This window comes from Sphaerisporangium sp. NPDC049003 (assembly GCF_043197795.1).
Lineage (GTDB): Bacteria > Actinomycetota > Actinomycetes > Streptosporangiales > Streptosporangiaceae > Sphaerisporangium.
In genome coordinates, this window is sequence record NZ_JBICTU010000008.1 from 114,536 (window position 1) to 229,428 (window position 114,893).

Annotated in this window: 107 protein-coding genes, 1 tRNA gene, 1 pseudogene and 1 riboswitch (1 of these 110 cut by a window edge); of the genes and pseudogenes, 75 read left to right on the forward strand and 34 right to left on the reverse strand. The window is 70.1% G+C overall.

The genetic code is table 11. The features are described 5' to 3' along the window. From ACGFIV_RS11015 to ACGFIV_RS11050, 8 genes are all read left to right on the forward strand, one after another. Window positions 1-646: the 3' portion of a thioesterase family protein gene (locus ACGFIV_RS11015; RefSeq protein WP_358551503.1), read on the forward strand. It extends 149 nt beyond the left edge of the window; 646 of the gene's 795 nt are visible here — the last part of the coding sequence; its start codon lies off the left edge, out of view; its stop codon occupies window positions 644-646. 104 nt (window positions 647-750) lie between these two features. Beyond that, a complete protein-coding gene (gene murI, locus ACGFIV_RS11020; RefSeq protein WP_358551501.1) occupies window positions 751-1,653 on the forward strand; it encodes a glutamate racemase in 903 nt (300 codons plus the stop codon). 9 nt (window positions 1,654-1,662) lie between these two features. Beyond that, window positions 1,663-2,415 (forward strand): MBL fold metallo-hydrolase, encoded by a 753-nt coding sequence (locus tag ACGFIV_RS11025; protein ID WP_358551499.1) that lies wholly within the window; start codon window positions 1,663-1,665, stop codon window positions 2,413-2,415. 5 nt (window positions 2,416-2,420) lie between these two features. Then, complete coding sequence (gene rph / locus ACGFIV_RS11030) at window positions 2,421-3,137, forward strand: ribonuclease PH (RefSeq protein ID WP_358551497.1); 717 nt, start codon at window positions 2,421-2,423, stop codon at window positions 3,135-3,137. Continuing rightward, window positions 3,134-3,748, forward strand: a complete 615-nt coding sequence (gene rdgB / locus ACGFIV_RS11035; protein ID WP_358551495.1) for an RdgB/HAM1 family non-canonical purine NTP pyrophosphatase — start codon at window positions 3,134-3,136, stop codon at window positions 3,746-3,748. Before rph ends, rdgB begins: the two co-directional genes overlap by 4 nt. A gap of 82 nt (window positions 3,749-3,830) precedes the next feature. Then, entirely contained in the window at window positions 3,831-5,579 is a 1,749-nt protein-coding gene (locus ACGFIV_RS11040) for a molybdopterin-dependent oxidoreductase (protein WP_392833984.1), read from the forward strand. A 124-nt stretch (window positions 5,580-5,703) separates the two neighbouring features. Beyond that, window positions 5,704-6,768, forward strand: a complete 1,065-nt coding sequence (locus ACGFIV_RS11045; protein WP_358557250.1) for a toxin glutamine deamidase domain-containing protein — start codon at window positions 5,704-5,706, stop codon at window positions 6,766-6,768. Then, complete coding sequence (locus tag ACGFIV_RS11050; protein WP_358557253.1) at window positions 6,765-7,049, forward strand: hypothetical protein; 285 nt, start codon at window positions 6,765-6,767, stop codon at window positions 7,047-7,049. Before ACGFIV_RS11045 ends, ACGFIV_RS11050 begins: the two co-directional genes overlap by 4 nt. Window positions 7,050-7,052: 3 nt before the next feature. Here ACGFIV_RS11050 and ACGFIV_RS11055 read toward each other — a convergent pair whose 3' ends face one another. Further along, on the reverse strand, window positions 7,053-8,258 hold the full coding sequence (locus tag ACGFIV_RS11055) for a cytochrome P450 (protein WP_358557256.1): 1,206 nt from the start codon (window positions 8,256-8,258) through the stop codon (window positions 7,053-7,055). A gap of 264 nt (window positions 8,259-8,522) precedes the next feature. Between ACGFIV_RS11055 and ACGFIV_RS11060 the strand changes: the two genes are divergently transcribed. Beyond that, on the forward strand, window positions 8,523-9,269 hold the full coding sequence (locus tag ACGFIV_RS11060; RefSeq protein WP_358557259.1) for a helix-turn-helix domain-containing protein: 747 nt from the start codon (window positions 8,523-8,525) through the stop codon (window positions 9,267-9,269). Window positions 9,270-9,281: 12 nt separating this feature from the next. Here the strand turns inward: ACGFIV_RS11060 and ACGFIV_RS11065 are convergent, their stop codons facing one another. The 6 genes from ACGFIV_RS11065 to bcp form a co-directional block, all read right to left on the reverse strand. Then, the gene (locus ACGFIV_RS11065) at window positions 9,282-11,801 is read right to left on the reverse strand and encodes an ABC transporter permease (protein ID WP_392833990.1); all 2,520 of its coding nucleotides are present in this window, start codon (window positions 11,799-11,801) and stop codon (window positions 9,282-9,284) included. Between the two features lies 1 nt (window position 11,802). Beyond that, window positions 11,803-12,564 carry an ABC transporter ATP-binding protein gene (locus tag ACGFIV_RS11070; protein WP_392833993.1) on the reverse strand — a complete coding sequence of 254 codons (762 nt, stop codon included), beginning with the start codon at window positions 12,562-12,564 and terminating at the stop codon, window positions 11,803-11,805. A 191-nt stretch (window positions 12,565-12,755) separates the two neighbouring features. Beyond that, window positions 12,756-13,433, reverse strand: coding sequence for a response regulator transcription factor (locus tag ACGFIV_RS11075; protein ID WP_358557268.1), 678 nt, complete (start codon window positions 13,431-13,433; stop codon window positions 12,756-12,758). Beyond that, a complete protein-coding gene (locus ACGFIV_RS11080; protein WP_392833996.1) occupies window positions 13,430-14,611 on the reverse strand; it encodes a sensor histidine kinase in 1,182 nt (393 codons plus the stop codon). Before ACGFIV_RS11080 ends, ACGFIV_RS11075 begins: the two co-directional genes overlap by 4 nt. 355 nt (window positions 14,612-14,966) lie before the next feature. Next, a tRNA-Leu gene (locus tag ACGFIV_RS11085) sits at window positions 14,967-15,040 on the reverse strand. Window positions 15,041-15,094: 54 nt separating this feature from the next. After that, a complete protein-coding gene (gene bcp / locus ACGFIV_RS11090; RefSeq protein WP_358557273.1) occupies window positions 15,095-15,568 on the reverse strand; it encodes a thioredoxin-dependent thiol peroxidase in 474 nt (157 codons plus the stop codon). A 124-nt stretch (window positions 15,569-15,692) separates the two neighbouring features. Here bcp and ACGFIV_RS11095 point away from each other — a divergent pair, with 124 nt between their 5' ends. Continuing rightward, the gene (locus ACGFIV_RS11095; protein WP_358557276.1) at window positions 15,693-16,034 is read left to right on the forward strand and encodes a DUF3618 domain-containing protein; all 342 of its coding nucleotides are present in this window, start codon (window positions 15,693-15,695) and stop codon (window positions 16,032-16,034) included. Between the two features lie 13 nt (window positions 16,035-16,047). On the opposite strand, the gene ACGFIV_RS11100 is transcribed toward ACGFIV_RS11095, so the two are convergent. Both ACGFIV_RS11100 and ACGFIV_RS11105 read right to left on the reverse strand, forming a co-directional pair. Continuing rightward, on the reverse strand, window positions 16,048-17,235 hold the full coding sequence (locus tag ACGFIV_RS11100; RefSeq protein WP_358557278.1) for an amino acid deaminase/aldolase: 1,188 nt from the start codon (window positions 17,233-17,235) through the stop codon (window positions 16,048-16,050). Between the two features lie 61 nt (window positions 17,236-17,296). After that, complete coding sequence (locus ACGFIV_RS11105; protein ID WP_358557281.1) at window positions 17,297-18,898, reverse strand: hypothetical protein; 1,602 nt, start codon at window positions 18,896-18,898, stop codon at window positions 17,297-17,299. Window positions 18,899-19,294: 396 nt separating this feature from the next. On the opposite strand from ACGFIV_RS11105, the gene ACGFIV_RS11110 reads away from it, so the two are divergent. After that, on the forward strand, window positions 19,295-19,927 hold the full coding sequence (locus ACGFIV_RS11110) for a hypothetical protein (protein ID WP_358557283.1): 633 nt from the start codon (window positions 19,295-19,297) through the stop codon (window positions 19,925-19,927). Window positions 19,928-19,942: 15 nt separating this feature from the next. On the opposite strand, the gene ACGFIV_RS11115 is transcribed toward ACGFIV_RS11110, so the two are convergent. Next, window positions 19,943-20,896 (reverse strand): helix-turn-helix domain-containing protein, encoded by a 954-nt coding sequence (locus ACGFIV_RS11115; RefSeq protein WP_358557286.1) that lies wholly within the window; start codon window positions 20,894-20,896, stop codon window positions 19,943-19,945. 72 nt (window positions 20,897-20,968) lie between these two features. On the opposite strand from ACGFIV_RS11115, the gene ACGFIV_RS11120 reads away from it, so the two are divergent. Further along, window positions 20,969-21,562: an isochorismatase family protein gene (locus ACGFIV_RS11120; RefSeq protein ID WP_392834004.1), complete on the forward strand. Its 594-nt coding sequence runs from the start codon at window positions 20,969-20,971 to the stop codon at window positions 21,560-21,562. Window positions 21,563-21,704: 142 nt separating this feature from the next. Here the strand turns inward: ACGFIV_RS11120 and ACGFIV_RS11125 are convergent, their stop codons facing one another. The 9 genes from ACGFIV_RS11125 to ACGFIV_RS11165 form a co-directional block, all read right to left on the reverse strand. Continuing rightward, entirely contained in the window at window positions 21,705-23,177 is a 1,473-nt protein-coding gene (locus ACGFIV_RS11125) for a DUF222 domain-containing protein (RefSeq protein WP_358557291.1), read from the reverse strand. Window positions 23,178-24,436: 1,259 nt separating this feature from the next. Beyond that, on the reverse strand, window positions 24,437-25,459 hold the full coding sequence (locus tag ACGFIV_RS11130) for a hypothetical protein (protein WP_358557532.1): 1,023 nt from the start codon (window positions 25,457-25,459) through the stop codon (window positions 24,437-24,439). 183 nt (window positions 25,460-25,642) lie between these two features. Beyond that, complete coding sequence (locus ACGFIV_RS11135) at window positions 25,643-27,019, reverse strand: L-serine ammonia-lyase (RefSeq protein ID WP_358557529.1); 1,377 nt, start codon at window positions 27,017-27,019, stop codon at window positions 25,643-25,645. Between the two features lie 103 nt (window positions 27,020-27,122). Beyond that, the gene (gene gcvH / locus ACGFIV_RS11140) at window positions 27,123-27,512 is read right to left on the reverse strand and encodes a glycine cleavage system protein GcvH (RefSeq protein ID WP_358557526.1); all 390 of its coding nucleotides are present in this window, start codon (window positions 27,510-27,512) and stop codon (window positions 27,123-27,125) included. Continuing rightward, window positions 27,509-28,600, reverse strand: coding sequence for a glycine cleavage system aminomethyltransferase GcvT (gene gcvT, locus ACGFIV_RS11145; RefSeq protein ID WP_392834009.1), 1,092 nt, complete (start codon window positions 28,598-28,600; stop codon window positions 27,509-27,511). The genes gcvH and gcvT overlap by 4 nt, the downstream gene beginning before the upstream one ends. A gap of 135 nt (window positions 28,601-28,735) precedes the next feature. Next, a riboswitch (glycine riboswitch) is annotated at window positions 28,736-28,833 on the reverse strand. 18 nt (window positions 28,834-28,851) lie between these two features. After that, window positions 28,852-29,559 carry a gamma-glutamyl-gamma-aminobutyrate hydrolase family protein gene (locus ACGFIV_RS11150; protein ID WP_392834011.1) on the reverse strand — a complete coding sequence of 236 codons (708 nt, stop codon included), beginning with the start codon at window positions 29,557-29,559 and terminating at the stop codon, window positions 28,852-28,854. Between the two features lie 3 nt (window positions 29,560-29,562). After that, window positions 29,563-30,327, reverse strand: a complete 765-nt coding sequence (locus tag ACGFIV_RS11155) for a 3-oxoacyl-ACP reductase (protein ID WP_358557517.1) — start codon at window positions 30,325-30,327, stop codon at window positions 29,563-29,565. Window positions 30,328-30,379: 52 nt separating this feature from the next. Then, on the reverse strand, window positions 30,380-31,723 hold the full coding sequence (locus ACGFIV_RS11160; protein ID WP_392834015.1) for an aldehyde dehydrogenase family protein: 1,344 nt from the start codon (window positions 31,721-31,723) through the stop codon (window positions 30,380-30,382). 1 nt (window position 31,724) lies between these two features. Continuing rightward, complete coding sequence (locus ACGFIV_RS11165; RefSeq protein WP_392834018.1) at window positions 31,725-33,071, reverse strand: glutamine synthetase family protein; 1,347 nt, start codon at window positions 33,069-33,071, stop codon at window positions 31,725-31,727. A 140-nt stretch (window positions 33,072-33,211) separates the two neighbouring features. Between ACGFIV_RS11165 and ACGFIV_RS11170 the strand changes: the two genes are divergently transcribed. The 3 genes from ACGFIV_RS11170 to ACGFIV_RS11180 all read left to right on the forward strand — a co-directional run bounded on the left by ACGFIV_RS11170 (window position 33,212) and on the right by ACGFIV_RS11180 (window position 35,205). Further along, a complete protein-coding gene (locus tag ACGFIV_RS11170; protein WP_358557508.1) occupies window positions 33,212-33,934 on the forward strand; it encodes an FCD domain-containing protein in 723 nt (240 codons plus the stop codon). Between the two features lie 121 nt (window positions 33,935-34,055). Beyond that, the gene (locus ACGFIV_RS11175; protein ID WP_392834022.1) at window positions 34,056-34,850 is read left to right on the forward strand and encodes a hypothetical protein; all 795 of its coding nucleotides are present in this window, start codon (window positions 34,056-34,058) and stop codon (window positions 34,848-34,850) included. Window positions 34,851-35,010: 160 nt separating this feature from the next. After that, complete coding sequence (locus ACGFIV_RS11180; RefSeq protein WP_358557502.1) at window positions 35,011-35,205, forward strand: hypothetical protein; 195 nt, start codon at window positions 35,011-35,013, stop codon at window positions 35,203-35,205. Here ACGFIV_RS11180 and ACGFIV_RS11185 read toward each other — a convergent pair. Beyond that, a complete protein-coding gene (locus ACGFIV_RS11185) occupies window positions 35,199-35,834 on the reverse strand; it encodes an alpha/beta hydrolase (RefSeq protein WP_358557499.1) in 636 nt (211 codons plus the stop codon). The genes ACGFIV_RS11180 and ACGFIV_RS11185 overlap by 7 nt on opposite strands. A 295-nt stretch (window positions 35,835-36,129) precedes the next feature. Between ACGFIV_RS11185 and ACGFIV_RS11190 the strand changes: the two genes are divergently transcribed. The 11 genes from ACGFIV_RS11190 to ACGFIV_RS11240 all read left to right on the forward strand — a co-directional run bounded on the left by ACGFIV_RS11190 (window position 36,130) and on the right by ACGFIV_RS11240 (window position 49,583). Then, on the forward strand, window positions 36,130-37,026 hold the full coding sequence (locus ACGFIV_RS11190; RefSeq protein WP_392834027.1) for a MurR/RpiR family transcriptional regulator: 897 nt from the start codon (window positions 36,130-36,132) through the stop codon (window positions 37,024-37,026). Window positions 37,027-37,095: 69 nt separating this feature from the next. Next, complete coding sequence (locus ACGFIV_RS11195) at window positions 37,096-37,791, forward strand: SDR family oxidoreductase (protein ID WP_358557494.1); 696 nt, start codon at window positions 37,096-37,098, stop codon at window positions 37,789-37,791. 81 nt (window positions 37,792-37,872) lie between these two features. Continuing rightward, entirely contained in the window at window positions 37,873-39,222 is a 1,350-nt protein-coding gene (locus ACGFIV_RS11200; protein ID WP_358557491.1) for a formimidoylglutamate deiminase, read from the forward strand. Window positions 39,223-39,504: 282 nt separating this feature from the next. Further along, window positions 39,505-40,407 (forward strand): RNA polymerase sigma factor RpoD/SigA, encoded by a 903-nt coding sequence (locus tag ACGFIV_RS11205; RefSeq protein WP_392834031.1) that lies wholly within the window; start codon window positions 39,505-39,507, stop codon window positions 40,405-40,407. A gap of 367 nt (window positions 40,408-40,774) precedes the next feature. Beyond that, window positions 40,775-42,088, forward strand: a complete 1,314-nt coding sequence (locus ACGFIV_RS11210; protein ID WP_358557485.1) for an ammonium transporter — start codon at window positions 40,775-40,777, stop codon at window positions 42,086-42,088. Then, window positions 42,085-42,423 (forward strand): P-II family nitrogen regulator, encoded by a 339-nt coding sequence (locus tag ACGFIV_RS11215; protein WP_262848359.1) that lies wholly within the window; start codon window positions 42,085-42,087, stop codon window positions 42,421-42,423. The genes ACGFIV_RS11210 and ACGFIV_RS11215 overlap by 4 nt, the downstream gene beginning before the upstream one ends. A gap of 7 nt (window positions 42,424-42,430) precedes the next feature. Continuing rightward, entirely contained in the window at window positions 42,431-44,791 is a 2,361-nt protein-coding gene (locus ACGFIV_RS11220) for a [protein-PII] uridylyltransferase (RefSeq protein ID WP_392834036.1), read from the forward strand. A 173-nt stretch (window positions 44,792-44,964) separates the two neighbouring features. Further along, entirely contained in the window at window positions 44,965-48,207 is a 3,243-nt protein-coding gene (locus tag ACGFIV_RS11225) for a nitrate- and nitrite sensing domain-containing protein (RefSeq protein ID WP_392834165.1), read from the forward strand. 23 nt (window positions 48,208-48,230) lie between these two features. Continuing rightward, complete coding sequence (locus ACGFIV_RS11230; RefSeq protein ID WP_358560651.1) at window positions 48,231-48,653, forward strand: roadblock/LC7 domain-containing protein; 423 nt, start codon at window positions 48,231-48,233, stop codon at window positions 48,651-48,653. Beyond that, complete coding sequence (locus tag ACGFIV_RS11235) at window positions 48,653-49,012, forward strand: DUF742 domain-containing protein (protein ID WP_344949401.1); 360 nt, start codon at window positions 48,653-48,655, stop codon at window positions 49,010-49,012. The genes ACGFIV_RS11230 and ACGFIV_RS11235 overlap by 1 nt, the downstream gene beginning before the upstream one ends. Beyond that, the gene (locus tag ACGFIV_RS11240; protein WP_358560649.1) at window positions 48,993-49,583 is read left to right on the forward strand and encodes an ATP/GTP-binding protein; all 591 of its coding nucleotides are present in this window, start codon (window positions 48,993-48,995) and stop codon (window positions 49,581-49,583) included. The genes ACGFIV_RS11235 and ACGFIV_RS11240 overlap by 20 nt, the downstream gene beginning before the upstream one ends. Before the next feature lie 48 nt (window positions 49,584-49,631). On the opposite strand, the gene ACGFIV_RS11245 is transcribed toward ACGFIV_RS11240, so the two are convergent. Then, window positions 49,632-50,588: an SIS domain-containing protein gene (locus ACGFIV_RS11245; RefSeq protein ID WP_392834042.1), complete on the reverse strand. Its 957-nt coding sequence runs from the start codon at window positions 50,586-50,588 to the stop codon at window positions 49,632-49,634. A 492-nt stretch (window positions 50,589-51,080) separates the two neighbouring features. Beyond that, on the reverse strand, window positions 51,081-52,196 hold the full coding sequence (locus ACGFIV_RS11250; RefSeq protein ID WP_392834045.1) for a hypothetical protein: 1,116 nt from the start codon (window positions 52,194-52,196) through the stop codon (window positions 51,081-51,083). A gap of 153 nt (window positions 52,197-52,349) precedes the next feature. On the opposite strand from ACGFIV_RS11250, the gene ACGFIV_RS11255 reads away from it, so the two are divergent. The 4 genes from ACGFIV_RS11255 to ACGFIV_RS11270 are packed head-to-tail and all read left to right on the forward strand — an operon-like array spanning window position 52,350 to window position 56,262. Continuing rightward, a complete protein-coding gene (locus ACGFIV_RS11255; protein WP_358562325.1) occupies window positions 52,350-53,483 on the forward strand; it encodes a spermidine/putrescine ABC transporter substrate-binding protein in 1,134 nt (377 codons plus the stop codon). A 13-nt stretch (window positions 53,484-53,496) separates the two neighbouring features. Continuing rightward, on the forward strand, window positions 53,497-54,435 hold the full coding sequence (locus tag ACGFIV_RS11260) for an ABC transporter permease (RefSeq protein WP_392834050.1): 939 nt from the start codon (window positions 53,497-53,499) through the stop codon (window positions 54,433-54,435). Further along, a complete protein-coding gene (locus ACGFIV_RS11265; protein WP_358547542.1) occupies window positions 54,428-55,201 on the forward strand; it encodes an ABC transporter permease in 774 nt (257 codons plus the stop codon). The genes ACGFIV_RS11260 and ACGFIV_RS11265 overlap by 8 nt, the downstream gene beginning before the upstream one ends. Further along, a complete protein-coding gene (locus ACGFIV_RS11270) occupies window positions 55,198-56,262 on the forward strand; it encodes an ABC transporter ATP-binding protein (protein WP_358547540.1) in 1,065 nt (354 codons plus the stop codon). Before ACGFIV_RS11265 ends, ACGFIV_RS11270 begins: the two co-directional genes overlap by 4 nt. Before the next feature lie 11 nt (window positions 56,263-56,273). Here the strand turns inward: ACGFIV_RS11270 and ACGFIV_RS11275 are convergent, their stop codons facing one another. Further along, entirely contained in the window at window positions 56,274-56,888 is a 615-nt protein-coding gene (locus ACGFIV_RS11275; protein WP_358547538.1) for a TetR family transcriptional regulator, read from the reverse strand. A gap of 134 nt (window positions 56,889-57,022) precedes the next feature. On the opposite strand from ACGFIV_RS11275, the gene ACGFIV_RS11280 reads away from it, so the two are divergent. The 6 genes from ACGFIV_RS11280 (at window position 57,023) to ACGFIV_RS11305 (ending at window position 64,706) form a co-directional block, all read left to right on the forward strand. Further along, window positions 57,023-58,300, forward strand: coding sequence for a glycosyltransferase (locus ACGFIV_RS11280; protein ID WP_358547536.1), 1,278 nt, complete (start codon window positions 57,023-57,025; stop codon window positions 58,298-58,300). A gap of 78 nt (window positions 58,301-58,378) precedes the next feature. Further along, window positions 58,379-59,809 (forward strand): aminobutyraldehyde dehydrogenase, encoded by a 1,431-nt coding sequence (locus tag ACGFIV_RS11285; protein WP_358547534.1) that lies wholly within the window; start codon window positions 58,379-58,381, stop codon window positions 59,807-59,809. A 239-nt stretch (window positions 59,810-60,048) separates the two neighbouring features. Then, window positions 60,049-63,225 carry a nitrate- and nitrite sensing domain-containing protein gene (locus ACGFIV_RS11290; RefSeq protein ID WP_392834058.1) on the forward strand — a complete coding sequence of 1,059 codons (3,177 nt, stop codon included), beginning with the start codon at window positions 60,049-60,051 and terminating at the stop codon, window positions 63,223-63,225. Between the two features lie 5 nt (window positions 63,226-63,230). After that, entirely contained in the window at window positions 63,231-63,644 is a 414-nt protein-coding gene (locus tag ACGFIV_RS11295; protein ID WP_214413570.1) for a roadblock/LC7 domain-containing protein, read from the forward strand. Between the two features lie 176 nt (window positions 63,645-63,820). Further along, on the forward strand, window positions 63,821-64,129 hold the full coding sequence (locus ACGFIV_RS11300; RefSeq protein ID WP_392834170.1) for a DUF742 domain-containing protein: 309 nt from the start codon (window positions 63,821-63,823) through the stop codon (window positions 64,127-64,129). Beyond that, window positions 64,110-64,706 (forward strand): ATP/GTP-binding protein, encoded by a 597-nt coding sequence (locus tag ACGFIV_RS11305; RefSeq protein WP_344949369.1) that lies wholly within the window; start codon window positions 64,110-64,112, stop codon window positions 64,704-64,706. Before ACGFIV_RS11300 ends, ACGFIV_RS11305 begins: the two co-directional genes overlap by 20 nt. Window positions 64,707-64,746: 40 nt before the next feature. Here the strand turns inward: ACGFIV_RS11305 and ACGFIV_RS11310 are convergent, their stop codons facing one another. The 5 genes from ACGFIV_RS11310 to ACGFIV_RS11330 all read right to left on the reverse strand — a co-directional run bounded on the left by ACGFIV_RS11310 (window position 64,747) and on the right by ACGFIV_RS11330 (window position 69,238). Further along, window positions 64,747-65,751, reverse strand: coding sequence for a methyltransferase (locus ACGFIV_RS11310; protein ID WP_358547526.1), 1,005 nt, complete (start codon window positions 65,749-65,751; stop codon window positions 64,747-64,749). A 108-nt stretch (window positions 65,752-65,859) separates the two neighbouring features. Next, window positions 65,860-66,642: an ABC transporter ATP-binding protein gene (locus ACGFIV_RS11315; RefSeq protein ID WP_358547524.1), complete on the reverse strand. Its 783-nt coding sequence runs from the start codon at window positions 66,640-66,642 to the stop codon at window positions 65,860-65,862. Between the two features lie 9 nt (window positions 66,643-66,651). Beyond that, the gene (locus tag ACGFIV_RS11320) at window positions 66,652-67,491 is read right to left on the reverse strand and encodes an ABC transporter permease (RefSeq protein ID WP_358547522.1); all 840 of its coding nucleotides are present in this window, start codon (window positions 67,489-67,491) and stop codon (window positions 66,652-66,654) included. After that, complete coding sequence (locus tag ACGFIV_RS11325) at window positions 67,488-68,261, reverse strand: ABC transporter permease (RefSeq protein WP_358547519.1); 774 nt, start codon at window positions 68,259-68,261, stop codon at window positions 67,488-67,490. Before ACGFIV_RS11325 ends, ACGFIV_RS11320 begins: the two co-directional genes overlap by 4 nt. After that, window positions 68,258-69,238 (reverse strand): ABC transporter substrate-binding protein, encoded by a 981-nt coding sequence (locus ACGFIV_RS11330; protein ID WP_358547517.1) that lies wholly within the window; start codon window positions 69,236-69,238, stop codon window positions 68,258-68,260. Before ACGFIV_RS11330 ends, ACGFIV_RS11325 begins: the two co-directional genes overlap by 4 nt. A gap of 687 nt (window positions 69,239-69,925) precedes the next feature. Here ACGFIV_RS11330 and ACGFIV_RS11335 point away from each other — a divergent pair. The 17 genes from ACGFIV_RS11335 to dprA all read left to right on the forward strand — a co-directional run bounded on the left by ACGFIV_RS11335 (window position 69,926) and on the right by dprA (window position 85,667). Next, window positions 69,926-72,865, forward strand: coding sequence for a nitrate- and nitrite sensing domain-containing protein (locus ACGFIV_RS11335; RefSeq protein ID WP_358547514.1), 2,940 nt, complete (start codon window positions 69,926-69,928; stop codon window positions 72,863-72,865). 5 nt (window positions 72,866-72,870) lie between these two features. Then, window positions 72,871-73,284, forward strand: coding sequence for a roadblock/LC7 domain-containing protein (locus tag ACGFIV_RS11340; RefSeq protein WP_358547557.1), 414 nt, complete (start codon window positions 72,871-72,873; stop codon window positions 73,282-73,284). A gap of 5 nt (window positions 73,285-73,289) precedes the next feature. After that, complete coding sequence (locus ACGFIV_RS11345) at window positions 73,290-73,673, forward strand: DUF742 domain-containing protein (RefSeq protein ID WP_344949353.1); 384 nt, start codon at window positions 73,290-73,292, stop codon at window positions 73,671-73,673. 10 nt (window positions 73,674-73,683) lie between these two features. After that, window positions 73,684-74,244 carry an ATP/GTP-binding protein gene (locus tag ACGFIV_RS11350; protein WP_358547511.1) on the forward strand — a complete coding sequence of 187 codons (561 nt, stop codon included), beginning with the start codon at window positions 73,684-73,686 and terminating at the stop codon, window positions 74,242-74,244. 123 nt (window positions 74,245-74,367) lie between these two features. Then, window positions 74,368-75,924, forward strand: a complete 1,557-nt coding sequence (ffh, locus tag ACGFIV_RS11355; protein ID WP_358547509.1) for a signal recognition particle protein — start codon at window positions 74,368-74,370, stop codon at window positions 75,922-75,924. Window positions 75,925-76,122: 198 nt separating this feature from the next. Further along, window positions 76,123-76,587, forward strand: coding sequence for a 30S ribosomal protein S16 (rpsP, locus tag ACGFIV_RS11360; protein ID WP_358547506.1), 465 nt, complete (start codon window positions 76,123-76,125; stop codon window positions 76,585-76,587). Window position 76,588: 1 nt separating this feature from the next. After that, complete coding sequence (locus tag ACGFIV_RS11365; RefSeq protein WP_358547504.1) at window positions 76,589-76,831, forward strand: RNA-binding protein; 243 nt, start codon at window positions 76,589-76,591, stop codon at window positions 76,829-76,831. 121 nt (window positions 76,832-76,952) lie between these two features. Beyond that, window positions 76,953-77,468 carry a ribosome maturation factor RimM gene (rimM, locus tag ACGFIV_RS11370; protein WP_392834070.1) on the forward strand — a complete coding sequence of 172 codons (516 nt, stop codon included), beginning with the start codon at window positions 76,953-76,955 and terminating at the stop codon, window positions 77,466-77,468. A gap of 23 nt (window positions 77,469-77,491) precedes the next feature. After that, window positions 77,492-78,289: a tRNA (guanosine(37)-N1)-methyltransferase TrmD gene (gene trmD, locus ACGFIV_RS11375; RefSeq protein WP_392834175.1), complete on the forward strand. Its 798-nt coding sequence runs from the start codon at window positions 77,492-77,494 to the stop codon at window positions 78,287-78,289. A gap of 162 nt (window positions 78,290-78,451) precedes the next feature. After that, window positions 78,452-78,817, forward strand: coding sequence for a 50S ribosomal protein L19 (gene rplS, locus ACGFIV_RS11380; RefSeq protein WP_358547499.1), 366 nt, complete (start codon window positions 78,452-78,454; stop codon window positions 78,815-78,817). A 153-nt stretch (window positions 78,818-78,970) separates the two neighbouring features. Then, window positions 78,971-79,849 carry a signal peptidase I gene (gene lepB / locus ACGFIV_RS11385; protein ID WP_358547496.1) on the forward strand — a complete coding sequence of 293 codons (879 nt, stop codon included), beginning with the start codon at window positions 78,971-78,973 and terminating at the stop codon, window positions 79,847-79,849. Window positions 79,850-80,036: 187 nt separating this feature from the next. Continuing rightward, window positions 80,037-80,666, forward strand: a complete 630-nt coding sequence (gene lepB, locus ACGFIV_RS11390) for a signal peptidase I (RefSeq protein ID WP_392834074.1) — start codon at window positions 80,037-80,039, stop codon at window positions 80,664-80,666. A 162-nt stretch (window positions 80,667-80,828) separates the two neighbouring features. After that, window positions 80,829-81,491: a ribonuclease HII gene (locus tag ACGFIV_RS11395; RefSeq protein WP_358547490.1), complete on the forward strand. Its 663-nt coding sequence runs from the start codon at window positions 80,829-80,831 to the stop codon at window positions 81,489-81,491. A gap of 39 nt (window positions 81,492-81,530) precedes the next feature. Next, complete coding sequence (locus tag ACGFIV_RS11400) at window positions 81,531-81,854, forward strand: DUF2469 domain-containing protein (protein WP_030511723.1); 324 nt, start codon at window positions 81,531-81,533, stop codon at window positions 81,852-81,854. A gap of 364 nt (window positions 81,855-82,218) precedes the next feature. Continuing rightward, window positions 82,219-82,572 carry a YraN family protein gene (locus tag ACGFIV_RS11405; protein ID WP_358547487.1) on the forward strand — a complete coding sequence of 118 codons (354 nt, stop codon included), beginning with the start codon at window positions 82,219-82,221 and terminating at the stop codon, window positions 82,570-82,572. Next, window positions 82,573-84,120 carry a YifB family Mg chelatase-like AAA ATPase gene (locus ACGFIV_RS11410; RefSeq protein ID WP_358547484.1) on the forward strand — a complete coding sequence of 516 codons (1,548 nt, stop codon included), beginning with the start codon at window positions 82,573-82,575 and terminating at the stop codon, window positions 84,118-84,120. Window positions 84,121-84,548: 428 nt separating this feature from the next. After that, window positions 84,549-85,667 (forward strand): DNA-processing protein DprA, encoded by a 1,119-nt coding sequence (gene dprA, locus ACGFIV_RS11415; RefSeq protein ID WP_358547481.1) that lies wholly within the window; start codon window positions 84,549-84,551, stop codon window positions 85,665-85,667. A 23-nt stretch (window positions 85,668-85,690) separates the two neighbouring features. On the opposite strand, the gene ACGFIV_RS11420 is transcribed toward dprA, so the two are convergent. Next, entirely contained in the window at window positions 85,691-86,470 is a 780-nt protein-coding gene (locus ACGFIV_RS11420; protein ID WP_358547478.1) for a peptidoglycan DD-metalloendopeptidase family protein, read from the reverse strand. Between the two features lie 286 nt (window positions 86,471-86,756). Between ACGFIV_RS11420 and ACGFIV_RS11425 the strand changes: the two are divergent. The 8 genes and pseudogenes from ACGFIV_RS11425 to ACGFIV_RS11460 all read left to right on the forward strand — a co-directional run. Then, window positions 86,757-87,482 (forward strand): annotated as a pseudogene (locus tag ACGFIV_RS11425) (hypothetical protein); the annotation flags it as partial. Window positions 87,483-87,549: 67 nt separating this feature from the next. Next, window positions 87,550-87,825 carry a hypothetical protein gene (locus ACGFIV_RS11430; RefSeq protein WP_358547559.1) on the forward strand — a complete coding sequence of 92 codons (276 nt, stop codon included), beginning with the start codon at window positions 87,550-87,552 and terminating at the stop codon, window positions 87,823-87,825. Then, window positions 87,804-88,589, forward strand: a complete 786-nt coding sequence (locus tag ACGFIV_RS11435; protein ID WP_358547552.1) for a CoA transferase — start codon at window positions 87,804-87,806, stop codon at window positions 88,587-88,589. Before ACGFIV_RS11430 ends, ACGFIV_RS11435 begins: the two co-directional genes overlap by 22 nt. 289 nt (window positions 88,590-88,878) lie before the next feature. Beyond that, window positions 88,879-89,793 carry a 30S ribosomal protein S2 gene (gene rpsB, locus ACGFIV_RS11440; protein ID WP_358547476.1) on the forward strand — a complete coding sequence of 305 codons (915 nt, stop codon included), beginning with the start codon at window positions 88,879-88,881 and terminating at the stop codon, window positions 89,791-89,793. A gap of 114 nt (window positions 89,794-89,907) precedes the next feature. Beyond that, complete coding sequence (gene tsf / locus ACGFIV_RS11445; protein ID WP_392834083.1) at window positions 89,908-90,741, forward strand: translation elongation factor Ts; 834 nt, start codon at window positions 89,908-89,910, stop codon at window positions 90,739-90,741. 131 nt (window positions 90,742-90,872) lie between these two features. After that, window positions 90,873-91,571 (forward strand): UMP kinase, encoded by a 699-nt coding sequence (gene pyrH / locus ACGFIV_RS11450; protein WP_358547549.1) that lies wholly within the window; start codon window positions 90,873-90,875, stop codon window positions 91,569-91,571. 9 nt (window positions 91,572-91,580) lie between these two features. Continuing rightward, window positions 91,581-92,138 (forward strand): ribosome recycling factor, encoded by a 558-nt coding sequence (gene frr, locus ACGFIV_RS11455; RefSeq protein WP_358547471.1) that lies wholly within the window; start codon window positions 91,581-91,583, stop codon window positions 92,136-92,138. A 167-nt stretch (window positions 92,139-92,305) separates the two neighbouring features. Beyond that, window positions 92,306-93,310 carry a phosphatidate cytidylyltransferase gene (locus tag ACGFIV_RS11460; protein ID WP_358547469.1) on the forward strand — a complete coding sequence of 335 codons (1,005 nt, stop codon included), beginning with the start codon at window positions 92,306-92,308 and terminating at the stop codon, window positions 93,308-93,310. A gap of 23 nt (window positions 93,311-93,333) precedes the next feature. On the opposite strand, the gene ACGFIV_RS11465 is transcribed toward ACGFIV_RS11460, so the two are convergent. After that, the gene (locus ACGFIV_RS11465; protein ID WP_392834088.1) at window positions 93,334-94,365 is read right to left on the reverse strand and encodes a suppressor of fused domain protein; all 1,032 of its coding nucleotides are present in this window, start codon (window positions 94,363-94,365) and stop codon (window positions 93,334-93,336) included. A 108-nt stretch (window positions 94,366-94,473) separates the two neighbouring features. Here ACGFIV_RS11465 and rlmN point away from each other — a divergent pair, with 108 nt between their 5' ends. Further along, window positions 94,474-95,577, forward strand: a complete 1,104-nt coding sequence (gene rlmN / locus ACGFIV_RS11470; RefSeq protein ID WP_358547464.1) for a 23S rRNA (adenine(2503)-C(2))-methyltransferase RlmN — start codon at window positions 94,474-94,476, stop codon at window positions 95,575-95,577. A gap of 32 nt (window positions 95,578-95,609) precedes the next feature. On the opposite strand, the gene ACGFIV_RS11475 is transcribed toward rlmN, so the two are convergent. Next, on the reverse strand, window positions 95,610-95,864 hold the full coding sequence (locus tag ACGFIV_RS11475; RefSeq protein WP_358547461.1) for a hypothetical protein: 255 nt from the start codon (window positions 95,862-95,864) through the stop codon (window positions 95,610-95,612). 319 nt (window positions 95,865-96,183) lie between these two features. On the opposite strand from ACGFIV_RS11475, the gene rnhA reads away from it, so the two are divergent. Then, window positions 96,184-96,657 carry a ribonuclease HI gene (gene rnhA, locus ACGFIV_RS11480; protein WP_358547458.1) on the forward strand — a complete coding sequence of 158 codons (474 nt, stop codon included), beginning with the start codon at window positions 96,184-96,186 and terminating at the stop codon, window positions 96,655-96,657. Between the two features lie 25 nt (window positions 96,658-96,682). Here rnhA and ACGFIV_RS11485 read toward each other — a convergent pair whose 3' ends face one another. Both ACGFIV_RS11485 and ACGFIV_RS11490 read right to left on the reverse strand, forming a co-directional pair. Continuing rightward, window positions 96,683-97,354: a hypothetical protein gene (locus ACGFIV_RS11485; protein WP_392834092.1), complete on the reverse strand. Its 672-nt coding sequence runs from the start codon at window positions 97,352-97,354 to the stop codon at window positions 96,683-96,685. Window positions 97,355-97,362: 8 nt separating this feature from the next. Next, complete coding sequence (locus ACGFIV_RS11490) at window positions 97,363-98,085, reverse strand: ATP-binding cassette domain-containing protein (RefSeq protein ID WP_358547452.1); 723 nt, start codon at window positions 98,083-98,085, stop codon at window positions 97,363-97,365. A gap of 112 nt (window positions 98,086-98,197) precedes the next feature. Here ACGFIV_RS11490 and ACGFIV_RS11495 point away from each other — a divergent pair, with 112 nt between their 5' ends. Then, window positions 98,198-99,088, forward strand: coding sequence for a DivIVA domain-containing protein (locus ACGFIV_RS11495; RefSeq protein WP_358547450.1), 891 nt, complete (start codon window positions 98,198-98,200; stop codon window positions 99,086-99,088). On the opposite strand, the gene ACGFIV_RS11500 is transcribed toward ACGFIV_RS11495, so the two are convergent. After that, entirely contained in the window at window positions 99,067-99,567 is a 501-nt protein-coding gene (locus tag ACGFIV_RS11500) for an Lrp/AsnC family transcriptional regulator (RefSeq protein WP_358547447.1), read from the reverse strand. The two genes, ACGFIV_RS11495 and ACGFIV_RS11500, sit on opposite strands and share 22 nt — an antisense overlap. Window positions 99,568-99,832: 265 nt before the next feature. Here ACGFIV_RS11500 and ACGFIV_RS11505 point away from each other — a divergent pair, with 265 nt between their 5' ends. The 11 genes from ACGFIV_RS11505 to ACGFIV_RS11555 all read left to right on the forward strand — a co-directional run bounded on the left by ACGFIV_RS11505 (window position 99,833) and on the right by ACGFIV_RS11555 (window position 114,852). After that, window positions 99,833-101,266 (forward strand): gamma-aminobutyraldehyde dehydrogenase, encoded by a 1,434-nt coding sequence (locus ACGFIV_RS11505; RefSeq protein WP_358547445.1) that lies wholly within the window; start codon window positions 99,833-99,835, stop codon window positions 101,264-101,266. 67 nt (window positions 101,267-101,333) lie between these two features. Beyond that, window positions 101,334-102,485: an ABC transporter ATP-binding protein gene (locus tag ACGFIV_RS11510; protein WP_358547443.1), complete on the forward strand. Its 1,152-nt coding sequence runs from the start codon at window positions 101,334-101,336 to the stop codon at window positions 102,483-102,485. Between the two features lie 8 nt (window positions 102,486-102,493). Continuing rightward, window positions 102,494-103,756 carry a PotD/PotF family extracellular solute-binding protein gene (locus tag ACGFIV_RS11515; RefSeq protein ID WP_392834100.1) on the forward strand — a complete coding sequence of 421 codons (1,263 nt, stop codon included), beginning with the start codon at window positions 102,494-102,496 and terminating at the stop codon, window positions 103,754-103,756. 4 nt (window positions 103,757-103,760) lie between these two features. Beyond that, complete coding sequence (locus ACGFIV_RS11520; protein ID WP_392834103.1) at window positions 103,761-104,615, forward strand: ABC transporter permease; 855 nt, start codon at window positions 103,761-103,763, stop codon at window positions 104,613-104,615. Continuing rightward, window positions 104,612-105,475, forward strand: a complete 864-nt coding sequence (locus ACGFIV_RS11525) for an ABC transporter permease (RefSeq protein WP_392834107.1) — start codon at window positions 104,612-104,614, stop codon at window positions 105,473-105,475. The genes ACGFIV_RS11520 and ACGFIV_RS11525 overlap by 4 nt, the downstream gene beginning before the upstream one ends. Window positions 105,476-105,556: 81 nt before the next feature. Beyond that, window positions 105,557-106,951, forward strand: a complete 1,395-nt coding sequence (locus ACGFIV_RS11530; protein ID WP_358547436.1) for an FAD-dependent oxidoreductase — start codon at window positions 105,557-105,559, stop codon at window positions 106,949-106,951. A gap of 47 nt (window positions 106,952-106,998) precedes the next feature. Further along, complete coding sequence (locus tag ACGFIV_RS11535) at window positions 106,999-107,592, forward strand: YetF domain-containing protein (RefSeq protein WP_358547433.1); 594 nt, start codon at window positions 106,999-107,001, stop codon at window positions 107,590-107,592. 162 nt (window positions 107,593-107,754) lie between these two features. After that, window positions 107,755-110,313: a glutamate--cysteine ligase gene (locus tag ACGFIV_RS11540; protein ID WP_392834111.1), complete on the forward strand. Its 2,559-nt coding sequence runs from the start codon at window positions 107,755-107,757 to the stop codon at window positions 110,311-110,313. After that, complete coding sequence (locus ACGFIV_RS11545) at window positions 110,313-112,145, forward strand: N-acetylglutaminylglutamine amidotransferase (RefSeq protein ID WP_392834113.1); 1,833 nt, start codon at window positions 110,313-110,315, stop codon at window positions 112,143-112,145. Before ACGFIV_RS11540 ends, ACGFIV_RS11545 begins: the two co-directional genes overlap by 1 nt. Continuing rightward, on the forward strand, window positions 112,121-113,944 hold the full coding sequence (locus ACGFIV_RS11550) for a S9 family peptidase (RefSeq protein WP_392834116.1): 1,824 nt from the start codon (window positions 112,121-112,123) through the stop codon (window positions 113,942-113,944). The genes ACGFIV_RS11545 and ACGFIV_RS11550 overlap by 25 nt, the downstream gene beginning before the upstream one ends. Window positions 113,945-113,952: 8 nt before the next feature. After that, window positions 113,953-114,852, forward strand: a complete 900-nt coding sequence (locus tag ACGFIV_RS11555; RefSeq protein ID WP_358547424.1) for an alpha/beta hydrolase — start codon at window positions 113,953-113,955, stop codon at window positions 114,850-114,852. The last annotated feature ends 41 nt before the right edge of the window (window positions 114,853-114,893 follow it).

The following is a 114,893-nucleotide window of genomic DNA, read 5'->3' on the forward strand; positions in this document are numbered from 1 at the left end:
GCACGACCACCCGGTGTCCACCGCCGCCCAGTTCCTGCGGGCGCCGGCGCCGGGGCCCGCGCGCGTACGGCTGGAGCAGCTCAAGGCAGGCAAGACGGCCGCGATGACCCGGGCGACCCTGATCCAGGACGGAACCGCCTACATCGACACGCTCGTGACCACGGCCACGCTCGGCGGCGGCGCCGCGAGCGTGTGGGCCGAGCCTCCCGCGGCCGCCATGCCTCCCATCGAGGACTGCGTCGCGCTGCCGGAGCCGAAGCCCGAGTCCAACATGACCCTCAACGCCCAGATGGAGATGCGGTTCGACCCGCCGACCATCGGCTGGCTCACCGGCGAGCCGTCCGGGCGGCCGGAGTCGCGCGCGTACTTCCGCATGTCGGAGCCCCAGGATCCCGATCCCTTCATCCTGGCCCTCGCCGTGGACGCGCTGCCGCCCGTCGTCTTCTCGGCGGGCTGCCGGGGCTGGGCCCCGACGGTCGAGCTGACCTGGCACCTCCGGGCCCTGCCCGCGCCCGGCTGGCTGACCCTCATCGGCCAGGGCCGCCTGATCAGGGACGGCTGGTTCGACGAGGACGTCGAGGTCTGGGACTCCGAGGGAAACCTGGTCGCCCAGTCGCGCCAGCTCGCCCGCCTCGGCCGGGGCTGACCGGCCGGCGGGGGAGCGGCGCCCTCAGGCGATCATGAGGGATTACTCCGATGTGAGGATTCTTACCGTGAGCGATTAGTGACGGTCCCCTAACCTTGGGAATCATGTCGGACATCGGGAGCGTCGCCCACGCGCCGTGGGTCAGCGTCATCGAAGCAACAGACGACCAGAGTGCTCAGGAGGACCCCGCCATAGGGGTCTTCGACAGCGGCGTGGGAGGCCTCACGGTCGCACGGGCGATCATCGACCAGCTCCCGAACGAATCGATCCTGTACGTCGCCGACACCGCGCGGCAGCCGTACGGGCCGAAGCGCATCGCCGAGGTGCGCGCCTACGCCCTCCAGGTGATGGACCACCTCGTCGAGCACGACGTGAAGATGCTCGTGATCGCCTGCAACAGCGCGAGCGCCGCGGTCCTGAGGGACGCCAGGGAGCGCTATGACGTCCCGGTGGTGGAGGTCATCCAGCCGGCGACGCGCAGGGCCGTACGGGCCACCAGGAACGGCAGGGTGGGGGTGATCGCCACGCGGGCGACGATCGAGTCCATGGCCTACCAGGACTCCTTCGCGGCGGCGCCGGACGTGCGGCTCACGGGCGTGGCGGCGCCGCGGCTGGTGGAGTTCGTGGAGCGGGGCGAGACCATGAGCGACGAGCTCATCGAGGTCGCGAGGGAGTACCTCCAGCCGGTGATCGACGACGGCTGCGACACGCTGATCCTCGGCTGCACGCACTACCCGCTGCTCACCGGCGCCATCTCCTACGTCATGGGGAACGGCGTCACGCTGGTGTCCAGCGCGGACGAGACGGCCAAGGACGTCTTCCGCGTCCTGCATGACCGCGGGCTGGCGGGCCAGGGCTCGGCGCCCCGCCACAGATTTCGCGCGACCGGAGACGGCACGCTGTTCGCCGACCTCGGACGGCGGTTCCTCGGACCCGAGATCGGTACCGTCGAGCGCGCGCTGGTTGGGGACGTTTCGGGTGAAGAGGCGTTGACCGCGCCGAGTTAGGAGGCCGCCGTGAAGTTGACGATCGTCGGGTGTTCCGGGAGCTTTCCCGGTCCGGACAGTCCCGCCTCGTGTTACCTGCTGGAGGCGGAGGGGTTCCACCTGCTTCTGGATTTCGGCAACGGCTCCCTCGGGGTCCTCCAGCGGCACATCGGCCTGTACGACGTGGACGCCATCTGCCTGTCGCACCTGCACGCCGACCACTGTCTCGACCTGTGCGCCTACCACGTGGTGCGCACCTACTCGCCCGACCGCACGCTGCCCCGCGTGCCGGTCCACGCGCCCGAGGACGCCCCGCGCCGCCTGGCCGCCGCCTACGGCATGGACGAGGAGCCCGGCCTCGAGACCGCGTTCGACTTCGTGCCGCTGGCGCCGGGCACCTTCTCGGTGGGCCCGTTCGAGGTGACGGCCGCGCCGATGAACCACCCCGTGGAGACGTACGGCTTCCGCGTCTCGCACGGCGGGCGCTCGGTGGCGTACTCCGCCGACACCGGGGAGTCCGCCGAACTGGTCAAGCTCGCCGCGGGCGCGGACATCCTGCTGTGCGAGGCGTCCTTCCTCGACCGGCCGGACATCCCCGTGGGCCTCCACCTGACCGGCAGGCAGGCCGCCGAGCACGCCGCCCGGGCGGGCGTCGGCACGCTCGTGCTCACCCATCTGGTGCCGTGGTACGACCCTTCCGAGATCTTCGTAGACGCCTGCCGTGGCGGCTTCGAGGGCCGCGTGGAACTGGCGCGGAGCGGGGCCGTGTATGACCTAAGGTGAGGCTCATGGCACGTGACGATGGACGTAGTCCCGATCAGCTTCGGCCGGTGACGATCACCCGCGACTGGCTCGCCCATGCCGAGGGCTCGGTCCTCGTGGAGTTCGGGGGCACCAAGGTGCTGTGCGCCGCCTCCGTGCAGGACAGCGTGCCTCGCTGGCGCAGGGGGAGCGGGCTCGGCTGGATCACCGCCGAGTACGCCATGCTGCCCCGCGCCACCAACACCCGCACCGACCGCGAGTCGGTGCGCGGCAAGATCGGCGGGCGCACGCACGAGATCTCCCGCCTGATCGGGCGCTCCCTGCGGGCCTGCGTCGACTACAAGGCCCTCGGTGAGAACTCCGTCTTGCTCGACTGCGACGTGCTGCAGGCCGACGGCGGCACCCGCACGGCCGCCATCACCGGGGCCTATGTCGCCCTGGCCGACGCCGTGGCCTGGATGCGCAAGCGCAAGATGTGCCCCGGCGACCCGCTGGTCAACTCCGTGGCCGCCGTCTCGGTGGGCATCGTCGGTTCCACTCCGCTGCTCGACCTCTGCTACCGCGAGGACGTCGCCGCCGAGACCGACATGAACGTCGTCATGACCGGCTCCGGCGAGTTCGTCGAGGTCCAGGGCACCGCCGAGGGTGTCCCGTTCGACCGTGCGACCCTCGACGCCCTGCTCGACCTCGCCGGCGCGGGCTGCGCCGAGCTGACCCTGCGCCAGCGCGAGGCCCTGTCGTGAGCGCGGTGCCGAGGGTCGTGCTGGCGACCCGCAACACGGGCAAGATCGTCGAGCTCCGGCGCATCCTGGCCGAGGCGGACGAGAAGACCGAGCTGGTCGGGCTCGAGGAGTTCCCCGAGATCGGCGAGGTCGCCGAGACCGGCCTCACCTTCGCCGAGAACGCCCTGCTCAAGGCGCACGCGGTCGCCTCGGCGAGCGGGCTGCCCGCGATCGCCGACGACTCCGGGCTCTGCGTCGACGCTCTGAACGGTATGCCCGGCGTCTTCTCGGCCCGCTGGTCGGGGTCCCACGGCGACGACGCCGCCAACCTCAGGCTCCTGCTCGCCCAGGTGTCCGACGTTCCCGATGGCCGCAGGGGCGCCCACTTCGCGTGCGCTGCGGCGATCGCCCTGCCCTCGGGGCACGAGCGCGTCGTCGAGGGCACGCTCGCCGGGGCGGTGATCCGCACGCCGCGCGGCACCAACGGGTTCGGGTACGACCCCGCCTTCGTCCCCGAGGGCGAGAGCCGCACGACCGCCGAGATGCCGCCCGGAGACAAGGACGCCATCAGCCACCGGGGCCGCGCCTTCCGCGCCCTGGTGCCCGTCATGCGTGAGCTGCTCGGCTCCTGAGCCGCGATGGCGCATGTGGGGCCGGTCTGCCGTAACCAGGGCGTAAGAACCGTGCTGGGGGTTTGGGCGTAGCGTTCCGTGTGTGAACACGAACCAGACGCGCCCGCGCGGCGACGCATGGGCGGCGACGCTCATCGGCGTGGTGGCGGGCGCGGTCGCCCTCGGGGTCGGCCAGCTCGTCGCGGGCCTGTTCAACCCGAAGGCGTCCCCCGTGATCGCGGTCGGCGACGCGGCGGTCGACCGTACGCCCGCCGCGCTCAAAGAGTGGGCCATCCGCACTTTCGGCGCCAACGACAAGCTGGTGCTGATCTCGGGCATCGTCGTCGTGCTGGTCCTCATCGCCGCGGGGCTCGGGCTGCTGGCCCGCAGGCGTACCGGGTTCGGCACGGCCGGCATGATGCTCTTCGGCGTCGTCGGCATGGCGGCCGCGTTCAGCAGGCCGGACTCCGGCCCCCTCGACGTCCTCCCGTCCATCGTCGGCGCGGGAGCCGGCGCGTGGGCGCTGAGCATCCTGGTGCGCCGCACCTGGCCGGCCGTGGAGCCCGGGTACGAGGACCTGCGCCGCTACCGGTCCGAGGAGGCCGCTCCCGAGCCGCCGGACGGCCCACGCGAGGGCCTCGCGCCCCCTGAGGGCCCTGTGCCGTCTGAGGGCCCTGTGCCGTCTGAGGGCCCTGTGCCGTCTGAGGCCGCTGCTTCCGAGGGTGTGCTCGGAGGGAGGGTGGAGAGGCCGGTCGTCATGCGCTCGGGCGCGCACCCGTACGAGTTCGACCGGCGCGGGCTGCTGACCGGGGTCGCCGCGGGCGTGGTCGTCGCCGGGGCCGCAGGGCTGGCCGGCAGGGGCCTCGCCGGCCGGCTGAACGTCGACGCCGAACGGGCGCGGATCGCGCTGCCCAGGCCCGCGACGCCCGCCAAGCCCCTGCCGGCCGGCGTCGACCTCCGCCTGAAGGACCTGTCTCCGTTCACCACCCCGAATCTCGACTTCTACCGGGTCGACACGGCGCTGGTCGTGCCCCAGGTGGATCCCAAGACCTGGACGCTGAAGATCCACGGCATGGTCGACAGGCCCATCGAGCTGACCTACGCCGAGCTGGTCAAGCGGCCCCTCATGGAGGCCGACGTCACGCTGACCTGCGTGTCGAACGACGTCGGGGGACCGTACGTCGGCAACGCCCGCTGGCTCGGCACGCGCCTGGCCGACGTGCTCCGCGAGGCCGGCATCCGGTCCGGGGCCGACATGCTGCTGTCCACCTCCTCCGACGGATGGACCTGCGGCACCCCCGTGGACGTCACGATGGACGGCCGGGACGCGCTCCTCGCCATCGCGATGAACGGCGAGGTCCTGCCCGTCTCCCACGGCTTCCCCGTGCGCCAGGTGATCCCCGGCCTGTACGGCTACGTGTCGGCGACCAAGTGGGTCACCGACATCAAGGTCACCCGCTACGACCAGGACGAGGCGTACTGGACGCCGCGTGGATGGGCGCCCAAGGGGCCCATCAAGACCGAGTCGCGGATCGACCTTCCCCGGGGCGGTTCCACCATCCCCGCCGGCCGTACGGCCATCGCGGGCGTGGCGTGGGCGCAGCACCGGGGCATCGACGCGGTCGAGGTGCGTGTCGACAAGGGCTCGTGGCGGCAGGCGCGCCTGGCCGAGGTGCCGGGTCCCGACACCTGGCGTCAGTGGGTGGTCGACGACTGGCAGGCCACTCCCGGGAAGCACACCATCGAGGTGCGGGCGACGGACGCGACGGGACAGACCCAGACCGCCGACTACGCCCCTCCCGCACCGGACGGCGCCTCCGGCTGGCACTCCATCCTCGTCGTGGTGAAGTAGCCACCCCCGCCGGGCATTCGGCGTGTGGTCCCAGGTGAATCCGGGAATCGGCAGCCCGCCCGGTCGCGACAGCCCTACGATCGGCCACTGACCGGGGGTCGGTGCGGGGATTTGGGGGAGCACATTGTCCGGAGCCATTTACGGCGGTTCACCGCCGCGGGGGGCGTCTCGGCAGGGGGCGCCGGGGGCGGGCTACAACCCCGTCGTCACGTCCGACGGTGTCCGCTGGCGCGACTACGAACTGGCGGCCGAGTCCTCCGCCGAAGAGTGGCGGCCGGTCCTGCGGCCGCTCACCGTCAACGACCGTCCGGTCTCCGCGTGGCACGACGGCCCCGCCCCCGTACGGCACGACGTTCCGGTGCCCGTACGGCACGATGCCCCCGCGCCCGTACGGCACGATGTCCCGGTGCCCGCTCGGTGCGACGGTCCGCCGGAACGCCGGGAGAGCTCGGCGCCGAGACGGCGAGACGGGCTTCTGCCGCGCTGGCCCGAGGGGCTGCTGTCCGCGAGGCGCGACGGGCCCTCCCGGCGCCACGACGGGCTCCTGCCCAGGTGGCCGCTTCCGGCGGCCGACTGGTTCGACGCCCCCGGACGGCCGCCCCGGCTCGACGCCTCACGGCCGTACGGCACACCGGGCGGCCTGGCCTGGCCCGACCCGCAGGTCCAGCGCGACCTGTGCCAGGTCGTGCCCGACGGGGCCCGATTCCCCGACCCGCGCGGCACCTGGGTGCGCCTGGTCAACGGGGAAGGCCCCTCGGAGGATCCCTTCCGGGCGACCAACTCCCTCGACTGCGCGCTCGCGGTCGTCTCCACCTGGCACGGGGAGCCGGTCGTGGCCGCGCCCCGGCAGCCCGGGTACGACCGGGTGGGCCGGCCCTCGCTGAGCGGGGAGGCCGGCGGGGTCGCCCGTGCGGAGCGCTGGCTGGGGCACCGTTTCGAGCACGTCGGGCAGGGGCGCCGTGCGTACACCACGGTCGCGCGGCGCCTGGGGGGCGGAGGGCATGGCGCGGCGGCCGTGCTGGTCACCCGCTGGCCGTCCGGAGGCAGCCACGCGTGGAACGCCGTCAACGCGGCGGGCGAGGTGGTGTGGATCGACGCCCAGCGCGGGCACACCTCCGTGGACCCGCCCCCCGGACCCGTCACCGGCGTCTTCTGCGTCGTGATCGACCGGCGGGGGCGGCGCCTGTGAGCGGGCTGGGGCTCTCGGCGGAGCAGGCCAGGCTGCTGGCCGAGGAGTACTTCAACGGCCCGCTGCCCGCCGAGGAGGCGACGGAGGTCGGCCTCTACGTGTTCGAGGAGGGATACGTCGCCTGGGCGAAGACGCCCGAGCCCGAGGATCCCGGCACGCTGCCCGCCACCGTCGGGGGCGGGTGCGTGGTCATCGACAGGTTCACCGGCGAGCTCTCGATCCGTCCCCTGCTGAACCCCGAGACGGTCGCCGACCAGTGGCCGGGGCGCCGGCCCCGGTAGACGCTATGCGTCCCAGGTGACCGGGAGGCTGTGCACGCCGTAGATCAGCATGTCGGTGCGCAGCGGCACCTCCTCGGGCGGTACGGCCAGGCGGAGGGTCGGGAAGCGGTCGAACAGCGCGGGGTAGCCGACCCGCATCTCGATGCGCGCCAGTTGCTGGCCGATGCACTGGTGGATGCCGTGGCCGAAGGCCACATGCCCGCTCGCCGACCGGTGCAGGTCGAGGGTGTCGGGGTGGGGGAACCGGTCGGGGTCGCGGTTGGCCGCCGGCACCGAGACGGTGACCGTCTGACCTTCCTTGATCACCTGCCCGCCCAGCTCGACGTCCTCAAGCGCCACCCGCACTGTGCAGGGGATGATGCTCAGATAGCGCAGCAGCTCCTCGACGGCCTCGTCGACGCCGTCCGGGTCGGCGCGCAGGACGGCCAGCTGGTCGGGGTGGCGCAGCAGGGCGAAGGCGCCCAGCGAGAGCATGTTCGCGGTGGTCTCGTGCCCGGCGCCCAGCAGCGTGAAGCCGATGTTGGTGAGCTCCTCGTCGGTGAGCGGGCCGGCGGTCAGGCCGCTGAGCAGGTCGTCGGTGGGCTTGGCGCGCTTGGCGAGCACCAACTCCCCCATGAACTCGCGCAGCGCGGTGTAGGCGGCGAACATCTCCTGCGGGGAGTTGTCCAGGCGCATCAGCGCGGTCGACTGCTCCTGGAACAGCTCCCGGTCCGAGTAGGGCACCCCGAGCAGCTCGCAGATCACCAGCGAGGGGATGGGCAGCGCGAACGCCTCCATCAGGTCGACCGGCGGACCGTGGCGCTCCATGGCGTCCAGGTGATCGGCGGTGATCTCCTCGATGCGTCCGGTGAGCCGGCGCATGCGGCGGACGGTGAACTGCCCGGTGAGCAGGTGCCGGTACCGGGTGTGCTCAGGGGGGTCGGTCTGGGTGAAGATCCCTGGCGGAGCCGGCCGGCGCTCGGCGGTGGCGGTCGGCCCGGGCAGCGGGAAGTGCAGGAGCTCGGCCCTGGCGCTGAAGCGGGGGTCGGCCAGGACCGCGCGGGTCAGGGCGTGGCTGGTCACGAGCCAGCCCACGTGCCCGTCGGGGAAGAGCATCGGGCTGACCGGGTGCTTCTCGCGTAGCTCGGTCAGCTCCGGGGGCGGATCGAACGGGCAGCCCGGAGCGCGCGTGGTCGGCAGCGGCGCGGCCGAGGGGAGTGGCGTGGTCATGTCGGTTCCTTCCGGCCGGGGTGGTCGCCGTCGATCTCCCCGGTCATCGTCCAGCACCTTCACTTTCGGTAAAAGGCTACGTTGCGTTCAATATTTGGTCAATTCAATGACTGGCTGATTCTGCGTACAGGCAGGTAAAAATCACCTTTTGTTGCAATGAGACTCAAAGCAAATGCAATGCGGAATAGGTCGCCTGTTGCAATGTGCTGCGCGTGAACGCACAATCTCCACACGGGACGATCGACCAGTGGGAGGCGAGCGCGCATGCCGGGAGGCCGGCTGACCTACGAGGACCGCCAGCACATCGCGTCGGGGCTGGCCGAGGGGCTCCAGTACGCCGAGATCGCCAGACGACTTCGGCGGCCGACCTCGACGGTCAGCCGTGAGGTGACCCGCAACGGTGGACACGACGGCTACCGGGCCGATCACGCGCAGCAGGAGACCGGCCGGCGCGCCCGCCGGGGCAAGCCTGCCCCATCTACAGCCGGGTCTCCAGCGCCGCCGAGCGCCGCCGACACGTACGGCCGTGACCGTGACGCGGTGCACGGCTTCGAGGAGCGGTTCACGGCGATGATGGTCCAGACGGGGCTCCCGAGGATGCCGGCCAGGGTGCTCGCCTGCCTGATCACCGACGACGTCGCCAGCCTCACCGCCGCCGAGCTGGTGCGGCGGTTGCGCGTCAGCCCGGCGTCGGTGTCCAAGGCCGTCGGCTACCTCGAACAGCTGGGCGTGGTCAGGCGCGAGCGCGACGCCCGGCGGCGGCGCGAGCGGTATCTCATCGACGAGGACGTCTGGTACCGCGCCAGCGTGAGGGAGGTGCAGGTGTGCGCGATGTGGGCGGACGCCGCCCGGCAGGGGGCCGAGGTGCTCGGCGCCACCACCCCGGCCGGCACCCGGCTGGACCAGATGAGCCGGTTCTTCGGCTTCGTCGGCCGCGACATGGCCCAGGCGGCCGAGCACTGGCGGGAGGTCTTCACCTCCCAGCGCTCCGGCCGCCCGGACCATGCGTGACGAGCCGAGGGGTCAGTCGCTCGCCAGCGAGCCGACGATGGAGGCGCGGGCGGCGCGGCGGCCCGGAAGGACGGCCGCGAGCACCCCTGCCAGGCCGGACAGGGCGACGAAGAGGAGCACCTGCGTCACCGGGACCCGGAAGTGGATGTCGTCCACGATCGTCCGGGTGGCCGCCCAGCCGAACGTGACGCCCAACGCCACGCCGACGATCGCCCCCATGACGCCGAGGATCAGCGCCTCCACCGACAGCATCCGCCGCAACTGCGGCCGGGTCAGGCCAAGGGCTCTGAGCAGCGCCGACTCCCGGGTCCGTTCGTACACCGACAGGCTCAGCGTGTTGGCGATGCCCAGCAGCGAGATGAGGATCGCCAGCCCGAGCAGCCCGGCGATGATCATGAGCATCATGTCCAGCGCCTCGTCGAACTGGCTCCTGACCTCGGTCGAGCTGAGGACCTTGGCGGTCGGGTACGGCTGCGCCGCCGCCTCGACGACCTTCCTGGAGACGTCCGGGGTCACGCCGTCCTTGGCGTTCACGAGAATGCGGACGTCGCCGAGCCGGCCGAAGTAGCTCTCGAAGGCACGGTCCGGTACGGTGACGTCCGGCAGCGACCCCGTGTCACCGTCGAGGATCCCGAGCACCGTGACCGTGACCGTGCCCGCCTTGGGCGTGGCCAGCGTGACCGAATCGCCCGGTGCGATCCCGAGGTCCCTGGCGACGTAGGTGGACACCAGCGCGGACCCGGTCGTGAAGCCGTGCATGGATCCCTGCTTCAGCGCGGGCGTGTACGGCCCACTGAACGTGCCGACCGGGATCTTCTCGCCCCCCTGGCCCACTTTGGCGTCCGCCTCCCGGATCTGCACCACCGAGGCCAGCTCGGGCCTCGTACGGAGATCGGTGGCCAGGGCTCGCGGGAGAGCCGACTCGCTGGAACCGCCGGCCTGCGCGGAGAGCATGTAGTCGACCGGGAACTGCTCGTCGAGCCGTGCCGTGTACGTCGCGCGGGTGGTCGCGGTGATGACCGAGATCAGCGTCATCAGCGTCACCCCGATCGTCAGCGCGACCGTCGTCGTGGCCGAACGCCTCGGGTTGCGCCGGGAGTTGTCCATCGCGAGCTTGCCGGGAACGCCGAACAGCCTGGCGGGCGCCCAGCCCGCGAAAGCGCTCAGCGGCTTGACGATGACCGGACCGAGGATCAGCACCGCGCAGAAGGTCAGCACGCCGCCGGCCATGACGATGTAGAGCGCCGCCGGCCCGGACTTCATCGTGACTCCGGCCACGGTCGCTCCCGCGCCGCCCAGCAGGAACAGAGCGGCGAACACCATCCGCACGACGCCGGTCCTGAACGTGTGGTCGTCGGTCTGGGTCCGCAGGGCCGCGATCGGGGCGACCTTGGTGGCCGTGCGCGCGGGCATCAGCGCGGCACCGACGGTGACGACCAGGCCGATGGCGAGGGCGAGCGCGATGGTGCGCGGCGCAAGCGAGACACCGCCCGAGGGCAGCTCCTGTCCCGTCGCGTTCAGCACGGCGAGCGCCCCGGCGCCGAGGCCGAGCCCGGTCAGCAGGCCGAGAGCCGAGGAGATGAGGCCGACCGCCACCGACTCCAGGAGGATGGAACCGAAGACCTGGCTGCGGGTGGCGCCGATGCAGCGAAGGAGCGCCATCTCCCTGGTGCGCTGAGCGACCAGGATGTTGAACGTGTTGTAGATGACAAGCGCCGCGACGAGCATCGCGACCAGGCCGAACATCAGCAGCCCCAGGGTGATGAAGTCCATGTCGGCGCCGCTGGCCCTGGTCAGTTCCCTGGCGAACTCGTCCCCGGTCCAGGCCCTGAACTTCGTGCCGGTGAGCGCCGAGGAGATCGCGGCCTTCAGGCTCTCGGGCGTCGTACCGTCCGCCGCCGCGACGTCGATCTCGGTGAAGCCCTTCTCCCCGGTCATGGCCTGCGCCGTGGCCGAGGTGAACCCGACAGCGCCCGTGTAGGCGAGCTGCTGGTCCACGCCCACGTCGAAGAGCCCGACCAGCTGGAAGGTGTGCGGCTTGCCGTGGACGTCCAGCACCGAGACGGTGTCTCCGGGCGTGAAGCCCCGGGTCTTGGCCGTGTTCTTGTCGATGACGACCTGGTCGCCGGTGGTGGGGGCGGTTCCGGAGGTGATCGCCGTGCGGCTCAGCCTGCCGGTGACCACGGAGACGCCGGTGGTCGGGATGTCGCCGACCGCCTTGCCGTCCTTGCCGATCAGCGCGGCCTCGCCCTGCACCAGGCCCTGCGCCTCGGCGACGCCGGTGACGCCCCGGACCTTGGCCAGGTCGTCCGCGAGCAGCCGGGCGGGCTTGTCACCACCGGAGTCGGAGGGAAGCACCGCCACGTCCACCTTGTCGGCGGAGGCGGCGATCTGCTGGGAGAAGCCCGCCTGGATCGTGTCGGTGAGCACGAACGTGCCCGCGATGAAGCCCACCCCCAGCGTGATCGCCAGTGAGGTGAGCAGGAGCCGTAGCTTGTGAGCGCGCAGCCCCGCCAGAGTGGTGCGGAACACCTCAGCCCTCCAGCTTCATCAGCGTGTCGAGCACGGTCTGCGGGGACGGCTGCGCCAGCTCGGTCACCAGCAGGCCGTCGCGCAGGAACACCACGCGGTCGGCGTACGAGGCGGCGACGGGGTCGTGGGTCACCATGACGATGGTCTGGCCGAGCTCCCGTACGGAGGTGCGCAGGAAGGAGAGCACCTCCGCGCCGCTGCGCGAGTCCAGGTTGCCGGTCGGCTCGTCCGCGAAGATGACCTGGGGCTTGCTGATGAGCGCCCGGGCGACCGCGACGCGCTGCTGCTGGCCGCCCGACAGCTCGCTCGGCTTGTGCCTGAGCCGGTCGCGCAGCCCAACGGTGCGGATCACCATGTCGAACAGCTGCTGGTCGGCCTGGCGGCCGGCGATGTCCAGCGGCAGGCGGATGTTCTGCTCGGCGGTCAGCGTCGGGAGCAGGTTGAAGGCCTGGAAGATGAAGCCGACCCGCTCGCGCCGCAGCAGAGTGAGCTGCTTGTCGCTCAGCCGGGTGATCTCGATGTCGCCGATGCGGACCTCGCCTTCCGTGACGGTGTCCAGCCCCGCCAGGCAGTGCATCAGCGTCGACTTCCCCGAGCCCGACGGACCCATGATCGCGGTGAAGGCACCGGTGTCGAATCCGACGTCGACCCCGCTCAGCGCGCGCACGGCGGCGTCGCCCTCGCCGTACACCTTGGTCACTCCTCTGGCGACGACGGCCGCGGGCGCGGTCCGGCGGACGGCTTCCTCTCCGGTGACGGTCACGTGTGGCTCCTCAAGCGGTAAACAGGTGAAATGCGGAAACTCTCCGCGAGATCAACGCTATTGCCGCGCGGGCCGCGAACCATGAGCCCTGGGAACGGACTTCGGGTACGCCCTGGGAGGGGTGGCGCGGGCCGGGTGCGACTGCTGAGGTAGGCGTGACTCAGCCTTTCGGCCGACCCCGGCCCACGGGGCTATCGCTCGTCGCCCTCGCGGAACGGGGTGATCAGCCCGGTCTCGTACGCGTACACCACCACTTGGGCGCGGTGGCGCACGCCCAGCTTGGCCAGCACCCGGCCGAGATGCGTCTTGACCGTGGCCTCCGCCAGAGTGAGCCGCTCCGCGATCTCCGCGTTGGACAGCCCACGCCCGACCAGCACCAGGACCTCGCGCTCGCGGGCGGTGAGCTGGCGCAGGCCTTCCGGCTCCGCCGTCTGCGCGCTGGGCAGGTGGGCGGTGAACCGCCGCAGCAGCCGCCTGGTCGTGCTGGGCGCCACCACGGCGTCCCCCGCGTGCACGGAATGGATCGCGCTGATGAGGTCGGACGGCGGCACGTCCTTCAGCAGGAAACCCGACGCCCCCGCCTTGAGCGCCGTGAAGGCGTACTCGTCGAGGTCGAAGGTCGTCAGGATGAGCACCCTGGGCGGGTCGGGCATGGCCAGGATCAGCCGGGTCGCCTCGACGCCGTCCATGCGGGGCATGCGCACGTCCATCAGGACGACGTCGGCCCGTACGGAACCGAGCAACCGCACGGCGGCGGCCCCGTCGGCGGCTTCTCCGACGACGTCGATGTCCGGCTGGGCCCCGAGGACCATGCGGAATCCGGCCCGTACGAGCTCCTGGTCGTCGACCAGCACCACCCTGACGTTCACGCGGCCCTGCTCACCGGTAGCCGTACGGTCACCTGGAAACCTCCTCCGGGGCAGGGGGAGGCGTGCACGCTTCCGTCGTACATCGCGACGCGCTCGCGCATGCCGATCAGCCCGTGCCCGTCGATGCTCCGGGGCGCCGCCGCGCCCCGCCCGTCGTCGACCACCCGCAAAGTGATGTCCTGCGGACCGTACTCCATCTCGACCCGGGCACGGGCATCCGGCCCCCCGTGCTTGAGGGCGTTGGTCAGGGCCTCCTGGACGATGCGGTAGATCACCAGTTGCTCGCCCTCCGGCAGGTCGCGGGGGGGGCCGCTCACCGTGAACTCCACCGGCAGGCCCGACTGGCGGATGTGCGCCATCAGCTCGTCGAGGTCCGCCACGCCCGGCTGGGGCGCGTAGTCCTCCTCGCCCGCGTCGTCCTGCCTCAGCACCCCGACCAGGCGGCGCATCTCGGCGAGCGCCTGCCGTCCGGTGCTGGAGATGGTCTGTACGGCCCGGCGTGCCTGTTCGGGGTCGCTGTCGATGGTGTAGCCCGCGCCGTCGGCCTGGACGATCATCACGCTCACGTTGTGGGCCACCACGTCGTGCAGCTCGCGGGCGATCCGTGCCCGCTCGGCCGCCGTGGCGATGCGGGCCTGTTGGTCGCGCTCGTGCTCGGCGCGTTCGGCCCGTTCCTCCAGGCTTTCGAGGTAGCGCCGCCGGGTGTTGGCGTAGATGCCGCCGATCCAGGGAGCGACCACGAACAGCGAGCCGGAGGCGAAGGCCAGGAGGCTCGGCTCACCCCAGCGCGCCATCACCATCCACATGCCCAGTTCGGCGACGGCCCCGGCGGCGAGGGCCCAGCCCAGGGGACGGTACGCCGCGACGCCGTACATCGCGATCAGGACCGAGACGTCGGCGGGGACCGGTTCGAGCGGGGCCAGCCACTGGGCGAAGGCGATCAGCGCGATGGCGGCGAACACGTGGACAGGCCGGCTCCGCCGCCAGGCGAGCGGGGCGACGAGCATGGCTGACAGAGCCAGATATCCCGGAATGCCGAGGGCGATGGTGCCCGGCGGATGACCGGTCCGGTCGTAGTTGGCGGTCGACACGAGGCACAGGACGAAGAGCGGTGCCATGACGAGGACGTCCACGAGCCTGCCGTGGCGGGATCCCCATGCGCGCACTCTGCCGAACACGGATCCAACCCTACGTTCGCGCAGTTCACGTCCCTTCCCTCTGGAGAGGGATCTGGTCCTACGACCCAGGTCGTATGCGGCTCGGAACCGACAAATGGCTTACACCGGTCTTACGGCTCGTAAGGGATAGTTCTTTTGGGAGCACCTCCGGGTGAGTAAAGGGAGACAGTGATGCCGGGGTACAAAGACGACGGGTCGCGTGGCAGGGGGGAAAGCCACGCGACCCCGAGGCCCCAGACCGTCTCCCCTTCCCGCGCCTGACGCCCCATGCCCAGCGGGCCGATCGCGATCGAGCCGCCTCCATCGCAATGGAGGCGGCTCTCGTTGTGCTCGGATGAGGCTCCGGCTGTCGCGGTGGGGTCGGTGGGATTCGAACCCACACTGTCAGGTACCTAAAACCTGTGCCTCCTGCCATTGGGCTACGACCCCATGCCTGTACGGCTTGCGCCATCTTAGTTGAGCGCGGGGCGACAGCCGTACCTATTAAGCGAGGCCCAGATCTTTGCGCAGACGCGCGACGTGACCCGTGGCCTTCACGTTGTACAGAGCCTTCTCGATCTTGCCGTCGGCGTCGATGACGAACGTCGACCGCAGCACCCCGACCGTCGTCCTGCCGTACATCGTCTTCTCACCGTAGGCGCCGTACGCCTGGTGGACCGCGAGGTCGGGGTCGGACAGCAGCGGGAACGTCAGCGCGTCGCGCTCGGTGAACTTCGCCAGCTTCTGCGGGGTGTCCTTCGACACGCCGAGCACGGTGATGCCGGCCGCGGCCAGGCTGTCGAGGCTGTCGCGGAAGTCGCAAGCCTGCTTCGTGCACCCAGGCGTCATCGCGGCGGGGTAGAAGTAGAGGATGACCCGCTTGCCACGGAAGGATTCCAGGCTGGTGCCCGTGCCCTCGGCGTCGGGCAGGGTGAAGTCGGGCGCGGCGTCGCCGGGTTCGAGTCTCGTCTGCGTCACGGAGACAACCTACCGGCACGCCCACCGTGCCGCGTGGACACACGACCTGACAGACTGATCGCTGCGAACGTGGCGGCGAGCCGGGCGAGGGAGGCTCGCCCGGGAGGAAGCGAAGGGGATCGTCATGGCGGACACCGATCCCGAGGCGCTCGAGAAGAACATCGAGCGCACCCGGGCGGAGCTGGCTGTAACCGTGGATGCCATCGTCGATCGCGTCAGCCCCAAGCGGGTCGCCGGGCGCGGCGTGGCCAAGGCCAGGGCCAACGCCGAGCACCTGGTCGCGGCGGCACGCGACATGGCCTTCGGCGTGGCCTACCCGGCGAAGTTCGCCGAGCCCGGGGCGTACGGCGAGGACGAGGGCTGGCACGATGACTTCCCTCCGAGGAGCCTCGCGCCGATCCTCATCGGCGTGGGCGCGGTCGTCGTGGTGGGTGCCGCGATAGCCCTCTGGCGTCGCCGCCGCTGACCCGCGCCGCAGGTCAGAGGAACGCCTTGCCCTCGCCCCGGTAGGTCGGCACCGTCTCCACCACGCGGTCGCCCTCGACCAGGTGGAGCGCGTCGAAGCGCTCGCAGAGCTCTCCGGCCTTGGCGTGGCGGAACCACACCCGGTCGCCGATCCTCAGGTCGTGGGCCGCCTGGCCGAGCAGGGGGGTCTGCACCTCGCCCGCGCCCTCCCGCGCGTCGTACCGCAGCCCGGCCGGAAGATACGGCTGGGGAAGCCGGGACGCGCCCGCCGAGCCGGAGGCATGGTAGCCGCCGCCCAGCACGGTGACCACTCCGTCGACGGGCCTACGCACGACGGGGAGCGCGAACAGCGCCGCGGGCCGGCCGGTGAAGCCCCTGTAGAAGTCGAACAGACGCGGGTGGAAGAACCCCGATCCGGCCGCGACCTCGGTGACCGCCTTCTCGCGTGACGTCTTCTCGACCGACCCCGTGCCGCCGCCGTTGACGAACTCCAGGTCGGTGACCTGCCGGACGGCCTCGGCGATGCGTCCCCTGCGGACGATCAGCTCGCGCTGCGACCGGGCCTGCATCCACCGGATCACCTGGCCGTACGGGCCCGGCACCCGGTCGCCCACGCCCGCGATCTGGGCCTCGTAGGCCATCAGCCCGACCATCCGGAACCCCGGGCGTTTGGCTATCTCGGCGGCCAGCTCGGCCGCCTGCTCCGGCTCCCTGACCGAGGAGCGCAGCACTCCGGCACGCAGCTTGCCTGCGAGCGCGGTGAACGCCGCATCAATATCCAGACATATACGGATCTCGTGGCGGGGCGGCACGCCGTCGACCGCTTCGTCGATGGCGTCCAGATGCTCGGGGCAGTCGACCATCAGCGTGATCTCCCGGGCCGCCCGCGCGTCCCCCGCCAACTCGGCCAGCGCCCTCCTGTCCGTTGTCGGGTAGGCGACCAGGATGTCGGAGAACCCCTCGGAGGCGAGCCAGAGAGCCTCGGGGAGGGTGAAGCCCATGACCCCGGCGAAGCCGTCCATCTCCAGCGCGCGCCGGAGGACGGCCCGGCAGCGGATCGACTTGCTGGCGACCCTGATCGGCTTGCCCCGCGCCCTGCGGGCCATCGCGGCGCCGTTGGACCGGAGCGCGTCCAGGTCGAGGATGGCGAACGGGGGATCGAGATCCGCGGTGGCCCGGTCATAGCGCTGGCGGTCGTCCATGACCGAAGCTTAATCCGCCCTCATAGATGAGCATAGTTCACGTTAGGTGGCTTCCCGGGGATCACTCCGTGCCTGATGAAGCGTTCGCTTCGCCCGGTGCCGCCGATGTGGGCTGTATGGCGGCCGGTGCCGGGGGGTTCGCGGCCCTGCGGCGTCCGGCGGGACGCCTGACGCGACGCAGGCCCTCGAACGTGAGACCCGCCGCCATGCACGCGACCGGTACGACGGGCACGACGTACCGGTGGTCGAACGCGGCGATCAGCGGGGGCAGGACGAGCAGCGTCACGGCCACCGCCCACGGCAGGAGCACCGGGCCGCCCAGCCGCCGCCAGCGCATGAGCACTCCGAACAGGCCCACGAGCATGATCATCGCGAGCAGCGGGCCCCGCACATAGCCCTGCTCCTGGTAGGCGCGCAGCCAGCCGGCATAGGGCTCGGCGATCACCGTGTCGCCGCTGCGGCCCTGGTAGGCCGAGGTCAGCTCGGGCGCGGTGCGGCCAGAGGAGGCGATCTTGTCGGTGAACGGTTTCACCGAGTCGGGGAAGACGTACGCGCTCTGCGGGCCGGGGGTGGGATAGACCCTGCGGGTCCACTCGAAGCCCCACAGGGCGTCCTTGACGCCGGTGAGCACGAAGTCGATCGGCTGCGCCATGATCGCCTCAGTGGAGAACCGGCCCGCGAGCCGCTCGCGGTCGGCGTCCTTGCGGACCTTGGCGAGCGGCGACCTCGCATCCCAGATGTAGACCGGGGGCGCGGGGCGCCGGCCCACGGGTTCGGTGGGACAGAGCACCTTCTCGTCGCCTGCCGGTCGTATCTTCGCGCAGTCGGCGAACGTCATGGTGCGCGCCCAGAGCCAGACGTTGCTCTGGCCGAGGCCGTAGCTTCCGTGCTCGCTGTGGAACCAGACCGCGTACCCTCCGATGCCCACGGCGCCCGCGAGCGCGGCGGCGAGCAGGGCCCGCCACCCCGCCCGCGCGATCAGCATCCAGACGAGCGCGATGACCAGCACGGGCAGGCCGACGGTGCGGGTGGAGGTGGCGGCCACCAGCAGCAGGCCGGCGGCCACGGCCGTCCACACGGCCGTCCCTGCCGTCGCCCCCACCGTTGTCCCTGCTGCTGTCCCTGCCGCCGTTCCCACCGCCGGACGCTCGCGCCAGAGCAGCACGGTCACCGCCGCCGTCACCAGGAAGGTGAACAGCAGGTCGGCCATGATCAGGTGCTCAAGCTGGATCAGGTGGGTGTCGAGCAGCACCGGGACGGCCGCCAGGGTCGCGCCGCAGCCCGGCAGCCGGGCGCGGCGGCGGAGCAGGGCGTAGACGCAGACCGCCATGCCCAGCCCGAGCAGGTGCTGGACGACGACGACCGCGCCGAAGCTCTCCAGTGGCCGCAGCGCCCACAGAAACAGGGAGTACCCGGAGGGGCGCGAATCCAGCGGCTGAGGATCGAGTGCCGCCTTGACGTAGACGAACGAGTCGGCCCAGAACCAGAGTGCCGGACGGTACCCGAGGACGGCGACCAGCCTCAGCAGAGCCCCGGTCGCCAGCGCGAGCAGGAAGACCCAGTGGGCCCGCGCGAACGCCTTCACGGACGGACGTGAGGAGCGGGGGTCGGGTGCCTCCGTGGCAGTGGGGGCGACCGTGTTCGGAGCCGTGCCCGGCAGCACCGGAACCTCCTCGGGGGCGACGACGGGGTTTCATGCTAGGTGCCCCCGCAACCCCCCGCACCCGTTGTCCACACCCTCCCAGGGAACCCACATCCCACAGGACCCTCCCCTGGCCGGTCCTGCCCCTCGGTCTCGCCTCGGCGTGTCCTCTCGCTGGGTCACGTCTCGGCCGGCCTGCCGTCCGGTCCCGTCTTTGACCGGCCCAGCTCATTGGAACTCACCTCGACCGGCCATCTCAGGGCGTCGCCGACATCCGTGGTCGGCGGCTCCACCGGCCCCTTCCAGTCGATCGGAGCGGGAGACTAGGTTGACATCGGCGCTCATTGTAGAGAGCATTGCTCTCGATATAGAGCGCGTGAATGGAAGCTCCCACCCCTCCCGATAGGAACGACACTCGTGAACGTCTCCGCCCCCGCACTTCCCCGTCCCCGCATGGGGGCCGCGGCCCTCGCGGTCGCCGGCGTCCTGTTCCTCGCCTATCCCTTGGTGCGGCCGTACTCCGACGAGTCGTCCCTGGCAGGTGCGGTGGCGATGGCCTCGTCGGCCTGGATCGCGTCCCATCTGTTCGCCGTCGTCGGGTTCGTCCTGCTCACGCTGGGACTGCTGGCACTCCATCTGGTGCTGAACCAGCGCCGCACTCTTCACGCGCTCGTGGTGACGTGGATCGGCGCGGGACTGACCCTTCCCTACTACGGTGCCGAAGTCTTCGGCGCGAACGTCATCGGTCACCGAGCTGTCCAGGACGGCAGCGCATCACTGCTGCGACTCGTCGAAGAATTCCGTTACCTTCCCGCGGCGATCACCTTGTTCGGGGCCGGACTCGTGCTGCTGGCCGTCGGCGTGACGATGGCCGCCGTCGCGATCTGGCGCTCGGGCACGCTGGCACGTTGGAGCGCCGTGCCCCTCGCCGCCGGGTTCGCCCTGTTCCTCCCGCAGTTCTTCGCCCCGCCCGCGCTCCGCATCGCGCACGGCGCGCTGATCGCGATCGGCGGCGTCCGGCTCGGCCTTGAACTGCTGCGCACGCGGTAGCGCGGGCGCATCCGGTCAGGTGTGAGCGAAGGTGCGGCGGTACCGGCTCGGGGCTGTGCCGATGATTCGGGTGAAGTGGCGGCGGAGCATCGTCGCCGTGCCGAAGCCGCACCGTGTGGCCACCTGCTCGACAGACAGTTCGGTGGTCTCCAGTAGCCGCTGCGCCTCGGCGACGCGCTGCCTGATCAGCCATTGCGCGGGCGTGGTGCCGGTGAGCGCGACGAAGTTGCGGGCGAAGGTACGCGGCGCCGTACGGGCGTGTCTCGCCAGGTCGCTGACGGTGAGTGGCCGTTCGAGGTGGCCGCGGGCCCACTCCAGCGTGGTGGTGATGACCGACTTAGCGCTGGGCACCCGGGGCACCAGCCGTTCCACGAACTGCGCCTGGCCACCGTCGCGGTGGGCCGCGGTGACCATACGGCGGGCGATCGTGTTGGCCACGGCCGCGCCATGCGCCCTTCGGACCAGTTCCAGGCAGAGGTCGACCCCGCCGACCGTCCCGGCGGCGGTCCACACCCCGTCGTCCTCCATGAACAGCACATCCGGTACGACGAGTATGTCCGGATGGTCCCGGGCGAGCCGCTCGGTGAACCGCCAGTGGGTGACGGCCCGGCGGCCGTCGAGGATGCCCGCCGCCGCCAGCACGAACGCCCCCGCGCAGAGCGAGGCGACCGTCTTCCCAGCCGTACGCGCCGCGCGGAGCGCTTCGGCGATCTCATCCGGTACGGGGGCGCTGGGGTCCTCCCGGCCGGGTGCCAGGACCAGGTCCGCACCGGCCAGGCCGTCGAGGTCGTGCGTCGCCTCGACCAGCGCGCCCGGGTGCATCCGTACGGGCCGGCCGTCCGCCGAGCAGCGGCGCAGCTCGAAGGCGGGCACCCCGCCGTCCGTACGATCCATGCCCCAGACCTCGGCGATGACCGCGTAGTCGAAGGCCCGCATGTCGTCGTAGAGGAGGGTCGCCACGGTGCGCATGGCAGGAAAGTACCGCACAATGACATTTCTGCCGCTCGCATGCGTACGCCCGGCCGGGCGAGGCTTGGCGTCATGAGCGACATTCACATCGAGCAGAACGCCGCGCTGATCGTCATCGACGTGCAGAAGGCCTTCGAGGACGCGTACTGGGGGCGGCGGGACAACCCGGCGGCGGAGGAGAACATCGCGGCGCTGATCCGGGAGTGGGGCGCGCGGCGGCGCCCGGTCGTGGTGGTACGGCACGACTCGCGAACGCCGGGTTCACCGCTGGCACCCGGCACGCCGGGTAACGAACTGAAGGACCTCGTGGGGGAGGCCCTGGGACCTGACCAAGGGCACCTTCTGGTCACCAAGTCGGTCAACTCCGCGTTCTACGGGGAGCCGAACCTGCACGAATGGCTGAGCGACCGCGAGATCGGACAGATCGTCATCGTCGGCATCCAGACCAACATGTGCAACGAGACCACGGCCCGCATGGGCGGCAACCTCGGTTACCGGGTGCTGTACCCGATCGACGCCATGCACACCTTCGACGCCATCGGCCCCGACGGCGAGGTCGTCACGGCCGAGGAACTCACCCGCGCCACCGCCGCCAACCTCCACCACGGCGGCTTCGCGCAAGTCGTCCGCACCGCCGACCTCGTGAACGCGATGGCTTCGGGCTGACCTAGGGGCGGATCTTGCCGAGTAGCGAGTGGCGAGTGGCGCGCATGCCCAGACCATGGTTCGGGTGTCCGGCGCACTACGACGGAGTACCGCGATGATGCGCACGGTGAGCGTGACCCGGGATGGAATCCCTGTCGCACCGTCATGTCCGAGGGTGGGGTCGAGCAGCGTCTTCATGGTGCTGTTGGCTTTGGCTGCGCCCGAGGTAGGTGTAGGTCCAGCGGTCTTTTCCGGTGCGGCGGCGTTGGTAGCGGTCGGGGTGGCGGTAGCGGTCGCGGTTGTGGAACTGGCAGGCGGGTCCGAGGTTCTTGAGGTCGGTGGGTCCGCCGTGGGTCCAACTGTGGGCGTGGTCGATCTGGCACATGGTGGCGGGCAGCGGGCAGCCTTCGACCCAGCAGGTCGCGTATCGGGCGATGACCGCTCGGCGTTGGCTGGGGGTGGCGAGTCGTACTTTGCGCCCCATGTCCAGCACTTGGCCGTCGGCGTTCATCACGATTCGTATCAGGGTGGAGGTGCGGGCGAGCCGGTGGATGTCACCAGCGGGTAGCAGTTGCCCGGTGGCCGGCAGCATGGCGGGGAGGCTTCGATCGGCCCGCTGCCCGCACCTGCCGCACATATCATCGTCGGCCCCGGCAGGCCGTCGCCGGACACGCTGGGCAGGTTGTTCTTCCTCCACAGACCCGCCACACCCAGCAGAGTCCACATACCTCCGACTTCCAGCAGGCTCCGCATGGAAAGGTCCGGCCGGATCGGTAGGTGCGGGTTTGTACCTGGTTTTGGCGTGCCAGGTCTGCGGGTGCGGGGTGTCGCCGTCCTTCGCCTGCACGCTGCCCGCTGTCCGGGCGCCGTGAGCCTCTGACGACGGGTGGAGCGGGTCGTCGGGGAGGGAGGCGGCGTTGACCAGGATCAGCAGTTCGGTGGTGATCTGCTGCTCCAGCAGGGCGATGAAGGCGTCGGCGTTGCGGACGCGCAAGGGGCGGTCGTCGCCGTCGGTACGGGGCCGGGCGTAGGTGTCCAGCAGGGTCTTGAGCCGCGCGGCGGCCTCACGCGGGAGCTGGAACTCCCCTTCCATCCCACCGGTCGCGCTGGGGCGCACGATGAGGAACCGGGCGGCGTGATCGGCTTCGGCCTCGGTGGCGGTCGCGTCGGGGACGAGCACCTCGCGCAGGTAACGGCCCGCCTTGGCCACCTCGCCCGGACTCGCCTCATCGGCCAGGCTGACCAGGATCGGCTCGGCCACCTGCGTCTGCTCGTCGTTCAGGTGCGCGGTGGCCGCACAGATGGCCGACACCATCCCCTCGGGAAGGGTTCCCGAGGCGAACCGCTCCCGCACCACCGGCAGCCGCGCGAGCTCCGACGAGAGGCAGACCAGGTGCCCGGCGGCGGGCATGCTCATCCCGCACCCCGACCGCAACCACGTCTTGGTCGAGGCATGCCCCTGGGCCCTGGCCTCGCCCGACGCATGCACCCGCCCCACCCGGGCCGCGATCGCCGAGGTCAGCCGATCCCGGGCGAACACCAGATCCTCCACCTCTGCCGCGCAGATCGCCGGCGACTCCGGCACCGGCGCCACCGCCAACGCCTCCGCGGCCTCCCGCACCCGCCCTACCAGCACCCACGACGCCCGACCACCATCCCCACCATCCGCCGGGTCGCCGGCGTCCTCTGGGCCGCCGGCATCCGCCTGGTCGTCGGTACCAGTAGAGCCGTCCCCCACGCCACCGCGCTCTGGATCACCTAGATCCTGGCCATACGGCTCGCGGTCATGCGGGGTTGGAGGATTCGGGGCCCGGTCATGTGGGCCTGGGGTGTGCTGGTCTCGGTCGAGGAGGCTGGGGTCGGGAGAGTCCTCCTGCAGGGAGAAGTCGTGTGCGGTGGAGCCGTCGCTGGACCAACCGGAGGAACGCGCGACCGCCGCCGCCCACCACTCGGGGCCCAGGACACCCGGCCTGGATAGGTGTGATCGGCCACGCTCGGAGAAGTCCGTCACACCCCACCCCCAAGAGACTCGAACTCCTGTGCGAATGGTTTCACAAGTCGAACTCTTCCGCAACCCAATTCCCGTCCGCAATAGCCGGGCATTAAGTGCATTAAATCCAAATTGTCGCATCAGGGTTAACTGTCAAAATTGGTACCATCCGGCTTAGGCGGAGTAAGGTCATGGCCGTACTGAACGGGCGTTACCGGGGAGCGGTACCGGTCTGCCCACGTCGCCCGATCTAGTACGAACCACCGTCCTCGTGGGAACTTGCTTGGGGGCATTGGACCGGCCGGAACGCAACCCAATCCAGTTGAGCCACGGGCGGCGGGGCGTGAGGATTGGTGCCTACGAAATCGCCCGTAGAAGCGGCTCCGCAACGTACTTGATTCTCGCCGGCAGTCGTGCGTGAACACGAGCAGCGATCATTGGCCGGAGCGGATATCCTTCTGCGTCGTGTTCGTCCCGGTATTGCGTTCGCAGATCAGATCTGCGAACGCAATACCGGGATGGAAGAGGGCGGCCGCATTGAATAGAGGTAGGGGGTAAATGTGCCGTAGGCCGGTGGGAAATTATGGGTTGAGCAACTGTCGATACAGTTCATCGCATGGCAGGCCGCGACTGCCGCGTTCACGCAGGACACCCGGCGCCGTTCCGTTGTTCTGTATATCGCATACCTCCAGCTAAAGTCATCGACCCAGGAACATCCCTCCAAGTTCCTCCCGACCTAGTCGGGGATATAACGGAGCGCTTCGCGGTGCACCGGAACCACACCGTTCGGCACGCGGCGTCGCGGCGAGTGGTCGGCGTTCCCAACCGGCGTCAAGCATGCGGGCATCACCACCCAGCGGCGTTAACCGTTACGAGGGAGAGCCCCCTGTCTGTGACCGAGGCTGTCAGTGGAGGGTTCGTAGGTCCACGGCGTGGTCGTCGTCGTCGGCGTGCCATTGGAGGAAGCCGGGGGAGGGGAAGAACGCCTCGGTGATCCGCCGGCCGGGGAGGCGCGTGGCAGTGCGTGTCCGGACGTCGAGGAGCCACGCGGCCTGGCCTTCGCGCCACACCGCGAAGTGGCTCTGCGTCGAGACGCCCTTGGCGCGTGGGCTCAGTACGGCGGCGGTGCCGTCCGCGTACTCCAGTCGGTGAAGGTTGTCGACGTCCTCCGGTTGGAGGTAGGCGGCCAGAACGGGAAGACCGCGCCGCGTGCCGTCCGGGGCGAAGCGGGCCAACGACCCGGTGAACGCGTCGCCTGACACGACGGGTGATCTGGCCAGGAAACCGTCGCTCTGCCAGGTGAGGTCGTACAGCCCGCGCCGCCACAGCCCGGGGGTGCCGTGGCCAGGGTCGATGCGGAAGACCCCCACGTCCCCGGTACCGGTGGTGACGCATCGGGAGAAGTAGAGCAGGCCCTGATGCAACTGAAGGTCGCGGGGATAGTCCCAGCCGTTGCCGCACTGCCAGGCCGATTCTTGCCAGGTGTCCACCACAGTCCTGGCTCGTCCGGTGCGCAGGTCGATCACCTCCAGTTCCCAGCCGCCCGGCTCGTCGTTTCCGAGGAGCCTTGCCACGTAGGAGCCGTCCGCCGCGGCGAGGACCGTGAACGATTCGGTATCGGGTGCGTCCTGGACTAGGAGGGAGCTGCGGCCTGTCGCCGGGTCGAGGATGTCGACGCGGCCCGGCTGGAATCGATGACGGCCCCTGCCGACGAGGGGACGCCCGTCGGGAAGCGTGCCGACCACCCAGGGGCGTTCGCCGACGGAGGGGATCCGCACGACCTTCGCCTGAGGATCGGTGGTGGCAAAGGCCGACGTACTCGTCCGGACCGGGGTGGGTGTCGCGAGCGCGGTCGTCCGCTCGGGAGCGGGAGAGGTGCAGGCGGCCGCCCCCAGGAGCACCATGGCCGCCACCATCGCCGCCTTCATACCTGTCTCCGTCTACTCAGGGGCAGAGGACGTGCCCGTAATTTGCAATAGGCCTCGGTGGCCGGGCGGGCTCTCGCGTCTGAGTACGGCCCCTGGGATGAAGCGGTCAGGACGAAAGAAAGGGGCAGTGGCCACGGACGACGGTTGCCGGCAGGGAGATACGGGCGCCGTCGTGGCGCCGGGTCAGCACTCGATGACGTTGACGGCGAGGCCGCCGCGGCTGGTCTCCTTGTACTTGTCGAGCATGTCGCGGCCGGTGTCGCGCATGGTCTTGATGGCCTTGTCCAGGGAGACGAAGTGGCGGCCGTCGCCGCGCAGGGCGATGCGGGCCGCAGCGATGGCCTTGATGGAGGCGACCGCGTTGCGCTCGATGCAGGGGATCTGCACCAGGCCGCCGATCGGGTCGCAGGTCAGGCCGAGGTTGTGCTCGATGCCGATCTCGGCGGCATTCTCGACCTGCTCGGGCGTGCCTCCGAGGACCTCGGTGAGCCCGGCGGCGGCCATCGAGCAGGCGGAGCCCACTTCGCCCTGGCAGCCGACCTCGGCCCCGGAGATCGAGGCGTTCTCCTTGAACAGCACGCCGATCGCCCCGGCTGTGAGCAGGAACCGGATGATGCCCTCGTCGTCGGCCTTCGGGGTGAACCGGTCGTAATAGGTCAGTACGGCCGGGATGATGCCGGCGGCGCCGTTGGTGGGCGCGGTCACGATGCGGCCGCCCGCCGCGTTCTCCTCGTTCACGGCGAGGGCGAACAGCGTGACCCAGTCCATCGTCTGGAGCGGGTCCTTCTCGGGCGACTCGCTCTGCAGGCGCCGGAACAGCTGGTTGGCCCGCCGCCTGACCTTGAGGCCCCCCGGGAGCACGCCCTCCTTGGCGCTGCCGCGCCGTACGCAGTCGGCCATGACCTGCCAGAGCCGGAGCAGCTCGGCCCGGATCTCGTCCTCGGTGCGGCCGAAGGCCTTCTCGTTCTCCAACATCAGCCCGGAGATCGACAGGCCGGTGTCGGAGCAGTGCTTGAGAAGCTCCGCCGCCGTGGTGAACGGGTGGGGGAGCTCGGTGTCGTCGGCCTTGATGCGGTCGGCTCCGGTGGCGTTCTCGTCGACGACGAACCCGCCGCCGACCGAGTAGTAGATCTTCTCGCGGAGGGACTCGCCCTCGGGGGAGAAGGCGGTGAAGCGCATGCCGTTCGGGTGGTGCGGCAGTGAGATCTTGCGCTCGAAGACGAGATCCTCGCCGATCACGAACGGGATCTCATGCGAGCCGTACAGATTCACGGTGCCGGTGGAGCGCATCCGCGCGAGCCGGTCGTCGATGGTGTCCACATCCACCAGTTCGGGCTTCTCGCCCGACAGCCCCAGCAGGACGGCCTTGTCGCTGCCGTGGCCCTTGCCGGTGAGTCCGAGCGAACCGTAGAGGATGACCTCCACCCGGGCCGTCTTCTCCAGCAACCCGTCGCCGTCGAGCCCCCGGACGAACTTGTGCGCCGCCGCCATGGGCCCGCCGGTGTGCGAGCTCGACGGCCCGATGCCTATCTTGAACAGATCGAAGACGCTGATCGCCATGGATCTCGGCCCTTCGGAAGGGGTTGTGCGGGGGCCCGGCGAGCGCGGGGGCTCGCCGGGGTGAGGACGCGCGGTGACAGGACCGTGAGAACTGTCAGGACCGTCAGGACTCGGCGGTCGTGACGGTGGTGTACTCCTCGGGGGTGAGGAGATCCTCGGGGGTTCCCTCGATGCGCACGCGGAACAGCCAGCCCTCGCCGTACGGGTCGGAGTTGACCAGGGAGGGGTCGTCCACGACGGTCTGGTTGACCTCGACGACCTCGCCCGTCACCGGGGCGTAGATGTCGCTCACGGACTTGGTCGACTCGACCTCTCCGATGGCGTCCCCAGCCTCGACGGTGGCACCCGTCTCCGGCAGTTGGACGTAGACGACGTCACCCAGCGCATCGGCGGCGAACGCCGTGATGCCCACGGTCACGGTGAGGCCGTCGTCGAGCCCGGCCACCCACTCGTGCTCCTTGGTGTAGCTGAGCTCCTCGGGAATGCTGCTCACATGCTCCTCCGGTAAAAAGGAAGGTCAACCACGTCGACCGGTTCATGGCTACCACGGATGTCGACCGCGAGTCCTTCGGACACGTTGATGTCCACGTAGGCCATCGCGATCGGCTTGCCGAGTGACTGCGAGGGCGCGCCGCTGGTGACCTCTCCAACGACGGTGCCGTCAGTCAGCAGCACCACGGGGTAGCCGTGGCGCGGCACTCGGCGGCCCCGCGCGACCAGGCCGGTGAGGCGCCGTCGCGGAGGGACGTCCTTCAGCGGCGCGAGCGCCGCACGGCCGACGAAGTCGCCCGGCTTGTCGAACTTCACGACCCGGCCGAGGCCGGCGTCGAAGGGGGTCAGCCCGGCGTTCAGCTCGTTGCCGTACAGCGGCATGCCCGCTTCGAGGCGAAGCGTGTCGCGGGCGGACAACCCGGCGGGGCGCAGGTCGTACGCGTCGCCCGCCTTGGTGAGCTCCTGCCACAGCGGCGCGGCGTCCTGCGCGGCGACGAAGAGCTCGAAACCGTCCTCGCCCGTGTACCCGGTGCGGGCGATGAGGGCCTCGGCTCCGGCGACGGTGCCCGGCAGCCCCGCGTAGTACTTCAGGCCGGGCAGATCGGCATCGGTGAGCGAGCTGAGGATCTCCTGGGCGCGGGGGCCCTGGATGGCGATCAGCGCGTAGCGGTCGGACCGGTCGTCGACCTCGGCGTCGAACCCCTGGGCCCGCTCGGTCAGCTCGGCGGCCACCCGCTCGTAGTTGGAGGCGTTGGCCACGACGAGGAACTCCTCGGTGCCAAGGCGGTAGACGATCAGGTCGTCCAGCACGCCGCCGTCGGCGGCGCAGATCATGGTGTAGCGGGCGCGGCCCGGTTCGAGCACGGACAGGTGGCCGACCAGCGCGTGGTCCAGCGCCTGGCCCGCCTCAGGACCGATGACGAAGATCTCGCCCATGTGGGAGAGGTCGAAGAGCCCGGCGGCCGTACGCACGGCGTTGTGCTCGGCGGACTCGCTGCCGTAGCGCAGCGGCATCAGCCAGCCGGCGAAGTCGGTGAGCGTCGCGCCGAGGCTCTCGTGCACCTCGCGGAGCGGTGTGGGTCTGGACATGATGCGCACCTCAGACAGGGTTGGATGAGAGCATCCTCCCCCTCTGTCATCGGTGCCTGAGAGTTTCGCCCGGGTTTTACCGGACTTTCACCTTCGGCGAGGCCCCGTGGAGAGAGCCTGCTTTCCAGAGATCACCTTGCCCGTACGGTCCTTTGCCTTGTGAGGTTCGCGGGGAGGACTTGCTCCTTCAGGGGTCCTGGCCGGATGTCAGGACGCTCTCCCGCACGGGATCATCGGTGTTCCCGCTCACCTTACCAAGACCGGCCGCTCGTCGCGGCGGCGACCAGCGCCTCGAAAAGATGACCTTCCTGGCCCGCCTCAGGGTGCCACTGGACGGCGAGCGCGAAGGGGTGCTCGGAGAGCTCCACCGCTTCCACCGTGCCGTCGTCCGAGGTCGCGGACACCGTGAGCCCCTCGCCGAGGCGGTCGGTCGCCTGGTGGTGGTAGTGGGCGGCAGTGGCCTCCCCGGCGCCCAGCACGTCGGCGACCCTGCTGCAGGGCGTCAGCCGTACGGGCAGGTGGCCGAACTCGCCGGGCGCGGGGGAATGGCCGCTGTGTCCCACCACGTCGGGCAGGTGCTGGTGGAGGCTGCCTCCGAGCGACACGTTCAGGACCTGGAGGCCCCGGCAGATGCCGAGGAACGGCAGCTCCGCCTCCAGTGCCGCGCCGACCAGCTCAAACTCCGCATCATCACGAAATTTCCGGATGTATCCGGTTTGGTCGTGCGGCGGCTCGCCGTACCTGCCAGGGTCGACGTCGCCGCCGCCCGCCACGATCAGGCCGTCCAGCCGCTCGACCAGTGGCGCGGGGTCGCCCGCCGGGGGCAGGATGACCGGCTGGCCTCCCGCCCTCACGACGTGCTCCACGTAGGTGTACGGCAGCAGCGCGGCCGGCATCCGCCACACGGTGAAGGCGGCGGGCTCGACGTAGCAGGTGATGCCGATGACGGGTCGCGGCATGGGCTACAGCGGGGTCACGTAGGCGCCCGAGATGCCGCCGTCCACCAGGAACTCGGCACCGGTGATGAAGCTCGCGTCGTCCGAGGCGAGGAACGCGACGGCGGCGGCGATCTCGGAGGCCTCGGCGAAGCGGCCCACGGGGATGTGGACCAGGCGCCGCTGGGCGCGCTCGGGGTCCTTGGCGAACAGCTCCTGCAGCAGCGGGGTGTTGACCGGCCCCGGGCACAGCGCGTTGACCCGGATGCCCTCGCGGGCGAACTGGACGCCCAGCTCGCGTGACATGGCGAGCACGCCGCCCTTGGAGGCGGTGTAGGAGATCTGGGACGTCGCGGACCCCATCACCGCCACGAACGACGCGGTGTTGATGATCGAGCCCTTGCCCTGCCGCCGCATGTACGGGATGACGTGCTTGCAGCAGAGGTACACGCTGGTCAGGTTGACGTCCTGAACGCGCCGCCAGGCCTCGATGCCCGTGGTCAGGATCGAGTCGTCGTCGGGAGGCGAGATTCCCGCGTTGTTGAAGGCGACGTCCACGCTGCCGTAGGTCTCGAAGGCCGTCTCGAACATCCGGCTGACGTCCTCCTCGCTGGTGACGTCGGTACGGACGAACAAGCCGCCCACCTCGTCCGCCAGTTTGGCGCCGCCCTCCTCGTCGAGGTCGGCGCACACGACCTTCGCGCCCTCCTCGGCGAAGCGGCGAGCCGTGGCGAGGCCGATGCCGCCCGCCGCCCCCGTGATCACGGCGACGCGGTCCCGCAGACGTTGCATAGTGACGAACTCCCTGGTGCTCGAATCAGTCGTGGAACTTCAGCCCTGTGGCTCAGTGGGCGATGAAGACGTTCTTGGTCTCGGTGAAGGCGGCCAGCGCGTCCGGTCCGAGCTCCCGGCCGAGGCCGGACTGCTTGAACCCGCCGAAGGGCGTCCAGTACCTCACGGAGGAGTGGGAGTTGACCGAGAGGTTCCCCGCCTCGACCGCGCGGGCCACCCGGAGGGCCCGTCCCACGTCCCGGGTCCAGATAGACCCCGAAAGACCATATTTCGTGTTATTAGCGATCTGTACGGCTTGCGCCTCGTCCTCGAACGGGACCACGCTCACGACCGGCCCGAAGATCTCGTCCGTGAACGCGCGGTCGTCCAGCGAGTCGTGGGTCAGCACGGTCGGGGGGAACCAGAATCCCCGGCCGGACGGGCACGAGCCCTGGAAGCGCGGCGCGGCGGTGACGAACGACGCGACCCGCTCGCGGTGCTCGGCGCTGATCAGCGGGCCCATGTCGGTGCCGGGATCGCGCGGATCGCCCACCGTCAGCCCCCCGACGGCCGCGCCGAGCCGGTCGAGGAACTCCTCGTACACCGGGCGTTCCACCAGGATCCGCGAGCGCGCGCAGCAGTCCTGCCCGCTGTTGTCGAAGACCGCCGAGGGGGCGCTCGCAGCGGCCTGCTCCAGGTCGGCGTCGGCGAAGACCACGTTGGCGCTCTTGCCGCCGAGTTCCAGAGTGAGCCGTTTGACGTTCTCGGCGGCCCTTGCGGCGATCAGCTTCCCGACCTCGGTCGACCCGGTGAACACGATCTTGTTGACGCCGGGGTGCTCCACGAGCCGGGCCCCCGTGACCTCCCCTGCTCCAGGCAGCACCTGGAGCACCCCTTCGGGGAGACCGGCTTCGAGGGCCAGCTCCGCCAGCCTCAAAGCCGTCAGCGGGGTCCATTCGGCGGGTTTCACGATCACGGTGTTGCCGGCCGCGAGCGCCGGGGCCGCCCCCCAGGTCATGATCACCATGGGGAAGTTCCACGGCACGATCACCCCGACGACGCCGAGCGGCTCGGCGAACGTGATGTCCACCCCGCCCGCCACAGGGATCTGCTTGCCGTGGTTGCGCTCCGGCGCCCCCGCGTAGAAGTGCAGCACGTCGCGGACGTTGCCCGCCTCCCAGCGGGCGTTGCCTATCGGATGGCCCGCGTTGGCGAGCTCCAGGCCGGCCAGCTCGTCGCCGTGTTGGTCGACGAGGTCGGCGAAGCGGCGGAGCAGCCGCGCGCGGTCACCGGGCGCGACCTCGCGCCAGGCGGGGAACGCCTTCCTGGCACGCTCCACCGCGCGGTCGGTCTCGGCCAGGTCGGCGAGCTCGACGTCGGCGAGCACGTCCTCGGTGGCAGGGTTGATGATCTTCATGTCACATCCGCTCGAATCCCCGGAAAAGCTCCCAGTCGGTGACGGCCGCGTCGAAGGCGGCCAGCTCGACCCGCGCGTTGTTCGCGTAGTGCTCGACGACCTGCTCGCCCAGCGCGTCCTTGGCGATCTTCGAACTCTCCCACAGGGAGAGCGCCTCGCGAAGCGTGGCCGGCACGGTCTCGGCGTCCGCCGCATAGGCGTTGCCGCCGTACGCCTCCTCCAGCGGCAGCTCGTTCTCGATGCCGTGCAGGCCCGCCGCGACCAGCGCCGACACCGCCAGGTAGGGGTTGACGTCCCCTCCCGGCACGCGGTTCTCGACGCGCAGCGATGGCCCGTGCCCGACCAGCCGCAGCGAGCACGTGCGGTTGTCCACACCCCACTTGACCGCCGTCGGGGCGAAGCTTCCGGGGACGTACCTCTTGTACGAGTTGATGTTGGGCGCGTAGAGCATCGTGAGCTCGCGCATGGCGGCGAGCTGGCCCGCGATGAAGTGCTCCCCGAGCTTCGACAGCCCGTGCCCGCCGTCTCCCGCCATGACCGGATCGCCGCCGGCCGTACGCAGGGAGATGTGGATGTGGCAGGAGTTGCCCTCACGCTGGTTCGGCTTGGCCATGAAGGTGATCGACATGCCCTCCTGGGCGGCGATCTCCTTGGCCCCGTTCTTGTAGATCGAGTGGTTGTCGCAGGTGGCGAGCGCCTCGGTGAACCTGAAGGCGATCTCGTGCTGCCCAAGGTTGCACTCGCCCTTGGCCGACTCGACGTACATCCCCGCGCCCTCCATGCCGAGCCTGATCCGGCGCAGCAGGGGCTCGACGCGGGCGCCGCCGAGCAGCGAGTAGTCGACGTTGTACTGGTTGGCGGGCGTGAGGTCGCGGTAGGCCTTGGACCAGGCGTTCTCGTAGCTGTCGTTGTAGACCACGAACTCCAGCTCGGTGCCGACGTAGGCCGCCCATCCGCGCTCGGCCAGGCGCGCGAGCTGCCCGCGCAGGATCTGGCGGGGGGAGGCGGTGACGTCGGAGCCGTCCTCCCAGAGCAGGTCGGCCATCAGCATGACCGTGCCCTCCTGCCAGGGCACCCGGCGCAGGGTGGACAGGTCGGGCTTCATCACGAAGTCGCCGTAGCCGCGCTCCCATGACGACATGCTGTAACCGTCGACGGTGTTCATGTCGATGTCCACGGCGAGGAGGTAGTTGCATCCCTCGGCGGCGTGCTCCAGCACCTCCTCAAGGAAGTACCGCGCGGACAACCGCTTGCCCTGGAGGCGTCCCTGCATGTCGACGATGGCCAGAAGCACGGTGTCCACCCGCCCGGCGGACACCTCTTCACGCAGTTGGTCGACGGTGAGCACGGCACTTCCCTCCCGCAAAAGTCTGGAAACAGACCATTGGCATGCAAGCACCAGCGACCGTCCCGCGTCAACGGTTCGGGCCACCTGAGCCGTCGAATGGACTAATCTCGAACCATTGGAGCCGGTCTAGGGGGGAAGTGATGGGCGAGCCCCAGCTCGTCGCGCTCCTTCGGCCCGTCCGCGCGGGCAACGCCTTCGAGGAGACGGTGGAGCGGCTGCTCCAGGCGATCAAGCTCGGCGTGGTCGGCCCCGGCGAGAAGCTCCCCGCCGAGCGTGACCTCGCCGTCCAGCTCGGCATCAGCCGGGTCACGCTCCGGGAGGCGATCCGGGCGCTCCAGGACGCCGGCTACCTCGACGTACGGCGCGGCCGTTACGGGGGAGCCTTCGTCGTGTACGAGCCGCCGCACCCCGGCCAGGGTGACCTGCGCAGGGCCGTCAACAAGATGGGCGCCTCCGACCTCGCCGACGCGCTGACCTTCCGCATGGCGATCGAGTGCGGCGCCGCGCAGGTCCTCGCGTCCATGGACCTCACCGAGGAGCAGAAGGCGACGCTCGAACGCCGCCTCGCGGACGTCAACGACGCGGCGCCCGCCGACTACCGGCGGCTCGACACGGCCTTCCACCTCTCGATCGCCGAGCTGACCGGGTCGGCCCTGCTGGCGGCGGCCGGCGCGGACGCCCGGCTGCGGGTGACCGACTTACTCAACGCCATCCCCGTGCTCGGGCCCAACATCGACCACTCGGGTGCGCAGCACGCCGCGATGGTCGCCGCGATCCTCGCGGGCGACCCGGAGGCCGCGAGGAAGGCCGTCGTGGAGCATCTGGAGGGGACGGCCGCGCTCCTGCGCGCCTTCCTGGCCTGAGGCCGACCCCTGACCTGCCCCTCAATCACCCCTGGCCCGGTATGTCCCTTCCCCTCGCAGGCGTCGGCGCCCTTCGGCCGGGGGATCACTCCCGGCGGGACCGTAGCATCGGTACTGGGGGATGCCTGTGGCAATCTGGTTTCACGAGCGGATCATCGACAGCGGAAGGCTGCCGCTGTTCTGCTTCCTGACGGCGCTGATCGTCACGTTCCTGTTCACGCGCCTCAACGTCCGGCTGATCCGGGCGAGGGTCGGATGGTTCCGCAACGTCAACGTCGGCGACGTCCACGTCCACCACGTGGTCTTCGGCGTGGTGCTCATGCTCTTCGGCGGCGTCGCCGGCCTGGTCACCGCCGGCCTGTCACCCGGGTGGTACGCCATGACGGCGGCCGTGTTCGGGGTGGGAGCCGCCCTGGTGCTGGACGAGTTCGCCCTGATCCTGCACCTGAGGGACGTCTACTGGTCCGAGGAGGGGCGCACCTCGGTCGACGCGGTGTTCGTGGCGATCGCGGTGACGCTGCTCCTGCTGCTGGGTCTGCGGCCCCTCGGCTGGGAGGCGCCCGACCCGTCCCCGAGCGGCCGGTGGACGGCGGTCCTCCTCCTGGTCGTCAACCTCGTGCTCGCGGTCGTCACCCTGCTGAAGGGCAAGATCTGGACCGGCCTCGCGGGCCTGTTCGCGCCGATCCTGCTGATCGCCGGAGCGATACGGCTGGCGCGTCCCGGATCGCCGTGGGCCCACTGGTTCTTCGCGCCGGGGTCGCGCAGGCCGAGACCGGCGAAGATGGCCAAGGCCGTCCACCGCGAGAACCGCTGGCGCCGACCGGCGATCAGGGTCAAGATCAGCATCCAGGAGTTCGTCTCCGGCCGCCACGATCTGCCCTCGGCCTGGGCCGGCGAGCGCCGGGTGAAGAAGTGAGCGCCGGGCGAGGAAGTGGGCGCGAGGTGAAGAAGTGAGCACTGGGTGAAGTGATCGCGGCCCCTGTGAGCTGCCAAGACACCCACGGCGGACATCATTCGCGAATCTCGGGGGAGTGTGCGGGAGCGAACGGTGATCGCTATCAGGGAGGCGAAGCGCGATGGGCTTCATGGACAAGTGGAAGATGCGCGAGCTGAAGGCACGGGCGAAGCGCCGGTTCGGCACGAGCACCGGCAACCGGACCATGGCGGCCGAGGCGCGCACCGAGGAGGCCGAGGCCCGGCTCCTGCAGACGCAGGACCAGATCAAGGAGACCGCCAACGAGATCCGCCGGGAGTACGGCGTCCGTCACTGAGCCCGCAGGAACGAGGCGATGACCTGGCGGACGTCGTCCGCGCCCAGGTCGAGGTCGTGGTCCCCGGCGGCGAGATAGGCCGTCACGGGGTGGCCCGAGGCCAGCAGCGCGTTGGCCAGGTCGAGCGTCTGGGTCGGGGGGACCGTGGTGTCCCCGGCCCCGTGGAGGAGCAGCACGGGCACGCCGTTCCCCACATGGTTGGTCGGGGTGACGTCCGCGGTGAGGTCGTCCCCGGCGACGGGGACATGGCCGAGCAGCCGGGCCCAGGGGCTTCCCTCGACGCGTGACTCGGGCCAGTCGGCGGCCAGCGGGTCCACCGGAGGGGAGCAGGCGATCACGGCGGCCACGTCGTCGGGAGCGTCGACGCCGCGCAGGCCCAGATGGAGCGCCAGGTGGGCGCCCGAGGACCTCCCGCCGACCAGCACCCGCACATCGGGATCGTCCGCACGCAGCTTGCGCGCGGCGGCCCGTACGTCGTCGAGCTGCGCGGGCCAGGTCGCCTCACCGCTCAGCCGGTAGGTGACCGGCACGACGTCGAGGCTGTGAGCGGCCAGGGTCTCGCGCGACCGCCCGCCCGCGTGCCGGTGAGCCCACGCGCCGCCGTGCAACCAGATCAAGGCCCGCTTCATGCGTGGATCATACGGGCGGTCAGGCCGAGCTCTTCGTACAGCCTGTCTGGAATAGGTTGCCGACCGGTTGCCATTCGTGAATGACCCGAATAGCGCCTGGTTGCCGGGGTCGCGACCATGCTCCGGCCGTCGGCTTCCCCCTGCATCCGCACCTGGGCGGTAGCCTTCGGGGCCTCAGGATGAATGCGACCATTCACCCCGGCGGCCCGCCCCGAGGTCACCGGGGCGCGGGCGGGATGAGGAAGGCGGCCACCGGCGTTGTCGATCACGGGGTGGCTGCCCCCGGGGACTGGAGGTGGAAGTGGCGGACGGGCTCGAACGTCTGGTCCAGGGCAGGCGCCTGTCGCCCGTCCAGCGGCGCATCGCGCAGTACCTGAGCGGGCACCTGCCTGACGCGATCTTCCTTTCGAGCGTCGAGCTGGCCGAGCGGGCGGGGGTGAGCCAGCCGTCGGTGACCCGGTTCGCGATGACCCTCGGCTTCGCGGGGTACCCCGAGTTCCGCCAGGCGCTCCGCCCTCTCGTGGTCGGCGGCGACGGCGCCACGGACCCTGACCGGCCCCCGCGCGACGGCGAGGCCGGCGGCGCCCGCTTCCTGCACGAGATGATCGACCACGAGATACGCAACCTCGCGGCCATCCGCGACCGGCTCGCTACCGGTTCCGCGCTTCCTGGCGTCCGGGCGAACGGCCTGCCGGGACGCATCGAGGAGCTCGGCACGGCGCTCGCGGCGTGCGAGCCGCTGCCCGTCCTTGGCCTGCGCGGCTCCTCGGGGCTGGTGACGACCTTCGCGTACTACGCCCGGCGCATCCATCCCGACGTGCGGCCGCTGACCCATGGCGGGTCCGAGCTGACCGAGGGCCTGCACGCCGCGCGCCGGGCCGGGTCCGAGTGGCTGCTCGCCGTCGTGCTGCCCCGCTATCCGGCCGAGGCCGTGCACGCGCTGGAGTACGCCGCCGAACTGGGGTTCCGCACGGCGGTCATCGCCGACCGCGCCGACGTGCCCTTTCCTGCCGACGAGGTGCTGCCGGCGCCGGTGGGGGCCAGGGCGGTCTGCGACTCGCACGCCGCGCCGCTGGCCCTGGCCATGCTGCTGCTGGAGGCGATGGCCGAGGCCGCGCCGCTGCGTACCCGTGCCCGGCTGGAGGAGCACGAGCGTATGACCGACCAGACGGGCGTGTTCCTGCGCCCCTGAGGGCGACGCCGGGGGAAGGCCGCGTGTGGAGGAAGATCTCACAGCGGCGCAGCCCCTAGGCTGAAGCGCATGAGCGGACGACCGATCGCGCTGATCACCGGAGGTTCCCGCGGGGTTGGGGCGGCCATCGCCCGTGGCCTCGCGCCGACGCACGACCTGCTGGTGGGCGGGCGTGAGAGCACGGCGCTCCTGGAGATCTGCGACGAGCTCGGGGCGCGCCCGTGGCCGGTCGAGCTGACCGACGAGCGCGCGGTGGCCGAGGCGGTCGCCGGCATCGACCGGCTCGACGTGCTCGTCCACAGCGCGGGCGTGGCCAGGCTCGGCGTGATCGCCGACCTGCCCGTCAAGGCTTGGCGGGAGTCGTTCGAGGTGAACGTGACCGCGGTCGCGGGCCTCACGAGGCTGCTCCTCCCCGCGCTCCGCGCTTCCAGAGGCCACGTGGTGATGATCAACTCAGGCTCCGGGCAGCGTGCCAACCCGGGCTGGGCCGCCTACGCCGCCGCCAAGTTCGCGCTCCGGGCACTCGCCGACGCCCTCCGGCTGGAGGAGGAGCCCCACGGCCTGCGCGTCACCACCGTCTACCCCGGGCGGGTCGCCACCGACATGCAGCGAGAGGTGCGCAGGCAGGAGGGCGGCGACTACGACCCCGGGAAGTATCTGGCCCCGGAGTCCGTGGCCCGCGCCGTCGTCTCGGCCGTGACCGCGACCGCCGACGCCCACATCACCGAGATCATGATCCGTCCCGCGGCGGGGCCGGTGAACTGAAAGCACATTCACCCCACGACCTGGACGAATTGATCCTCATATCAGGACGAACGTTGACTTTCTCCCTGAGAGATTGGGGGAGTGTCCGACCTGACCTACTGGTGCGAGCTGGCCTGGTTGCATCCCGGTGAGGCGGTCGAGGGCGTGCTCGTCCGGATCGAGGGCAACCGGATCGCCGAGGTCGAGCGCGGGGTCGCCGCACCGCACGAAGCGGTGCGGCTGGCGGGCCTCACCCTGCCGGGAATGGCCAACGCCCACTCCCACGCGTTCCACCGGGCCCTGCGCGGGCAGGCCCACGCCGGTTCCGAGACCTTCCGCAGTTGGCGCGACCGCATGTACGGCGTGGCCGCGAGCCTCGACCCCGACACCTACCTCGCCCTCGCCAGGGCGACCTACGCCGAGATGGCGCTCGCCGGGATCACCGCCGTCGGGGAGTTCCACTATCTGCACCATGGCGCGCGCGGCCGGCCGTACGAGGATCCCAACGCGATGGGGCACGCGCTGATCGAGGCTGCCAGGGACGCGGGCCTGCGCATCACCCTGCTGGACGCCTGCTACCTCACCGAGAACATCGGCGCCCCCCTGAACGGCACGCAGCTCCGCTTCGGCGACGGCGACGCGCACCAGTGGGCCGAGCGCGTGGACGACCTGGCGAACGAGTACGTCCGCACCGAGGACGTCGTGGTCGGCGGGGCCGTCCACTCCGTGCGCGCCTGCCCGCCCGAGCAGATGCCCGTGGTGGCCGAGTTCGGGCACCGCAGGGCCGCGCCGGTGCACGCGCAGGTCTCAGAGCGGCGCACCGAGAACGAGCACTGCGTCCAGACCTACAGCGCGACCCCGGTGCAGGTGCTGTACGAGCACGGCGTCCTCGGCCCGCGCGCGACCGCCGTCCACGCGACCCACGTGTCCGACGTGGACGTGGCCCTGCTCAGCGGGTCCTCGACCCACGTCTGCGTGTGCCCCACCACCGAGCGGGACCTCGCCGACGGCGTCGGCCCGGCTCGCCGGCTGTACGACGCCGGGTCGCCGGTCACGCTCGGCAGCGACAGCAACGCCATGATCGACCTGCTGGAGGAGGCGAGGGCGGTAGAGCTCGGCGAGCGCCTCATCACCGGGGAACGGGGCCACTGGACGGCCGCCGACCTGCTGTGCGCGGCCACGATGGCCGGGCAGACCTCGCTCGGTCACCCCGACGCCGGTTTCATCGTCCCGGGAGCCTGGGCCGACCTCGTGTCCGTGCGCCTGGACTCGGTGCGCACGGCCGGGGCGGGCAGCGAGTCCGCGGGAGAGACGGTCGTGTTCGGAGCCACGGCCTCCGACGTCCATTCGGTCGTCTCCGGCGGGCGGCGGGTGGTCGTGGAGGGCGGTCACGTGCTCGGGGACGTCGGCGCGATGCTCGTCGGCGCGATCTCCGCCATTCGATCACCCTGAGCCTTTTTCCGGGCGTTCATCTGCCATTTCTCGATGCGTCCCTGAGTCTTCCGCGTGCGAACTCCTACTTGAGGAGGATGGCTGAAACCATTCTCCGGTCGTATCTCTTTTGGGAATCTTTGCCTTGGACCGAACGTTGATTCGGGCAAGAGGGGGAGAGGACGCCGCGCCGGCATTCAGGGCCTGCGGGGCCGACTCCACCCGCACGTCAGGGCGGGCGCGGCGAGACGAGGTGCCATAGGAATGGCAAGGCCGACGGGGAATCGGACGCAGGACCAGCAGGTGGCCGACAGAGATCTGCTCGGCACCTATCTGGCCGAGATCGGAAGAGTGCCCCTGCTCAGCGCTGACCAGGAGGTGGAGCTCGCCAAGCGCATCGAGGCGGGGCTTTTCGCCGAGCAGCTCCTGGACAGCGGGGAGCCGGAGCCGAAGACGGCTGACGCCACCGACGAGGAGCTCGAAAGGCTGGCGGTGTCCGGCCAGCGCGCGAAGGACGAGTTCATCCAGGCCAACCTGCGGCTCGTCGTCGCGGTGGCCAGGAAGTACTCCGGCAGGGGGATGCCGCTGATCGACCTGGTCCAGGAGGGGAACCTGGGCCTTGTCAGGGCCGTAGAGAAGTTCGACTACCGGCGGGGCTACAAGTTCTCGACGTACGCCACGTGGTGGATCCGCCAGTCCGTGGGCCGCGCGATCCACGAGCAGGCCAGGCCCGTACGCCTGCCGACCCACGCGGGGGAGCAGATGACCCGTCTGATGCGGGTCCGCCGCGACATGATGGCCGAGCTGGACGCCGAGCCGACCGACGCCGATCTCGCCGCCGTCCTTGAGCTGCCGATCGAGCGGGTTCGCGAGCTGCGCCGCTGGGCCTCCGACCCGGTGTCGCTGCAGCTCGGTGTGGGCGACGAGGACGAGACCGAGCTCGGTGACATGATCGCCGACGACACCTGGGCCAACCCCGAGCAGCAGGCCATGGACACCCTCGAACGCGAGCGGCTCGAAGACTGGCTGCTGGGCCTGGAAGGTCAGACCCGCGAGATGTTGCGCTGGCGTTACGGGCTGGTCGACGGGCGCGAGCACACGCTCACCGAGGTCGGCGAGCGGTACGGCATCGGCCGCGACCGCGCGCGCCGTCTGGAGCGCGACGCCCTCGCCCGCTTGCGGAAGCTGGCTCACACCGCGGCGTGAGCGCCTGCGGCGCTTGGTGGTTCCGTGCACCTTTTCGGATTTTTTCACCCTTTTCGGCGGTCATGCGCGTGGGGTCTCCCGGAGCATGACCGCAGGTCGTGACGCTGCTCAGGCGTCACGTGACCGCTCTTCCGTCACCCCGGCGTGGAATTAAGGACCCGCTGGTATCAGTTGGCGAGCCCTCCGAAACGTGGCCGAAACATCGTGCCCGTGAGTTTCACGTACGTGAAACACACCAGGTCAAGACCTGAAACGGCAGAAGAACACGCTTTCGCCCAACGTCAGTGCGCAGCCGGTCAATGAAGCCCTGGAGCGCCCACTGCGGGAGAAATCGGCCACACGCCATTTGTAAGGAGGGTCGCATCGAATGAAGATCGATAGCGGCACTACAGCCTGGATGCTCGCGGCCACCGCACTGGTGCTGCTCATGACTCCAGGTCTCGCGTTCTTCTATGGGGGCATGACCAGGGCCAAAAGTGTCCTGAACATGATGATGATGTCGTTCGTCAGCATCATCACCGTCACTATCGCGTGGGTGATCTACGGTCACTCACTGGCATTCACTAACAACGGCAACAGTGTCCTGGACAAGGTGGTCGGCGGGCTCGACGCCGTCGGCCTGCAGAGCCTGGTCGACACGGCCACCAAGGACGACGGCACAGGCATGCCAAGCCTGGTGTTCTCGGCGTTCCAGTTGACGTTCGCCGTCATCACCGTGGCGCTCATCAGTGGCGCGATCGCCGACCGTGCCAAGTTCGGCGCATGGGTCGTCTTCAGCGTCGTCTGGGCCACGATCGTGTACTTCCCAGTGGCGCACTGGGTCTGGCAGACCGGCGGATGGTTGAACTCGCTGGGCATCGAGGACTTCGCCGGCGGCACCGTCGTACACGTCAACGCCGGTGCGGCGGGTCTCGCGCTCGCGCTGGTGCTCGGCAAGCGCAGCGGCTGGCGCAAGGATCCCATGCGCCCGCACAACCTCACCCTGGTCCTGCTGGGCGTGGGCCTGCTGTGGTTCGGCTGGTTCGGGTTCAACGCCGGCTCCGAGCTCGCGGTCGACGGCACCACCGGCCTCGCCTTCATGAACACCCAGATCGCGACCGCGGTCGCCGCCGGCGCCTGGATCCTGGTCGAGAAGCTCCGCGACGGGCACTCCACCACGCTCGGCGTCGCCTCCGGCGCGGTGGCCGGTCTGGTCGCCATCACCCCGGCCTGTGGCTTCGTCGACCCCTGGGCCGCGATCGTCATCGGCGCCATCGCCGGAGCCGTCTGCGCCTACGCGGTCGGCCTGAAGTACAAGGCCGGATTCGACGACTCGCTCGACGTGGTCGGCGTCCACCTGGTCGGCGGAGCGCTCGGTGCCATCTCGCTCGGCTTCTTCGCCGCCTACCCGTTCCTGGAGCAGCAGGGCAAGGGCCTGTTCTACGGCGGAAGCCTGAAGCAGCTAGGGCTCCAGGTCCTCGGGCCGGTCGTCGTCGGGCTCTACTCGTTCATCCTCGCCTGGATCATCGGCAAGATCATTGACAAGACGATGGGCTTCAGGGTCACTGAAGAGGACGAGGTCACCGGCATCGACATCACCACCCACGCCGAGACCGGCTACGACCTCGGCTCCGTTCACGCGTCGGGCGTCGCCGCGGTGAACGGTCCTGTCCAATCAGTGTCGAAGAAGGTAGACGCATGAGGCTCATCACAGCGGTGATCAAGCCCTTCAAGCTCGACGACGTCAAGGCCGCGCTGGAGCAGTTCGGCGTCAAGGGCATGACGGTCAGCGAGACCAGCGGCTACGGCCGCCAGCGCGGTCACACCGAGGTCTACCGCGGGGCCGAGTACCAGGTCGACCTGGTGCCCAAGGTCCGCGTGGAGGTGCTCGCCGAGGAGGAGGACGCCGAGGATGTCATCGACGTCATCGTCAAGGCCGCCCAGACCGGCAAGATCGGTGACGGCAAGGTCTGGTCGGTCCCCGTGGAGACCGTGATCAGGGTCCGCACGGGAGAACGCGGACCGGAGGCCCTCTAACCGGATGATGAGAGGCGACGCTCGCTCATATGCCGCGGCCCGCAAGGAGCGGGCCGCGGACATCGACCGCTGGCTGGCCGACCTGTTCCGCACGGCGTGTCCACAGCCGTACGGACGGGATGGCCGGAACCTGCCCGGGGGGGCGAAGAGTGGGTTCGTGTCCGGAGAGGAACGCGGCGCCGGTGTTTCCCTCACGGGGCCCGGCGCCCCTGCCGCGGGCACCGGTGCCGCCTTCGCGGGCACCGGTGTCGCCCTGGTCGCGGTCGGCAGCCTCGGGCGAGGAGAGCTCGCCCCGGGAAGCGACCTCGATCTGGTCCTCCTGCACAACGGTCAGGACGATGTCGCCCGCATCGCCGACCGCATCTGGTACCCCATCTGGGACTCCGGCCTCGGGCTCGACCACTCGGTCCGCACGGTCGACGAGGTCACCAAGGTCGCACGTGAGGACCTCAAGGCGGTGCTCGGGCTGATCCAGGCCCGCCACGTCACCGGGGACCCCGAGCTGACCAGGGCGGCCCGTGAGGCCGTCCTCGCCGAGTGGCGCGCCGACTCCCGCCGCAGGCTCGCCGAACTGCGCGAGGCGGCGGACAAGCGCGCCGAGTCGTCCGGAGAGCTGGCCTTCCTGCTGGAGCCCGATCTCAAGGACTCCCGGGGCGGTATCCGCGACGTGCAGGCCATGCAGGCCGTCGCCGCGGCCTGGGTCGCCTCCGCGCCCGGACCCCGTGTGCGCGAGGCGTACGAGTTCCTGCTGGACGTCCGTCACGGGCTCCACCTGGTCACGGCCCGCGGCGCCGACCGTCTCGTGCTCCAGGAGCAGGACGCCGTCGCGGCGGCGCTCGGCCTGCTGGACGCCGAGGCCCTGATGCGCCGCCTGGCGGAGGCCGGTCGCACGATCGCCCACGCGTTCGACGCCACCTGGCGCACCGTCGACCGCCTGCTGTCGGGGCCCGCGCCCCGTGGCCGGCGCCCGCTGGCCGACGGCGTCGTGGAGCACGGCGGCGAAGTGGTCCTGGCGCGCGGCGTCAACCCCAAGGACGATCCCATCCTGGTGCTCAGGGCGGCGGCGGCCGCCGCCGAGGCCGGGCTGCCGATGGCTCCCGCAACGGTCTCGGTGCTCGCGGCCCAGTCGCCGGCGCTGCCCGTCCCCTGGCCTGACGAGGCCCGCGACGCGCTGGTTGCGCTGCTCGGCGCCGGGCGCGCGGCCGTGCCGGTGTGGGAGGAGCTCGACCAGGCGGGGATCATCGTCAGGCTCATCCCCGACTGGGAACGCGTGCGGCACCGCCCGCAGCGCAACCCGGTCCACCGCTTCACGGTCGACCGCCACCTCATCGAGGCGGCGGCGGGCGCGGCGTCGTTCACCCGCGAGGTGTCCCGCCCCGACCTGCTGCTCATCTCGGCCCTGCTGCACGACGTGGGCAAGGGCTGGCCGGGCGACCACTCGACGACCGGCGAGATCGTCGCCAGGGACATCGGCGCCCGCATGGGCCTGCCACCCTCCGACGTGGACACGCTGGCCACCGTGGTCCGCCACCACCTCCTGCTACCCGAGACCGCCACCCGGCGCGACCTCGACGACCCGGTGACGATCTCGCGGGTCGCCGAGGCGGTCGGCTCGCGCGAGGTGCTCGAACTGCTGGCCGCCCTGGCCGTCGCCGACGGCAACGCCACCGGGCCGGCCGCCTGGAACACCTGGAAGGCGTCCCTGGTCTCCGAGCTGGTGCGCAGGGTGCGTTCGGCCCTGTCCGGCACACCGCCCGCGCCCGCTCCCTCGCTGTCGCCCCAGCAGGCGTCCCTGGCCAGGCACGGCGGTGGCGCGGTGCGCGTGAACGGCGGCGCGGTCACTGTGGTGGCGCCCGACCGGCCCGGCCTGCTCTGGCGGGCGGCCGGCGTGCTGGCGGCCCACCGCATGGTGGTGCGCGCGGCCTCCGCCGCCTCCGCCTCGTCCACGGCGGTGATCGAGTTCTCGGTCGTGCCCGAGTACGGCACGCCGCCGGATCCCGCCACGCTGGAGGCCGATCTGCGCCTGGTGCTGGCGGGCCGCCTGGACATCGAGCAGAGGCTGGCCCGGCGTACGAGATCGCTGCGGCCGGCCCGCGTTCCCGTGGCCCCGCCGAGGGTCAGCCTGGTCGACGACGCCTCCCAGACGGCCACCGTCGTCGAGGTACGCGCACATGATCGTCCAGGGCTTTTGTGGAGAATTGGCCGTGCTTTTGGCGAATGTAGCCTTGACGTCCGCGCCGCACGAGTGGAGACTCTCGGCGCGGAGGCGGTCGACGTCTTCTACGTGGTGGACAGGTCGGGGCGGCCCATCACCGACGCCGCGCAGCGGACGCAGGTTCGGGAGCACGTGCTCGCGGCCCTGCGCTGACCTTGGCAGGCCGGAGACGTCGCGATAGCTGCGGGATTCATAACAATTACGTCGGGTGTCCCGGTTCTGGTAACGGCATTGATGACCTTGTGGTCGAATTGTCCCCGCTTATGTAGTTATCAGCCATGCCGTCATCCATGCATGGAAGATCGCGGGGGGTGGCGGTGAGCACGATGGAAGCCGGGACCAAGACCACACTCCAGACCGGCACGGGCTCGGGAGCGAAGCGGCGCAAGCACACGGGCGGGCAGGGCGGGTCCGGCCCCCAGCACGGCCGCGACGGCGTGTCGCGGTTCTCGCTCCGCAACTGGCGGGTGTCCGCGCGCCTGACGGCCCTCATCCTCGTGCCCACGGTCGTCGGCGTGCTGCTGGCGGGACTGCGCGTGGTGTCGTCGATCGACAGCGTCGCCGCCTACCAGAGGAGCGCGGCCGGGGCCGTGATCGCCGGTCACCTGCGCGATCTGAGCCTGGAACTGGGTTTGGAACGCGACAGGACGGTCTGGTTCCAGACGACCCGCCAGCAGAGGGCCGCTCTCAACGACCAACGCAAGGCCGTGGACGCCGGCATCGCCAAGGTCCGCGACGACCTCGGGAAGATCGACTCCGAGTACGGCGTGCGCGCCGTCGAGGACGCCCGGCAGGTCTCGACCCGGCTCGACACCATGCCCGTCATCCGCAAGGGCGGCCAGCCGGCGAAGTACACCGACCTGGTGGCATCCTTGCTCCGCCTGCACGACGAGATCAGCCAGGCGAACCAGGACCCGCGGCTGATCGGCGACTCACGCGCCCTCAGCGCCCTGGCCCACGCCAAGGAGGAGGCGTCCCAGCAGCGCGGCACGCTCATCGGCACGCTGGCGCGCGGCGACCGGTTCAGCTCCGACACCCTTGAGGAGTTCATCGCCTCGCGGTCGCGGCAGCGGGCCGCGATGACCACGTTCAACGGCGAGGCCGGGGCCGACAACGGGCGCTTCCTGGCCCAGACCCTCCGTGGCACCCAGGTCATCCGGGCCGAGCTGACGAAGTCATGGGCCATCGCCCTGGCCAGCCGCAACCTCCCGGTGAGCGAGGCAGGCGGGCGCGGCACGGCCGTCAAGCAGTGGTTCGACGACAGCACCAAGGCCATCCAGCTGCTCCAGCAGGTGGAGACGAGGGTGGCCTCCTCGGTCGCCGCCCGGGCCTCCGCTCTCGAATCCGGGGAACGGCGCAACGCGATCATCGCGGGGGTCCTGATCCTCGCGCTGGTCCTGCTGGTCCTCGCGACCACGGTCCTGATCGCCCGCTCGCTGGTCAGGCCCCTGCGCAAGCTGCGCTCCGAGGCCCTGGAGATCGCCGGGTTCCGCCTGCCCGCGGTCGTCCGGCGCATGCGGGAGTCCGGCGAGGCCGCCGCGGCCCCGGACGTCCAGCCGATCATCGTGGGCACCCACGACGAGATCGGTGAGGTCGCCACCGCCTTCGACGAGGTCCACCGCCAGGCCCTGCGCCTCGCCGCCGAGGAGTCGCAGCTGCGCGGCAACGTCAACGCGATGTTCGTCAACCTCTCGCGGCGCATCCAGACGCTGGTCGAGCGGCAGATCTCGCTGATCGACGGCCTGGAGCGCGGCGAGCAGGACGGCGGACGCCTGGGCGACCTGTTCAAGCTCGACCACCTGGCCACCCGCATGCGCCGCAACAGTGAGAACCTGCTGGTCCTCGCGGGCCACGAGGCCACTCGCAAGCGCAGCCAGCCCGCCAAGCTGGTCGACGTCGTGCGGGCTTCGCTGTCGGAGGTCGAGGGCTACGAGCGGGTGAGCGTCAAGGTCCACAGGAGCTCCGCCGTCGCCGGGCACGCCGCCAACGACGTGGTACACCTGGTCGCCGAGCTGGTCGAGAACGCCCTGGCCTTCTCGCCGGGCAACACCAAGGTCGTGGTGTCGAGCAGCATGATCGAGGGAGGCGGCGCCCTGCTCGCGGTCAGCGACTCGGGCATCGGCATGACGCCGGAGGAGATCGCCGAGGTCAACCGGAGGCTGGCCGACCCGCCCGTGGTGGACGTCTCGGTGTCCCGCCGCATGGGCCTGTTCGTGGTCGGCCGCCTCGCGCTGCGCCACAACATCCGCGTCCAGCTGCGGCGCGGCGACTCGGCCGGGCTCATCGCGATGGTGCTCTTCCCGCCGCAGCTCATCAGCGTGGCGGCCGGGCGGGTGCCCGTGCAGCCCCAGCGGGGCGCGCAGGGGGAGGCTCCCGCCGAGCCGGTCTCCAACGGGTCGTCTCCCACGTTCGCCGAGTTCAACGGGACCGGAGCCTCGCCCGCCTTCAACGGCGCGAGGCCGGCGCGCCCCGGGCCGCGTGGAGCGTTCGGGGACCCCGCGCCCACCGGGCCCCTGTCCGGGTACACCGGGCCGGTGCCGGGGGCGACCGGTCCGGTGCCGGGGGCGACCGGTCCGGCGTACTCCCCGGCCATGGGCCTCTCGGGTCCGGGCACCGGGCCCCTCGGGCCGGTCGGCCCGAGCGGCGGCCCCGGCCTCGGCCCGGTCGGGCCGTCCACGGGGCCGACGGGGCCGTCCACCGGTCCGAGGTCACCCGGGTCCTCGGCCCCGCCCAACGGGCTGCCCTCCAGGTCGCCCGGCTCGGCCACGGGCACGAACGGGCCGTCGAACGGGCCGTCCACTGGGCCGTCGGCTGGGCCATCCACCGGGCCGTCGGCTGGGCCGGTACGACGCCATGCGGAGCCGTCCGGGTACGCCGGGGCTCCCGCGGCACCTTCCACGGGACCCGCGAGCCCGCCGACGGGCCCGGTAGGGGATCGGGGATCCTTCTCGCCGTGGGGCACGGCATCGGGGGCTCCCGCCGGCCGGGGTCCCGCACCTGCGCCTCCGGCGGGCCAGGGCGCCGAGAGGTGGGAGAACAGCAGGACAGGGGACTCGCCGACGGGCAGTCACGAGTCGCCGCTGGAACGAGGGGACGAATTCTTGCCGATCTTCGCATCGGTCGAGTCGGCGTGGTTCCGCCGTCCCGACGCACAGGAGATCGCCGCCACGGAGGCACCGGGCTCGCAGGGGCCCGCGACGGGATCCGGTCAGCCGGGGCCCGTGGAGAGCGCTCCGCAGGCCCCGGAAGCCTCACGCGATGCTTCCGGGAGCGGCACCTGGGAGTCCACCGCCGACAGCGGCTGGCAGGCGGCGGACGCGGTGGTCGATCCCTCTTTGGGGGGGATCACCGCATCGGGTTTGCCCAAGAGGACGCCGAAGGCCAACCTTGTGCCGGGATCGGTGGCACCGTCCACGCCCGCAGCGGCGCCCGCGCCGCGCCCGGACGTGTCCGCCGATCTCGTCCGTGCCCGGATGTCGCGCTTCCAGCAGGGGATCCAGCGGGGCCGGGCCGACATCTCGGACACCGGCTCCCGTAATCCCGACAACGACCAACCCCGGATTGACTGACGCCGTACTGATGAGGAGGGCTCGTGATTGAGCTAAGTCACGAGGCACGCAGGTTCGACTGGCTGATCACCGAGTTCGTCAGCGGAACACCAGGCGTCGCGCACGCGGTCGTGGTTTCCACCGACGGCCTCCGGCTGGCGAACTCCGAGGGGTTCCCGCCGGACCGGGCCGACCAGCTCGCCGCGGTCGCGGCCGGGCTGCTGAGCCTGACGCTGGGCGCGTCCCGCGTGTTCGACGGCGGAGGCGTGACGCAGACCGTGGTCGAGATGCAGCACGGCATCATGCTGGTCATGGCCATCAGCGACGGGTCGTGCCTGGCCGTGCTGGCCTCGCCCGACTGCGACATGGGTCTGGTCGCGTACCAGATGACGCTGCTGGTGGAGCGTGCGGGTCAGGTGCTCACTCCTGCCCTCCGCGCTGAGTTGCAGACTTCCAGGATCCGGTGATGCTCGGGGGTGACGGGACCGAGGACGAGCCTCTCTTCCGTCCGTACGCCGTCACCGGGGGCCGGGCCGAGCCGAGCTACCACCTCGCGATGGAAACTCTGGTCTCATCGGCCCCCATAATGAGCGATGATTTGTCCCTGCTCACTCCCGAGCAGGAAGCGATCATCGTGCTCTGCCACTCCGTCCGTTCGGTCGCCGAGATCTCCGCACTGCTGCGGGTCCCGCTCGGCGTGGCCCGCGTGCTGATCGCCGATATGGCCGACGAAGGTCTGGTTCGCCTGCATCTGCCGCGGCTTAACCAGGGACAACCAGACCACAACCTGCTCGAAAGGGTTCTCAGTGGACTTCGCAGGCTCTAGCCGTGGCGGCGCGCTCACGTCGACGAAGATCGTCGTCGCGGGTGGCTTCGGCGTCGGCAAGACCACCTTCGTGGGGGCGGTGTCGGAGATCCTCCCGCTGACCACCGAGGCGGTCATGACCGACGCCAGCGCGGGCATCGACGACCTGGGTCTGACACCGCACAAGACGACGACCACGGTGGCGATGGACTTCGGCCGGCTCTCGCTGGACCAGGACCTGATCCTCTACCTGTTCGGCACTCCGGGGCAGCACCGGTTCTGGTTCATGTGGGACGACCTCGTCAGGGGCGCCATCGGCGCGGTCGTGCTGGTCGACACGCGGCGGCTGGCCGACTGCTTCCCGGCGATCGACTACTTCGAGGAGGCCGGGCTCCCGTTCGTGGTCGGCATCAACGGCTGGGACGGGCACTACCCGCACGTCGAGCAGGAGGTCCGGGAGGCGCTCACACTGGCCCCGCACATCCCGATCGTGCGCACCGACGCCCGTTCCAGGGACGCCGTCAAGTCGACACTGATCACGCTCGTGGAGTACGTGCTGACCGTCAGGTCGGCGTACGGCCACACGAACTGACCACCGGTCCGGTACGGCGCGCCGCCGTACCGGACCACGGTCCGGAGCTCATCGAGCGCCGGCCCACCACGTTCCGGCCACGAGCTCGGCGACCAGGGTCTCGGTCAGCAGCGCCACGTCGGGATCGTCGTCACCCGCGTACCTGATCGCATGGGCGTCCTCGATCTCCCCGCCCACGGCCAGCACGGTCGAGCCCCGCTGCCGCGCCCAGTCCATGGCCTGCTCGTCGTAGCGCGAGCCGGGGAACAGGATCGCCCGGTAGTCGAGGGTCTTGGTGAGGTACACGTCCACGTGCGCCCAGTCGCCCGTCTCGCCGGCGTCGGCGGGCCGGCGCGGGCCCTCGCGGAACATCAGCGCCGACTGCTCGGCCGAGGACAGCCGCTCGGCGGGCGCGATCGTGTAGACCCCGTGGGGCCCGTCGAGCAGGGTCAGCGCGTCCGCCAGCCAGGCGCCCCTGCGGTCCAGCAGGTCGGCGGTGGCGTCGGCGGACCGGCGCAGGAGCCCGGGGACATCGGCCTTGGCGCCGGTGAGCCGCGCCGAAAGGGCGAGGAGCAGCGCCAGCGTGTGCTGGAAGGTGCGGCAGGCCACCCCGCCGCGCTCCTCGCCAGCAGCCATCTCCACGACCAGGCGGGCGCCCTCCGTGACGGCCGAGCCGGGGGTGTTGGTCAGGGCGAGGATGGGAGCCCTGCCGCGGTAGCGCGCCAGCGCGTCCAGGGTCTCGCGACTCCCTCCGGTGGCCGAGATGGCGACCACCAGCGTGTCGTCAGCGGGCGGGTACCCGAGAGCCGCGGAGCCGTACTCCGCGACCGCGTCCACCCCCGCCGCGCGCAGCCGCAGCGCCGCGACGCCCGCCGCGTACCGCGAGCTGCCCATGCCGAGGAAGACCACCCGCCGGACCCCCTCCGGCACCCCCGCGAACGGGTCTCCCGCCTCCAGCACCCCGGCCAGCGCCTCCAGCGCCGCCGGCTTGGCCTCAAGATCGGCGAGGTACAGCTCGGGGTTCATTTCTTTCTCCTTGTGAGGTTCGTATCGCTCGGTGAATGGAAAGTAGAGCCGGGTGATTCGAATGGGCGCGCTTTTCGCCGTTCAGCCATTGTGATCGGATTAATACGCGGCGCCTTGGGGTCGTTATTCGGGGACCGGATTCCTGACACGATTTTGACTGTCCATATCGTTGTCGCATCGAGTTGAGCGCCTTCGGAAAGGTAATTCGTGCTCCGTGAAGCGATCGCGCTCTCGTCCCTGGCCCTCGTCTCGTTCTCCGTAGGCGTCGCGGGTACAGGCTCCGTGGCGAGCGCGGCGACCGGGTGCAGGCTCACGGACGGGACCCTTCGGTTCGGCCGAGGCATACTGCACCAAGTACGGGAATTGGTGGCGTATCCGAACGACATATCGGAGGCCTCCCGCGCCGGAGTGCCAGGTAAGTGTTCCACTCTCCGGGGTGGCACCCTTGCCTGGCTCCAGGCGTCGCGGCGAAGGCCGTACGCGAGGACGGCCCTATCGGGGGAAGCGGCTGCGCAGCACTCCCATGGGGGCGTAGCGCCAGCGGGGGAGGTGGCGGGTGGCGTAGATCAGCTCGCGGCACTCCTGCTCGATCTCCAAGGGGCCGAGCAGTGACTCGTCCAGGAGCGCGGACATGTCCCGTGCGGCCAGGCGATCGCGGTAGGCCGAGGCCAGGGTCTCCCGCGCGGTGGAGGCCCACAGGATGGCCCCGGCCGGATCGGCGTCCCTTCGCATGATCGCCACCTGGGCTACGTGTTCGAGGCTGGTGCTGAGCTGCGCCAGGTCGCGCGCCGCCGGCTGGAAGGGGTCGGCTCCGGTGACCGTGGGGTTGCCGTCGAAGTCGATCACGGCGTAGCCGTCCCGCCAGCGAAGTGTCTGGCCGACGTGCAGGTCTGCGTGGATGCGGATCAGCGGGGTGGCGCCCACGCGGCCGAGCGGCGCGATCCGCCGGGACAGCTCGACGGCGCGCTCGGCCAGCCAGGCGCCGTCCTCACCGCCCGTCAGCTCCAGCGCCTCGCCCAGGGCCTTCTCGGCGCGCGCCAGCCACTCGGCGCCCGGGTGGGCGGTACGTACGGCGTCGGGGAAGGTGGGCGAGGGGGTGGCCATCGCCACGTGCAGGTCGGCGGCGAGCCGCCCGAGTTCGGCGGCGAACGCGGTGCGCCCGGCGACCGCCTCGTCCACGCACCACTCCCAGCCGTCACTGGCGTCTGCCAGGTAGCCGGTGACCAGGGCGACCAGCATCTCGTCCCCGCCGGGGGACCGCTCCGACAGCGCGGCGTACGGCAGGGCCGTCTCGGTGAAACCGACCGCCGTCAGGTGGGCGAAGAACTGTGGGGCGGGCTGGGGCAGCGGAAGGGGCGGGGTGAGCCACTTGACCACCACCGACTCGTCCACGACGACCGAGTGGTTGGTCTGGTCGACGTCGAAGCCCCTTTCGGCCGCGGTGGGCCTGATCGGAGGCAGCGGGTGGAACCGGAGGACCGTATAGTCCCCCGGCGGGCGCGTGTTTCGCGACAGCGCCGCGACGAGTCGCGCGGTCGCGCCGTCACCGGCGACGGGTGGCCACCCGCGAGTCGCGACCCCATCTGGATCTGTTGAACTCAGATTCAACTCAACAACCAAACTACGAGCTAACAATGTCCGGGAAAGTCTTGCTCATGTTGATATGGGCTGCAACACTCCTGCTTTGGTCTGCCGTGCGAAGGTCAGGCACTGCGGTCTTTCTCGTACCACAGAACCTTCAGAACCTAAGGAGTAGCGGCCGTGTCCCGAACCCGGTACACCCGTCGTCTTCCGGCTGCCGCCGTCGCCGCCGGTCTTGCGCTCGCCCTGTCCGCGTGTGGTGGCAGCACGACCAGCGCCGACGGTACGGCGCCGAACGCGACGGCCGACCAGCTGAACCCCAACGCCGACCTGAGCAAGCAGTCGCTCACCGTGTCGATCTGGCCGGACTACAGCCCGAAGGACCTTCCCGCCAAGGTCAAAGAGAAGCTCGGCGTCGACGTGAAGATCGCCCTTCACGACACCAACGAGGCGGCGATGGCCAAGCTGGCCACCAACGCCGACAGCGGCGTCGACGTGGGATTCGTCTCGGGCCAGTACGCGCAGGCGCTGAACGAGCAGGGGCTGCTCGAACCGCTCCACCCGGAGCTCATCCCGAACCTCGCCAACCTGTACCCCGAGGCGTCGCAGCTGTCCTTCGACAAGGGCAACAAGTTCTCGGTGCCCTACACCTGGGGCACGACGGGCATCTGCTACCGCAGCGACCTGGTGAAGACCCCGCCGACCAGCTGGAACGACATCCTGAACCCGCCGGCGGAGCTCAAGGGCAAGGTCACCATGATGACCACCGAGCGGTGGCTCGCCCTGCCCGCGCTGAAGTACCTGAACTACTCCATCAACACCACCGACGACAAGCAGCTCGGCGAGGCCAAGGACCTGCTGGTCAAGGCCAAGCAGTGGGGCATGCTCTACGACGACGTCACGTTCGGCGCCAAGCTCGACAAGGGTGAGGCCGCGATGGTGGAGGCGTGGGACGGCTGGTGCCCGACCACCAACCCGAAGATCAAGTTCGTGGTGCCGAAGGAAGGTAGCGACCTCTGGTCGGACACCATGGTGATCATGAAGTCCTCCAAGAACAAGGAGGCGGCGCACGCGTTCATCAACTACATCCTCGACCCGGCCGTCCACAGCTGGGTGGCGGAGAACATCCTCTACAAGGTGCCCAACAAGGCGGCCATGGACGTCGTGGCCCAGAAGGACAAGAAGCTCCTGCAGCAGAACACGCCGCTGCAGATGACCCCGGCGGAGCTGCTGAAGGGCGAGTCGATCATCGACCTGGGCCAGGACTCCACCAAGTACACGCGTCTCGCCACCGAGATCTCGGCGCAAAAGTAGCGACGGTTCCGACTTGACTACGAAGCACGACATCGCACGACCCGGCGTGGTGACCGGCCCCTCCTCAGGCCGGTCACCACGCCGGTCCCGTGCCCTCGCGACAGCGGGCGCCAGGCTGGCGTTCCTCGGTCCGGGGCTCGGCTACCTGATCGTCTTCCTGCTGGTCCCGCTGGCGCTCGTGCTCAGTTACACGATCTTCCAGCGGGGTCGGTTCGGCGGGGTGGTCTACGAGGCGACCCCGGAGAACTTCAGCCGCCTGTTCGACCCGCTCTACCTCGACATCGTCGTCAGCTCGGTGAGGACCGCCGCGGTGACGACGCTGGTCGCGTTGCTGATCGGCTACCCCACGGCCTACGTCATCGCCCAGTTGCCGCGCAAATGGAAGACGATCGCGCTGATCGCCATCGTCATGCCCTTCTGGACCAACTTCCTGATCCGGGTCTACGCCTGGGTCATCCTGCTCAGCGGGCCCGGCCTGGTGAACGAGACCCTCACCGGCATCGGCCTGATCGACAAGCCGATCCAGTTGCTCTACAACGAGGGCACGATCGTCACCGGCCTCCTCTACTCCTACCTGCCTCTGATGATCCTTCCGCTGTACGCGGCGATCGAGCGGCTGGACCCGCAGCTGCGCGAGGCGTCGGCCAACCTCGGGGCGCGCCCGGCGCGCACGTTCCTGTCGGTGACGCTCCCGCTGACCGTGCCAGGAGTCCTCACCGGATGCGTCTTCGTCTTCGTGCCCTGCCTCGGCAACTTCGTGATCCCCGAGATCCTCGGCGGCGGGCGTTCGATCATGGTCGGCAACCTGATCAGGGACCAGTTCCTCAAGGCGCGAGACTGGCCGTTCGGCTCGACGCTCGCGCTCGCGGTGATCGCCGTGCTGATCATCCTGCTGTTCCTGCAGGCCTGGGCGTCGCGCGTGTACGGCGGGTCGGAGGGCCGTCGTGCCTAGGCGCCGGCTGATCTACGTGCCCTTCTGGGCCACCTACGTCTTCCTCTACACGCCGATCATCGTGCTCGTCGTGATGTCGTTCAACTCCGGCAAGTCGCCGTACGTCTTCGAGAGCGTGAGCCTGAAGTGGTACGGGGAGCTCGCGGGGGACGAGATGATCAGGACCGGCCTGGTCAACACGCTGATCGTCGCCGTCGGGTCCACCGTCCTGTCGACGGTGCTCGGCACGCTGCTGGCCGTGGGGATGGCGCGCCACACCCGGTCACGGCTGCTGGACGCGCTCGGCCTGCTGCCCGCGATCCTGCCCGACATCGTCGTCGGCATCGGCCTGCTGGTCTTCTACGCCGCCGTCAAGATGACGCTCGGCCTCCACTCGATCATCCTGGCCCACACGGTGTTCGGCATGGCGTTCGTGGCCGCCGTCGTGCGGACCAGGCTGACGCACGCGGACACCTCGCTGGAGGAGGCGTCCCGCGACCTCGGCGCGTCGCCGCTGACGACGTTCACCCGGATCACGCTGCCGACCCTGGCGCCCGGCATCGCCGCCGGCGCGCTGCTGGCGTTCACGCTGTCCCTGGACGAGTTCGTGATCGCCTTCTTCACCGCGGCCCCGACCGAGCCGACGCTGCCCATCGTCATCTACTCGATGGTGCGCTTCGGGGTCACCCCTGAGATCAACGCGCTGGCGACGATCCTGCTCGCGGTGAGCTTCACCGTGATCATCGTCGCCCAGCGGATGACCCGACTGACGGAGTCCTTGACATGAGTGCTCTTCCCGAGGCGCCCGCCGCACCCCAGACGCTTGTGGGCATCGAGGGCGTCTCCCGGAGGTTCGGTGACGTCGTCGCCCTCGACGACGTCACCCTGGACATCCGCCAGGGCGAGTTCTTCGCCCTCCTCGGCCCGAGCGGCTGCGGCAAGACCACGCTGCTGCGCATCCTCGCCGGGTTCGAGTCGCCCGACCGCGGCTCGGTCACCCTCGACGGGGCCGACCTGCTGTCGCGCCCGGCGCACCGCCGCCCGGTCAACCTGATGTTCCAGTCCTACGCGCTGTTCCCCCACATGAGCGTGGCCAGGAACGTCGCGTACGGACTGGAGCGCGAGGGCCTGGCGCGGGGCGAGGTGAGGTCACGGGTTCAGGAGGTGCTCGGGACGGTCGGCCTCGGCGACCACGCGAACCGCCGTCCCCACCAGCTCTCGGGCGGGCAGCGGCAGCGGGTCGCGCTGGCCAGGGCCATCGTGAAGCGCCCCCGGCTGCTCCTGCTGGACGAGCCGCTGTCCGCGCTGGACAAGAAGGTCCGCGCCGAGATGCAGCTGGAGCTCAAGCGGCTCCAGCACGAGGTCGGCATCACCTTCGTCGTGGTCACCCACGACCAGGAGGAGGCGATGTCGCTCGCCGACCGGATCGCCGTCCTGGAGTCGGGCCGGGTCCAGCAGATCGACGCGCCCGTACGGCTGTACGAGCGGCCGGGCACGCCGTTCGTGGCGGACTTCATCGGGGCCAACAACTTGTTCGAGGGGACCGCCGCCGGCGGCGGCCTATCGGTGCCCGGTCTCGGGTTGCTTCCCGCCGAGGGAGGGCTCCCCGCCGGCGCCCCGGCCCTGGCCGGCGTACGGCCGGAGTCGATCAGGCTCGTCCAGAACGGGATCCTGCGCGGGGTCGTGGCCGACGTCAGCTTCTACGGGGGCGTGTCCCACATCGCGGTGCGGGTGCCCGGCCACGTCCGGCCCATCCTGGTCGCCGCGCAGGGGCCGACCCGCGTGCGCGCGGGCGCGGAGGTCGGCCTCGGCTGGTCCGCACCGGACGCGGTACTGATCGCCCGGTGACGGTCGTGGGGTCAGTGAGCGGCGGATTCGAGCGCGTGGCCGGTGACGGTCCTGGCGTAGCTGAGGATGTTCTCGGCCGCCTCGTCGGGACCGATCACCGGGTGGCGGGCGGTGATGCGGTAGCCGTAGGCGTCCTCCAGCGCCACCAGGTTCCGCGAGATCACCACCGAGTCGCCGGTGAGGCTGAAGACACCAAGCGCCGAGCCGGTGTCCAGGATCGACTGGTACATCGCGACCTGCCGGTCGTAGAGCGTGGTGAGCAGCACGGCGTACACCCGGTTGCGCGCAGCCGCGCCGCCGAGCTCGTTGAGCAGCCGCACGCCCGGGTCGTCCGGCCCGACGGGCAGGCCCGAGCGGATCGTGACGACCAGCTTCTCCGCGGGGTCGCTCAGCCGTGCGACCCGCTTGACGCGCACCTCGTAGAACCGCTCCATCCCGGCGTGGTGGGCCTCCACCAGCAGCTCACTCAGGTCGGGGTAGTGGTAGAGCACCGCGCCCGACGTCAGCCCGGCCTCCTCGGCCACGTGGGTGAGATGAACGCCCTGGGTGCCGTGACGGAGGATCGCCCGTCGAGCGGCCTCGATGAGGTCCACCCGCCGGTCCGCCCGGCTCTTGCGCGAGCTCATTCCAGCCTCCCCTGTGCCCCGTTGTTGAAGTTGGAGTCTAAAGCGACTCATTGGCTTCAGACCATACAAGCCTGGTATTTGACCTACCGTGCCGACATGTATTTGAATCGTCCTTCAATTTCCATGGAGTGCTGATGGCCACCATCCTGTTCATGCCGGAGAGCGCCTACGGGCCGACGAACAACTGCGTCGGCATCGGGGACATCCTGCGCCGCCGAGGTCATCGCGTGGTGTTCGCGGCCGAGGCGTCGTGGAAGGGCAAGCTGACGGCGCTGGGCTTCGAGGAGGACCTGGTCGACCTGGCCCCGCCGGCCGAGGAGGAGCAGGACGCCGGCCAGTTCTGGAAGGACTTCATCCGCGACACCGCGCCGGAGTACCGCAAGTCCACCCTCGCGCAGCTGGAGACCGTCACCAAGCCGATCTGGGACGCCCTGATCGACGGCGCCAAGTACTGCGAGCCGCAGCTCAAGGCGATCATCGAGCGGGTGAACCCCGACGTGATCGTCGAGGACAACGTGATCACGTTCCCCGCGCTGCTCACGGCGGGCAAGCCCTTCGTCCGCATCGTCTCGTGCAACCCGCTGGAGGTGAAGGGCGACGGCGTCGCGCCGGTGTTCAGCGGCCTTCCCGCAGGCGACTCCTCCGAGTGGGACGCGTTCCGCGCCGAGTACGACCGCACCCACCGCGACATCTGGACGGCCTTCAACGAGTGGGTCGTCGAGCAGGGCGCCCCCGCGCTGCCCGAGCTGGAGTTCATCCACGAGGGCGACCTGAACCTCTACGTGTTCCCCGAGATCGCCGACTACACCGACGCCCGCCCGCTCGGCGAGTCGTGGCACCGCCTGGACTCCTCGGTCCGCGAGACCGACGACTCCTTCGAGCTGCCCGCCTCCCTGGCCGACCGTGACGGCGCGCTGGTCTACTTCTCCCTGGGTTCGCTCGGCTCGGCGGACGTGGAGCTGATGCAGCGGGTGGTCGACGTGCTCGCCACGACGCCGCACCGCTACATCGTCTCCAAGGGCCCGCTCCACGAGGAGATCAAGCTGGCCGACAACATGTGGGGCGCGGAGTTCGTCCCGCAGACGAAGATCATCCCCCTGGTGGACGTGGTCATCACGCACGGCGGCAACAACACCACGACCGAGGCGCTGCACTTCGGCAAGCCGATGATCCTGCTGCCGCTCTTCTGGGACCAGTACGACAACGCGCAGCGCGTCGACGAGCTCGGTTACGGCGTGCGCCTGTCGACGTACACCTTCACCGACGAGGAGCTCGTCGGCGCGCTGGACAGGCTGATCGGCGACACCGGGCTGCGGGCCCGCCTCGCCGGGGCGGGCGAGGAGATCCGGGGTCGCGACGGCCTGCGCAGGGCCGCCGACCTCATCGAGCGGACGGCGAACGGCACCGTCTGAGCACCACCTTCGCCGGTCCCCGCGCAGCCACGCCGGCACGGGGACCGGCCGCACCGAAAGCACCAAGGAAAGAGCACCATGAGCAGGACACCCATCAATCCCGCCACCGGTGAGCGCCTGCCAGGCGTGCCCGACACCCCGCTCAGTGAGGTCGCGGAAGCCGTACGAGAAGCCCGGCGCGCCTACCAGGAGTGGTCGAAGGCGACACCGGCGGAGCGTTCACGCGTGCTGCTGCGCCTGGCCGACCTCGTGGAGAACGACGCGGAGGAGCTGACCCGGCTGGAGGTGAGCGAGACCGGCAAGCCCGCCACGGTGTTCCGTGACGGCGAGCTGCCGTTCGCCGCCGACAACCTTCGGTTCTTCGCGGGCGCCGCGCGTTCGCTGGAGGGGACCGGCGCGGGTGTCCTGAGCTCCGGCTACACCTCGGTGCTGGTGCGCCGCCCGATCGGCGTCGTGGCCTCCATCGCGCCGTGGAACTTCCCGCTGGTCATGGCGATCTGGAAGCTCGGGCCCGCGCTCGCCGCGGGGAACGGGGTCGTCATCAAGCCCGCTCCCCAGACGCCCGGCACGACGCTGCGCCTGGCGGAGCTGGCCGCGAAGGCGGGTCTCCCCGAAGGCCTCGTCCGCGTCGTGACCGGCGACGCCGAGGTGGGGGAGGCCCTGGTCGGGGACCCCGGGATCGACATGATCAGCGTGACGGGCTCGACGGAGACCGGCCGTTCCGTCATGCGGCGCGCGGCAGGGGACGAAGGCGACGCGGGCTCCGGGTTGAAGCGCGTGCATCTTGAGCTGGGCGGGAAGGCTCCGGCGCTGGTGTTCGCCGACGCCGACCTGGCCGAGATGGCCAAGGGCGTCGCCCTCGGCGCCACGTACAACACCGGCCAGGACTGCACGGCCGCGACACGCGTCTACGTCGAGCGCGAGGTGTACGCCGAGACGGTGGAAGCGCTGAGGGACACGCTCCAGGCGATACGGATGGGCGATCCCTGGGACGCGGCCACCGACATCGGGCCGCTCATCTCCGAAGGGCACCGGGCGCGCGTGCACGGCTTCGTCGAACGCGCCGCAGCCGAGGGCGCCCGGATCGTGTGCGGCGGCACCATACCAGAGGGGCCGGGATTCTTCTACCCGCCGACGCTGATCGCGGGCGCGGCGCAGGCCAGTCAGATCGTCCAGGGGGAGATTTTCGGGCCGGTGCTCGTCGTGCTCCCGTTCTCGGGCGAGGACGAGGCGGTCGGGCTCGCCAACGACACCCCGTACGGGCTGGCGTCGTCGGTGTGGTCGCGCGACGTGGCGAGGGCGCTCAGGGTGGCCCATCGGCTGGACGTGGGCGTCACCTGGGTGAACGACCACCTGCCGATCGCGTCCGAGGCCCCGCACGGAGGCGTCAAGGGCAGCGGCTTCGGCAAGGACATGAGCCAGGAAGCGGTACAGGAATATTCAGTGACCAGGCACCTGATGATCAAACATGCCGCCGCCGAGGCCCGTGACGGTTTCCGTCCCGCATAGTTACGGAAGCGAGAAGGGGGATTTATCCATTTAACTGTTTATCTGTTGTCGTATGTCCGTGAATGTTCTGTTGGCCGATCTGGTACGGGTGTGCTCCAATTACCCTCGCCTGATGGATGTCTCGGACGTCTCATGCGCCTCGCGCGTGACGTACCCCCCTGCACGCCAGGCTCGGTGAGAGGTTGCGAAAACCAGTGAGGACAGAAGACCCTCGGGGTAACCCAGGTCCAGGTGACCGTGTGGAGCGGTCCGGGCCGGCCATGGCGCGCACGCCGAAGAGCGGTAGCTGGCTCCGGCTCCAGAACTGGCGCGTCCGATCGCGTCTCGTGGCCCTCATCATCATCCCGACGATCGTGGGCGTCATCCTCGGCGCCGTGCAGCTCACGAACGCCATAGCCACCTCCTCGGACTACCGCCGCCTCACCGAGGTGGCCGCGCTCGTGGAGAAGATCGACGTCCTCATCCACGAGGTGGACAGGGAACGCGACCTCACGGCGTGGTACATCGCCGAGGGGCGGCGCCAGGCGCGGTTCAAGAGGGTACGGGCTCAGCAGGACGTCGTGGACAGGGCCAGAGAGCCGGTCCTGACCGCCGTGTCAGGCCTCGACACCTCCCACACCGCGCGTGTCCGGTCCGAGGCCGAGCAGATCCGCCGCTGGCTCGAAGGTCTCCCCGGTCTCCGTACTCGTATCGCGGACGCGAGCGTGCCCTCCCGAGCCGCGCTCGGCATGTACTCCTCACTCATCACCGTCCTCGGATCCATGCAGAGCGAGCTCGGCACCTCGGGCAACGACCAGCGCCTGTTCGGTGACAGCATCGCCCTCGGCGCCCTCAGCCGCGCCAAGGAAGAGGTCGCCCAGCAGCGAGGCCTCATGACGGTCGGCCTCGTCACCCTCAACGCCACCGGCGGCGGGTTCGACTACGACGACTTCGTCAACTTCCCCGGTTCCTGGAGCCGCCAGCAGAGCGAGACGGCGACGTTCCTCGCCGAGGCGACGCCCGCCGACGTGAAGTTCTACAACGACACCGTCAAGGGACAGCAGGTCGACAAGGCCGACTGGATGCGCGCCCTCGCGCTGGCGCAGCTGCGCCAGTTCAAGGAGATCCAGGACCTCGACCCGATCCGCCGCGACGACACCGCCACCTGGTACACCTCCACCACGGCCGTCGCCGACCGGATGCGCAAGGTCGAGGAGCGGCTGGTCGGTTCGGTCGTCCAGCAGAGCCAGGCGCTGCAGGAGCAGGCACAACGCCAGGCGATGATCTCCGGAAGCCTGATCCTGGTCCTGCTGCTGCTGGTCCTGATCATCACCGCCGTCGTGGCGAGCTCCCTCACCCGCCCGCTGCGCCGGCTGCGCGCCGAGGCACTGGAGATCGCCGGCGTACGGCTGCCGGAGACGGTCCAGCGGCTGCGGGAGAGCACGGAAAGCTCCCCGACCGCCGAGGTGGTCCCCATCGGCGTCACCTCTCGCGACGAGATGGGAGAAGTCGCCCGGGCCTTCGACGAGGTCCACCGCGAGGCGATCCGCCTGGCGGGCGACGAGGCCCGGCTGCGAAGCAACGTCAACTCGATGTTCGTCAACCTCTCCCGCCGCAGCCAGACGCTGGTCGAACGCCAGCTCAGCCTCATCGACGGCCTGGAGCAGGGCGAGCAGGACGAGAACCGGCTGGGCAACCTGTTCAAGCTCGACCACCTGGCCACCCGCATGCGGCGTAACAGTGAGAACCTCCTGGTCCTCGCCGGTCAGGAGACCGCTCGCCGCTGGAGCCAGCCGGTGCCGATCGTCGACATCGTCCGCGCCTCGCTCTCCGAGGTGGAGAACTACGAGCGGGTCGACGTCCGCGTGCAGTCGGGAATGGCCGTGGTCGGCCAGGCCGTGAACGACGTCGTCCACCTGGTCGCCGAGCTGGTGGAGAACGCCATCTCCTTCTCCCCGCGCGAGACCAAGGTCGTCGTGTCGAGCAACCGCATCGACGGCGGCGGCGTGATGATCTCGGTGAGCGACAGCGGCATCGGCATGACGGCCGACGAGCTGGCCGAGTCCAACTGGCGCCTCGCCAACCCGCCGGTCGTGGACGTCTCCGTGTCCCGCCGAATGGGCCTGTTCGTGGTCGGCCGCCTGGCGCTGCGCCACAGCATCCGCGTGCAACTCCGCCAGCAGGACACCGGTGGCCTGACCGCGATGGTGCTGCTGCCCGAGACGCTGCTGTCCGCGCCCGGCGCGCCGCAGTTCCCTGGCATGCCGGGGATGCCCGTGGAGGCCGCAGGGCCGATGGCGGGCGCCGGCCACTTCGGCGCCCCTACGCAGTCGTCGTTCGACACCGGTGCCTTCACCGCTCCCGGCGGCTTCGAGGCCTCATCCTCGCGCGGGATGCGCGCCCCGGTCTTCGGAGCGGACGCCCCTGGCGTCGGCGCCACCGCCGGACCGCTGAACCGGGGCCCCTTCGAACGCGGACCGTTCGAGCGTGACCCGTTCGAGCGCCCGGCCCCCGGTCGGCGCGACCCGTTCGAGGGCTCCGGTGAGCGGCGCGACCCGTTCGAGCCGGAGGCCGCGGACGAGCAGGACCCGTTCGACCGCTACTTCAACCCGAACCCGCCCATCGACACCCCGTGGCCCGCCGACACCCCCGCCCCCGGCAGCGGTGACAGCGCTCCCTCATGGTCGTCCGACCTGGCCAACCAGGACACCGCCTCGTGGCCGGCCGTCCCCTCGGCCGGCAGCGGGCACACCGGCCCCATCACCGGCGGCGGCCCTTCCGGGCCGATCACCGGCGGCGGATACGCGGGGCCCCCGTCGGGCGGCGGCTACTCCGGACCGCTGACCGGCGGTTCCTCCACCGGTCCCCTCGACAGGTCGGGCCGCTCGTTCGGCGCGGTCCCCGACATGGACCACACCGGCCCCCTTCCCGCCGTCCACAGCTCACCCCTGGACGGGGGAGAGGAGTTCCTGCCGATCTTCGCGGCAGTGGAGTCCGACTGGTTCAGGCGTTCCGACCTGGAACCTGATCCCCGCCAGCCCGAAGCCCGGCGGCAGGAGGAGACGGCGCACTCCGCGGCGCAGGCGCCTGAGCAGGCCGACGAAGCCGTCGTCGTCGACCCCGCGGAGTCCAGGGCCTGGTCGTCTCCGGGCGACGCGGGCTGGCAGGCGGCCCAGGCGGCGGCCGATCCCTCCCTCGGAGGCATCACCTCGTCCGGGCTGCCGAAGCGGGTCCCCAAGGCCAATCTCGTGCCCGGGTCGGCCGACCCGGGTCCGTCGGTCTTCTCTCCACAGCCGTCGCTCTCCCCCGAACGGGTGCGCAGCCGGCTGTCGAGCTACCAGCAGGGCGTAAGGAAAGGCCGGGCCGTCGCCCGCGGTGAGCTCAACGACGACCTTTCCCCCAATAGAAACGTTGAACGCAACAAGGAGGACTCGTGAGGGAGCTGAGCCAGGCCGCCCGTGGAGTCAACTGGCTGATCACCGACTTTGTGAACAACGTCCCAGGCGTGGCGCACACTGTCGTTGTCTCGGCCGACGGGCTGCCACTGGCCTTCTCAGAGGGCTTCCCCAAGGACCGGGCCGACCAGCTCGCGGCGGTGGCCGCGGGGCTGATCAGCCTGACGCAGGGCGCTTCCCGGGTTTTCGAGGGTGGAGCGGTCACCCAGACCGTGGTGGAGATGCAGCGGGGCCTGTTGCTGATCATGTCGGTCAGCGATGGTTCGTGTCTGGCCGTGCTGGCCGCAGCCGACTGTGACATGGGCTTGGTCGCATACCAGATGACGTTGTTGGTTGAGCGTGCCGGTCAGGTGCTGACCCCGGCTGTGCGTGCCGAACTCCAGGCGTCTCAACCCAGGTGAGAGGCCGATGACAGGAGGACGCTGTGGCACGCCGCGGCTGGACAGATGACGGAGATCCGCTGAGCGGTGGATCCTCGTACCCGCCGATCGAGGACGCCCGCCGGTTTTCCGGCGCGGCGACGCCTCTTCCCGCGCCGGAACCGATGGAACAGAGTTCCCTGGTCCGGCCCTACGCGATGACCGGGGGGCGTACCGCTCCCCGGACCTCGCTTGCCATGGAGGCGCTCGTGTCCTCCTCCACATCGCTACACCAGGATCTTTCAACTCTCACTCCGGAGAAGCAGGCGATCAGCACGCTGTGCCGCCAGGTGCGGTCGGTCGCCGAGATCGCCGCGATGCTGCGCATGCCCCTCGGCGTGGCCCGTGTCGTGATCGCCGACATGGCGGGCGAGGGCCTCGTCCAGGTGCACCACCCGCAGCTGGACACGGGTAAGCCGGACCTCAACTTGCTCGAAAGGGTTCTCAGTGGACTTCGCAGGCTCTAGCCGCGGCGCGGCGCTGACGTCGACGAAGATCGTCGTCGCGGGAGGGTTCGGCGTCGGCAAGACGACCTTCGTGGGCGCCGTGTCCGAGATCGTCCCCCTCACCACCGAGGCGGTCATGACCGACGCCAGCGCCGGCATCGACGATCTGGGTCTGACACCGCACAAGACCACCACCACCGTGGCCATGGACTTCGGCCGCGTGTCGCTCGACCAGGACCTGATCCTGTACCTGTTCGGCACCCCGGGACAGCACCGGTTCTGGTTCATGTGGGACGACCTGGTCCGCGGCGCCATCGGCGCCGTGGTGCTCGTCGACACCCGCCGGCTGGCCGACTGCTTCCCGGCGATCGACTACTTCGAGGAGGCCCAGCTCCCGTTCGTCGTCGGCATCAACGGCTGGGACGGGCGCTACGCCCACGCCGACGAGGAGGTGCGCGAGGCGCTGACGCTCGCCCCGCACATCCCGCTCGTACGGACCGACGCCCGCTCGCGCGACTCGGTGAAGAGCACTCTGATCGCGCTGGTGGAGCACGCCCTGACGATGCGGGTGGCGGTTCCCGGCTGGGGAGGCCGCTGAGCCTCCGGCCTGGAACCGCCACCGGCGGTGACCGGCCAGGTCAGATGGGGGTAGCCTCGATGAGGCTGGCGTTGAACGGCAGCGGGATCACGTCGGTCACCCTCATGCCGGCCTTCTCGATCAGCATCGTGTGCTCCGACCTGCTGCGCTCGCGCCCCTGACCGAACAGGCCCAGCATGCGCATGTCCAGGTCCTTGCCGAAGTGCGGGGTGTCGTCGTCGGGCACGACGATCTCCACGAGCAGCAGCCTGCTGTCGTCGCCCATGGCGGCCCTCACGACCTTGAGGATGCGCAGCGCGTCCGCGTCGTCCCAGTTGTGGATGACGCTGCCCATCAGGTAGGCGTCGGCGCCCTCGGGGACGGACGAGAAGAAGTCACCGGTCACGAAGTCGCACCGGTCGGACAGGTTCCAGGAGGCGAAGGCCTCACGCGCGTCCGGCAGGACGTGCGGAAGCTCGAACAGCACGCCGCGAAGGCCGGGGTTCGCCCGCAGCGCCGCCGCCAGGATGTGCCCGCGCCCGCCTCCGACGTCCATCAGCGTGCCGACGCCCGAGAAGTCGTAGAGCGACGCCACGCCCTCGGCCATGGGGACCGCCCGGCCGGTCATGAAGTCGTTGAAGACCCGTCCCAGCTCCGGGTCGGTGGCCAGGTAGTCGTACAGGATGCCGTAGCGCTCCACGAACGCCGACCGGCCGGTGCGCACGGTCTCGGTCAGCTCGGTCATCGCGTACGACATGGTCGGATCGGTGTTGGCGATCACGGCGCTGCGCAGCGACCGGGGCGAGTCGGCGGCGAGCATGGCCCCCGACTCGGTCAGCGCGTAGGTGTCCTGGCCCACGGTCTCCACCACGCCGATGGCGGCCAGGGTCCGCAGCACGCGGCCAAGGGAGGGGCCGTGAGCCCCGCAACGGGCGGCCAGCTCGGAGACCGAGAGCGGCCCCTCGCTCAGGTGCGCGGCGCAGTCGAGGTCGACCATGGTCTTCAGTGCCGCGACACGCCAGCCGCCGCGAAGGACGTCCCAGATCAGGGTTCCGGGGTCGGTCATTTCCACTCCAGTCAGTTCCAGTCGGTGAGAAAGTCGGTGAGAAATTCGGTGAGAAATTCGGTGAGAAATCATCCCCGGGGAGCTCCCCGGGGATGGGCAGGCCTGGTCCTAGGCCTGGAACAAGGGAGCCCGTTTTTTGTCGCGGACCAGACGGCCCACCTCGGCACGCAGGTGCACGAAGGCCGGAAGCTCCCTGGTGGCGATCTGGTCGCGGGGGAACGGCAGGTTCACGGGCAGCTCACCCGCGACCCTGGCCGGTGAGCGCGTGAGGACCACGACACGGTCTCCGAGGTACACGCTCTCGTCGATGTCGTGGGTGATGAGCAGGACCGTCATGCGGTGGTGCTCGCGGACCTTGAGGACCAGGTCCTCCAGGTCCTCACGCGTCTGGGCGTCCACCGAGCCGAAAGGCTCGTCCATGAGCAGCAGGGACGGCCGGTAGGCGAGGGCGCGGGCGATCGCCACGCGCTGCTGCATCCCGCCGGACAGCTCCCACGGGAACTTCGAGGAGGCGCCGCCCAGGCCGACCTCTTCGAGTGCCTCCGCGGCGGCGGCGCGGCGCGCCGCCCGGTCCTTGCCGCGGCGGCGCAGCGGCAGGGCCACGTTGTCGCCGACCGACATCCAGGGGAAGAGCGACCGGCTGTAGTCCTGGAAGACGACGGCCAGATCGCCGGGCGTCTCCGCGACCGTGACGTCCCTGATCCGGATGTGTCCCTCGGTGGGCTGGATCAGCCCCGCGATGGAACGCAGCAGCGTGGACTTCCCGCAGCCGGAGGGGCCGACGACGCACACCAGTTCGCCCTCGGCGACCTTGAGGTCGATTCCTCCGAGGGCATGGTGGGCGTTCGGGCCCTCGCCGTAGGTGTGACTCAGGTTGACGACATCGAGCACGGTGCTTCCTCAGGTTGTCTGCCGGGCTCGCCGGTGCCAGGAAAGGACGCGTCGTTCGACTGCCAGGAAGGACGCGTTCAACAGGAGGCCCAGGACGCCGAGTATCACGATCGCGCCCCACATCCCGGACAGGTCGAAGTTCTGCTGCGTGAACATCAGCTGGAAGCCGATCCCGTTGGTGCTGCCGACGAGCTCGGAGACCACCATCAGGATCACGGCCAGGGAGAGGCTGAGCCGGAGCCCCGCGAAGATCTTGGGGCCCGCCGCCGGCAGGGTGATGCGGAACAGCCGCTGCGCCCGTCCGAGGCCGAAGACCTGCGCCGTGTCGGCGTGGACGCGGTCCACGTAGCGCGCTCCGTCGATGGTGTTGATGAGGATGGGCCAGATCACCCCGTAGACGATCGTCGCCACCTGCATCTGGGTGCCCATCTTGAAGATGATGATGAACAGGGGGATCAGGGTCGGCGGGGGGATGGCCCTGCCGAACTCGACGAGCGGGTCGATATAGCCCGACAGCGTCCGCGAGCGCCCGAGCGCGATCCCGAGGCCGATGCCGAGGACGGACGCCAGCGCCCATCCGCCGAACAGGCGCGCGAGGCTGGGCGGGAAGTTGTCGAGCGCCTGGTCGGTGAGGAACAGGTGGGACGCCGGGCCCGAGAACCACAGCTCGTACATGCGAGCGACGATCTCGGAGGGGGGCGGGAAGTACGTGGAGCCCGCCTGCCGGGTGCCCAGCTCCCACGCGGCGATCGCGATGGGCACCAGCCAGACCCTGGTCAGCACGGCCGTCAGGCCGCCTCGCCAGGCAGAGCCCTCCCGCGTACGGCCCTCGGCGGTCGTCGTGGTCATGTGCCACCTCCGGCCCTTGCGCTGTGCCACCGGAAGGCCCGCCGCTGGACGCGCACGAGCAGCGCGTTGGCGGCGAGCCCGAGGATTCCCGCCCACAGGGTCGCGGCCAGGATGAGATCCGTACGAAGACCCGAGCCCGCCCGGATCATGAAGGCGCCGATCCCGTCGGTGCCGCCGGCCACCAGCTCCGCGCTGATCGCCACGACGAGGCCGACGGCGGCGGCCAGCCGCACGCCGGTGAGGACGAACGGCGCCGCGCTCGGCACCGACACCCGCCCCAGCACGGCGAGCCGTCCGAAGCCGAAGCTGCGCAGCGTCTCCTTGGCGACGGGGTCGACGTCCCGCAGGCCGTACATGGTGTTGATGAGGACGGGCCACGAGGCGGCGAAGACGATGACGGTGATCTTCACACTGTGGCCGTCCGCGATCAGAAGCGTGACCAGGGGGAGGAGCGCGACCGAGGGGATGGGCCGCAGGAACTCCACGATGGGGCGGGCGGCCAGCTCGGCGCGGGGAAGGGTGCCGAGCAGCACCCCGAGCGGCACGGCGATCACGATCGCGATGAGCAGTCCGATCGCCCAGACGGTCACGGTGCCCCAGAGGTCGGTCCAGAACTCCGTGTCGGCCACCAGCCCCCCCGCGGCGGCCAGGACCGTGGACACGGGGGGGAGCAGTACCGGATCGATCAGGCCGGAGCGCCCGGCCAGCTCCGCGGCGATGAGGAGGACCGCGGCGCCGGCGGCGCCGCGGACCACTCGGCGGTCGATCATTGAGGCAGCGGGACCAGCAGGGGGGTCACGTCCATCTTCTTGGACAGGTAGCCGTACTCGAACATCAGGTCGGCGACGCGCTGGATCCGGGTCGCGCTGAGGGAGGTCGGGTAGGCGCCCAGGTTGATGACGGAGGCGACCTCCGGCTTGATGGGGCTGTAGTTCGGCAGCGCCTGCTCGACGGCCTTGCGGTCGGCCGACGCGTCCTGCTGGCCCTTCAGGATGGCCCGCTGGAAGGCGGCCATCGTCTTCGGGTACTTCTTCGTCCAGTCCTCCGTGGCCGTCCAGCCCGCGATCGGGAAGTCGGCCATCGCGCCGGTCATCGTGTCGGCGATCTTGCGAGCGCCCATGTCCTTCTGGACGCCGGTGAGGAAGGGCTCGGTCAGCCAGGCCGCGTCGATCTGGCCGGCCTTCAGCGCCGCGGGGGCCTGCGGGAAGGCCATGGGCATGTAGGTCACGTCGGCCTTGGGGTCGAGGCCCGCGACCCGCAGGGTGGAGCCCACCGCCAGCTCGCCGATGCTGTTCAGCGAGGCGATGGAGATCTTCTTGCCCTTGAGGTCCTTCACCGACTGGATCGGGGAGTCCTTGGGGACGACGATGTCGAAGACGTCGTTCTTGGCCTGGAAGGTGTCGGAGACGAACCTGAACTTGTCGTTGGTCTTCTCGGTGGCGGAGATGATCGAGAAGTAGTTGCCGAGGGCCAGGTCAAGGCCGCCGCTGAGAAGTTTCGGGATGGCGAACTGCGTGCTCTGGAGGACCTCGGGCTTGACGGTCAGGCCCTCCTCCTTGAAGTAGCCCTTCTGGTTCGCGATGTAGAGTCCTGCGACGTCGGCGATGGCGAGGACGCCGACCGAGATCGTGGTCTTTTCCAGCCCTCCACCGGACGCGCTCGAACCCGTGTCCGAGCTTCCGCATGCCGCGAGGGCCAGAGTGGCCACGGCGCCGATGATGAAGGTACGACCCCTGAGTCTTCTCATTGAGGAGTCCTTTTGGGTGTGGGGGAAGAGTGCCTGCTGCTCCTGAGGAGACCGTTGTGGCACGGCGAGCGTGAAGCCTAGCGGAGGAAGATCGGAACTAACACGCACAAGCCGCCTATGTCATGAAACTCGTAAAAAAGTCCAGTTTGACCAGTAGTTAGTGTTATGTGAAGTATGGGCTTTTGGATCGCCGTAACGGCAAATTTGGTGATATGGCGGGTAAGTTGCCTGGTCACGGCCCTCGTGAACTCCCCCTCCACTACCGAGCGTGATTCTCATTGACCGAAAAATGGATTGGATCGTTCTAACGGCCCATGGCTGTTGGTCGAACTCATAGGCTTATGCTCCAATTGCCCCTTGACTTGTCATGCGTCACATGAGCAAGTCCCCTTACCCCCCCTTACCCCCTAAAGCAGACCAGCTGGCGAGAGGTTGCGACCAGTGAGGACAGCAACAATCGAGAGCGGTCGCGGTACCAAAACGGACGCAGACGGACCGCGTTCCGAGACGGGTGCTCCATCCGAACCGCGTCACGGGACGGGAAGTCTGCTCGCTCTGCGTAACTGGCGGGTACGTACCCGCCTCATCGCACTGGTCCTGGTACCCACCCTGGTGGCGGTCCTGCTCGGCGGCCTGCGAGTGGCGACGTCGGTTCAGAGCGCCACCGAATATGAACGCGTCCGGACCGTGGCCGAGTTCGTCACGAACCTGGGCGACCTCGGCCACCAGCTCGACTTGGAACGCGACGTCTCCGCGAGGTACGTCGCCGCGGGCCGCCGCGGCAGTCAGGCCAAGCTCACCGACCAGCGGAACGCGGTCGACGCGGCCGTCCAGATCGTCCAGGACCGCAGGAAGGTCGTGGAGCCGGCCCTCGGAGAGATCGGCCGCCAGGTCGTCTCCCGCCTGCTCGACCGGCTCACCGAGCTCCGCTCGCTGCGCACGACGATCACCGACTCACAGCTTCCCGCGCTTCCGGCGCTCCAGAAGTACTCCCTCGTTCTCGACGACCTGCTCACCGTCTTCGACGAGACGGCTCGCGGAAGCACGGACGAGACGCTGGACGCCAGCGCGTCCTCCCTCGCGTCGCTTTCCCGCGCCGCCGAGCAGGCGTCCAGGCAACGAGGTCTCGTCGCCGTGGCGCTGACCGCCCGCCGGTTCACCCAGGCGGAGCTTGAGGCGTTCAACGCCGCCCGTGCGGAGCAGGCCAGCGAGCTCAAGGTGTTCTTCTCCCGGGCGACGCTCGCCGAGCGGCAGATGTACGCGGACACCGTCAGCGGCCAGAAGATCGACCGGGCCGCCGGCCTGGTCGAGCGCATCCTGGAGCTCACCCGCGAGAACCAGCCGCTGAGCGGGATCAGCGGCGGAGGCGCCAGCGACACCGACTTCTGGTTCGACGCCGCCAGCGAGGGCCTGAACCGCATGCACGACGTGCAGCGGGCCCTGGGCCGTTCCATCGTCGACCGCGCGGCCGAGCTGGCGCGCGGCGACCAGAGCCAGGCCGCGATCAACATCGCCATCGTCGCCATCCTGCTCATCCTGGTCCTGGCCATCACGATCGTCATGGCCCGCTCGCTCGTCAGCCCGCTGCGGCGGCTACGGGGCGAGGCGCTGGAGATCGCCGGTCGCCGCCTGCCCGAGATGGTGCAGAAGCTCCGGGAGTCCGAGGGCAACACCGGTCCACCCGAGGTGCAGCCGATCGGCGTCGCCTCGGCCGACGAGGTCGGCGAGGTGGCCCGGGCCTTCGACGAGGTCCACCGCGAGGCGATCCGCCTGGCGAGCGACGAGGCCCAGCTGCGCAGCAACGTCAGCGCCATGTTCGTCAACCTCTCCCGCCGCACGCAGACCCTGGTGGAACGGCAGATCACGCTGATCGACGGCCTGGAGCAGGGCGAACAGGACGACAGCCGGCTCGGGGACCTCTTCCGGCTCGACCACCTGGCCACCCGCATGCGGCGCAACAGTGAGAACCTCCTGGTCCTCGCCGGTCAGGAGCCCGCGCGCCGGTGGAGCCAGCCGGTGCCACTGCTGGACGTCACCCGGGCCTCGCTGTCGGAGGTGGAGAACTACGAGCGGGTGGCGATGAACGTCCCCACCGGCGCCTCCATCGCCGGGCAGGCGGTCAACGACGTCATCCACCTGCTGGCCGAGCTGGTCGAGAACGCGATCTCCTTCTCTCCCCGCGAGACCAGGGTCACCATGTCGGCCAACCGCATCGACGGCGGCGGCGTGATGATCTCCATCACCGACGCCGGCATCGGCATGACCGACGAGGAACTCGCCCAGACCAACTGGCGGCTCGCCAACCCGCCCGTCGTGGACGTCTCGGTGTCGCGGAGGATGGGCCTGTTCGTGGTCGGCCGGCTCGCGCTGCGCAACGGCATCCGCGTGCAACTGCGCCGTCACGACACCGGCGGCCTGACCGCGATGGTCCTGCTGCCGGAGACGCTCATGGGCATGCCCGCGCATCCCGTCGGCGCCGGCGTCGCCCCGGGCGCGCAGTCGCTCGCGGGGTCCGGGACTCCCGCCTGGTCGGCCACCGGCCAACCCGCGGGACAGGGCCTGTTCGCCTCGGCCACCCCGGCCAACGGCGCGTTCGACTTCCCGACCGCGTCCGGCCCGTTCACCGAGCCGCCCGCGTTCGGACCCTCCAACGGGTCCGGACCCCTCGGCCCGACCACCGGTGGCGGCGCTCTCGGCCCCATGACCGGTGGCGGAGGGTACGGCGGCCCGCCGACCGGTCCGAGCGGCGGGTACGGCGGTCCCGCCACGGGCTCGGGCGGGCTGTACGGTCCGGGTTCCAGCGCTTTCGGCGGACCGCCCCCTGGTTCGGGTGGTTTCAGCGGACCGCCGACCGGTCCCAGTGGCGGGTACGGCGGTCCTCCCACAGGCTCGGGCGGGTACGCGGGCCCGGCTTCCGGCCCGTTCGGCGGCCCGGCCACCGGTTCGGGCGGCTTCGGAGGCCCTGGCACTGGTTCGGGTGTCTTCGGCGGCTCCGGTACCGGTTCGGGTGGCTTCGGCGGCGCGCCGTCCGGGCCGAGCTCGTTCGGGGGACCCGCCACGGGACAGGGCGGGCTCGCCGGGCCTCCCACAGGACCCGGCGCGAGGGGCGGGGAACTGCCGTCCCGCCTGCGGCCGCGCCGGTACGACACCTCGGATCTGGACGCGGTGACCGGCCCGCTTCCCGCCGTGCGCTCCTCTCCCATGGAGCAGGAGGACGACTTCCTGCCGATCTTCGCGTCCGTCGAGTCGGCCTGGTTCCGGCGCGTGGACCCCGACCCGGACAAGGAGAAGGCCTCCACCGGCTGGCAGGAGATCCCCGCCGACGCGGGCTGGCAGGCGGCGGCGGCCGTCCAGGAGCCGGTGCGCGACGGGACCACCGCGGCGGGCCTGCCCAAGCGGGTCCCCAAGGCGAACCTGGTGCCCGGGTCGGCCGGCACTCCCGAGGCCGCCGCGACGCCCCCGCCCGCCATGCCGCCGCTGTCGCCCGACCGGGCGCGCAGCCGGCTGTCGAGCTTCCAGCAGGGCATCCGGCAGGGCCGGGCGGTGGCCCGTGGGGAACTGAGCGAGGACGAGGTGGCGTTCAACGCCGAGCTGCGGCGCATTCAGGGCGAGAAGGAGGACAAGTGAGAGAGCTGAGCCAAGGCGCCCGTGGGGTCAACTGGCTGATCACCGACTTCGTCCGGGGCGTGCCGGGGGTGGCGCACACGGTGGTGGTGTCCTCCGACGGGCTGCCGCTGGCGTACTCCGAGGGCTTCCCCAAGGACCGGGCCGACCAGCTCGCGGCGGTGGCCGCCGGCCTGATCAGCCTGACCCAGGGAGCCTCCCGGGTCTTCGAGGGCGGCGCGGTCACCCAGACCGTGGTGGAGATGCAGCGGGGGCTGCTGCTGATCATGTCGATCAGCGATGGTTCGTGCCTGGCCGTGCTGGCCGCCCCGGACTGTGACATGGGCCTGGTGGCGTACCAGATGACGCTGATGGTCGAGCGCGCCGGTCAGGTGTTGACCCCGGCCGTGCGCGCCGAGCTTCAGGCGTCGTCACCGCGGTGACCTTCATGGGCGGTCCTGGTTGGGAGGACGGGTTACGACGGTACCAACAGGAACCGTCGTCGCCCGTCCGTCCCTTCACAGTCACCGGAGGGCGCTCGGCGCCGCGGACGCATCTGGCCATGGAGACGCTGGTTCACTCCACGATTCCGGCTTACCAAGATATTTCCGGCTTGATCCCGGAGTACCAGGCGATCAACTCGCTGTGCCGCCAGGTACGTTCCGTCGCCGAGATCTCCGCGCTCCTGCGGGTGCCGCTCGGCGTGGCCCGGGTGCTCATCTCGGACATGGCCGCCGAAGGCCTGGTCCAGCTGCATCAGCCGCAGCTGGACGCCGGGAAGCCGGATCTCAACTTGCTCGAAAGGGTTCTCAGTGGACTTCGCAGGCTCTAGCCGTGGCGGGTTGACGTCGACCAAGATCGTCGTCGCGGGCGGGTTCGGCGTCGGTAAGACGACCTTCGTGGGCGCCGTGTCCGAGATCGTCCCCCTCACCACCGAGGCGGTCATGACCGACGCCAGTGCCGGCATCGACGACCTGGGCCTCATTCCACGCAAGACCACCACGACGGTGGCGATGGACTTCGGCCGTGTGTCGCTGGACAGCGAGCTGATCCTCTATCTGTTCGGCACCCCCGGGCAGCACCGGTTCTGGTTCATGTGGGACGACCTGGTCAGGGGCGCCATCGGCGCGGTGGTCCTGGTCGACACGCGGCGGCTGGCCGACAGCTTCCCGGCCGTCGACTACTTCGAGGAGGCGAAGCTGCCGTTCGTCATCGGGCTCAACGGCTGGGACGGCAACCACCCGCACCAGGACGAGGAGGTGCGCGACGCCCTCACCCTGGGCCCGCACATCCCGATCGTACGGACCGACGCCCGGCAGCGGGACTCGGTGAAGAGCACGCTCATCGCCCTGGTCGAGCACGCTCTGACGATGCGGGTGTCCGTACCCGGCTGGAGAAGCTAGCGGCGCCGGACCTCCCTGCCCCCCGCTGGATACGCGTGACCGGGCCGCGGAGCGGATAGGCTGGGAGGTCGAGTCGCAGACGCAAACCCCGGACGACCCGTAGCGCAGAGGCTGGCCAATCACGTGTTCGAGACGCTTTCCGACCGGCTGACATCGGTCTTCTCCTCCCTGAAGTCCAAGGGGAGGCTGTCCGACGCCGACATCGACGCGACCTGTCGCGAGATCCGCATCGCTCTTCTCGAAGCGGACGTCGCGCTGCCGGTCGTCAAGGACTTCGTGTCCCATGTCAAGGAGCGCGCCCGGGGCGCGGAGGTCTCCCAGGCGCTCAACCCCGCCCAGCAGGTCGTCAAGATCGTCAACGACGAGCTTGTGCAGATCCTCGGCGGCGAGACCCGGCGGCTGCGGTTCGCCAAGAACCCGCCGACCGTCATCATGCTCGCCGGCCTCCAGGGCGCCGGCAAGACCACGCTGGCGGGCAAGCTCGCCCGCTGGCTGCGCGAGCAGAACCACGCCCCGCTCCTGGTCGCCGCCGACCTGCAGCGGCCCAACGCCGTCCAGCAGCTCCAGGTGGTCGGGCAGCGGGCGCAGGTCGCGGTGTACGCGCCCGAGCCCGGCAACGGCGTCGGCGACCCGGTCGCCGTGGCGCGCGAGTCGATCGAGCACGCCAGGCGCCGGCAGCACGACATCGTCATCATCGACACCGCCGGCCGCCTCGGCATCGACCAGGAGCTGATGAAGCAGGCCGCGGACATCCGTGACGCCGTCAGCCCCGACGAGGTCCTCTTCGTCGTCGACGCGATGATCGGCCAGGACGCCGTCACCACCGCGCAGGCGTTCATGGAGGGCGTCGGCTTCGACGGCGTCGTGCTCACCAAGCTCGACGGCGACGCCCGCGGCGGCGCGGCGCTCTCGGTGCGGCACATCACGGGCCGTCCGATCATGTTCGCCTCGACGGGTGAGAAGCTTGAGGACTTCGACGCCTTCCACCCCGACCGCATGGCGTCGCGCATCCTCGACATGGGCGACATCCTCACCCTGATCGAGCAGGCGCAGCGTACCTTCGACGAGGCCGACGCGGCCAAGATGGCGGGCAAGCTCGCCTCCGGCGACGGCTTCACGCTCGACGACTTCCTTGAGCAGATGATGATGGTCCGCAAGATGGGGCCGCTCAAGAACCTCCTCGGCATGATGCCCGGCATGGGGCAGATGCGCGACCAGCTCAACCAGGTCGACGAGCGCGACCTCGACCGGGTCGCGGCGATCATCCGCTCGATGACCCCGGCCGAGCGCCAGGAGCCGAAGATCATCAACGGCTCGCGGCGCGCCCGCATCGCGCGTGGCTCCGGCGTCAGCGTCACCGAGGTCAACAACCTGGTCACCCGCTTCTTCGACGCTCAGAAGATGATGAAGCAGGTGGCGGGAGGCATGGGCATCCCGGGCATGCCCGGGGGCCGCAAGGGCAAGGCCGTCCAGAAGAAGGTCAAGAAGGGCCGCCGCGTCAGCGGCGACCCGCGCAAGGCCGCGCTCGGCAAGGCGGGGGCGGCAGACGGCGGCTCGGGCGCGCCGCAGCTGCCTCCGGGCCTCGGCGGTCTCGGTGGCCTCGGCGGCCAGCTTCCGCCCGGCATTGAGCTCCCGCCGGGTTTCGACCCCTCGAAGCTCCGGCTGCCCGGCCAGAAGTAGCCGCGCTCACCCGCTGATTGCGCGCCGATTCGGACAGCACTCCGATCGTCTGGCAGAATGGCATGTTGGAACACCGTGACCGTGGGTGCCCTCTCACCCCCGCGAGTCACGTTTGTCCCTCGGGCGGTCATCCCGTCGTGCCCCACTCGGCGAGACGCCCGCTCACCCACGCTCGAAAGTCCAGGAGAGACCACACCCGTGGCAGTCAAGATCAAGCTCAAGCGGCTCGGCATGATCCGCAACCCGCAGTACCGCATCGTGGTGGCGGACAGTCGCACCAAGCGTGACGGCCGTGCGATCGAAGAGATCGGCCTCTACCACCCCAAGGAGAACCCGTCGTTCATCCAGGTGAACTCCGAGCGGGCGCAGTACTGGCTGGGTGTCGGCGCGCAGCCGACCGACCCGGTGCTGAAGCTGTTCAAGCTCACCGGTGACTGGCAGAAGTTCAAGGGCGAGGCGGCCCCTCCGGCTCTGCTCGTCGCCGAGCCCAAGGCCGACCGTCACGCGATCTACGAGGCCGCCGCGAAGGAGTCGCTCGCCGGCGACACCGGCAGCGGCAACGCCACCACGGCGCGCAAGCCCAAGAAGACCGTGAAGGCCGACGAGACCCCCGCGACCCCGGCCGAGCCGGCCGCGGAGGAGAAGCCGGAAGGCGAGGCCTGAGGTGCTTGAGGAAGCCCTCGAGCATCTGGTCAAGGGCATCGTCGAGCATCCCGACGACGTTCTGGTTCGTGCCCGTCGCATCCGCAGCGGGCGCGTCCTCGAGGTCCGGGTTCATCCCGAGGACCTCGGCAAGGTCATCGGCCGCGGTGGCCGCACGGCGAAGGCGCTTCGCACGGTTGTGAACGCCCTCGCCGACGGCAAGTACGTCAGGGTCGACCTGCTCGACCTCAACGAAGCCCGGTAACAAGACCTCAGAGGCCACGAACCCTCTGGGCAGGGGACCCCCGGCAGCCGGGCGGTCCCCTGTCGCGGTTCTCGGGGCATCAGTACGACTTTCGAAGTTCGAAGTTCGAAGGAGGAGCGACGTGCAGCTCGTCGTCGGCCGCATCGGCCGCCCGCACGGCATCCGTGGCGAGGTGACCGTCGAAGTGCGCACCGACGACCCCGAGTCGCGCTTCGCCCCCGGCACCTCGCTGGCGACCGACCCGGCGGGCGCCGGGCCGCTGGTCGTCGAGCGCATGCGCTGGAACAAGAACATCCTGGTGCTGGGCTTCGAGGGCGTCGCCGACCGCAGCGAGGCCGAAGAGCTGCGCGACACCATGCTCGTGATCGACTCCTCCGAGATCCCGCCGCCCGGCGACCCCGACGAGTTCTACGACCACCAGCTCATCGGCCTGTCCGTGGTGACGGTCACCGGTGAGGCCGTCGGCGAGATCGTCGACGTCCTGCACCACGGCCAGGACCTCCTTGTGATCCAGCGCGAGCAGGGAGAGGTCCTGATCCCGTTCGTCAAGCCCCTGGTCCCCGAGGTCGACCTGGACGCCAAGCGTGTCGTCGTGGACGCCCCGCCCGGCCTGCTCGATCCCGACGAGACGGTCTGATCATGGAACGGCCGGCGGTGGGCATGCGCGTCGACATCATCTCGATCTTCCCTGAGTACTTCGCCCCGCTCGACGTGTCCCTGATCGGCAAGGCGCGCCAGCGGGGTCTCCTCGACATCCGGGTGCACCAGCTCCGCGACTGGACCCACGACGTCCACCGCACGGTGGACGACACGCCGTACGGCGGCGGTCCCGGCATGGTGATGAAGCCCGAGCCGTGGAGCGAGGCCATCGACGCGGTCGCCGGTTCCGGCTCTGTCTCCGGCGAAGGGCCGCCGCGGCTGATCGTGCCGACGCCCAGTGGACGGCCGTTCACCCAGGAAGTCGCCCTGGAGTACGCCAAGGAGCCCTGGCTGCTCTTCGCGCCCGCCCGCTACGAGGGCATCGACTCCCGGGTCATGGCCGAGTACGGCTCGCGCCTGCGCCTCGACGAGGTCAGCATCGGCGACTACGTGCTGGCCGGGGGCGAGGCCGCCGTGCTGGTCATGGTCGAGGCCGTCGGCCGCCTGCTGCCCGGAGTGCTCGGCAACGCCGGCTCGGTGGCCGATGACTCCTTCGCGCCCGGGACCATGGCCGGCCTCCTGGAAGGCCCCGTCTACACCAAGCCGCCCGTCTGGCGCGGGCACGAGGTGCCGCCGATCCTGCTCTCGGGCAACCACGGGGCGATCGCCCGGTGGCGGCGGGACGAGGCGCTGCGCCGTACGGTCGCCAAAAGACCCGAACTGGCCGCGCGACTCGACCCCCAAAGCCTTGACAAGCATGATCGTGAGGTCCTCGACGACGCTTCGTTTCGCGTCCCGCCGGAAGATATGGCAAACTGAATCGCTGCCGCCAACTGACTTGTGGTCGGCGTGGCCGCTCCGGGCAGACGGGCCCGGCATCCGAGTCGTAATCAGCCCAGTGCTCGTGTCTTCCTCGTCGCCGTGCCTCATGCATGGCCGGGCGGACCTCCGAGCGCTCGCTTCAAATGAGGAACCGCTGTCATGCACACGCTGATCCAGGAGCTTGAGAAGGCCTCCGTACGTAGTGACGTCCCGAGCTTCCGCCCGGGCGACACGCTCGAGGTCCACGTCCGCGTCGTTGAAGGCAACCGGTCCCGTATCCAGGTCTTCAAGGGATTCGTGCTGCGCCGCCAGGGCGGTGGAGCCCGCGAGACGTTCACCGTCCGCAAGGTGAGCTACGGCGTCGGCGTCGAGCGCACGTTCCCGGTGCACAGCCCGGTCATCGAGAAGATCGAGGTCGTGACCCGCGGTGACGTCCGCCGGGCGAAGCTGTACTACATGCGCGACCTGCGCGGCAAGGCGGCCCGCATCCGCGAGAAGCGCGACGCGCTGCCGACCGCCAAGTAGGCTCGCACCACGCGTGGCCCGCACCCGTCAGGGATGCGGGCCATTTTGCTGAGCCGGATTGTCGCTGCATCCGGCCTGGTCGCCGAGTTTCTTTGGATGCCATGCCGAGTCGGCGACCCGCCGGGGAGCATGCATCATTTAGGCTCGACAGCGATGACTAGCGATGGCCAGGGGGCCGGCGGTCCGCGCCGCCCCGTCGAGGACGAGGTAGACGTGGTCGCGGAAGACACCAAGTCGGCAGCCAAAGACGGCAAGGGGAAAAAAGGCTCTTTCTGGCGCGAGCTACCGGTTCTGGTGGTGGTCGCGCTGGTCCTGGCGCTCATCATCAAGAGCTTCGTGATCCAGGCCTTTTACATCCCATCCGAGTCCATGGAGAACACCCTGCTGGTCAATGACAGGGTGCTCGTCAACAAGCTCGTGTACCACACCCGTGACATCGAGCGCGGCGACATCGTCGTGTTCTCCGGCGTCGACTCCTGGGCCAGCGAGATCCAGGTGCCCGAGCCGTCCAACCCCGTGGCGGGCTTCTTCCGCTGGGTCGGCACGGCCTTCGGCGTGGTCCCGGGGGAGAAGGACTACATCAAGCGCGTCATCGGCATTCCCGGCGACACGGTCAAGTGCTGCGACTCCAAAGGGCGCGTGACCGTCAACGGCGTTCCCCTGGAAGAGAAGGCCTATCTCTACCCCGACGACCAGCCGTCGCAGAAGTTCTTCGAGATCAAGGTGGAGAAGGGCCGCCTGTGGGTGATGGGCGACCACCGCTCGGTCTCCTACGACTCCCGGTCCCACCAGGGCGACCCCGGCGGCGGGGCGATTCCCGCCGACAAGGTCGTCGGGCGGGCGTTCGTCATCGTGTGGCCGTTCTCCCGCGCGACGACGCTGCCGATCCCCGACACCTTCAACCAGGCCGCGCTGAAGACCGCCGCCCTGGCCGGCGGCGCCTCCCCGCTGCTGCTCGGATTCGCCGGGGCGTTCCCCCTGGTGCGGCTACGCCGGCGCGTGCTCGACCGGGCCGGCGGCCGGTCCTACTGACGTTCGCCTTCCGAGTCTTCCGAGCCTTCCCGAAGCCGGAGGAGGCCTTCTCCTCTCACAGGAGGGTCCTTCCCGGTCCCCTGACGGCCGCCCGGCCGTCACGCGGCGCCGAAGTCATCCCCCAATGCACATGAAGGAGAAGGGGCTCCCTCCCCCTGGCGGACGCCGGGGATCGCCCCGCGGTTCTATGAGCGTCATCGAGGAGAAGCCGGAGCCCGACGACGTGCAGGCCACGTCCCCGGCGGAGGACGAGCCGGCGGGGGCCAAGAAGTCCGGCTGGCGGGAGTCGGTCCTGCTGGTGCTCGCCGGGGTCGCCGTCGCGGTCCTGGCGCGCCTGTTCGTCCTGGACTCCTTCTGGATCCCGTCCGAGTCCATGGAGGACACCCTGCTGATCAACGACAGGGTGATCGTCAACCGGCTGTCCGGTGACCTCGGGCGTGGTGAGGTGGTGGTCTTCAAGGGCTGGGACGGCAGCACCACGATCAAACGTGTCATCGGCATCGGCGGTGACCACATGAAGTGCTGTGACGCCAAGGGGCGCATCACGGTCAACGGGGTGGCGCTCGACGAGGAGTCCTATCTCAATCCGCAGGACTTCCCGTCGCAGAAGAAGTTCGACCTCACCGTTCCGAAGGGCCGGCTGTGGCTGATGGGAGACCATCGCGCGGCCTCGGAGGACTCCCGCGCCTTCATGGACGATGGGTACCACGGCACGATCTCCACCGACGACGTGATCGGCAGAGCCTTCATGCTCTACTGGCCGCTGTCGAGGGTGGGCACATTGCCGGTTCCCGAGACGTTCTCAAAGGTGCGATAGCGTACCCCTTCGGCCGATTGGGGCGTAGGCTTGCCCCATGGTCGCGCTCGTATCGCCGTTGATCGGCCAGGGGGCTCGACTCTCCCGCAGGTCTTCTCCCTCGCGGCGGGGCGCCGAGCCGCCTGTCTCATGACTGTTCTTTTTCGCCCTCGCCCCAGCATCGTGCGGCGGGATTCCGGGCTCTTCGGGTACGAGCGCGCGCTCGCACGGCGCGGCCTGGCGCCGGTCGCCGGAGTCGACGAGGCCGGCCGGGGAGCGTGCGCAGGTCCTCTTGTGGTGGCCGCGGTGGTCCTCGGATCCGAGATCGACGGCCTGGCGGACTCCAAGGTGCTCACTCCGGCCCGGCGCGAGGTTCTCCACGACCGCGTCCTCGCGACCGCGCGGGCGGTGAAGGTCGTGGTCATCCCGCCCGAGGAGATCGACGCGCGCGGCCTGCACAAGTGCAACATCGCCGGGATGCGGCGGGCCGTCGCCGGTCTCGGGTGCGATCTCGGGTACGTTCTGATCGACGGGTTCCCGGTGCCCGGTCTGCCCGCGCCGTCTCTGGCCGTGTGGAAGGGCGACCAGGTCTCGGCGTGCGTGGCGGCGGCGTCCATCGTCGCCAAGGTGACCAGGGACCGCATGATGACCTCGCTGGACGGCCGCTATCCCCAGTACGGCTTCGCCGAGCACAAGGGGTACGTCACGGCCGGGCACCGGCGAGCACTCGCCGCTCATGGCCCAAGTCCACATCATCGGTTCTCCTTTGTAACAGTGAACTCGGTGGTGCGGTCAGGAGCGGGCAGTGAGATAGGCGAGAATGGGGTGGGGGCCGGTGTCGCCTGATTGGTCGCGCCGGGGGAGGACGGGAAGTGGAGGACCGGGATGAGCGCAGAGGATCTCGAGAAATACGAGACCGAGATGGAGTTGCAGCTCTACCGGGAGTACCGCGATGTGGTCGGCTTGTTCACCTATGTCGTCGAGACCGAGCGGCGCTTCTACCTGACCAACTCCGTCGATCTCGACGTACGCACGGCCGAGAACGGCGATGTCTTCTTCGACGTCAAGATGCAGGACGCCTGGGTGTGGGATATGTACCGCCCCGCGAGGTTCGTGAAGAACGTCCGCGTCGTCACGTTCAAGGACGTCAACGTGGAAGAGCTGGCCAAACCCGACCTGGAAATGCCCAAGGAAGGCTTCTCCAGCTGACGACGCGTCCCCCCAGCCACCCTTACGACCTCAGGACCCACGGTGAGGGTCCTTCAACCGGCGCGCGCTCCCTCGGAGGGCACGCCAACGCCTGATGTGAGCTGCCGAGGCTGAGGTCTCTGTGGCCGACGCGGTTGTCCACAGGCCGGGTCGTCCGCTGTCCTGGAGGCGGCTGGACCTGAGGATCTTCGAGAATTCTCCGCGTACCTGGTGGACGGGGTCTGAGTCGCGGGTCGTTCACAGGGGGCCGGTTCGGGTGCGGTCGTCCACAGGCCGATGCCCAGCGCTTTGCCGTCCACAGAGCCCGGTTCTGTAGCCGGGCGAGTGCGTGGCGTGCGCGAAGGTCGGGGCCGGAGGTGGTCCCATGGCCGCGACGCACGAGCTTGGAAGACACGGCGAGCAACTCGCCGCCGATTACCTGCGGGCAGCAGGTCTGCAGATCCTGGAGCGAAACTGGTCGTGCCCCGAGGGTGAGATCGACATCCTGGCCCGTGACGGGCCCGTTCTCGCGGTCGTGGAGGTCAAGACCCGCTCGGGCCGCAGCCACGGCACCGCGTTCGAGGCCGTGACCCCGGCGAAGCTCGCACGGCTCCGCACGCTGGCGGCCAGGTGGCTCAGCGGCCAGCCCGAATGGTTCGCCTCCATCCGCATCGACGTGATCGCGCTGGAGCGGTTCGCCGGGGAGTTCTCCATCCGGCACGACCGGGGGGTGTCCTAGATGGCCGTCGCCCGCACGCGCTGCGTGGCACTGGTCGGGGTGAGCGGTCACGTGGTCGAGGTGGAGGCCGACGTGGGCCACGGCATCGCCGGGGTCACTTTGATCGGCATGCTCGACACGGCCCTGAGCGAGGCCCGCGACCGCGTCCGCTCGGCGGTGATCAACAGCCGGTACGCCTGGCCGGACGCGCGGGTCACCGTCAGCCTGTTCCCCGCCAGCCTGCCGAAAAGGGGCAGCTTGTTCGACCTGGCCATCGCGATCGCGCTGCTCGGGGCGGCCGGTCTGGTCCCGAGACAGCGGATCTCGCTCCCGTTCTTCCTGGGGGAGCTGGGGCTCGACGGCACCGTCAAAGCCGTGCGGGGAGTCCTGCCCGCGGTGGTGGCGGCGGTCGAGGCGGGGGCCAAGTGCGTGGTCGTCCCCGCGGCGAACGCCGCCGAGGCAGGCCTTGTCCCGGGTCTGACCGTGGTGCCGGTGCTCACCCTCGCCGAGCTGGTCGAATGGCTGCGCAGTGGCGATCAGGCCCACATGCCCACACTGCCCGACACCGTCGAGCCCTCGCCGTCGACGGGTCCGGACGTGTCGGCGGGGCCTTCGCCCGACCTGTCCGATGTCGCCGGTCAGGCCATGGCTCGCCATGCGCTCGAAGTGTGCGCCGCGGGGGGCCACAACCTCTGGATGATGGGGCAGCCCGGCACGGGGAAGACCATGCTCGCCGAGCGGCTGCCCACCCTGCTCCCGCCTCTCGACCGCGACCAGGCACTGGAGGTCACCGCCATCCATTCGGTCGCGGGCGTCCTGCCGCCGGGGCGCCCGCTGCTGAGGCACCCGCCGTTCATGGCGCCTCACCACACGGCCACCATCGCCGCCATCGTGGGCGGGGGCAGCGGTGTGATCCGGCCGGGGGCCGTCTCCCTCGCCCACAGGGGCGTCCTGTTCCTCGACGAGGCGCCGGAGTTCCCGTCCCGGGTTCTCGACTCGCTCCGCCAGCCCTTGGAGTCGGGTCAGGTCACCGTGGCACGGGCCGCGGGCACGGTGTCGTTCCCCGCCCGATTCATGCTGGTCCTCGCCGCGAACCCCTGCCCCTGCGCCCAGCCGTCCACTCCGGAGAGTCCTTGCCGGTGCACGCCCAATCAGCGCCGGCGCTACCTCGCCCGTCTCTCGGGGCCGTTGATCGATCGCATCGACGTCAAGGTGCGGCTCGCCCGCTCGACCAGGCGCGAGCTGCTGTCCGACCGCCAGTTCATCGAGCCCAGCGCGGTCGTGGCCGAGCGCGTGTCTATGGCCCGTGAGCGCACGCTCAAGCGGCTGGCGGGCACGCCGTGGAGGTGCAACGCCGAGATTCCCACCGCGGTGCTGCACGGCGATTACCGGCTGTCCCCGTCCGCGATGTCGCCCCTCTACCGGTGTCTGGACACCGGAGAGCTGAGCGCTCGCGGACTCGACCGTGTCATACGCGTCTCGTGGACCCTCGCCGACCTCATCGGCAAGGACAGACCCGACGTGGCGGAGACCAACACCGCCCTGGGCCTCTGGCTGGGTGCCGAATGAGCGACACCCATCCCACCCCCGACCGAAATCCCGTCCCAGCAGCAGACCCCACGCCGGCCGGAGCCCCCACCGCGTCCTCTGGACCCCTCGCCGGAACCGCCTCCGGAACCGCCTCCGGCACCGGCACCGGTACCGGCACCGGCACCGGTACCGGCACCGCCTCCGGTACCGGTACCGGCACCGGCAGAGGTGAGAGCTCAGGCCCTGGCACGCAGATCAGGGCGGACACCGAGGGGAAGCCGGGGCCCGAGATTCCTCCCCTCCCCGGCTCCGATGCATCACGCACGCCCGGCCCCGGTGGGCACCCGCATGCCTGGCCACCCGACCAGCGCCGGCGGAGCCTCGGTTCTCGGAGCGCCGGCGTCGGCGATGCCTGGGACGATGGAGGCCTTCGGTGGGACGCGGGGCGACTGGCCAGGGTGACGCTCATGCGCGTGGCGGACGCCGGAGACGGTCTGATGGGAAGGCTGGTCGCCGCGTACGGGCCCCAGGGAGCCCTCGGGCAGGTGCGGCTGGGACGGCTCGATCCCGGGTTCGTCGAAGAGCTGATGACCAGGAAGGGGCGTCCACCCGACGTCGACCGCATCCTCGGGGCGTGGCGGGCACGCCTTCCGGCGGCCGATCCCATCGCGGACCTTACCGAGGGAGGAGAGCTGGGTGCCCGCCTGATCGTTCCAGGCGACCTGGAGTGGCCGACTCAGCTCGACGACCTGGGGCCCGAGCGACCCTTGGGCCTCTGGCTCCATGGAAACGCTGATCTGCGCTTCTCCTGCCTTCGCTCCGTGGCCGTGGTGGGGTCCCGGGCGGCCACGCCCTATGGCGCCCACGTGGCAGCGGAGCTTGGCGCGGGGCTGAGCGAGGCGGGCTGGACGGTGATCTCCGGTGGCGCCTACGGGGTGGACGCGGCGGCACACCGAGGAGCCCTGGCCGGTGCCGCGCGGACCGTCGCGGTGCTGGCCTGTGGCACCGACATCGCGTATCCCGCCGCCAACCAGGATCTTTTCACCGCGATCCGGCGGAGGGGCGTGGTCGTCAGCGAGTGCCCTCTCGGCGTCCGGCCTACGCGGCCGCGCTTTCTCGTCCGCAACCGGGTCATCGCCGCGCTCTCCCGGGGCACCGTGGTCGTGGAGGCGGCCCTTCGCAGCGGAGCGCTCAACACCGCCGGCCATGCCATCAGCCTGAGACGCCACCTGGCGGCTGTGCCCGGCCCGGTCACGTCGGAGAACTCTGCCGGGTGCCACCGGCTGATCCGAAGGGCGGAGGCCGTGTGCGTGACCTCGGCCCGCGAAGTGATCGAGCTGGTCGGAGCGATAGGCGACGACCTCGCGCCGGATCCGAGGGGGCCTGTGCTGCCACGGGACGCGCTCGACGACGAGACCCGCAGCGTCCTGGAGGCGGTGCCCGCACGCGTCGGCGCCGGCCCGGCGACGATCGCGGTCACGGCCGGCGTCGATGTTCTGACGGTGCTGCGCTGCCTCGGGGCCCTCGCCGCCGCCGGATACATCGAGCGTGCCAACCGAGGCTGGCGCCTCCGCCGAGGCAAGTAGCACCCCCATCCGGCTGGGATGGGTCAGCGGGGCCATCTGGGGAGGAGGCGTACCTGTCCGAGGCCGACGAGGAGGAGGGCGTCGAGGTAGCGGGTTTCGTTGATCAGGCCCCAGTGCAGGCAGGACACCGGGCAGTGGTTGATCGTCTCCTCGACGACGCCGATGACGTCTCCAAGCTCGACCGCCTGCCCGCGCCGGACCGACGCGTGAACGGGCAGGTACGTGGTGCGCAGTCCTCCGGGATGAACGATCATGACCACCCCGCGTCCGGCGAGTGGTGCGGCGTAGCCCACGGTGCCTGGGCCGGCCGCCCTGACCACCTGTCCCGGAAGGGCGGCGAGGTCCACTCCCCGATGACCGGGAAGCCACGCGAGCGCTGGAGGGGCGAAGCGGCGCATGATCTTCGGAGCCCCGTCAAGCGGGAGCCGCCATCGGGGCCGTGCGGTCGAGGGTGCCATCGGGCCCGCCGTGGCCATGGGAAGCGGGCCTGGGAGTCGCGGTTCATCGGACGGGAAACCCTGTTCGGCCGTACTCGGATCCACGGAGTCCCGGCCGATGGCGGCGGGGACGCGAGTGATGGGGACGGGGGCGAGGGGACTGAGAGCGAGGGAGCCGAGAGGAGCGGGGCTGTGGGCAGCGGGGCTGCCGGTGGCGGGGCTACTGGTGGCGGGCCTACCGGTGGCGGGCCTACCGGTGGCGGGGCTACTGGTGGCGGCGGCCATGCCGCGGGTCGGGGGAGTCGCCGAGGCGGAGGTGAGCGTGAGCAGGAACACCGCCAGCAGGCGGATCTGAAAAGGTCGCACAGGAGGACACTGGCCTGGACCGACTGTGTCGAGGACGGCCGAGCGCCGTTCTGTGCATAAGCCTCCAAGCACAGCGCGGGGGACCGTCAGGGCTTCTGCGAGGTGCGGGGGACCGTCGGGCTTCTGCGACGGCGCGGGGGACCGTCAAGGCTTCTGCGAGGCGCGGGGGACCGTCAGGGCCTCTGCGACGGGACGGAGGACCGTCAGGGCTTCTGCGACGGTGCGGAGGGCCCACCGGTCAGGTTGGTCGCGACGGGATATGCGCGGCGCGCTGGGAGGTGTCCGGATGGCGGTCGGGAAGGTCATCGAGGAACTGGGTGTCGAGGTGGGCCTGGAACTGCCTCCCGTCCAGGTGACGGGTGAAGATCCCGTTTTTCCGACCCCTTTCAGGGTCGGAACGGCCGCTGCGGCATGCGTGGGTGCGGTAGCCGCCGCCGTCGCCCTATTCGAGCGGAACCGGTCCTCCGAGGTGTCGTCCGCCTTCCCGGGTGCTTCGGGTGCTTCGGGTGCTTCGGGTGCTTCGGGTGCTTCGGGTGCTTCGGGTGGTCCGGGTGGTCGTGGTCCGGGAGATTCGGGTGGGCCGGGTGTGCGGTTGGGGGAGGGTGATCCTGGTGCGGCGTCGAGCGTGAGCACTGGGTCGGCGGCCGGCGAGAACGGTGGCGTTGGCGGTGGTGAGGCTGAGGTCGCTGTGGATCTTCGCGACGCCGCTGTCGCTGTGGATGTTCGCGAGGCCGCTGTGGCGTTTCGGGACGAGCGATACTTCCGCGTCGACGGAGAGCTGTCCGTCGGGTGGGCGCCGCTGTCGGGTGACTACCGTACGGCGGATGGCTGGGTCCGGCTGCACTGCAACTTCGATCATCACCGGGACGCCGTGCTTCACGTCTTCGATCTTCCTTCCGGAGCTGACAGGGCCGATGTCGCCGAGGCTTGTGCCCGTCGTACGGCGCAGGGCGTGGAGCAGGCCGTGACGGAGGCGGGAGGGTGCGCGGCCGCGATGCGGAGCCGTGCGGAATGGCAGGAGCACCCCCAGGGCCGAGCCGTCGCGGAGCTTTCCCTCATCGGTCTCCACCGTCTGGGTCATGCCGCGCGAGCGGTCGAGCCAGGTCATGTCGGTGGTGCCGCGTCTGAGATGGGTCGTCACCGTCGGGGTCAAGCCACGTCTGAGGTCGGCTCTGGTCGTCCGGGAGGTGCTGCGGTCGATGTGGGTCACGACGGGTTCCGGGGCGTCGGGGCCGAGGTGGGGCTGGGACGTCTGGGACGTGCTGGGGTCGGTGGAGGGGGGCCTGCCGGGGGTGGTCCCCGGGGGGAAGGGCGGTGGCTGGCGGGGATTCGGGTGCTGGATCTTACTCGGGTGATCGCGGGGCCGGTGGCGACCCGGACGCTGGCGGCCTACGGGGCCGAGGTGCTGCGCGTCGGAGCGGCTCATCTGCCCGAGGTGCCGGGGCTGGTGATCAGCACGGCGTTCGGGAAGCGGTCCTGCGAGCTTGACCTGCGTACCGAGGAAGGAGCCGCGGCGTTCAGGGAGCTGGTCGCGGGCGCGGACGTCGTCGTCCAGTCGTACCGGCCGGGAGCGCTGGAGGCGCTGGGGTTCGGTCAGGAGGAGCTGGCCGTCATCAGACCCGGGATCGTCTGCGTCGACGTCTCCGCGTACGGCTCGCGCGGTCCCTGGGCGGGCCGGCGCGGGTTCGACAGCCTCGTGCAGATGGCGTGCGGTATCGCCCACGAGGGTGGAGCGGGCAGAAAGCCCGTACCGCTTCCCGCCCAGGTTCTCGACCATGCCACCGGGTGGCTCGCCGCGCTGGGCGTGATCGCCGGGCTGTCGCGGCGGGAGGCCGAGGGGGGTTCCTGGCACGTCGAGGTAGCCCTGGCCCGTACCGCACTCTGGCTGGACGGGTTCGGCCGCGTGGATGACCCCGGCCACGGGCTGGAGGGAGGCGATCCGTTCAAGGGGAAAGCGGGCGATCCGGTTGAGCCGGAGGTGGACGACCTGCTGGGGGAGATGGAGAGTCCGTTCGGCAGGCTGACCTACGTCAAGGCCCCTGGGAGGGTCGATGGCGTCAGGCCGTACTGGTCGTCACCGCCGCCCCGCAGGGGAGCGCACCCGCCCGCTTGGGGCTAGGGCTTCGGCTTCGCTTCGGCAACATCCGCCTGCTTGGGCCAAGGCTGCGGCTGTGCGCCAGGAAGGGGGCCGGAAGCTTGTCCGGTGGGCTGGGCGCGGCCGGGTTCCGGGTACACTTTTTGGTGGCCCGTCAGACGGGCCGACTTCGCACGCCCACAGGCGAATCGTCCTCTCGGTCCGGGTCCTGATCCGGATGGGGCGACTCAGGGCGTCAGGGCGGGAACCGCAGGTTCCCGCATACAACCGAGGCACGCGCCTTCACGGCGCTCTACCCAGGAGGACCATACTCATGGCCCCCGTCGTCACCATGCGGCAGATGCTTGAAAGCGGTGTTCACTTCGGGCACCAGACCCGTCGCTGGAACCCGAAGATGAAGCGCTTCATCCTCACCGAGCGCAACGGCATCTACATCATCGACCTGCAGAAGTCGCTGGCCTTCATCGACCGCGCCTACGACTTCATCAAGGAGACCGTCGCCCACGGCGGCACCATCCTGTTCATCGGCACCAAGAAGCAGGCCCAGGAGGCCATCGCCGAGCAGGCCGCGCGGGTCGGCATGCCGTACGTCAACCAGCGCTGGCTGGGTGGCATGCTCACCAACTTCTCCACCGTGCACAAGAGGCTTCAGCGCCTGAAGGAGCTCGAGGAGCTCGACTTCGACAACGTGGCAGGCTCCGGGCTCACCAAGAAGGAGCTCCTGATGCGCCGCCGCGAGAAGGACAAGCTGGAGCGCACCCTCGGCGGTATCCGCGACATGGCCCGCGTTCCCAGCGCGGTCTGGATCGTCGACACCAAGAAGGAGCACATCGGGATCAGCGAGGCCCGCAAGCTCAACATCCCGGTCGTCGCGATCCTCGACACCAACTGCGACCCCGACGAGGTCGACTACCCGATCCCGGGCAACGACGACGCGATCCGCGCCGTCAGCCTGCTCACCCGGGTGGTCGCCGACGCGGTCGCCGACGGCCTGATGTCCCGCGCCGGTGCGAACCGCGGCGACGATAAGCCGTCCGGTGCCGCCGTCGCCGAGCCGCTGGCCGAGTGGGAGCGCGAGCTGCTCGCCCGTGACGAGGATGCCGCTCCCGCCGAGGCTCCCGTCGCCGAGGCCGTTGTCGCCGACGAGGCTCCCGCCGCGGAGGAGGCCCCCGCGGAGGAGGCCGCCCCCGAGGCCGAGGCCGGCGAGGGCACCGAGCAGCAGGCCTGAGACTCGCGCCAGACCGTACGGGCACCACTCGTACGGCAAGCAAGGCTCTTCCGGGTGGGTGTGCCGAACAGGGCGCACCCACCCGATCCACGACGACTCGACGAGGAAAAGACAATGGCTTCCGTGAACATGGCCGACGTCAAGCGGCTTCGTGAGGCGACCGCCGCCGGCATGATGGACTGCAAGAAGGCGCTTGAGCAGTCCGAGGGTGACTTCGACAAGGCCGTCGACATCCTGCGCGTCAAGGGTGCCAAGGACGTCGGCAAGCGCGAGGCGCGCACCGCCTCCAACGGCCTCATCGCCGTCAAGCACGAGGGCGAGGCGCTCGGCGCCCTGCTTGAGCTCAACTGCGAGACCGACTTCGTCGCGAAGGGCGAGCGCTTCCAGGAGCTGGCCGCCCGCGTGGTCGACCACGTCCTCGCGGCCCGTCCGTCCGACGTGCCGAGCCTGCTCGAGTCCGACCTCGACGGCAAGACCGTCAAGGAGCACCTCGACGAGGCCAACGCCGCGCTCGGCGAGAAGATCGAGGTCCGTCGCTTCGTCGTGCTGGAGGGTGGCTACGTCGCCTCCTACATGCACAAGACCGACCCCCAGCTTCCCCCGACCGTGGGCGTCCTGGTCCAGCTCGACACCCCGAACCCCGAGGTCGCGAAGGACATCGCCCAGCACACCGCCGCGATGGCCCCGAAGTACCTCAGCCCCAACGCCGTCCCGGCCGACGTGGTCGAGAAGGAGCGCACGGTCTTCGAGCAGATGACCCGCGAGGAGGGCAAGCCGGAGGCCGCGATCGCCAAGATCGTCGATGGCCGCGTCAACGGCTGGTACAAGGACTTCACGCTTCTTGAGCAGTCCTTCGTCAAGGACCCCAAGAAGACGATCTCCAAGGTCGCGTCCGAGGCGGGCGTCAAGGTCCTGGGCTTCGCCCGCTACAAGGTCGGTCAGGCATAGGCTTAGCCCCAAAGAGGGACCTGACCAGCTTCGTGAACATCGCCGAGGAGGCCGCCGTCGTGCAGGAGAACCAACAACCCGCTACGTCGGCGGCTTCGTCGTACAACTGGCCGCTACGGTGGAAGCGCGTCATGTTGAAGCTGTCCGGCGAGGCGTTCGCGGGCGCCGAGCCGCTGGGCATCGACCCTGTGGTGGTCGCCAAGCTCGCCGACTCGGTCGCCGAGGCCGTTCGTGAGGGAGTGCAGGTCGCGGTCGTCGTCGGGGGCGGCAACATGTTCCGCGGCGCCGCGCTCTCCGAGCGGGGCATGGACCGCGCCCGGGCCGACTACATGGGCATGCTCGGCACCGTCATCAACTGCCTCGCCCTCCAGGATTTCCTGGAGAAGCGCGGCATCGAGACCCGCGTCCAGACGTCCATCACGATGCAGCAGGTCGCCGAGCCGTTCCTGCCCCGGCGCGCGATCCGCCACCTGGAGAAGGGTCGCGTGGTCATCTTCGGCGCCGGGCTCGGCTCGCCGTTCTTCTCCACCGACACCTGTGCCGCCCAGCGCGCTCTGGAGATCGGCGCGGAGGCGCTGCTGAAGGGCACCCAGGTCGACGGGGTCTATGACTCAGACCCCCGCAAGAACCCCGATGCCGTACGCTTCGACCAACTTGACTACAGCGAGGTCCTCACGCGGGGCCTTGGGGTCATGGACGCCACGGCGATCAGTCTGTGCATGGACAACGGCCTGCCCATCGTCGTCTTCGACCTGATGGGCGAGGGGAACATTCTGCGGGCGGTCCGCGGTGAAAAGATCGGCACGCTGGTGAGTCCGGCAGGGAAATAGGGAGCCGCTGTGATCGAGGAAACCCTCTTCGAAGCCGAGGAGAAGATGGACAAGGCGGTCGGAGTCGCCAAGGAGGACTTCGCGGCGATCCGCACCGGCAGGGTCAGTCCCTCCATGTTCAACAAGATCAATGTCGACTACTACGGGTCGCCGACCCCGGTGCAGCAGCTCGCCTCGTTCCATGTTCCCGAGGCACGCATGGTCATCCTCCAGCCCTACGACAAGGGCTCGATGACCGCCATCGAGAAGGCGATCCGTGACAGCGACCTCGGGGTGAACCCCGGCAACGACGGCGCGGTGATCCGCGTGGTGTTCCCCGAGCTTTCCGAGGAACGCCGCAAGGAGTACATCAAGGTCGCGAGGAACAAGGCCGAGAGCAGCAAGGTCTCGGTGCGCAACATCCGCCGCCACGCCAAGGAGACCCTTGACAAGATGATCAAGGATGGCGAAGCCGGTGAGGATGAGGTCCGCAGGGCCGAGAAGGAGCTCGACGACCTCACCCAGAAGCACGTCGCCAAGATCGACGAGCTGCTGAAGCACAAGGAAACCGAGCTGCTCGAAGTCTGAGCGCGGTAGCAGTCGCAGGTCAGGTCGAGGCGCTTCCACTCCGGTGTTAGCCGCGAGGGGGAGCGCCTTCGCCGCGTTCCGGCCCACCACGCTCCCTCCCCGCCGCCCGGCGGTACTGGCAGAGTGGGCCGCCGAGCGTGGTTGACGGGTACGAGAGTGGGATCACTGTGGAAGGTACGGAGGCGGACGGAACCGGGCCGGCCCGAGGCCATCGGTCTGACGAGCGCCCGCCCGAGGATCCCGGGGCGCGTCACGCAGACGCCGGCGGGAGCTTCGGGAGCGCCGCCGACCCCGAAGGCCCCACGGGGTCCGCGGAACCTCCGGACCCGCCGGATGATCTTCCGGGGGGCGCCGCCAAGCCGGGCCGCATCCGTACGGGGCGCAACCTTCCCGCGGCCATCGGCGTCGGCGTCGCCCTCGGGGCCGCCGTCATCGGATCGCTCTACACCGTCAAGGCGCTCTTCCTGCTCGTGCTCGTGGCGGCTGTCGGCATCGGCATCGTCGAGATGGTCCGTGCGTTCGCCGTCCGTGACATGCGCGTGCCGGTGCGGCTGGTGCTGGTGGGCTTCGCCGCCATGGTCGCCGGCGCGTACTGGGGCGGCCCGATCTGGCTGCTCGGCGCCTTCACGCTCACCGTGCTCACCGTGCTCACCTGGAGGATGTTCCAGGGCCAGGAGGGGTACGTCCGTGACGCCGCCGCCAGCGTCCTGACATCGGTGTATCCCGCGTTGCTCGCCGGATTCGTCCCGCTGATGCTGTCCAAGCCCGACGGGTCCGACCGGGTGGTCATCTTCATCGCCGTCACCGTGTGCAGCGACATCGGCGGCTACTTCGCGGGAATCCTGTTCGGCAGGCACCAGATGTCGGCCATCAGTCCCAAGAAGACCTGGGAGGGGTTCGCCGGGTCGGTGCTGGCCTGCGTCGTCTGTGGCGCGCTGCTGGTCCGGTTCCTGCTGGAAGGCCAGTTCTGGCAGGGTGCCGTGGTCGGTGCGGTGGTGGCCGTGTGCGCCACCCTCGGCGACCTGGTCGAGTCGGTCATCAAGCGTGATCTCGGCATCAAGGACATGGGCAACCTGCTCCCGGGCCATGGCGGCCTGATGGACCGCCTCGACTCCCTGCTGGCCGCCCTTGTGCCGGTCTGGCTGCTCCTGGCGGTCTTCGTACCGATGTGAGCCTTCTCGGACGCTCCAGAGCGTCAGGGGATGCGTCCGGAGAGGGACAGAGCCTGGTGGCCCTGGTCGGCGGCGACCTGGAGCTCCTGATCGGTGACGGGCACCAGCCAGAGCCATCGGACCTCGTCGCCGCCCAAGGCGAAGCCCGACAGGTCGGGTAAACCCGGCACCGTGTCGAGCATCAGAACCCCCTGGTAGCCCGGACCCAGCGGGAAGGACGCGGGTTCCCGGTACCAGCGGGCGGTGTGGCCGTGGCCCAGCCAGGTGACCGAGTGCCAGGGGTAGCGCGCCAGCCAGAGGAAGAGCCGCGCCGCCTCCGTGACCTCTCCGCGCGTGGCGATCGCGAGCTCGATGCGGGCGTAGGTGTCGGGCCGTTCGATGTACTGCTCCACCGTGGGCATGCGCTGGCAGCTCATCCCGACCGTCGAGAGCATCGTGTACCCGTTCTGGGGGCGCTCGGTGATGCCCACGGTCGGCAGCCGGTCGCCGCCGATGTCCCAGTACCTCGCGGCCGGGCCGACCCTGGCGTCCAGGTGGCTCATCACGAACTGCTGGAACGAGGGCCAGGAGCCGTCGCCGTGCCGCCACTCCCAGTACGAGCGCGCCTTGGCGATCCTCGGCGCGAGCCCTTCGAGCGCCTCGTCGAGGGACCAGGCGAACGGGGAGTCCCCGACGGCGTCCTTGGCGTAGCCGGGCATCCCGCGTTCGAGATCCGACCAGCCGGGAATGACGGCCAGGAGCTCGCCGTTGCGGTACAGGGCGGCACCGTCGCCCTCCTCGAACCACAGCACCTCCAGCTCGCCGGCCGTGAACGGCGGCGTGCCCCCGGGGACGCGGGTGTTCGCCACGGGCATCACGGGGGCCTGGCCGGCATCCATCCGGCCGAGATCGACGGAAGAGGGCGCCTGCACATGGTTGGCGAGCCACACGGCCCCATGGATCCCGCCTTCGGCGTCGCGCAGGTAAGCTACCGAGGACACCCCGTCGTGTTCGACGGTCACCGCGCGACTGCCGTAGGGGCTGGTGTCGGTGAGAATGACATCGGTGGTGCCCAACGCTCATCCGCCTTTCCGGTGGACGTCTCCCCGATCGGCCGAGGATCGCAATAGATCACACCGAATGGCTGTCCCGTGCAGCTTCCGGCAAACCGTTAAGAGAAGGACATGTCCGCCGAGCTAACTTTTGTCGCCCCCCGACGGGCAAAGCCGTCTCGTCACCTGGCCGACCTGTCGATGGCGGAGCGCCGTGCGGCCGTCGCGGAGCTGGGCGAGAAGCCCTTCCGCGCCGATCAGCTGTCCCGGCACTACTTCGAGCGGCTGACCACCGAGCCCGAGCACATGACCGATCTTCCGGCAGCGTCGCGTGACCAGCTGGTGACGCAGCTGATGCCCAGCCTGCTGACCTCCGTCCGCGAGATCGCCTGCGACGACGGCATGACCCGCAAGACCCTGTGGCGGCTCTTCGACGGCGCGCTGGTCGAGTCGGTGCTGATGCGCTACCCCGACCGCGTGACCATGTGCGTGTCCTCCCAGGCCGGATGCGGCATGAACTGCCCGTTCTGCGCCACCGGGCAGGCGGGGCTGACCCGCAACATGTCGACGGCCGAGATCGTCGAGCAGGTCGTCGCGGGCGCTCGCGCGCTGGCCCGTGACGAGGTCCCCGGCGGCCCCGGACGGGTGAGCAACATCGTCTTCATGGGCATGGGCGAGCCTCTGGCCAACTACAAGGCCGTGATCGGCGCCGTCCGCCGCATCGTCGACCCCGCCCCCGAGGGGCTCGGCATCTCCGCCAGGGGCGTCACGGTCTCCACGGTCGGCCTGGTCCCGGCGATCGAGAAGCTGTCCGACGAGGGGCTGCCGGTGACGCTGGCCGTCTCCCTGCACGCGCCCGACGACGAGCTGCGCGACACGCTGGTCCCCGTCAACACCCGCTGGAAGGTCGGCGAGGTGCTGGACGCCGCCTGGAGCTACTCGGCGAAGACCAAGCGGCGCGTCTCGATCGAGTACGCCCTGATCAAGGACATCAACGACCAGGAATGGCGGGCCGACCTACTGGGCCGGCTGATCAAGGGCAAGCTGGTGCACGTCAACCTGATCCCGCTCAACCCGACCCCCGGCTCCAAGTGGACGGCCTCAAGACCCGAGGACGAGCGTGCCTTCGTCCGCCGCCTGGAGTCCCACGGCGTGGCCGTCACCGTGCGCGACACCCGGGGCCGCGAGATCGACGGCGCCTGCGGCCAGCTCGCCGCCGCCACCCCCGAGGCATAGCCACCGGAGATGTACGGGCCTCAGATCTAGCCTCAGATGTAACGGAACGCGTTGGCGATCAAGGCGAGCAGGGCCAGCGTCCCTGCCCCGATCATGACCATGCGCCATAACGCGGCCCACGCCGCGGACTTCGCGCCGGGGATCTTCGCCGACGCTTCCGCGGCGTTCTTCACCGCCTTGCCCCACCCCGCCCACGTGTCCACCGTCCGCTGGAAGCGCCGCCCGACGACGAACAGAACCGTCGCGATGATCACAATGACCAGAACCCGGCCTTCTGAACTGCCCATGGGCCTACTCCTGCCGACGGAAACAGGTTTTCGGCTCCCGAACCTATTCCAAGCTCCCACCGGCCCGGCGGGAAGCCGCTTCCTGTGATCCCGGATTATGCGCGGGACGAATTCCAGATTGGTGATATGCCCGCGTCAGCCGAAATGTCGGCTGGACGCCAGGGCTCGCCGCAAGTCGTCCGCGTCGTGGAGATGCCGGCGGGAAGTGGGGAGGGCGGCCTGGAGCGGCGTGGCCGGTCGGTGGTGTGGAGGGGGGCCTGGTGCGGGCGGATGGAATGGTAGGACTGATGCCGACCGTGAGACAGATGGGCAGGAGCGCATGCCGGCTGTGCAGGACCAGGAGAAGGCGGCCGGAAAGGCCGTGGACATCTACACCGACGGCGCGTGCAGCGGCAATCCCGGGCCGGGTGGATGGGGAGCCGTGCTGCGTTATGGCCGCTCGGAGAAGGAGATCTTCGGCGGCGAGCCCCAGACGACCAACAACCGTATGGAGCTGATGGCCGCCATCATGGCGCTGGAAAGCCTGACGCGGCCGGTCGCCGTACGCCTGCACACCGACAGCCAGTACGTCCGCAACGGCATCACCAAATGGGTACACGGCTGGAAGCGCAACGGCTGGAAGACCGCGGCCAAGCAGCCGGTCAAGAACTCAGACCTCTGGCAGCGGCTGGACACGGCCACCGTGGGTCACGACGTGGAGTGGATCTGGGTCAAGGGCCACGCCGGGCACCCCGAGAACGAACGCGCCGACGCCCTCGCCCGCCGCGGCGCGAACAGCGCGCGAGGCGAGTGACCCGTACGGGGAGCGACAGGACCGGCTATGGCCGCGTGCGGCGGAGGCTGATGTAGGTGATGAGGGCGATGGAGCACCAGAAGACGGTCACGGTCGCGAGGCCGGGGAGTGACCGGCTCAGGAAGGCGTCCTGGCCCGCCGCCCGCATCCAGCTGATGATGGGCACCGTGAGCCAGGTGATGGGCGCGAGGCTGAGCAGCAGGATCGCGACGTAGCCGCCGAGCATGGTCAGGGCCGAGGTCGCCGGGTCGGGCAGGATCGGGCGGCTGGAGAGCGCGCCGAGGACGGTGCCGGTGAGCACGGAGAGCACGTGCAGGGCGAGGCCGCCGATAAGCACCGCCGTGCCGGGCACCGCGCGGAAGCCGATGGCCAGTGGCAGCACGAGGGCGAGGAAGGCCAGGCCGCAACTGACGGCCACCGAGGCGACGAGGCCGCTCGCCACCTCGCGGCCGGGCCGCCCCACCGCCGTGATCGAGATCAGACGCTGCACGTCCGGTTCGGTGTCGAGCAGCCCCCTGGTCGCCCACGCGAAGACGGGGACGAGCAGCGCGGCCGAGTCGGCGTAGGAGGGAAGCTCCTGGCCGACGGCCACGCGGGACGAGTACAGGATGATCACGACGGCCAGCAGCCCCACGAACGGCTGGACGATGCGGTGGGACCTCAGGTAGGCCGAGATCTTGAACCGTGTGAGCGACATCGCCGGCCTCATCGCGCCTCTCCTCGGATCCTGGCCTCGTAGCCCTCGGCCTGGAGCTTCCGGGCCACCGCCTCGGCTTCGCCGGCGTCCACCAGGACCTCGATGATCGCTCGGGCCGGGGCCCCGCCGGGGGTCGCGGCCTGGACTGTGCCGTTCTCGACCTTCAGGTGGGTGACGCCCGGGTGCCCGGCGAGGCCGTTCTGGTGGTCGCTGACCACGACGATGCCTCCGGCCGCCACGACCTCGTCGATGACGCGGGGAAGCTCGGCGCGGGTCTGCTCGTCCAGGCCGGAGAACGGCTCGTCGAGGATCAGCAGGCCGGGTGGGACGAGCAGGGCCTGCGCCAGCCCTACCTTGTGGGCGCTGCCCTTGGACAGATCGCCGAGCGGCACGTCGAGGAGCGCGGCCATTCCCAGCCGCTCGACCCACGGCTCCATCGAGGTCGCCGCGGCCCCTCGGACGGCCGCCATGTGGGACAGGTACGCGGTGACCGTGAACGGCTGGTCCACCGGGAAGATCTCGGGCGCGTACCCCACGACGGCGGGACGGCCGGAGACCGAACCGCGGCTCGGGCGCGCGGTGCCGGCCAGCAGCCTCAGCAACGTGGACTTGCCCGCGCCGTTGCGCCCCGTCACCTCGGCGACCGTGCCCGGGGGCAGGTCGAGGTCCACTTCGTGCAGGACCCAGGGGGCGCGGCGGGCGTAGCGGTAGGAGAGGTTCGCGAGCCGCATAGTTTCGGAAGCTTACCCGTGAACGGGTAACTGTCTGGATTTCCCCATGTCATCCCCCCAGAATGGTAAAGAAGAGAAATAAATGCGGGGTTGTGAACCGGGAGGATTAGGCGTGAACCGCTTTCCACGAGTGCTGGGGGTGCGGACCGGATATGACCCCGACCAGGTCGACGCGCTGATCGTGCGCATCGAGGCGACGCTGGGGCGAGGGCTGCTGGAGGGTGCCCCGGTCACGGCCGACGACATCCGCATGGCGCGCTTCGACACGAAGCTGGGCGGCTACAACGAGGTGGCGGTCGACTACGCGCTGGACGCCTTCGTGGTCGCGGTCGAGACCCGTGGCGCTCCCGCCCCCGAGTCTCCCCAGGCCGCACCGGTGATGGAGCGATCCGGCGAGATCCTCGGAAGTCCGGTGGCCGGGGGGTTCGGCGACCTTCCCGTGCGGCCGGCGCCGGGGGACCTCCCGGGGGAGTGGGTGGCGGGCAGGCGCCCGGACGCCTGGACCGAGCGGGTCGAAGTCGGACGCCACCAGGTGCCCGGCGGACGCCACGACTCCACGGAAGATCCGGTGGAGGAGGACGACGAGGCGCCCACCCTGCCGGGGCTGGGGGAGACGCCGGGCGGGCCGAAGTCGCCGGAGGCCCCGAACGGGCAGCGGCCCGTCGCCGAGGCCCTGATGGAGGCCTGGCTGGAGACGCAGGCGGTGCGGGTCGAACGCGTCCTGTTCCGCCCCGGGCGGCTCGGGGCCGGGTACAACGAGGACGAGGTCGACGTGTTCCTCGACCGGATCGTCGCGACCCTGCGTGGGACGACCGACCACCCGCTCACCGCCGAACAGGTCAGGGTGGCGACCTTCTCGACCGTGATGTTCAAGACCGGCTACGCCGTGGCCCAGGTGGACGCCTTCCTCGCGGAGATCGCCGACGTCCTCGACCGCAAGGGCGCCCTGGCCGCGGGCCAGGAGCAGGGCCAGGGGCAGGGTCAGCGAGTGCCCCAGGAGTAGGTCTGCTTGCGCAGTTTGAGGTACACGAAGGTCTCGGTCGCCCGGACGGTGGGGATGGCACGGATCTTGCCGAGGATCTCCAGCAGGTGGTTGTCGCCCTCGCAGACGACCTCCACCATGATGTCGAGAGACCCCGCCGTGAGGACGACGTAGTCGATCTCGTCGATGGAGGAGAGTCTGTCGGCGACGGTCTCCAGGTCGCCCTCGCATTTGATGCCGATCATCGCCTGCCGGGGGAAGCCCAGGGTGAGCGGGTCGGTTACGGCGACGATCTGCATCACCCCGGCGTCGAGCAGGCGCTGGACGCGCTGGCGCACCGCCGCCTCCGACAGTCCCACGGCTTTACCTATGGCGGCGTACGGCTTGCGCCCGTCCGCCTGCAGTTCCTCGATGATCTGCTTGGAGATCTCGTCCAGAACCACCGGACCCGGCCTGGCGTCGTGGTTGTTGTCCCGTCGGGCCTTCGGCGGCGTCGTCATCTCCGTGCGTCCTCCCTAACACCCTGCCGGCCCCGGCGAAGGAACCCCGTCCGGGCCGGCGGACCAGGCACTCCGTCGCCTACCGCAAACTGATTACGGGGCCGTTCCCGCCGTGTTGCCGTCCTGGTGCGACATGTTGTCAGTTCACCGTCCCCTGTCAAGCGATTTCGTAGCAATTTGATATATTCGCGACGAAATCCCTTGTCGTTCACTCTGACCTCTGTCAGAGTCGCGACAACTCAGCCACCTCACGAGGAGGTCAACGTTGACCACCCGTCTGCAGAACTTCATCAACGGTGAGCTCGCGGACGCCAAGAGCGGCCAGTTCTCCGATGTGATCGATCCGAGCACCGGGGAGGTCTACCTCCAGGCGCCGGTCTCCGGCCAGGAGGATGTCGACGCAGCCTACGCCGCGGCGGTAGCCGCGTTCGAGTCGTGGGGACAGACGACGCCGGGCGAGCGTGCCGGTTACCTGTTGAAGATCGCTGACGCCATCGAAGCACGCGGCGAGGAGCTTGTCGAGGCTGAGTGCCTCAACACGGGCAAGCCCCGTGCGCGCATGGCCGAGGACGAGATCCCGCCCGCCGCCGACCACTTCCGCTTCTTCGCGGGCGCCGCGCGCACGCTGGAGGGCCCCACCTCCGGTGAGTTCCTCGCCGACCACACCTCGGTGATCCGGCACGAGCCGATCGGCGTCGTGGGGCAGGTCACCCCGTGGAACTACCCCATGATGATGGCCGTCTGGAAGATCGCCCCGGCGCTGGCCGCGGGCAACACGGTCGTGCTCAAGCCGTCGGACACCACCCCGGTCTCCACGGTCAAGCTGGCCGAGATCCTGGGCGAGATCCTCCCGGCGGGCGTGTTCAACGTCGTCGTCGGCGACCGGGAGACCGGCGCCAGGGTCGTGGGCCACCCGGCCGCGTCGATGGTCGCGATCACCGGCTCGGTGGGCGCGGGCGTGCAGGTCGCCAAGTCCGCGGCCGAGGACCTCAAGCGCGTGCACCTGGAGCTCGGAGGCAAGGCGCCGGTCGTCGTGTTCGACGACGTCAAGGACCTCGGCGCCGTCGCCGAGGCGATCGCGGGAGCCGGCCTGTACAACGCCGGCCAGGACTGCACCGCCGCCTGCCGCGTCCTCGTGCACGAGAGCATCCACGAGCCCTTCGTGGCGGCCCTGGCCGAGGCGGCCGCGGCCACCAAGACCGGCGGCCTGGACACCGAGGACGCCTACTACGGCCCGCTCAACAACGAGAACCAGCTCGCCCGGGTCGAGGGCTTCCTCGAAAGGGTGCCCGGCCACGCGAAGGTCGTCACCGGCGGCAGGCGCATCGGCGAGAAGGGCTACCTGTTCGAGCCGACCGTCGTCGACGGCCTCCGGCAGGACGACGAGATGATCCAGACCGAGGTCTTCGGCCCGGTCATCACCGTCCAGACCTTCTCCGACGAGGCCGAGGCCCTCACCAAGGCCAACGACGTCAAGTACGGCCTGTCGGCCTCGGTGTGGACCTCCGACCACGGCCGTGCGATGCGCATGTCCCGGCGTCTCGACTTCGGCGTGGTGTGGGTGAACACCCACATCCCGTTCGTGTCGGAGATGCCGCACGGCGGGTTCAAGCACTCGGGCTACGGAAAGGACCTGTCGGTCTTCGGCCTGCACGACTACACCCGGGTCAAGCACGTCATGCACTACATCGGTGAATGATCATCGCGGCAGCACGGACGCACGGCAACGGCGCGCGGCTGCCGACATAGAAGAGGGATAGCCTGGAATGACCGAAATCCAGGCGGGCAAGGAGGCGGCCTCCGCGGCCGCCTCCGACATCTCCCCGGTGCCCGCCATCGAACTCGACGGAGTCGTCAAGGAATACCTAGCGCATGGTGAGGTCGTACAGGCGGTCAAGGGCGTCAGCCTGTCGATCGCCGAGGGCGAGTTCTTCTCCATGCTCGGGCCGTCCGGCTGCGGCAAGACAACCACGATGCGGATGATCGCCGGGTTCGAGGACCCCTCGCGGGGTGCCGTACGGCTGCAGGGGCAGGACGTCACCGACGTGCCGCCGAACAAGCGCGACGTGAACATGGTCTTCCAGTCCTACGCGCTCTTCCCCCACATGAACGTCTGGGAGAACGTGGCGTTCGGCCTCCGGCGCAAGCGCGTACCCGACCCGGAGATCAAGCGCCGGGTCGGCGAGATGCTGGAGATCGTCGACCTCACCGGCCGCGAGAAGCGGCGCCCCCGCGAGATGTCGGGTGGCCAGCAGCAGCGGGTCGCGCTCGCGCGAGCCCTGGTCAACAACCCCCGGGCGCTCCTCCTTGACGAGCCGCTCGGCGCGCTCGACCTCAAGCTCCGCCAGGCGATGCAGATCGAGCTCAAGCGGATCCAGCGCGAGGTCGGCATCACGTTCGTCTACGTCACCCACGACCAGAACGAGGCGCTCACCATGAGCGACCGCATCGCCGTCATGAACGACGGCCTGGTCGAGCAGCTCGCCGGGCCCAGGGAGATCTACGAGCGTCCCGCGACCAAGTTCGTGGCGGGGTTCATCGGCACCTCCAACCTGCTGAGCGGTACGGCCGAGGCGGTCAGCGACGGTACGGCCACGATCAGGATCGGCGACCGCGACCGGGTGCTGGTCCCGGTGGCCGACGGCACCCTCAAGGGCGGCGCGGTCGAGGTGACCGTACGGCCGGAGAAGATCCGGATCTCGCACGACGAGCCCGGCGCGGACCTCAGCGCCGTACGCGGAACCGTGGCCGAGGTCGTCTACCTCGGCACCTACAACAGCTACGCCGTGAACCTCGCCGGCGGAGCCGAGTTCACGGTCTTCGAGCAGAACGCCAGGGACAGCAGCATCACGGCGGAGCGCGGTGACTCCGTCTGGCTGTCGTGGCAGCCGCAGCACTCGTACGCGATTGGAAGTTGAAAGTCCCCATGAACGACCCCTCGCGTGACCCCGCGTTCCTGCGTGGGCTGACGCGGGCCCGTCACCGCGACGGCTCGCGTCTCACCCGGCGAGAAGCACTGCGAATGGCCGGCATGTCCGCCGCCGCCCTCGCGCTCACGGCCTGCAGCATCCCCGGCCGGAAGGTCGCCGCACCCCAGCAGGACGCCGTGGCGAGCTATTGGGCCGGCAAGAAGAAGAACGGCCTGGTGCGCTTCGCCAACTGGCCCCTGTACATCGACAAGGAGGGCAAGCGGTACCCGACCCTGGAGGCGTTCACCAAGGACACCGGCATCCAGGTGACCTACCAGGAGGCCGTCCAGGACAACTCCACCTGGTTCGGCAAGATCCAGCCGCAGCTCGCAGCCGGGCAGGACATCGGGTTCGACCTGATGGTCATGACCAACGGCCTCCAACTCGGCAAGGCCATGGATCTCGGCTACCTGGTACCGCTCGACCATTCCAAGCTGCCGAACTTCGCGGCCAACGCGGGGCCGAGGTTCAAGAACCCGAGCTACGACCCGGGCAACACCTACACGGTTCCGTGGCAGTCGGGCCTGACGGGCATCGCGTACAACCCGAAGTACGTCGACGGCGAGATCACCAGCATCCAGGAGCTCTGGAACCCGAAGTACAAGGGCAAGGTCGGCATGTTCGTCGACACGCAGGAGGTCGCGAACTTCGGGATGTTCGCCCTGGGCATCGACCCGGACAAGTCGGTCCAGGCCGACTGGGAGAAGGCCGGGAAGAAACTCCAGGAGCAGCGCGATGCTGGACTTGTCCGGAAATACTACGAACAGGATTGGGTCGACGCGCTGGCCCGCGGGGACATCTGGGTGACCATGGCCTGGTCGGGCGACATCTACCAGCAGAATCTCGAAGGCCAGAACCTGAAGTTCGTCGTCCCCCAAGAGGGCGGCAACATCTGGACCGACAACATGTGCATCCCGAAGACCGCCCAGAACCCGGTCGACGCGCTGGCGATCATGGACTACGTCTACCAGCCCAAGATCGCTGCCGCGCTGGCGGAGTACATCACCTACATCACCCCGGTTCCCTCGACGCGGGACCTCGTCAGGGCGGAAGCGGCCACGGCCAAGGGCGACGACAAGAAGGCGCTCGAAGTGATGGCCGACAGTCCGCTGATCTACCCCTCGGAGTCCGACCTGGCCAGGGTCCGGTCGTACAAGAGCCTCACCGACGCCGAGGAAAAGGTCTTCCAAGGCATCTTCCAGCCGATCACCCAGGGCTAGGACCATGAGACGCAAGATCGCTCCCTACCTGCTCGTCCTTCCGGGCGGACTGTGGCTGGTCATCTTCCTGGTGGTGCCGCTGGTCTTCATGGCCTCGGTCTCCACGATGGAGGGCGACGTCGTCAACGGTTTCCTGCAGACCTTCCACTTCGCCAACTTCAGCAACGCCCTGGTGGAGTACAAGACTCAGTTCGTGCGCTCGGTGGCCTACGGGGCCATCGGGACGATCCTGGCGATCGTGATCGCGTACCCCATGGCGTACTGGATCGCTTTCAAGGGCGGCGCCCGCAAGTCGACGTACCTGCTGCTGGTGCTCCTGCCGTTCTTCGTGTCGTTCGTGCTCCGCACCGTGTCGTGGAAGTTCCTGCTCGCCGACGACGGCATCCTGCTGGAGCCGCTCAAGAACATCGGCCTGCTGCCCCAGGACTTCCACGTTCTGGCGACCACCGCGGCCGTCATCGGCGGCCTGACCTACAACTACCTGCCCTTCATGGTGCTGCCGATCTACGTGGCCCTGGAGCGGGTCGACCCGCGGGTCGTGGAGGCGTCGCTGGACCTGTACGCCACATGGCGCACGTCGTTCACCAAGATCGTGCTCCCGCTCTCCCTCCCGGGCGTGTTCGCCGGCGTCCTGATGACGTTCGTCCCGATGACCTCGGACTACGTCAACGCGTCCATCCTCGGAGGCCCGGCCAACACGATGATCGGCAACGTCATCCAGACGCAGTACCTCGTGAACAACGACTATCCGGTCGGTGCGGCCCTGTCGTTCACGCTGATGGCGGCGATGCTCGTCGGCATCTTCGTCTACGCCAAGGCACTTGGCACCGATAACGTCCTGGAGGCAGCGGCGCGATGAGCGGTCCAGTCAGCCCAGCGCTCCCCACACAGGCCACGAACGGCATGCCCGCGCCCTCGATCGGGGCGCGTCGCCGCCGGCGCTCCCGCTGGGGCGACCGCCTGCTTTTCGGCTACACGTGGCTGATCCTCCTGTGGTTGTTCGCGCCGATCGCGGTGATGATCGCGTTCGGCTTCAACGACACCAAGAGCAAGTCCAATGTCAGCTGGCAGGGCTTCACCTTCAAGTGGTGGGGGCGGCTCGGGGACTACCCCGACCTCACCACAGCCGTGGTGAACTCCTTGAGCATCGCCCTGGTGGCGACCCTGGTCACCACCGTGCTGGGCACGCTGCTCGGCATCGCCCTCGGCCGGTACCGCTTCCGCGGACAGGGCCCGACCAACCTGATCATGTTCGCCGCGATCTCCTCGCCCGAGCTGGTCATGGGGGCCTCGCTGCTGTCGCTGTTCGTCGCCCTCGGCGTGCAGACCGGGTACCTGACGATCGTGCTCGCGCACGTGCTGTTCTCGGTGTCGTTCGTCGCGGTGACCGTACGGGCGCGCGTGGTGGGCCTCGACGGGTCGATCGAGGAGGCGGCGCGCGACCTCGGCGCCTCGACGTGGATCACGTTCTGGCGGGTCACGTTCCCGATGATCCTCCCGGGCGTGGTCTCCGGCGCGCTGCTCGCCTTCGCGCTGTCGATCGACGACTTCGTCATCACCCAGTTCACCAGCGGCGCGACCATCACGTTCCCGCTGTGGATCTACGGAGCCGTGCGCATCGGCGTGCCTCCGCAGGTCAACATCCTCGGCACGCTGATCTTCGCGGTCGGCGTGGCGATCGCCGTGGTCAACACGGTGACCTCCCGTCGCCGAAGCTGACGCGCGGCGGCAGACCCCCGGCACGGGACACCGGTCCCGCCGGGCAGGCAAGACCGATGTGGTTCGTAAGGACGTGGAAGCGTGGATCCGCTGAAAGCACTGGCTGACGCGGAGCGTAAGCCGTACTGGTTGGACAGTCCGGACAAACCCGAGCCGTTGCGGCGGCTCTTCGAGAACACGGCCGCCGACCTGGCAGTGGTCGGCGGCGGGTTCTCCGGCCTGTGGACCGCCCTCATGGCCAAGGAACGCGACCCCTCCCTCGACGTCGTGCTGCTGGAAGGCAGGCGCGTCGGCTGGGCCGCCTCGGGGCGCAACGGCGGCTTCTGCGTCGCCAGCCTCACCCACGGGCTGGGCAACGGCCTCGCCCGCTGGCCCCAGGAGATCTCCACGCTCGTACGGCTGGGCAAGGAGAACCTCGACGAGATCGAGCGGGCCGTCGCGAGGTACGGCATCCGCTGCTCGTTCGAGCGCACCGGCGAGCTGCACGTGGCCACCGAGCCGTGGCAGCTCGACGGCCTGGCCGAGGACACCGGCATCGCCCGCGAGCTGGGCATGGACGTGAGCCTCCTGGACGCCGACCAGGTGCGCGCCGAGGTGGGCTCCCCGACCTACGTGGGCGGGCAGTGGGACCGCGACGGCTGCGCGATGATCGATCCGGCGCGGCTCGCATGGGGCCTGCGGGAGGCGTGCCTGTCGCTGGGCGTGCGCGTCTACGAGCACAGCCCGGTCCGCTCGCTCAAGGACGACGGCGCCGCCATCGAGCTCACGACCCCGCACGGCAGGGTGCGCGCGGGCAAGGTCGCGCTCGGTACGGGCGTGTTCCCGCCGCTGCTCGGGAGGCTGAGGAACTTCCTGGTGCCCGTGTACGACTACGCGCTGATGACCGAGCCGCTGAGCCCGTCCCAGCTGGAGTCGGTCGGCTGGCGCAACCGGCAGGGCATCGGCGACGGCGCAAACCAGTTCCACTACTACCGGCTCACCGAGGACAACCGCGTTCTGTGGGGCGGGTACGACGCCGTGTACTACAACGGCGGCATGGTCAGGCAGGAGTACGAGCAGCGCGACGCGACCTTCGCGACCCTGGCCGGCCACTTCGCGACGACGTTCCCGCAGCTCGCCGACGTGCGGTTCACCCATCGCTGGGGCGGCGTGATCGACACGTGCAGCCGCTTCAGCGCGTTCTTCGGCAGGGCCCACCGGGGACGGCTGGCGTACGCCGTCGGCTACACGGGGCTGGGCGTCGGGGCGACGCGGTTCGGCGCCAACGTGATGCTCGACCTGCTCTCCGGGGAGCCGACCGAGCGCACCGAGCTTCAGATGGTGCGCGAGAAGCCCGTGCCGTTCCCGCCGGAGCCGATCAGGTCGGGGGTCATCCAGCTCACCCGCTGGTCGATCGCCAGGGCGGACGCCCACCAGGGCCGCCGCAACCTCTGGCTCCGCACCCTGGACAGGTTCGGGCTGGGGTTCGACTCCTAGGCGCGCGTGCTTAGGGTGGCACGATCAGCCCGACGAGGAGGCCTTCCGTGTGGCACGACATGCTGACGTTCCAGATCCCCGTGGCCGAGAAGCTCCTTCGCACCGTGCTGGTCTACGCGCTGATCGTGCTCATCTTCCGGCTGGTGGGCAAGCGCAACCTGGCCGGGCTGAGCACCTTCGACTTCGTGGTCATCTTCCTGCTCTCCAACGTCGTGCAGAACGCCGTGATCGGGAACGACGACAGCCTGGCCGGCGGCGTGGTCGGCGCGCTCACGCTGGTCGCCACCAACGAGCTGCTGAACCACCTGTCGGCGCGCTACGAGCGGGTCTCTCGACTGCTGCAGGGAACGTCCACCATCGTGATCAGGGACGGCCGGCCCGTGGCCGGGAACCTGCGCCGCCTCGCGTTACAGACCCAGGAGCTGGAGCACGCGGTCCGGATGCAGAACGGCGACGACATGAGCGAGGTCGCGGTCGGCGAGCTGGCAGGCACCGGCCAGCTCGTGCTCACGCTGAAGCCCGAGGAGCAGAGCGCCAACAAGGCGGACATCGCCGACCTGAACCGCCGGCTCGACGCCATCGACGCCATGCTCGCGTCCCTCGTGGCCACCGGCGGCGGCCGTCCCCGCGCCGGCTCCTGAGGCGCCCACGACCGAGCGCCGGTCTTCCCCCGCGCGCGTCGCCGTCGCCCCGTGCCGGGGAAATCACAATTCGAAGAGTTCCGTCGTGACGTGCATTTAGGCGGTTTGTGGGCAGAAGCCCATCAAACGCCCCTGGTCGATGGACTTTTTGAGGATGGTGGAATGACGGGTCTCGCGGAGTCGGTCGCCGTTGGCGTCGAGGAGGAGTTCCACGTCGTGGACCTTGACACACGCCACCTCGTTCCACGCGCCGGTCATCTCCTTCAGCGGCTGCCGGGCGAGCGCTTCACGCAGGAGCTGCAGCGGTCGGTGGTGGAGTCGAACAGCCGTCCGTACGTGCGCCTGGAGGATCTCGGGCACGACCTGACCGCCCTGCGCCGCACGGTGATCGAGGCGGCGGACGGCCTCGGGCTCGGGATCGTGGCGGCGGGGGCGGTGCCCCTGGTGGACCCGGCGGCATTGAAGATCTCGCCGGACGCCCGGTACGAGCAGATGCTGGAGGACTATCAGCTCCTCACCCGTGAGCAGCTGATCTGCGGCGCCCAGGTACACGTGGACGTCGCCAACCGCGACCTCGCCGTCGAGGTGGCGCACCGCGTTTCCCCCTGGCTGCCGCCACTGCTGGCGCTCAGCGCGAGCTCGCCGTACTGGCTCGGAGCCGACAGCGGGTACGCCAGCTACCGCACCCTGGTCTGGAACCGCTGGCCCACCACGGGGCCGGTCCGCCACTTCGCGTCCGCCGCCGAGTACGACCAGATGGTCGCGGACCTCGTACGGTCCGGCGTCATCATGGACCCCGGCATGATCTATTTCGACGTGCGCCCCTCCGCGCACGTCTCCACGGTCGAGCTGCGCATGTGCGACGCCTGCCCGAGCGTGGGCAAGGTCGTCCTGCTGGCCGGCGTCTTCCGCGCGGTGGTCCTGCGCGAGCTGCACGCCATCGAGAACGACGACCCCACGCCGCCGATCCGCATGGAGATCGTCCGCGCGGCGACCTGGCGCTCGGCGCGCTCCGGGCTCGAAGGCACGCTCGTCGACCCGGTCGAGGGCACGGCGATGCCGGCCGCCGACGTGATCAGGCGGATGCTGGACGGGCTGCGCCCCCAGCTGGAGGCGACGGGCGACTGGGACCTCGTGACGACGCTGGCCGAGGAGACCCTGGGCAGGGGCAGCTCGGCGGCCCGCCAGCGGCGGGTGATCGAGAGCGGCGGGACGCTGTCCGACATCGTCGACCTCCTGGTGGCCGAGACCCGCTCGGACGGCTGGCAGACCGAGTTCGGCGGCCCCAACCCCGGCCTGGAGACGAGCCTGCTCAAGGGCTACGACGCGGTACAGGACGAGGCCGTGATCGAGGGCACCGTCCGCGAGCCCTACCAGCCGGTCCTCAAGGCGTTCGACCGGCTCGGCCCGGTGGAGCTGCGCGAGCGGGAGATCGCCCGCAACCGCTACATGCGCGAGTCCGGCATGACGTTCCAGGTCGGGGGAGACGAAGGCCTGGTGGGTGAGGAAGCGGACCAGGAGGCGACCGACCTGTCCCGCAAGATGCCCGTCGACCTCGTGCCGAGGCTGATCGCCGCCGACGACTGGGCGAAGATCCGCGACGGGATGCCGCAGCGGGTCCGCGCGCTGGAGGCCTTTCTGCGCGACGTGTACGGCAGGCGCGAGGTGATCAAGGACCGGGTGCTTCCCGCCTGGGCCGTGGACGAGTCGCCCGGCTACCGGCCCGCCGGCTGGCGGGTGCACAGCGGGGCCATCAGATGCTCGGTCGCCGGGCTGGACGTCGCCCGCGACGGCGCGGGACGGTGGGTCGTGCTGGAGGACAACCTGCGGGTGCCCTCGGGCATCGGCTACGCGGTGGGCAACCGCCGGATGGCGGCCCACGTCCTTCCCGAGCTCGACCGCTCGGCCGTCCTGGACCCCGAGGGCACCGCGTCCCTGCTGCGCGAGGCGCTGCTCGCCGCCTCGCCCGTGGGCGACCCCACCCTCGGCGTGATCACTTCGGGCCCCGACGACCCGGCGTACTACGAGCACCGGACGCTCGCCGAGGAGATGGACGTGGTCCTCGCCGAGCCCGCCGACCTGGAGGTCAGAGAGGGCGTCGTGTACGCCAAGGGGCGGCGCGTGGACGTGCTCTACCGAAGGATCGAGGAGGACGGCCTCCTGGCGAGCCCGATCGGGGCCGCGCTCCTCGACGCGATCGAGCGGGGAACGCTCACGCTGGCCAACGCGCCCGGCAACGGCGTCGCCGACGACAAGAGCCTGTACCGCTACGTGCCCCGCCTCATCGACTACTACCTGGGAGAACGTCCTCTGCTCTCCAACGTCACGACCTACCTCTGCCGCGACCCGGAAGACCGCGAGCACGTGCTCGACCGGCTGGACGACCTGGTGGTCAAACCGGTCGACGGCTTCGGCGGCCAGGGGGTGATCATCGGCCAGGACGCCTCGGCGGACGAGCTGAAGGCGATCCGCGAGGAGATCCTCGCCGCTCCGGAACGCTGGGTGGCGCAGGAGACGGTGGCCCTGTCCACGCACCCCACCTTCGACGGCGAGCGCCTGCGCCCGCACGTGATCGACCTGCGCGCGTTCGTGTTCACCGGCAGGGACCCGGTCGTCCCACAGGCGGCGCTGACCCGCGTGGCCCCGCCCGACAGCATGATCGTCAACTCCTCGCAGGGCGGCGGGGCCAAGGACACCTGGCTGCTGAGGGAGGTCGTCTGATGTGCGGCCTCAGCGGTGAGATCCGTTTCGACGGCCGCGTGGCCGACGTCGGAGCCGTCGAGCGCATGACGGCGGCCATGGCCGCGCGCGGGCCCGACGGCACCGGCCTGTGGGCGCAGGGCCCCGTGGCGCTCGGCCACCGCCGCTTGAAGATCATCGACCTGTCCGACCGCGGGGCGCAGCCGATGGTCGACGCCGAGGCAGGTCTGGTCGGGGTGTTCAACGGCTGCCTCTACAACTACCGCGAACTGCGCGAGGTGCTGCTGGGGGAGGGCTACCGGTTCTTCTCCACCTCCGACACCGAGGTCCTGCTGAAGGCCTACCGCCACTGGGGCCGCAGGTGCGTGGACCACTTCAAGGGCATGTTCGCGTTCGCCGTCGCCGAGCGGGACACCGGGCGGCTGGTGCTCGGCCGCGACCGGCTCGGCATCAAGCCGCTCTACCTCACCCGTGACGCGGCGCGGCTGCGGTTCGCCTCCACCCTGCCCGCGCTGCTCGCCGGCGGCGGAGTGCGGACCGACGTCGACCGCGTCGCACTGCACCACTACATGACCTTCCACTCTGTGGTGCCCTCGCCCCGCACGATCCTGACCGGCGTGGAGAAGCTGCCGCCCGCGACCGTACGGACCATCGACCCCGACGGCACGGCGCACGACGACCACTACTGGAACCCGGCCTTCACGCGTCCCCGGGAGCCGGGCGTGCTCCAGCCGGGCGCGGTGCAGCTGGACGTGCTCCAGAGCGCCAGGGGCGAGATGGGCCCCGTCGAGTGGCGTGAGGCCGTCCTCGAAGCCCTCAGGGTGGCCGTGCGGCGGCGCACGGTGGCCGACGTTCCGGTGGGCGTGCTGCTGTCGGGCGGACTGGACTCCAGCCTGATCGTCGCCCTGCTCGCCGAGGAGGGGCAGAGCGATATCGCCACCTTCAGCGTGGGGTTCCACGCGGCGGGCGGCGAGTCCGGGGACGAGTTCGTCTACTCCGACCTGGTCGCCCGGCGGTTCGGCACCGACCACCACCGCATCCTCGTGGACGACCTGCGGCTCCTGCCCTCCCTCCAGAACGCCGTCGCGGCCATGAGCGAGCCCATGGTCAGCCATGACTGCGTCGCCTTCCACCTGCTGTCCGAGGAAGTGTCGCGGCACGTCAAGGTCGTGCAGTCCGGCCAGGGCGCCGACGAGGTCTTCGCGGGCTACGACTGGTACCCGCCGATGGAGAACGTGCCGCGCGGCGACGCGGCCGACGTGTACGCGAAGGTCTTCTTCGACCGCGCGCACGAGGGACTCGCCGAGATCCTCGGGCCCGGCTACCTGCTCGGCGAGGACGTCAGCGGCGCGTTCGTCCGCGAGCACCTGGCCATGCCCGGCGCCGACACCGCGCTCGACGCCGTGCTGCGCCTGGACACCGGCGTCATGCTCGTGGACGACCCGGTCAAGCGGGTCGACAACATGACGATGGCCTTCGGGCTGGAGGCGCGCACCCCGTTCCTCGACCACGACCTGGTCGAGCTGGCCGCCATGTGCCCGCCCGAGCTCAAGCTGGCCGAAGGCGGCAAGGGCGTGCTCAAGGCCGCGGCCCGGGGCATCGTCCCCGACGAGGTCATCGACCGCCCGAAGGGCTACTTCCCCGTGCCGGCGATCCGCCACATCCACGGCCCGTTCCTGGAGATGGTGCGTGACACCCTCACCGGGCCGACCGCCCGCTCGCGCGGCCTCTTCCGTCCCGCGACGGTGGACGAGCTTCTCGCCGCGCCCGATGACCACAGAACCACACTGGGAGCCAACGCGTTGTGGCAACTTGGACTCCTGGAGATGTGGCTTCAAGCACAAGGAGTCTGACCGTCGACGTCTCGTGGATCTGCCGGTTCCCCGCCCTGTCGCCCGACAACCGGGCCGTCGCGTTCGTCAGCGACCGCGACGGCTCGCCACGCGCCTGGGTCCAGCTCCTGCCCGAGTACGCGGCCGGGGGGCGTGAAGCGCCCACGGCACCGCCGCGGGCGCGGGTGATCGACACCGGCCCCGAGCCGGTCGGCAACGTGCTCTGGTCGCCGGACGGCGAGTGGCTGGCCGTCCTGGTCTCGCCGGGCGGCGGAGAGCACACCCAGGTGTGGGCCGTACGGCCCGACGGCACCGACCGCCGCCTGCTCGCCGGGCCGACGGACACCCCGGCGCGGGGCTCCGCCGTGTTCGTGCGGTGGACCGGGCAGGGCTCGACCCTGCTCGTGGCCGAGCTGGCCGGGTCCGGCTCGACGGAGGCCGTGCTCATCGACGCGGGACTCGGCCACCGCGACACCATCGCGGCCGGCCCGCTGATGTGGCCGAGCGCGGTGAGCCGCGACCACCGCCGGGTGCTGCTGCGCCACGGGCCGCGCGGCATGCGCGAGATGTCGGTCGCCGACCTGCCCTTCGGGAAGGAACGGCCGCTGCTGCCGCCCACGACCGACCTCGGCGCGCTGTCCCCCGACGGAGAGGTGGCCTACATCCGCTCCAACGCCGGCCGCGACCGTATGGCGCTGCTCGCGATGCCCATGGGCGGCGCCCCCCAGGTGATCGCCGAGCGTCCCGACGCCGAGCTCGACCGGTTCTCCGTCAGCGTGGACGGCACGGTCGCCCTGCTGGTCTGGAACGTCGCGGGCCGCTCCGAACTGGAGGTGGCCGACCTGGTCGAGGGCGGCACCCGGCCGCTCCCCCCGCCGCCGGTCGACGTGATCAGCTCCGCGCGGCTGTCCCTGGACGGCACGCTGGCCGTCATCGCGGGGGAGGGCCCCTCCACGCCCTCGCACGTCCTGCTGTGCGACCTCGCGACCGGCGCCTACCGCCGTGTGGCCGGTGACGACCCCCTGCCCGACGAGATCGAGGCCGAGCTGGTCTGTTTCCCCGCCAGGGACGGCCTGGAGCTGAGCGGCTGGCTGTACCGCGCCGGGCCGTCCCGCACGCCGTGCGTGATCTACCTGCACGGCGGCCCGGAAAGCCAGGAGCGGCCGACCTTCAACCCGCTCTTCCAGCGGCTCCTGGCGGCGGGCATCAGCGTGCTCGCGCCGAACGTCCGGGGTTCCTCGGGCTTCGGGCGCGCCTTCCTCGACGCCGACAACCACGCGCTGCGCTTCCACGCCATCGACGACGTGGCCGACTGCGTGGACCACCTCGTGCGGACGGGGGTCGCCGACGCCGGCAGGGTGGCCTGCATGGGCCGCTCGTACGGGGGCTATCTGACGCTCGCGGCCCTGGTGACCTACCCCGAGCTGTTCCGCGCCGGGGTGGACGTGTGCGGCATGGCCGACTTCGCGACCTTCTACGCCCGCACCGAGCCGTGGATCGCCGCCGCGGCCGTCTCCGAGTACGGCGACCCGGTGGCCGACCGCGACCTGCTGCGGGCCCTTTCGCCCATCCACTCCTTCGACCGGCTGGCCGCGCCGCTGCTCGTCGTCCACGGCGCGCAGGACACCAACGTGCCCGTGTACGAGGCCGAGCAGGTCGTGGCCGAGGCCACCGCGCGCGGCGTCCCGTGCCGCTACCTGCTCTTCCACGACGAGGGCCACGAGACGGTCAGGACGGCCAACAAGATCGCGTTCGTGGAGGCCGTCGTCGCGTGGCTCGGGCGGTGGTTCGAGGAACAGCCCGGCGACTTTCGCGGTTGACTTCCGGCATGGCTGACCGAATGGCTGATCAGGTGGAGTTCACCGCCGACGGCATCACGCTCGCCGGCGACCTCAGGGTGCCCGAGGGCGGGGGCCCGCATCCGGCACTGGTGTTCACCGGGCCACTCACGGGCGTGAAGGAGCAGGTCACGGGCTTGTACGCGGCCCGGCTCGCCGAGGCGGGGTATGTCACGCTGGCGTTCGACCACCGCAACTTCGGACGGTCGGGCGGCACACCGCGCCACCACGAGGACCCGCAGGGGAAGCTCGGCGACCTGCGGGCCGCCGTGTCGTACCTGCGTGGCCTTCCCGAGGTGGACGGCGAGCGCGTGGGCGCCGTGGGCATCTGCCTGGGCGCGGGGTACGCGCTCCGCTTCGCGGCCTTCGACCCGAGGGTGAAGGCATTCGTGGGCATCGCCGGCGCGTACAACAACCCGTACGCCATGCGGTCCGGCATGTCCGACGAGGGCTACGAGGAGGCGCTGGCCTCCTTCACCGAGGTCTTCGAGCGGCAGGACCGTGGGGGCCAGGTGGAGTACTTCCCGGCGGTGGCCCTCTTCGGCGAGGCGGCGATGCAGGGGGAGGAGCCGTTCGCCTATTACGGAACCGAGCGGTCGGCGTCCCCGTCGTGGAAGAACACGATCACGCGGACGTCCATCCGCGAGCTGATCACCGTGGACAACATGATGGGCGCCGACTTCCTGTCACCCAAGCCCGGCCTGATCGTGCACGGCGTCGTCGACGCCTTCTGCTCCCCGGAGGGGGCCGAGGAGGCGTACAAGCGCATGGACCAGCCGAAGAGGCTCGTGTGGCTCGACGCCAGGCTCCACATCGACCTCTACGACACCGAGCCCTACGTCACGCGGGCCGTCACCGAGACCACCCGCTTTCTCACCGAGCACCTCTGAGATCGGGTTTCCGATCTCCGGCCCCGGAAAGCCGAAGGCCC

Coding starts and splice junctions, on each gene's coding strand:
- murI (WP_358551501.1), top strand. CDS start 751: ATGTCGGACATCGGGAGCGTCGCCCACGCGCCGTGGGTCAGCGTCATC.
- rph (WP_358551497.1), top strand. CDS start 2,421: ATGGCACGTGACGATGGACGTAGTCCCGATCAGCTTCGGCCGGTGACG.
- ACGFIV_RS11055 (WP_358557256.1), bottom strand. CDS start 8,258: ATGACCACGCCACTCCCCTCGGCCGCGCCGCTGCCGACCACGCGCGCT.
- ACGFIV_RS11060 (WP_358557259.1), top strand. CDS start 8,523: ATGCCGGGAGGCCGGCTGACCTACGAGGACCGCCAGCACATCGCGTCG.
- ACGFIV_RS11095 (WP_358557276.1), top strand. CDS start 15,693: ATGGCGGACACCGATCCCGAGGCGCTCGAGAAGAACATCGAGCGCACC.
- ACGFIV_RS11100 (WP_358557278.1), bottom strand. CDS start 17,235: ATGGACGACCGCCAGCGCTATGACCGGGCCACCGCGGATCTCGATCCC.
- ACGFIV_RS11115 (WP_358557286.1), bottom strand. CDS start 20,896: ATGCGCACCGTGGCGACCCTCCTCTACGACGACATGCGGGCCTTCGAC.
- ACGFIV_RS11120 (WP_392834004.1), top strand. CDS start 20,969: ATGAGCGACATTCACATCGAGCAGAACGCCGCGCTGATCGTCATCGAC.
- ACGFIV_RS11130 (WP_358557532.1), bottom strand. CDS start 25,459: ATGAAGGCGGCGATGGTGGCGGCCATGGTGCTCCTGGGGGCGGCCGCC.
- ACGFIV_RS11135 (WP_358557529.1), bottom strand. CDS start 27,019: ATGGCGATCAGCGTCTTCGATCTGTTCAAGATAGGCATCGGGCCGTCG.
- gcvT (WP_392834009.1), bottom strand. CDS start 28,600: ATGTCCAGACCCACACCGCTCCGCGAGGTGCACGAGAGCCTCGGCGCG.
- ACGFIV_RS11150 (WP_392834011.1), bottom strand. CDS start 29,559: ATGCCGCGACCCGTCATCGGCATCACCTGCTACGTCGAGCCCGCCGCC.
- ACGFIV_RS11155 (WP_358557517.1), bottom strand. CDS start 30,327: ATGCAACGTCTGCGGGACCGCGTCGCCGTGATCACGGGGGCGGCGGGC.
- ACGFIV_RS11160 (WP_392834015.1), bottom strand. CDS start 31,723: ATGAAGATCATCAACCCTGCCACCGAGGACGTGCTCGCCGACGTCGAG.
- ACGFIV_RS11170 (WP_358557508.1), top strand. CDS start 33,212: ATGGGCGAGCCCCAGCTCGTCGCGCTCCTTCGGCCCGTCCGCGCGGGC.
- ACGFIV_RS11175 (WP_392834022.1), top strand. CDS start 34,056: ATGCCTGTGGCAATCTGGTTTCACGAGCGGATCATCGACAGCGGAAGG.
- ACGFIV_RS11180 (WP_358557502.1), top strand. CDS start 35,011: ATGGGCTTCATGGACAAGTGGAAGATGCGCGAGCTGAAGGCACGGGCG.
- ACGFIV_RS11185 (WP_358557499.1), bottom strand. CDS start 35,834: ATGAAGCGGGCCTTGATCTGGTTGCACGGCGGCGCGTGGGCTCACCGG.
- ACGFIV_RS11195 (WP_358557494.1), top strand. CDS start 37,096: ATGAGCGGACGACCGATCGCGCTGATCACCGGAGGTTCCCGCGGGGTT.
- ACGFIV_RS11210 (WP_358557485.1), top strand. CDS start 40,775: ATGAAGATCGATAGCGGCACTACAGCCTGGATGCTCGCGGCCACCGCA.
- ACGFIV_RS11215 (WP_262848359.1), top strand. CDS start 42,085: ATGAGGCTCATCACAGCGGTGATCAAGCCCTTCAAGCTCGACGACGTC.
- ACGFIV_RS11220 (WP_392834036.1), top strand. CDS start 42,431: ATGAGAGGCGACGCTCGCTCATATGCCGCGGCCCGCAAGGAGCGGGCC.
- ACGFIV_RS11225 (WP_392834165.1), top strand. CDS start 44,965: ATGGAAGCCGGGACCAAGACCACACTCCAGACCGGCACGGGCTCGGGA.
- ACGFIV_RS11235 (WP_344949401.1), top strand. CDS start 48,653: ATGCTCGGGGGTGACGGGACCGAGGACGAGCCTCTCTTCCGTCCGTAC.
- ACGFIV_RS11245 (WP_392834042.1), bottom strand. CDS start 50,588: ATGAACCCCGAGCTGTACCTCGCCGATCTTGAGGCCAAGCCGGCGGCG.
- ACGFIV_RS11270 (WP_358547540.1), top strand. CDS start 55,198: ATGAGTGCTCTTCCCGAGGCGCCCGCCGCACCCCAGACGCTTGTGGGC.
- ACGFIV_RS11275 (WP_358547538.1), bottom strand. CDS start 56,888: ATGAGCTCGCGCAAGAGCCGGGCGGACCGGCGGGTGGACCTCATCGAG.
- ACGFIV_RS11280 (WP_358547536.1), top strand. CDS start 57,023: ATGGCCACCATCCTGTTCATGCCGGAGAGCGCCTACGGGCCGACGAAC.
- ACGFIV_RS11285 (WP_358547534.1), top strand. CDS start 58,379: ATGAGCAGGACACCCATCAATCCCGCCACCGGTGAGCGCCTGCCAGGC.
- ACGFIV_RS11300 (WP_392834170.1), top strand. CDS start 63,821: ATGACCGGGGGGCGTACCGCTCCCCGGACCTCGCTTGCCATGGAGGCG.
- ACGFIV_RS11310 (WP_358547526.1), bottom strand. CDS start 65,751: ATGACCGACCCCGGAACCCTGATCTGGGACGTCCTTCGCGGCGGCTGG.
- ACGFIV_RS11320 (WP_358547522.1), bottom strand. CDS start 67,491: ATGACCACGACGACCGCCGAGGGCCGTACGCGGGAGGGCTCTGCCTGG.
- ACGFIV_RS11325 (WP_358547519.1), bottom strand. CDS start 68,261: ATGATCGACCGCCGAGTGGTCCGCGGCGCCGCCGGCGCCGCGGTCCTC.
- ACGFIV_RS11330 (WP_358547517.1), bottom strand. CDS start 69,238: ATGAGAAGACTCAGGGGTCGTACCTTCATCATCGGCGCCGTGGCCACT.
- ACGFIV_RS11345 (WP_344949353.1), top strand. CDS start 73,290: ATGGGCGGTCCTGGTTGGGAGGACGGGTTACGACGGTACCAACAGGAA.
- trmD (WP_392834175.1), top strand. CDS start 77,492: ATGCGCGTCGACATCATCTCGATCTTCCCTGAGTACTTCGCCCCGCTC.
- rplS (WP_358547499.1), top strand. CDS start 78,452: ATGCACACGCTGATCCAGGAGCTTGAGAAGGCCTCCGTACGTAGTGAC.
- lepB (WP_358547496.1), top strand. CDS start 78,971: ATGACTAGCGATGGCCAGGGGGCCGGCGGTCCGCGCCGCCCCGTCGAG.
- lepB (WP_392834074.1), top strand. CDS start 80,037: ATGAGCGTCATCGAGGAGAAGCCGGAGCCCGACGACGTGCAGGCCACG.
- ACGFIV_RS11400 (WP_030511723.1), top strand. CDS start 81,531: ATGAGCGCAGAGGATCTCGAGAAATACGAGACCGAGATGGAGTTGCAG.
- ACGFIV_RS11405 (WP_358547487.1), top strand. CDS start 82,219: ATGGCCGCGACGCACGAGCTTGGAAGACACGGCGAGCAACTCGCCGCC.
- ACGFIV_RS11410 (WP_358547484.1), top strand. CDS start 82,573: ATGGCCGTCGCCCGCACGCGCTGCGTGGCACTGGTCGGGGTGAGCGGT.
- dprA (WP_358547481.1), top strand. CDS start 84,549: ATGCGCGTGGCGGACGCCGGAGACGGTCTGATGGGAAGGCTGGTCGCC.
- ACGFIV_RS11430 (WP_358547559.1), top strand. CDS start 87,550: ATGCCGCGCGAGCGGTCGAGCCAGGTCATGTCGGTGGTGCCGCGTCTG.
- rpsB (WP_358547476.1), top strand. CDS start 88,879: ATGGCCCCCGTCGTCACCATGCGGCAGATGCTTGAAAGCGGTGTTCAC.
- tsf (WP_392834083.1), top strand. CDS start 89,908: ATGGCTTCCGTGAACATGGCCGACGTCAAGCGGCTTCGTGAGGCGACC.
- pyrH (WP_358547549.1), top strand. CDS start 90,873: ATGTTGAAGCTGTCCGGCGAGGCGTTCGCGGGCGCCGAGCCGCTGGGC.
- rlmN (WP_358547464.1), top strand. CDS start 94,474: ATGTCCGCCGAGCTAACTTTTGTCGCCCCCCGACGGGCAAAGCCGTCT.
- ACGFIV_RS11475 (WP_358547461.1), bottom strand. CDS start 95,864: ATGGGCAGTTCAGAAGGCCGGGTTCTGGTCATTGTGATCATCGCGACG.
- rnhA (WP_358547458.1), top strand. CDS start 96,184: ATGCCGGCTGTGCAGGACCAGGAGAAGGCGGCCGGAAAGGCCGTGGAC.
- ACGFIV_RS11485 (WP_392834092.1), bottom strand. CDS start 97,354: ATGTCGCTCACACGGTTCAAGATCTCGGCCTACCTGAGGTCCCACCGC.
- ACGFIV_RS11490 (WP_358547452.1), bottom strand. CDS start 98,085: ATGCGGCTCGCGAACCTCTCCTACCGCTACGCCCGCCGCGCCCCCTGG.
- ACGFIV_RS11500 (WP_358547447.1), bottom strand. CDS start 99,567: ATGACGACGCCGCCGAAGGCCCGACGGGACAACAACCACGACGCCAGG.
- ACGFIV_RS11510 (WP_358547443.1), top strand. CDS start 101,334: ATGACCGAAATCCAGGCGGGCAAGGAGGCGGCCTCCGCGGCCGCCTCC.
- ACGFIV_RS11515 (WP_392834100.1), top strand. CDS start 102,494: ATGAACGACCCCTCGCGTGACCCCGCGTTCCTGCGTGGGCTGACGCGG.
- ACGFIV_RS11520 (WP_392834103.1), top strand. CDS start 103,761: ATGAGACGCAAGATCGCTCCCTACCTGCTCGTCCTTCCGGGCGGACTG.
- ACGFIV_RS11525 (WP_392834107.1), top strand. CDS start 104,612: ATGAGCGGTCCAGTCAGCCCAGCGCTCCCCACACAGGCCACGAACGGC.
- ACGFIV_RS11540 (WP_392834111.1), top strand. CDS start 107,755: ATGACGGGTCTCGCGGAGTCGGTCGCCGTTGGCGTCGAGGAGGAGTTC.
- ACGFIV_RS11545 (WP_392834113.1), top strand. CDS start 110,313: ATGTGCGGCCTCAGCGGTGAGATCCGTTTCGACGGCCGCGTGGCCGAC.
- ACGFIV_RS11555 (WP_358547424.1), top strand. CDS start 113,953: ATGGCTGACCGAATGGCTGATCAGGTGGAGTTCACCGCCGACGGCATC.